This window comes from Caballeronia glathei (assembly GCF_000698595.1).
GTDB classification, from domain to species: domain Bacteria; phylum Pseudomonadota; class Gammaproteobacteria; order Burkholderiales; family Burkholderiaceae; genus Caballeronia; species Caballeronia glathei.
In genome coordinates, this window is record NZ_JFHC01000035.1 from 1 (window position 1) to 83,726 (window position 83,726).

78 protein-coding genes and 3 pseudogenes are annotated in these 83,726 nt (G+C 59.8%); 31 read left to right on the forward strand and 50 right to left on the reverse strand.

Translation table 11 applies throughout. From position 1 onward, the window contains the following. The first annotated feature begins 1,009 nt into the window (after positions 1 to 1,009). A complete protein-coding gene (locus tag BG61_RS21220) occupies positions 1,010 to 1,330 on the forward strand; it encodes a hypothetical protein (protein WP_035941825.1) in 321 nt (106 codons plus the stop codon). A 75-nt stretch (positions 1,331 to 1,405) separates the two neighbouring features. On the opposite strand, the gene BG61_RS21225 is transcribed toward BG61_RS21220, so the two are convergent. Together BG61_RS21225 and BG61_RS21235 are read right to left on the reverse strand one after the other, a co-directional pair. After that, positions 1,406 to 1,825 carry a hypothetical protein gene (locus tag BG61_RS21225; RefSeq protein WP_035941827.1) on the reverse strand — a complete coding sequence of 140 codons (420 nt, stop codon included), beginning with the start codon at positions 1,823 to 1,825 and terminating at the stop codon, positions 1,406 to 1,408. Positions 1,826 to 3,211: 1,386 nt separating this feature from the next. Beyond that, positions 3,212 to 3,661, reverse strand: coding sequence for a hypothetical protein (locus tag BG61_RS21235; RefSeq protein WP_035941829.1), 450 nt, complete (start codon positions 3,659 to 3,661; stop codon positions 3,212 to 3,214). Between the two features lie 154 nt (positions 3,662 to 3,815). Here BG61_RS21235 and BG61_RS21240 point away from each other — a divergent pair, with 154 nt between their 5' ends. Next, entirely contained in the window at positions 3,816 to 4,127 is a 312-nt protein-coding gene (locus BG61_RS21240) for a hypothetical protein (RefSeq protein ID WP_035941830.1), read from the forward strand. Between the two features lie 195 nt (positions 4,128 to 4,322). On the opposite strand, the gene BG61_RS39795 is transcribed toward BG61_RS21240, so the two are convergent. From BG61_RS39795 to BG61_RS21300, 10 genes and pseudogenes are all read right to left on the reverse strand, one after another. Next, positions 4,323 to 4,883: a winged helix-turn-helix domain-containing protein gene (locus BG61_RS39795; protein ID WP_233469214.1), complete on the reverse strand. Its 561-nt coding sequence runs from the start codon at positions 4,881 to 4,883 to the stop codon at positions 4,323 to 4,325. 312 nt (positions 4,884 to 5,195) lie between these two features. Beyond that, positions 5,196 to 5,468, reverse strand: a complete 273-nt coding sequence (locus tag BG61_RS21255; RefSeq protein ID WP_152565227.1) for a hypothetical protein — start codon at positions 5,466 to 5,468, stop codon at positions 5,196 to 5,198. A 186-nt stretch (positions 5,469 to 5,654) separates the two neighbouring features. Next, positions 5,655 to 6,487 (reverse strand): annotated as a pseudogene (locus tag BG61_RS21260) (PRTRC system ThiF family protein). After that, entirely contained in the window at positions 6,484 to 7,125 is a 642-nt protein-coding gene (locus BG61_RS21265; RefSeq protein ID WP_035941832.1) for a PRTRC system protein A, read from the reverse strand. The pseudogene BG61_RS21260 and the gene BG61_RS21265 overlap by 4 nt, the downstream one beginning before the upstream one ends. Beyond that, positions 7,122 to 7,853 carry a PRTRC system protein B gene (locus BG61_RS21270; RefSeq protein WP_035941833.1) on the reverse strand — a complete coding sequence of 244 codons (732 nt, stop codon included), beginning with the start codon at positions 7,851 to 7,853 and terminating at the stop codon, positions 7,122 to 7,124. The genes BG61_RS21265 and BG61_RS21270 overlap by 4 nt, the downstream gene beginning before the upstream one ends. A 17-nt stretch (positions 7,854 to 7,870) precedes the next feature. Beyond that, positions 7,871 to 9,010 (reverse strand): PRTRC system protein F, encoded by a 1,140-nt coding sequence (locus BG61_RS21275; protein ID WP_035941834.1) that lies wholly within the window; start codon positions 9,008 to 9,010, stop codon positions 7,871 to 7,873. A gap of 99 nt (positions 9,011 to 9,109) precedes the next feature. Beyond that, positions 9,110 to 9,328 (reverse strand): PRTRC system protein C, encoded by a 219-nt coding sequence (locus BG61_RS21280; RefSeq protein WP_035941835.1) that lies wholly within the window; start codon positions 9,326 to 9,328, stop codon positions 9,110 to 9,112. 9 nt (positions 9,329 to 9,337) lie between these two features. Further along, positions 9,338 to 9,823 (reverse strand): PRTRC system protein E, encoded by a 486-nt coding sequence (locus tag BG61_RS21285; protein ID WP_035941837.1) that lies wholly within the window; start codon positions 9,821 to 9,823, stop codon positions 9,338 to 9,340. 84 nt (positions 9,824 to 9,907) lie between these two features. After that, a complete protein-coding gene (locus BG61_RS21290) occupies positions 9,908 to 11,575 on the reverse strand; it encodes a PRTRC system ParB family protein (protein WP_035941839.1) in 1,668 nt (555 codons plus the stop codon). Positions 11,576 to 12,396: 821 nt separating this feature from the next. Then, positions 12,397 to 13,374 carry an N-6 DNA methylase gene (locus BG61_RS21300; RefSeq protein WP_035941843.1) on the reverse strand — a complete coding sequence of 326 codons (978 nt, stop codon included), beginning with the start codon at positions 13,372 to 13,374 and terminating at the stop codon, positions 12,397 to 12,399. A gap of 632 nt (positions 13,375 to 14,006) precedes the next feature. On the opposite strand from BG61_RS21300, the gene BG61_RS21305 reads away from it, so the two are divergent. The 5 genes from BG61_RS21305 (at position 14,007) to BG61_RS40195 (ending at position 17,282) form a co-directional block, all read left to right on the forward strand. After that, on the forward strand, positions 14,007 to 14,456 hold the full coding sequence (locus tag BG61_RS21305; protein ID WP_035941845.1) for a hypothetical protein: 450 nt from the start codon (positions 14,007 to 14,009) through the stop codon (positions 14,454 to 14,456). Then, positions 14,453 to 14,746, forward strand: coding sequence for a hypothetical protein (locus tag BG61_RS21310; protein WP_035941846.1), 294 nt, complete (start codon positions 14,453 to 14,455; stop codon positions 14,744 to 14,746). Before BG61_RS21305 ends, BG61_RS21310 begins: the two co-directional genes overlap by 4 nt. 3 nt (positions 14,747 to 14,749) lie before the next feature. Further along, positions 14,750 to 15,961: a DUF1173 family protein gene (locus BG61_RS21315; protein WP_035941849.1), complete on the forward strand. Its 1,212-nt coding sequence runs from the start codon at positions 14,750 to 14,752 to the stop codon at positions 15,959 to 15,961. A gap of 60 nt (positions 15,962 to 16,021) precedes the next feature. Then, on the forward strand, positions 16,022 to 16,528 hold the full coding sequence (locus tag BG61_RS21320; protein WP_035941850.1) for a hypothetical protein: 507 nt from the start codon (positions 16,022 to 16,024) through the stop codon (positions 16,526 to 16,528). 358 nt (positions 16,529 to 16,886) lie between these two features. After that, positions 16,887 to 17,282 (forward strand): DUF7682 family zinc-binding protein, encoded by a 396-nt coding sequence (locus BG61_RS40195; RefSeq protein WP_075584202.1) that lies wholly within the window; start codon positions 16,887 to 16,889, stop codon positions 17,280 to 17,282. On the opposite strand, the gene BG61_RS42040 is transcribed toward BG61_RS40195, so the two are convergent. Together BG61_RS42040 and BG61_RS21340 are read right to left on the reverse strand one after the other, a co-directional pair. Continuing rightward, positions 17,246 to 17,431: a hypothetical protein gene (locus BG61_RS42040; RefSeq protein WP_035941854.1), complete on the reverse strand. Its 186-nt coding sequence runs from the start codon at positions 17,429 to 17,431 to the stop codon at positions 17,246 to 17,248. The two genes, BG61_RS40195 and BG61_RS42040, sit on opposite strands and share 37 nt — an antisense overlap. Positions 17,432 to 17,633: 202 nt before the next feature. Further along, a complete protein-coding gene (locus BG61_RS21340; RefSeq protein WP_035941856.1) occupies positions 17,634 to 19,973 on the reverse strand; it encodes a KAP family P-loop NTPase fold protein in 2,340 nt (779 codons plus the stop codon). A 616-nt stretch (positions 19,974 to 20,589) separates the two neighbouring features. Here BG61_RS21340 and BG61_RS21345 point away from each other — a divergent pair. After that, on the forward strand, positions 20,590 to 21,264 hold the full coding sequence (locus tag BG61_RS21345) for a Lar family restriction alleviation protein (RefSeq protein WP_035941857.1): 675 nt from the start codon (positions 20,590 to 20,592) through the stop codon (positions 21,262 to 21,264). A gap of 78 nt (positions 21,265 to 21,342) precedes the next feature. After that, a complete protein-coding gene (locus tag BG61_RS42885; RefSeq protein ID WP_161783690.1) occupies positions 21,343 to 21,483 on the forward strand; it encodes a hypothetical protein in 141 nt (46 codons plus the stop codon). A gap of 171 nt (positions 21,484 to 21,654) precedes the next feature. On the opposite strand, the gene BG61_RS21350 is transcribed toward BG61_RS42885, so the two are convergent. Both BG61_RS21350 and BG61_RS21355 read right to left on the reverse strand, forming a co-directional pair. Then, the gene (locus BG61_RS21350) at positions 21,655 to 22,788 is read right to left on the reverse strand and encodes an integrase domain-containing protein (RefSeq protein WP_035941859.1); all 1,134 of its coding nucleotides are present in this window, start codon (positions 22,786 to 22,788) and stop codon (positions 21,655 to 21,657) included. A gap of 3 nt (positions 22,789 to 22,791) precedes the next feature. Beyond that, entirely contained in the window at positions 22,792 to 23,640 is an 849-nt protein-coding gene (locus BG61_RS21355; RefSeq protein ID WP_035941860.1) for a hypothetical protein, read from the reverse strand. A gap of 1,231 nt (positions 23,641 to 24,871) precedes the next feature. On the opposite strand from BG61_RS21355, the gene BG61_RS21360 reads away from it, so the two are divergent. From BG61_RS21360 to BG61_RS21365, 4 genes are all read left to right on the forward strand, one after another. Beyond that, positions 24,872 to 25,891 (forward strand): PRTRC system protein D, encoded by a 1,020-nt coding sequence (locus BG61_RS21360; protein WP_035941861.1) that lies wholly within the window; start codon positions 24,872 to 24,874, stop codon positions 25,889 to 25,891. After that, positions 25,888 to 26,226, forward strand: a complete 339-nt coding sequence (locus tag BG61_RS42045; protein WP_152565229.1) for a hypothetical protein — start codon at positions 25,888 to 25,890, stop codon at positions 26,224 to 26,226. The genes BG61_RS21360 and BG61_RS42045 overlap by 4 nt, the downstream gene beginning before the upstream one ends. A gap of 166 nt (positions 26,227 to 26,392) precedes the next feature. Beyond that, positions 26,393 to 26,548, forward strand: coding sequence for a hypothetical protein (locus BG61_RS42890; RefSeq protein WP_161783691.1), 156 nt, complete (start codon positions 26,393 to 26,395; stop codon positions 26,546 to 26,548). Further along, complete coding sequence (locus BG61_RS21365) at positions 26,538 to 26,768, forward strand: hypothetical protein (protein WP_035941862.1); 231 nt, start codon at positions 26,538 to 26,540, stop codon at positions 26,766 to 26,768. The genes BG61_RS42890 and BG61_RS21365 overlap by 11 nt, the downstream gene beginning before the upstream one ends. Before the next feature lie 118 nt (positions 26,769 to 26,886). Here the strand turns inward: BG61_RS21365 and BG61_RS21370 are convergent, their stop codons facing one another. From BG61_RS21370 to BG61_RS21395, 6 genes and pseudogenes are all read right to left on the reverse strand, one after another. Then, on the reverse strand, positions 26,887 to 27,108 hold the full coding sequence (locus tag BG61_RS21370) for a hypothetical protein (RefSeq protein WP_035941864.1): 222 nt from the start codon (positions 27,106 to 27,108) through the stop codon (positions 26,887 to 26,889). Positions 27,109 to 27,215: 107 nt separating this feature from the next. Beyond that, positions 27,216 to 28,307, reverse strand: a complete 1,092-nt coding sequence (locus BG61_RS21375) for a primase-helicase zinc-binding domain-containing protein (RefSeq protein ID WP_035941866.1) — start codon at positions 28,305 to 28,307, stop codon at positions 27,216 to 27,218. Positions 28,308 to 28,571: 264 nt separating this feature from the next. Continuing rightward, a pseudogene (ssb, locus tag BG61_RS45000) lies at positions 28,572 to 29,120 on the reverse strand (single-stranded DNA-binding protein). Between the two features lie 14 nt (positions 29,121 to 29,134). Then, on the reverse strand, positions 29,135 to 29,950 hold the full coding sequence (locus tag BG61_RS21385; RefSeq protein WP_051672693.1) for a hypothetical protein: 816 nt from the start codon (positions 29,948 to 29,950) through the stop codon (positions 29,135 to 29,137). A gap of 9 nt (positions 29,951 to 29,959) precedes the next feature. Next, positions 29,960 to 30,391, reverse strand: a complete 432-nt coding sequence (locus BG61_RS21390) for a hypothetical protein (RefSeq protein ID WP_035941868.1) — start codon at positions 30,389 to 30,391, stop codon at positions 29,960 to 29,962. A 106-nt stretch (positions 30,392 to 30,497) separates the two neighbouring features. After that, complete coding sequence (locus BG61_RS21395; protein ID WP_035941870.1) at positions 30,498 to 30,806, reverse strand: hypothetical protein; 309 nt, start codon at positions 30,804 to 30,806, stop codon at positions 30,498 to 30,500. A gap of 378 nt (positions 30,807 to 31,184) precedes the next feature. Here BG61_RS21395 and BG61_RS21400 point away from each other — a divergent pair, with 378 nt between their 5' ends. The 6 genes from BG61_RS21400 (at position 31,185) to BG61_RS21420 (ending at position 36,536) form a co-directional block, all read left to right on the forward strand. Further along, positions 31,185 to 31,862 (forward strand): nuclease-related domain-containing protein, encoded by a 678-nt coding sequence (locus BG61_RS21400; protein ID WP_035941871.1) that lies wholly within the window; start codon positions 31,185 to 31,187, stop codon positions 31,860 to 31,862. A 268-nt stretch (positions 31,863 to 32,130) separates the two neighbouring features. Continuing rightward, the gene (locus BG61_RS21405) at positions 32,131 to 33,405 is read left to right on the forward strand and encodes a coiled-coil domain-containing protein (RefSeq protein ID WP_035941876.1); all 1,275 of its coding nucleotides are present in this window, start codon (positions 32,131 to 32,133) and stop codon (positions 33,403 to 33,405) included. Positions 33,406 to 33,450: 45 nt separating this feature from the next. Further along, entirely contained in the window at positions 33,451 to 34,665 is a 1,215-nt protein-coding gene (locus BG61_RS21410; protein ID WP_233469213.1) for a FlhC family transcriptional regulator, read from the forward strand. Positions 34,666 to 34,691: 26 nt separating this feature from the next. Next, positions 34,692 to 34,862, forward strand: coding sequence for a hypothetical protein (locus BG61_RS43315; protein ID WP_169743317.1), 171 nt, complete (start codon positions 34,692 to 34,694; stop codon positions 34,860 to 34,862). Position 34,863: 1 nt separating this feature from the next. Beyond that, on the forward strand, positions 34,864 to 35,238 hold the full coding sequence (locus tag BG61_RS21415) for a hypothetical protein (RefSeq protein WP_035941879.1): 375 nt from the start codon (positions 34,864 to 34,866) through the stop codon (positions 35,236 to 35,238). Between the two features lie 209 nt (positions 35,239 to 35,447). Further along, entirely contained in the window at positions 35,448 to 36,536 is a 1,089-nt protein-coding gene (locus tag BG61_RS21420) for a CAP domain-containing protein (RefSeq protein WP_063741079.1), read from the forward strand. Positions 36,537 to 37,154: 618 nt separating this feature from the next. Here the strand turns inward: BG61_RS21420 and BG61_RS21425 are convergent. From BG61_RS21425 to BG61_RS21495, 15 genes are all read right to left on the reverse strand, one after another. After that, positions 37,155 to 38,444: a hypothetical protein gene (locus BG61_RS21425; protein ID WP_152565230.1), complete on the reverse strand. Its 1,290-nt coding sequence runs from the start codon at positions 38,442 to 38,444 to the stop codon at positions 37,155 to 37,157. A gap of 15 nt (positions 38,445 to 38,459) precedes the next feature. Further along, the gene (locus tag BG61_RS21430; RefSeq protein ID WP_035941881.1) at positions 38,460 to 39,050 is read right to left on the reverse strand and encodes a hypothetical protein; all 591 of its coding nucleotides are present in this window, start codon (positions 39,048 to 39,050) and stop codon (positions 38,460 to 38,462) included. Positions 39,051 to 39,061: 11 nt separating this feature from the next. Beyond that, complete coding sequence (locus BG61_RS21435; RefSeq protein WP_035941883.1) at positions 39,062 to 40,180, reverse strand: type II secretion system F family protein; 1,119 nt, start codon at positions 40,178 to 40,180, stop codon at positions 39,062 to 39,064. Between the two features lie 11 nt (positions 40,181 to 40,191). Further along, positions 40,192 to 42,477, reverse strand: a complete 2,286-nt coding sequence (locus BG61_RS21440) for an ATPase, T2SS/T4P/T4SS family (protein ID WP_035941884.1) — start codon at positions 42,475 to 42,477, stop codon at positions 40,192 to 40,194. A gap of 2 nt (positions 42,478 to 42,479) precedes the next feature. Continuing rightward, positions 42,480 to 43,052, reverse strand: a complete 573-nt coding sequence (locus tag BG61_RS21445) for a hypothetical protein (RefSeq protein ID WP_051672696.1) — start codon at positions 43,050 to 43,052, stop codon at positions 42,480 to 42,482. Further along, positions 43,039 to 44,316, reverse strand: coding sequence for a type IV pilus inner membrane component PilO (locus tag BG61_RS21450; RefSeq protein WP_035941930.1), 1,278 nt, complete (start codon positions 44,314 to 44,316; stop codon positions 43,039 to 43,041). Before BG61_RS21450 ends, BG61_RS21445 begins: the two co-directional genes overlap by 14 nt. 8 nt (positions 44,317 to 44,324) lie before the next feature. Continuing rightward, complete coding sequence (locus BG61_RS21455; protein ID WP_035941886.1) at positions 44,325 to 45,965, reverse strand: type II secretory pathway protein; 1,641 nt, start codon at positions 45,963 to 45,965, stop codon at positions 44,325 to 44,327. Between the two features lie 5 nt (positions 45,966 to 45,970). Further along, a complete protein-coding gene (locus tag BG61_RS21460) occupies positions 45,971 to 46,591 on the reverse strand; it encodes a toxin co-regulated pilus biosynthesis Q family protein (protein WP_035941889.1) in 621 nt (206 codons plus the stop codon). A gap of 5 nt (positions 46,592 to 46,596) precedes the next feature. Then, positions 46,597 to 47,001: a lytic transglycosylase domain-containing protein gene (locus BG61_RS21465; RefSeq protein ID WP_035941890.1), complete on the reverse strand. Its 405-nt coding sequence runs from the start codon at positions 46,999 to 47,001 to the stop codon at positions 46,597 to 46,599. 20 nt (positions 47,002 to 47,021) lie between these two features. Then, a complete protein-coding gene (locus tag BG61_RS21470; RefSeq protein WP_035941891.1) occupies positions 47,022 to 48,272 on the reverse strand; it encodes a TrbG/VirB9 family P-type conjugative transfer protein in 1,251 nt (416 codons plus the stop codon). Then, complete coding sequence (locus BG61_RS21475; RefSeq protein ID WP_035941892.1) at positions 48,269 to 49,072, reverse strand: transglycosylase SLT domain-containing protein; 804 nt, start codon at positions 49,070 to 49,072, stop codon at positions 48,269 to 48,271. The genes BG61_RS21470 and BG61_RS21475 overlap by 4 nt, the downstream gene beginning before the upstream one ends. Then, positions 49,065 to 50,312 (reverse strand): TraB/TrbI/VirB10 family type IV secretion system protein, encoded by a 1,248-nt coding sequence (locus BG61_RS21480; RefSeq protein ID WP_035941893.1) that lies wholly within the window; start codon positions 50,310 to 50,312, stop codon positions 49,065 to 49,067. The genes BG61_RS21475 and BG61_RS21480 overlap by 8 nt, the downstream gene beginning before the upstream one ends. A gap of 2 nt (positions 50,313 to 50,314) precedes the next feature. Continuing rightward, positions 50,315 to 51,190, reverse strand: a complete 876-nt coding sequence (locus BG61_RS21485; protein ID WP_035941894.1) for a TrbG/VirB9 family P-type conjugative transfer protein — start codon at positions 51,188 to 51,190, stop codon at positions 50,315 to 50,317. 2 nt (positions 51,191 to 51,192) lie between these two features. Beyond that, the gene (locus BG61_RS21490; protein WP_035941896.1) at positions 51,193 to 51,897 is read right to left on the reverse strand and encodes a VirB8 family type IV secretion system protein; all 705 of its coding nucleotides are present in this window, start codon (positions 51,895 to 51,897) and stop codon (positions 51,193 to 51,195) included. Between the two features lie 1,079 nt (positions 51,898 to 52,976). Next, complete coding sequence (locus BG61_RS21495) at positions 52,977 to 54,434, reverse strand: replication initiation protein (protein ID WP_241486492.1); 1,458 nt, start codon at positions 54,432 to 54,434, stop codon at positions 52,977 to 52,979. Positions 54,435 to 55,663: 1,229 nt separating this feature from the next. Here BG61_RS21495 and BG61_RS21505 point away from each other — a divergent pair. The 3 genes from BG61_RS21505 to BG61_RS40200 all read left to right on the forward strand — a co-directional run bounded on the left by BG61_RS21505 (position 55,664) and on the right by BG61_RS40200 (position 59,101). Further along, entirely contained in the window at positions 55,664 to 56,881 is a 1,218-nt protein-coding gene (locus BG61_RS21505; RefSeq protein WP_035941900.1) for a ParA family protein, read from the forward strand. Next, positions 56,878 to 57,849 carry a ParB/RepB/Spo0J family partition protein gene (locus tag BG61_RS21510; protein WP_035941901.1) on the forward strand — a complete coding sequence of 324 codons (972 nt, stop codon included), beginning with the start codon at positions 56,878 to 56,880 and terminating at the stop codon, positions 57,847 to 57,849. Before BG61_RS21505 ends, BG61_RS21510 begins: the two co-directional genes overlap by 4 nt. A 619-nt stretch (positions 57,850 to 58,468) precedes the next feature. Then, positions 58,469 to 59,101, forward strand: coding sequence for an RNA-guided endonuclease InsQ/TnpB family protein (locus BG61_RS40200; RefSeq protein ID WP_420912391.1), 633 nt, complete (start codon positions 58,469 to 58,471; stop codon positions 59,099 to 59,101). 1,512 nt (positions 59,102 to 60,613) lie between these two features. Here the strand turns inward: BG61_RS40200 and BG61_RS42895 are convergent. After that, positions 60,614 to 60,781 (reverse strand): hypothetical protein, encoded by a 168-nt coding sequence (locus tag BG61_RS42895; RefSeq protein WP_161783692.1) that lies wholly within the window; start codon positions 60,779 to 60,781, stop codon positions 60,614 to 60,616. Between the two features lie 222 nt (positions 60,782 to 61,003). Between BG61_RS42895 and BG61_RS39340 the strand changes: the two genes are divergently transcribed. Next, on the forward strand, positions 61,004 to 61,354 hold the full coding sequence (locus BG61_RS39340) for a hypothetical protein (RefSeq protein ID WP_051672697.1): 351 nt from the start codon (positions 61,004 to 61,006) through the stop codon (positions 61,352 to 61,354). Positions 61,355 to 62,103: 749 nt separating this feature from the next. Here BG61_RS39340 and BG61_RS21520 read toward each other — a convergent pair. Continuing rightward, positions 62,104 to 62,469 carry a hypothetical protein gene (locus BG61_RS21520; protein ID WP_035941902.1) on the reverse strand — a complete coding sequence of 122 codons (366 nt, stop codon included), beginning with the start codon at positions 62,467 to 62,469 and terminating at the stop codon, positions 62,104 to 62,106. Between the two features lie 231 nt (positions 62,470 to 62,700). Here BG61_RS21520 and nudC point away from each other — a divergent pair, with 231 nt between their 5' ends. Then, complete coding sequence (gene nudC / locus BG61_RS21525; RefSeq protein WP_035941903.1) at positions 62,701 to 63,648, forward strand: NAD(+) diphosphatase; 948 nt, start codon at positions 62,701 to 62,703, stop codon at positions 63,646 to 63,648. Between the two features lie 941 nt (positions 63,649 to 64,589). Further along, a complete protein-coding gene (locus BG61_RS21530; protein WP_035941904.1) occupies positions 64,590 to 65,492 on the forward strand; it encodes an H-NS family nucleoid-associated regulatory protein in 903 nt (300 codons plus the stop codon). A 93-nt stretch (positions 65,493 to 65,585) separates the two neighbouring features. On the opposite strand, the gene BG61_RS21535 is transcribed toward BG61_RS21530, so the two are convergent. Next, positions 65,586 to 66,041 carry an HU family DNA-binding protein gene (locus tag BG61_RS21535; RefSeq protein ID WP_035941936.1) on the reverse strand — a complete coding sequence of 152 codons (456 nt, stop codon included), beginning with the start codon at positions 66,039 to 66,041 and terminating at the stop codon, positions 65,586 to 65,588. Positions 66,042 to 66,285: 244 nt separating this feature from the next. Between BG61_RS21535 and BG61_RS21540 the strand changes: the two genes are divergently transcribed. Then, on the forward strand, positions 66,286 to 66,483 hold the full coding sequence (locus tag BG61_RS21540) for a carboxymuconolactone decarboxylase family protein (protein WP_152565231.1): 198 nt from the start codon (positions 66,286 to 66,288) through the stop codon (positions 66,481 to 66,483). Between the two features lie 34 nt (positions 66,484 to 66,517). Here the strand turns inward: BG61_RS21540 and BG61_RS21545 are convergent, their stop codons facing one another. The 5 genes from BG61_RS21545 to BG61_RS44645 all read right to left on the reverse strand — a co-directional run bounded on the left by BG61_RS21545 (position 66,518) and on the right by BG61_RS44645 (position 71,840). Continuing rightward, a complete protein-coding gene (locus BG61_RS21545) occupies positions 66,518 to 67,303 on the reverse strand; it encodes a hypothetical protein (protein ID WP_233469212.1) in 786 nt (261 codons plus the stop codon). A 72-nt stretch (positions 67,304 to 67,375) separates the two neighbouring features. Then, positions 67,376 to 68,857 carry a hypothetical protein gene (locus BG61_RS21550; protein ID WP_035941910.1) on the reverse strand — a complete coding sequence of 494 codons (1,482 nt, stop codon included), beginning with the start codon at positions 68,855 to 68,857 and terminating at the stop codon, positions 67,376 to 67,378. A gap of 17 nt (positions 68,858 to 68,874) precedes the next feature. Continuing rightward, positions 68,875 to 70,548 (reverse strand): OmpA family protein, encoded by a 1,674-nt coding sequence (locus BG61_RS21555; protein ID WP_035941911.1) that lies wholly within the window; start codon positions 70,546 to 70,548, stop codon positions 68,875 to 68,877. Positions 70,549 to 71,095: 547 nt separating this feature from the next. Beyond that, complete coding sequence (locus BG61_RS21560; protein ID WP_206540606.1) at positions 71,096 to 71,617, reverse strand: dienelactone hydrolase family protein; 522 nt, start codon at positions 71,615 to 71,617, stop codon at positions 71,096 to 71,098. A gap of 4 nt (positions 71,618 to 71,621) precedes the next feature. Beyond that, positions 71,622 to 71,840, reverse strand: coding sequence for a dienelactone hydrolase family protein (locus tag BG61_RS44645; protein WP_206540607.1), 219 nt, complete (start codon positions 71,838 to 71,840; stop codon positions 71,622 to 71,624). A gap of 791 nt (positions 71,841 to 72,631) precedes the next feature. Here BG61_RS44645 and BG61_RS40205 point away from each other — a divergent pair. From BG61_RS40205 to BG61_RS43320, 3 genes and pseudogenes are all read left to right on the forward strand, one after another. Continuing rightward, positions 72,632 to 73,123 carry a hypothetical protein gene (locus BG61_RS40205; protein ID WP_075584200.1) on the forward strand — a complete coding sequence of 164 codons (492 nt, stop codon included), beginning with the start codon at positions 72,632 to 72,634 and terminating at the stop codon, positions 73,121 to 73,123. Positions 73,124 to 73,613: 490 nt separating this feature from the next. Then, positions 73,614 to 74,167 (forward strand): annotated as a pseudogene (locus BG61_RS21565) (isocitrate lyase/PEP mutase family protein); the annotation flags it as partial. 9 nt (positions 74,168 to 74,176) lie between these two features. Beyond that, positions 74,177 to 74,401, forward strand: a complete 225-nt coding sequence (locus BG61_RS43320) for a cytochrome P450 family protein (RefSeq protein WP_169743316.1) — start codon at positions 74,177 to 74,179, stop codon at positions 74,399 to 74,401. An 891-nt stretch (positions 74,402 to 75,292) separates the two neighbouring features. Here the strand turns inward: BG61_RS43320 and BG61_RS21575 are convergent. The 5 genes from BG61_RS21575 to BG61_RS45005 form a co-directional block, all read right to left on the reverse strand. Next, the gene (locus BG61_RS21575; RefSeq protein WP_063741090.1) at positions 75,293 to 75,931 is read right to left on the reverse strand and encodes a BRCT domain-containing protein; all 639 of its coding nucleotides are present in this window, start codon (positions 75,929 to 75,931) and stop codon (positions 75,293 to 75,295) included. 1,671 nt (positions 75,932 to 77,602) lie between these two features. Beyond that, a complete protein-coding gene (locus BG61_RS42050; protein ID WP_152565232.1) occupies positions 77,603 to 78,133 on the reverse strand; it encodes an MBL fold metallo-hydrolase in 531 nt (176 codons plus the stop codon). Between the two features lie 201 nt (positions 78,134 to 78,334). Next, positions 78,335 to 78,733 (reverse strand): MBL fold metallo-hydrolase, encoded by a 399-nt coding sequence (locus BG61_RS42055; protein WP_152565233.1) that lies wholly within the window; start codon positions 78,731 to 78,733, stop codon positions 78,335 to 78,337. 131 nt (positions 78,734 to 78,864) lie between these two features. Beyond that, positions 78,865 to 80,382: a cytochrome P450 gene (locus BG61_RS21590; protein WP_152565234.1), complete on the reverse strand. Its 1,518-nt coding sequence runs from the start codon at positions 80,380 to 80,382 to the stop codon at positions 78,865 to 78,867. Beyond that, positions 80,369 to 80,677, reverse strand: coding sequence for a DUF427 domain-containing protein (locus BG61_RS45005; RefSeq protein ID WP_152565235.1), 309 nt, complete (start codon positions 80,675 to 80,677; stop codon positions 80,369 to 80,371). Before BG61_RS45005 ends, BG61_RS21590 begins: the two co-directional genes overlap by 14 nt. 38 nt (positions 80,678 to 80,715) lie before the next feature. On the opposite strand from BG61_RS45005, the gene BG61_RS21595 reads away from it, so the two are divergent. Further along, positions 80,716 to 80,985, forward strand: a complete 270-nt coding sequence (locus BG61_RS21595) for a hypothetical protein (protein WP_035941915.1) — start codon at positions 80,716 to 80,718, stop codon at positions 80,983 to 80,985. 1,188 nt (positions 80,986 to 82,173) lie between these two features. Then, a complete protein-coding gene (locus BG61_RS21605) occupies positions 82,174 to 83,328 on the forward strand; it encodes a porin (protein WP_035941918.1) in 1,155 nt (384 codons plus the stop codon). The last annotated feature ends 398 nt before the right edge of the window (positions 83,329 to 83,726 follow it).

The following is an 83,726-nucleotide window of genomic DNA, read 5'->3' on the forward strand; positions in this document are numbered from 1 at the left end:
GGCGACAACTACCTTGAAAACTTCCGACCACTCTCTGATTTGCCATGAAACCGCTTTGTTCGGAAACCGTGACCACAGGCGCGACATTACGAGACATAGACAGCTCCAAATAAAAGAGGGAGCCGTCTCCCACTTGGGATTGGCTCCCAACGGGACGAAGAAAAAGGCCGGCAACACATGCCGGCCCAAAGAAACCATCCGGGGTGGGTATGGTTTGGAGAGAAAAAATCAACGCACTCGGAGAGGAGCCGTTTGGAGGTCGATGCGCAGTAGCGCGGGGAATGAGGCTAGTCTAAGGGGCCTGACGCCCGAGTTGGGCGGATAAACGTTGCGATTTCGGTATGCCTTTCCTAAAACTCAGCCGCGTACTGAGCACCCTTCCTTGACTTTGGGCTCTTGCTGCGATGATGAATCATCTCTCTTGCGCGTTTTGCATCATGAGTTCGCTCGACGATCTGCGAGCAGCGGCAGGCTGTGCTGACAATCACGACGTTTACCGAGCGATGGTCGAGCTAGAAGCCGCGTCGACCTTCGCCTCCCAAAGGCAGCGTTGGCTGGCCGATGTCGCCCCTACCCTTCTTCCTGACTCGTTGAGGGAGGCAGTCACGCGCGCCAAGCACGCGGCTGCGCAACGGCAGGCGATCGAAGCCGAGATTCCTGATCATTTGCTCTTTTCCGCAGGATGGCCCACGGCTCGCCCGACACAGGCCGAAGCCGAGTTGCTCGCGAGCGTCCGAACGCTTGTAGTGGCGACAGTCGGCCTCGCCGTCAAGTACACAGGCGCCGCGTCCGTCCTCGCTCGCTCGCTACGACGAGCTCCTCGCCCTTCGGCCTCACGCGGCGGAATCGACCACCATCCAGCCGCTGCAGGCGGTTTTCGCATTTTGATGGAGCACCGTAATTGGAGATACGTAGCTGCGTAGGACCAAACGCGAAGGCCGGTGACTAATTTCTGGCAAAATCGCGGGCAAACCACCACAACGCCCGCATCTCGGGAATTGAAGAAAATATGACCACAGCAAAGGGGATTTCGATGGCTACGAAACGCACGAACGCTTACGTCGACCGCAACATTGCATGGTTAGCGCCGCTGATCGGTGCGATCGTGTTCGCGTTGGCGAAGCCCATATTTGAAGCGCTCTCCGGGCCCGGTGCCCTACCAACCTGGTTTCCGGGGGCCGCGCTCGCGGCCGCGCTGCTCTGCATGCTGGCCGCAGGCTTCGGCCTAACGCGCGTCGACACGGTCTCCTCGTCAGTATCGCTCCGCGTGGCCAAGTACGGGCTGGTAGCAGTGGCGATCGTTTTGGTCGCGAAAGCGATTTTGTCCTAACGCGCGGACGAAGAACATCGCAACGCCCGTAAAAAAAAGCGCCACCCCCCGGGGGGATGGCGCTGTGGCAGAAAGTTAGTCGAGGCAAAGCGACATCTGCACTTCGGCCGCGATGAGAGCTAAATCAGGCGTAGTGCCTTCGCGTAGCGCCGGGACCTCCCACTGCGCCTGAGCGTCGCTCAGCCCGCCGATCGCACAGAGCAACCGCTCGCTCTGATGCGCCTGCAGCAAGTCTCCAAAGGAAAAGCTGAACTCGTCGGGCGCAGGCTCCCCGGCGGTGGCTATCCCTAGCCCCTGCACGATCTCGTCCGCCCGTCGAATTTTCCAGTCCTCGACGCCTTCAGGCGACCGCGTAACCGTGATCCGGGCACTGGACGGCACGACCTCAGCGCCTCGAACGGCGTCGCGAAATGCCGGGATAGCTCTTTTCGCGAACCCAGGCGTTTCCATCTCGATCGGATAGGCGACCTCCGTGATGAATGATCCGTGTCGCATGTGCCCTTGCCATGGCCCGCCACGGAGCATGGCTCCCGGAATTACCGCCGACGCGGGTTTTTTCTGCCAGCAGTGCTGACTCCTTGTCTCTCACCCAGTTTGCGGGTTTCAAGCCTGGTTCAAGCGTTCCCCCGCGTGCCCGCGGCCGAGACATGTCGCTACATTTCGTTCGCTTAAAGTTTTCCGCGCTGCACATTGTCGTCAAACGTTGTCTGTTCGAATTCGTCTGAGAACGCCCCCCGGCGATCGAGCGCGCGTGAGGGAAGCGATCTGCAACACACGCGTTGTGTCCGCGATCATCCACTCGTATTTTTCCCCGCTATCGGTTTTCCCTATGCACGGTATTCTTTGGTGTGGCATCTAAGGATGTCGGTTATGTATCCGTCTTTCACGGCTTCGCGCTCCCTTGTATGACGTCGACCACACCAATTGATAACCCCCGCGCTGATGTTGGGACTCGATGGCCGCGCATGTTCTTCGCGCCAGGGGTGAACTACGAATTGCATCGCGTTACCGGCCTGTATTCGCCGGCTCTGCGGTTTCCGGTTCCAGGCGAATTATTCCTCTGGCGTCTGCGCGGTGAATGGCATATGGCCACCGCGACGAACGGTCGAAATTGGCTTACGCTTGACGAGCGACGACGCGTAAAGGGCTTCAACAACCCTGTGACCGGTCGCCAGTTCAGTGTGGGAAGAACCGTGTTACGAATGATTCTTTCTAAGATGCTCAATTGCGATCCCATAGCTGTGCGACTAGACACCACGGCAGACGATCACGTGATGGTCAAGGTCCCTAACGAAAATCGGATCATCATGGCTGACGTTTCGTACGTGGGCATGTGGGTGGTAATCGCGGTCAGTGCCGGAAGGGTGGGAATTGGACTCGTCAACCCGAGGGGCGCGTTATCGTCGCAAGCGAGTGGCGTGCTCGACGCCGCGCAAATCCAAGCTCGCGAACGAAGCCACCATAGAGCATGGGATGCTCTCGGCCGTTTGCCACTCGCGCCCGAGACGCGCTGGCATAGCCTCGTCCTTCCCATGCCAGGCGCCGTACGAGGCGCGGTCACGGTCGACGAGCCGATACGAAACGTGACGGCGTTCGGGTGGACCAGCTAGCGCAAAGCCTTCTTTGAAGAAATCCATGAGCGCTCACGGCGCCCGTCGATACACCCGTTGCCGCTAGCTATATATATCACACCGATCCGAGCGCCGCGGCATATATCCGCCGGAGACACGCGGGCGCGGAGGACGGGAGCAGAGCAGTGTTTCCAACATCGCGCTCTCCCAGACTTCTCGCGCAACTGCCGCGCGCCGCGGAACCCGCCGTGGGTAGCGCCGTTGATAGGGCGATTTTGTTCGCGTTGGCCGCATGTATTTCAAGCGCTGGCTAGCGGCGCACAAGCGAAGCAAGGGCAAGCCCAGCGCCCAACGCGAGATAGATCTTCGGAAAGGATCGCTCGCTAATGTGTGCCTCAAAACCGGGGGTCACTCGCTTTGGTATCAGGTGATAGTCCACCACATAGGCGGTCGCCGCCGTTGCAGCCGCAGCGGCCGTGATCCGCGCCGGCGATTGGCTTCGTCCGCGCAACATCTCGAACAGCAGCCCCCAGAAAACTCCGCTGCCAAGGTGGATGGCAGCCCCTATGCCGGTGAAGCGCGCGCTGAATCGTTCCTCTTTGAATGCCCGTTCGGGCCAAAGACAGTGAGTGACGGCATTCAACGGTGCCACGGGGGTTGATCCCGCGACCGTCGACTCGCGCGCGGCGACCAACGCGGAAGATACCGCGGCGGCGGCGCCTGACAGTGCGGCATCGTAGAGGACCTCGTGAGTTTGCATGGCTTCCTCCTAAAGACGACATGGTTCCCGGCACCGAGCAATTTCCGTGCTTGCGGGTTCCGGCCGTGGAGGCACGCGTGACGACGCGGGGCCATGACACATCGCGCGGGTACGCAGGTTGCTCGATGCAAGCATCCCCACGAAGGAGCGGAAGATGAACATCACTCGACAAGCTGAAGGTGAAGGCACGGACAAGCCGCTGGGCGACTCAGGAAGCGGCGCGAGCGGCGGCGGTTCGATCGGCAACCAGCCGGGACCGGGCTCTCCGACCGGAGGCGATCCGAAGCAGGGCGTGCGCAAGCCGAATGCGGGCGAAGTCGAACCGGCGAAAAGACGTCTCGACCAGCATCCGGAGCAGACCGCCGAGGTGCCCTATGGCTCCGGCGGCAAAGCGGAGCCGGCGGGCACGGGCGGGCTCGACGCGCAGAATGCCGACCTGGCGGACCCTGCGAAGTCGAAACCATAATAGCTGCCAGAACAGAGGCCGCTCCTAGGCTACGCTTGGCGAGCGCCCAGTTTCCCCGATCACGTTCGGCTACAGCCGGCGCAGTTAGTTCTTCGCCCGCCGGCGGCCGCTTTCCCACCGAAAAAAATTGGAAGCCGCTTCCGAACAATTGCTTCCGCCGATCGTTCTTGATCGAAGGGCCTAGCCAATTGACCTCTATCGGCGCATCTTGCTTAACAAATGAGAAAGCCCAAGCTCGGTCGCAATCTTCCAGACATACATCCGAGAATATCGAACGCCATAGCGACGTTCAATTGCTGCACGTAGCCGCTCATTGGTCCATCTATCCGCCTCGAATCCCTGCACTCGTGGCGAGTGGACCAATGCGGTGCTGACCCACGGCACTACTTCAGACCTCAAAATGCCTGCACCGGACTCGGTCACCGTGTTGCGTCTGCGCTTCAGGCGGTCCGCACACCCAAGGTCGATGATGATCTGCCTCACATATACACGGGAAAACTTACGCCCAAACTCTTTCTCTATCACGGCCTGAAGCCGGCCATCGGTCCATTGGTCCGAGTTGAATCCATACGCCACAGGAGATCCGCGCAGGGCTGACGCTATCCACTTCCGCGCGTCTGCATTGAGCGATGGCCTTCTTCCTCCGACAGACATCTGCGCCAACGCGTCGGGGCCGCCCTTGGCCACTAGCGCCTGATAGCGCTTCGTGGTTTGGATGGAGAGCCCAAGCATATTGGCGACTGCTTGCGGGGACATTCCCTCCAACAGTAACTTTCCCGCTTCCGAGCGCAACATTACGCTCGGCAGCTTGTCCTTAGATGCAGCCATCGCTCGAAAGCCAAGGAGTGTCCGTGATACTTAAACGTTGTCTCGGCTGCCAGCTCGGGCAGCGTCCATAAGAAAAAGCGCCCTCCCGTGGGGCGGCGGTGTAGCAAAGAGTTAAGCGAGGCCGAGCCATCGCTGCGTTTGGCCAAGGACAACGAGCCGCTCAGCATGACCGTAGCGAAACAAAAAGCGGGACGCCCCCTCGACACCCACCGAGTGCATTGCCCGGCATCAAGGTCCGCATTAACCCGTCTGAAATCGAAGATGGCCGCTGTCCGGAATTTTGCGAGTTGACCACTCAGCCTCCGGCAGTCGCCGGTGATCTATCTCCGCCATTCCATAGGCGATCGCATAGCGCCGCGCTTCCAGGGCACATGCGAAACGTCCCAACACCTCCGTGGCACGCTGGGTTCCGTCCGGTTCCCGCAGGATGAGCATAGATGCGTACATGCCCTCATCGTAGGCAGCTAATGGCCTAAGGGTAAACTCCTTGTACGTGATTTCGGCGTCCTGCATTTGGGCTCTCTCATCTGTAGTCATGCGCCACCGGTGTACATCCCTCGTTGGAGCGCTGTCGACGAATTGTCTAACATGCATTAAAAATGAACATTTGGGATTTGTCCCTATTGGTCGGAGGTTTCTGCGCTCGGCCTACCTAATCACCGATGAGGAAGCCGACCCCCCTTCGGGAGTCGGCGTCGTCTAAGCAGCGGCTTTATCCTTTGGGAGGCTACGCGCTTTCTTTCCGGGCGGCTTCGGCACGTCATATCCGAAGCGCGCCACGCAGCTGGGTCCACCGGAATCGGATTCGTGCGCCCCGTTGCGAGGTTCACGAACACGCCCGAGAACGGCACCGCGCCGGTTCGAAACATCGTCCAGAGCAGGTTGAACGCCTGAACCGCTATCGCCTGATTGATGACCAACGACTGCTTGCGCAGTGCGTCGGCCATCGAGCACGACAGGGTTTCGTCCTTCGCATCCAGCCTGGCGTCGATCAGGTCCGGGAACAGCTCACCCACATGGGGCAAACGCTCCGGCCGTCTCTTCGCTTCGGCCTTGCTCAAGAGTTGACCGATCACGACCTGTCCTCGGTCCGTGTCGTTGCCGCAGTCGAGGTAGTAGACGTTGGCTCCCTGTGCGGCACCGACAATTGCTCGCCGCGCAGCGCGCGTGTCCACGCACCCGATCACGAGGTCGACGTTGTGGACGCTCTCGCTGGCAGTGAAGCGCCGGGTTTCCGCTCGCCAGTTGGTGCCCATCAGTGCATTCAACCGATTGACGATCAGCGAGGCTTTGAACTCGCCCACATCATTCGGATAGAAGCCTTGACGGCCAACGTTGGTCGCGCTCACCCTGTCGTCATCGAACACCGTGCAGTCGATGCCGCCCGGATGTCCCAACTCGAGCATCGCGTGATGCAGACGCGCGAGGCTCGGCAATACCGCACTGCCGGTCCCGCCTGCGCCCACGACGTTCACCTGCCAGGACCGCTCGAGAAACCGCGGCGGCAGCGCGTGACGAATTGTTTGCGTCATGCTGCCGCCCTTCGCATCACTGCCGCATACCACGTGCTAGGCACCCGCTCGACGTCCTCGAAGATGCCTTTTGCGCACAGCCGCAGGGCCATGCTCGGGACGTTCGACCCACAATTTCCAACGACGAGCGCGAATTTGACGTCGTGCCTGTCGTCTTCGTTGTCGGTCGTCGAGAAGTACGCCGGGTGGCCCCCATGCGAATGGCAATCGACAATCCGAACCTCGTCGGGACCGAGCTGGGGCCGCCCGTAGATCAGCGACCCCGTGCTTTGCGAGAGGACCACGACCGGTGCGAGACGAAACTGCTTTCTCGTGGTGCTCCAGACGATCCACGCGCCCGTTTCCATCGGATGGGCCAAACGGGCCAAGTCGGCAAATTGCCCGACGAGCCCCGGTGGGACCGGCCCGCATCTGAGGACTGTCGACTCGACGACCTTTCCATAAGGAATGGCCGTCGGCACCGTGTATGCGGCGATGCGCCGGACGACCGAGAGCCACGGCAGATCGATCTCGATGAAAACACCGTTCTCACCAATAAGAAGCCGTTCTCCGGCAGCCAACATCGGTGCCACCGGCTCACGCCGCGGCATCATCACTGTCGGAAACGAGCGCTGAAGCGCCATATCACCTGCATTCATGCAACACCTCCATGTTTGCCGGCGATAAGCTCAGCGAGTGTAGTTTTCATGGGCACGAGGAGCTTTTTCGGAAAGTGTTCTCCGTATAGGCCGTCGAGCATCTCCTTCCAGAAGGCAAACTCGCCCTTCGGATGCCGGACACGCTTTCCACCGTGATTGGGATGAGTGAACGCTGATTCAAAGAAGCCACTTTCCCAGCCTGCGGTTGAGCTGACGTCGATCCGCTTCGGTACGTGAGCCGTGCCGATGCAGATTTTTCCCCAGTCCCAAGTGTTAAAGTACGGCGGTTCGTGCAGCTTCGAGCTAGGGGTTGGGCGGCTGTCTTCCCGCAGCGCGAACACGCTGAATCCGTTCGAAGCTGCACGAAACACCAGCCCTGGATGCGGCACGGCAGCGCTTCGCTTGCCGATCTTCGGGCAGTCGAAAAACACCCGCCGCATACCCGGTCTGCACCACCAAGTAACCGCGTCGTGCGACACGGCCAGCACCGTTTCCGGGAAAAACTCCGCCTTCGGCGCCGCGTTCTGAGACAGCTCTCGCAAGCACGACAGCAGCGCTGCGCGGTCAATCGGCCGTCCAGCACCAATCGACCCACGGCCGTCCTTTCCAGCACTGATCGGATGGACGGTGCCATAGACGGCGCCTTCGTTCCGAGTGCTATAAAGCAAAATGGCACTGGTCGCCGCGAGTTCGTCGCGCCGGTCAGAGCCGATGTTCAAGCCCATCATGAGATAGCTCCGAAGATCTATGCCGACAGACCCGCGAGAACGCGGTCGAGTTGGCCAAGTATGGAAAGACCCATCGACCAGTCCGCGTACTGCGTGCGAATGGCGTCGGGAGTGGATGCAAACGGGATAAAGCCGTAGTAGAGGGACCCGTCACCACTGCTCGCGAGATGCTCGTAGTGCGAGTCGAGCAATTCACCGATGCGCGGGCCGTCTTCAACGATGAGTGTCGAAGCCGCGTACGCGCACTCCGGCTGGTAGGCGCAATTGAAGAGGCTGCGATTACCTGCCGCTCGCAACATCAACGTCAGCACCTCAAGATCGCGGCAAAGTTGCCGCACCCACCCGGAGCTGAATCGTTGAAGACGACGCAACGCAGCAACACCGAGTGCGGGCTTCTGCCCAAAGCGCCGGCTACCGCTATTCCAGGTGCACACATCCATGTCGTCGGGGCACAGCTCCGGGCGCACAACGGACGGGAGGTAGTGCTCCATCTCCTCCTCGTCTTCGCCGAACCTGTCTTCCAGCACTTCCTTGGCGTCTTCGTCGGACGTGTGCGGGTCGCCATCCCAGTACCACGAGGCAAACATCCCGAGGAACTCGTCCGGGGTTCGCACCCAGAGGGTTCTTCCTGCCGCCCTATTGATCAGCACCATCGCGGTCGAGACCAACCTTGGATGGAGCCTGCGCAGCTTCGCCGCGCGAGGGCCAATTTCGAAGACGTTCTCCTGTGGTATCTCGATCCCGAGATACAAGGCGGATTCAGGGCTGAAATCGCGGCTGTCGTACTGGTACTGAATCTCCTCCAGCACAGCATCCACGTCACACAGCACAAAATTGAAATTCAGGCGGCGAAACGGCGGCTTGTTGCGCGTGGCCCATGCGAAAAAGCCGTGAGCGAGCGCGTGTCCAGCGCCCTTGAAGTTCGGCACATCGCCGGCCTTCAAGAGTCCCGATTCGAAGTGCGCGGCGACCAGGCTCGCAACGTCCTGATCCGCCTTCCAGCGCATCACAGCGTTTGTGCTTACGTCAGTGCCGAAAGCGGGGAGCGTCAGAAAATCATGGGCAGGTCCACGTCCGGCAACGGAAGAGCGCTGCGATTGCCAGCACTTTCCCGAGACAGCGACTTCTGAACCAGATGCGCGAGGATCGAAGAGCATGCTGCGATCTCCTTGTCGTGAAAAAAAACCGCCCTTCCAGGCGGTTCGTTATGGGCCGAAGCCAAGTCCGGGTCGGACAGGGCTGCAAGTAGATCGCGCTTACGCATGAGCGCCCTTGGCACCGGCTGCGCGCACGAAGGTGAAACGTGCGACCTCGCCCGACATCTCGGGCCCGTCGATCGCCGCGGTCGTCAGCTCCGGATACTGCGCGGAGTAGAGATCGCGGACATCCTCAGGCGAGAAGCTCGGGCCAGGGTCGACGAATGCCACCCCGTTGTAGGTGAACTCGCGGATCAGCTTGCCAATGGAAATGGACATGGCTGCTCCTTAGTCAAAAAGCGAAGCGAGATTGGTCCCGGAGTGGCCCGGTTCCGACGATGCCGAAGCGGGTTCCGACGACTGAGCCGAAGCGGTGCTTTGCTCCTGCGTGCTTTCGTTGTCGCTGTCGTCAGCATCGCCGTCGCTCTCTGCGCTCGATTTGCTGGGAGCCGGCAACGCGGGCTTGCTACTGCCCTTTGCCAACGTCTTGGTCGCCTTCGAGACTTGCGTCGTCTTGGCGGCTTCGAGGATGACGGTCGTTGCAGCTACTTGCTCGGCCAGCGACGCGTGCGCGCCGGCGTAGGCCGCGAGCGCATCGGCGAACCCCGCGTCGAGCTCGGCCGCCGACGCGGTGAGCGCGAGCGGCTGAAGCATGGCAGCGTCTTTCGCCGTACCCTGCGGCATGACGAATACCACCATCTCGTCGCCCTTCATCTGCAATGACAGCGTGAGCTTTGCGCAGTTGCGCAAAAGCGGTTCAATAGCAACAAACATGGAAACTCCTGAGAAAGAAAAAAGACCGCCCGAAGGCGGTCTGCATGGAATGAAACTGCTTGTCGATGCGCGGTAAGTGGCGCGTTAGAACTTGAGCACCTTCGGGATCTTGCCGGTGTAGTCGAAATCCTTGACGGCCAGAAGCGCATCGATGACTTCAGACTTGGACTTCCCGAAGACTTTCTTGAAGTTGTCGCCGAGCGCGGCACGGATGCCGAGTTCATCTGCGACCACCATCATTTCCGACTTCGTGATCAACTCCAGAAACTCCTTGCAAAGCTTCCAATGCTTCGCGAGATCGAGACGATGGTGCTTGCACAGGCGCGTCAGGTACTGGACGTCGAGCCCTTGAATGGCCGCGACGGTCACGCCGGTGACGGCGTTCGCGAGATGCGCGTCGTCAGCCGCCGCCGTAGCGGCGGCGGCCTTCGCAACGTCGCCGGACGGGATTTGCTCTTGGGTAAGCTTTTCCCAGATGCCCGAGAGCGTCTTTTGGTCGACGCAGCGCATCTGATCCGACAGGGCGATCGCCACGAGATATCGCTGGGCAAGCACGGCATCCGCACCCACCTCGCGCCGCAAGGCTTTTCGCCAGAGCGCCACGCGATACTGTTTGATCCTGTCGGACTCAGCCACGACCGTCGCCGGCGGATTGCTCGTCGTCGACGGCGCGGCCGCGCCCTTTGCTGCAGCAGGCTGAGACTTGGTCGCGTCTGACTTAGCTTCCGGCTTCGGCTGCGTGGCAGCCTTCACCGCTTGCAGATGCGCCGCGACCTTCTTCATATTGCAGACCGTGTCGAAGCACTGACCCCGATAGACGTTGCCAATCGAATCAGGCAGACCGCTCACCGCCGCGCCGTAATTCTGGCACGCGTGACATGCCTTCGCCTGCTCGTCGCCGACGCCTTTGGGGCCTTCGACGGCGAGTTGCACCCGCGTGTGGTTGTCGCCCGCCCGCACGATTCGCACGACCGGATACTCATCACGCAGGCCAGCAGCCGTCGCTTCGAGCATCTTTTCGGTCTTCTCGTTGTAGCAGGTCCGGTTGGTACAGTTGCCGGTGCCGATGGACTCACCGAACATCTCGCCCTGAGTGGACGAGTTGTGCGGGCATCCCGCGCAGTCAGCCTTGTCGAAGATCGCAGCAGCCAACGAACAGGCAACCTGTTCGATGGTCTTCTTGACCTCCGCGACAGACTTGGCTTCCTTGATGATCACCGGCAGAAGCTTGTCCTGCGTCTCTTTCGGCAGCGCGGCAAGCAGCTCCGCGTGACCGAGGAGAATCTGCCGCGTGCTGAGTGCATCGAGGACCGCTGCACTGCAGTTCATGAGCGCGAGGCGCTTATCGAGCGTCGCGCGGGACCATCCGAAGACGCGCGCGACCTCGTCACGATCGCCTTTGCACAAGCCGACCTGTTCGGCGGCGGCGATCGCCTCTTCCGCCGGCGACATATCCGCGCGCTGGATGTTCTCGATGATGGCGAGCTGCTTCGCTTCGACTTCATCGACTTCCTTCACCACGACGGGGATCTCGTAATCCTCGCCGTGAGCGGTCATGGCGGCTCTGTAGCGACGGCCGCCAGCGACGAGGCCATAACCACCGTCGGCCAACGTGCGGACAATGATGGGTTGAATGACACCCTTTTCACGAACGGACGCGGTCAGCTCTTCCATCTCCGCCGGATCGAAATACGTGCGGGGATTGACGCTGACCTGGATGTTCTTGAGAGCGAGGGTAGGTTGTTGTTGCATTGCAGGGCTCCGAGGAGGGACCTGCCTCCCCTTGGGAGTGGTCCCAAGGGGTTGAACTACGTGGGCCGACAGTTGTCGGCGCTGAGTCGATGCGTCAGAGACGCGGGTGATGGTGCAAAGATAGCGGTTTACATTGCACGCCCACGCGAGAAAGCTCGCGAAATCATGCTGCCTTCCCCCGCGTTGCGCTTCACGACCGGCGTTCTGGTCTCATTCGAGCTTGAGAAGGCCGATCAGTGAATTGACGGACCGTCGTATGATCGCGCGAGTCGACGATGAAGACTTTCCCGTCCCGGGCGCGCAACAGCATATGTCTATTTGAGTCGCATGCGCCGATCATGCAGACGCCCTTCTCGGCTAGCCCCCTGTCCTCTGTCGCCCTGGATCCAATCGGCCTTCCAGAGCTTCGGCCCATACCCGTTCTCCATACCGCTCGGATGCTCGACAACATATTCAGCGAGTTCTACCGGAATTTGTGAAGCGAACGTATTCCTGAACCATTCCTCAAAGCCCATGCTGCCTCCTTTTCGTTAGATGCGCGAGATGCGCAGTGCGAATGGGGCGACCTTACTTGTGGAACATTCGACCCCACGCAGCAAATGGAGGGTTTTTGAGAGCGGTTTATCCCAGGTGTACTTACATCTTCCCGGTCCAGTATTTCTCAAGACCCTCAATGAGCTCATCAGGCACTTTCCATTCGCGCATGCACGACTTCGTCCTGACCAGAATGCGTTGCTCGCGCTGTCAATGTGACATCGCACGCTAGGCACCGATGTTGCGGGCATAAAAAAACCCGGCACGAAGCCGGGTTGGGAACAGGGTCAAAACAACGCGAGCTGGTCAACCTTCGCAAATAACTTAGCCTGAGCGAAGTCTTCAGCCGGTTGCCTTGCAACACATTCTGCGGGTACCACGTCCTCCAGAACCGCGACATCGGCTTCGGCGCATTCGGCCGTACACGGCGCCAGAGGTTCGTGGAGCGGATCGACCAAAGCGTCCGCGGCAGCTTCGTCGACACGTACGAGTTCCGCTGCCTCTACGTCCGCCTCTCGTCTGCGCAGTTTCCACTTCCAGCCGCCGACAATATGCGCAGGCGTGTACCACATTCCCCAAACATCGAGGGTCAGCGCGTTGCCGTGAACGACGACAGCGGGAATGTGAAGCAGCGACAACTGCACATAAGCCATGTGCACACAGCACGCATCGATGTCGATACAGGTCGCGTGCATAGCCTGCTGGTAGTTGTGCCCGGCCTCGTGGAGAGAGTCGGCCACCGCGATTACCATGCCACCAGCGCCACACGCGGGCTCCTGCAGTCGCAGGAACCCGTGATCGCGAACGGCGGAGCCACCGTCGCCGATGGTCATCGAAGCCATGAGCCGGGACACGTGATACGGGGTAAAGAACTGCCCTGCTCTCGCGTTGCCAAGTTCGAGCATCATGTACGTCTCCCCAAGCACGTCGGTCAAGCCCGCACCGCCAATGCTGAACCCTCCGGCCTTGCGCATGTACTCGACGCGAAGTTCGAATGACAGCGTAAGCGCCGCGAACATCCGGGGAAAAAGCGCCACCTCCTCCGGCTTGTACTTTCCGACGATCTCCAGGTATCGCTTTTCGCGCGACTCGTACTGCTGCAGATCCACTCCATTGCTGATGCTGAGTGCACATAGCTCGACAAAGTCTGCAAACACAGTGTGCGTGTGATGCCCGTAACTGAATCGCTTGATTAATGTGACAAGGGTCCGCTGATGTTCGTCGGCGGTGTGCTCATGCTTGCGCTCTGCGCTTTTTCGGCTCATTTGAAGATCCTAAAAGCAGGACGAGCACATGCCCGCAAAGGGGGGTGCCCCCTGCGGGTTGAACGGAACTAGGAAAAAAGCCCACCGGCTCCCATGAGGGAAATGCGGTGGGCGTGGGTTGCAAGATTAATGGCAATGCCAGGCTATGGCGACTGCACAGGCGGCTCAGGTACTGACGGCCGATTCGGTCGATGCGCGAACGCGGGTGATGCATCAACGATACGGGGTACTGCCGCTCGCCATCATGCGAATGCCGCGGTTTTCAATGGGCGTCTCGATCCGAAAGGCAGTCGTAGGCCTTATCCACAATTTCTGTGCACAACCCTGTGAACAAGAGCGGTCGACGCCTTGCTGGCGTGTGCCACAAGTTCCATGCTCACGCTTTGCGCTCTCGCCAAGTAGATGTAACGCGTTACATCTACTTTTGAAGAATGATCGCGATTTCGGTATCCCTTTCCGGGACGACATTACACCGTGCTTTCGCGGGCGCACCTCTGTGTACACCCGACGCGGTTAAAAGACGGTGTATTTGCTACCCCTTTCCGCGGCCTAGCGCTGCCGGCCGCCGCGAAAATACGAACGACCGCTCGCGCGCGCGTGAGCACCGATCTCATTCCCATCCCGATCCTTCAATGAAATTCAGTCATAAGGCCGCTGTGTCCATCCTCGCCGTGGCCGCTGTCATGTCCGTCGGGTCGATCGGACTGGTGGCAGTTCAATTTGGCGCACCGAGCAGCGCCGCGCAGGTCGTGATCAACACCGCCGTGACGAGCGAGCTCAACGGTGTCGTCGATGCCGTCAGTGACTTGCCCGACGACATGCGGCAAGGCGTCATCACGCGCCACGGCGCCGAGTCGATGGACGCTCTGACTCGAACCCTCAACGAACAAAGGTCCCGGTTGAGCATTGCCGAACAAGACCGTTCAGCGTTCCTCGCGCGCAACGAGAAGAGGCTCAGCCTATTGCTCGCGCTGACTCTGTTCAATGGCTTCGCGCTGGCGATGGGCGCGGTCTCGCTTTTCGCCGCGTACCGCAGACACCCCGCTAACACGCTGAGACCTCCGCAGGCCTTGAAAGCATGACCACGATTCTGGTGGAATTTGCCGACATCACCCAAGACCCCGCGAGCGCGCGATCCGGGGCAACGCCCGCGAAGGGCATGCCGGACAGTTACCTTGATGCCCTTATCGGGCTCGGCTCGGTCGAGTACCGCGACTATGCCGCTCCCGGGATGCTGAAGAGGGTCATGGCGCGCTTTCCGACTGCCGCGCATCGCGATCAGTTTGTCATTGCGGCCCGTCAGATCAGCAACCTGATGGGCACACACGCGACTGTCTTTCGCGATGGCATCACCGGAACCTCGACGGTATAGAAAATGGCACTCATCTCGTTCGACGGTCTCAACGTGCCTCTCGAAGAGGTGCAGGACAACCCGGCTCGCTTCGCCACTCGGGTCGAGCGGGCAAAGAAAACCCCGGGGTACGCGGTCTGCTGCTGCCGTCCGGCCGAGGGGCCCATACCCTTGCGGCTCGTGGTCCGGCGCTATGGTGCGCTGTTTCACCTTGCGCGCTGGCCGGACGAGGGATATCGGCACGAGCGCGACATCTGTCCGTTCTTCGCCGACCCTGGGCCGTCAGAAGAGTCTCAGGGCGCGACCCACGACGCGATCCGCAACACGCCCACCGGAATCAACGCGAAGCTGGACATCTCGCTGTCCGTGCGAACCGAGGGCGCTGTCACCCAGTCCAAAGAGCCGTCGGCAACAAACGGCAATCGACGCCGATCGGCGCCCCTCCTTGGCTTCCTCCAGCGCATCTGGCTCGATGCTGGCCTCAATCAGTGGGCGGGTGTCGCCTCGCGCAACTGGGGCACTTGCAACGCCCAGATCCTCGCGCTGCTTGGCGACGGTCTGATGAACGGCAGACCCGTTCAGGAAGTCGTACACGTCATGCGCAGATACGAGGAAATTGCGCAGGCAGCGCTCAAGGCTGAATTTGAGGCGTTCCTGAGCCGAATCAAAACCACCCCCGAAGCCATGGAGCGCGGCGTCGTTATCGCCGAACTCAAATCGATCGAACCGTCCCGTTATGGTTTCGTCATCAAGATTCGGCAGACCTTCGAAGCTTTTTTCGCCTCGAAGCAGCTGATTGAAGCGGCGTCGAAGTCTTTCCGCTACGCGTGGTCAATGATCGGCAACATCGCGGCTCGGGTGGTCGCGGTGCTCGTGCTTGAACGAACGAAAGATGGCAATTTGCGCGTGATCGACATGGCCGCGCAACTCTGCAACAAATCGTTCATCCCGTGCGATTCGAGTTACGAGGTTGCGATGGCAAATCGGCTGGTCGCTGAACGTCGCCGATTCGTCAAACCCATGCGCCTCACTGCCGGCGACGACATGCTGCCCGACTTCCGAATCACGGACACGGCCGAGGCCACGGCGATCGAGGTCTACGGCATGGAGTCGCAAGAAGCCTATCGCGTGCGAAAAGCTGCGAAGCAGGCACTCTACGCGCGGCGGCGGATAGCATGTGTGGAATGGGTTCCGCCCGCCGAGATTACTTCAGTGATACTGCCCGCCGCGACTTGACAGCGCGGGCTTTTGGGATAGCGTCAAGCCATCGCAAATCGAATCACCCGGAGGCTCCAGATGGATTCCAATTCGCTTTTTCTTCAGCGCGCGACAGCGCAGGGCCCGGACTGGCACGTAAGCTATCCCGCGCTCGCCATGGCCAGCTCCACGGAATCTATCGACGAGCGGCGCAAACAGATCGTCGTGGCCGCGGCGGACGATACAAACCTGCGAATGGTGTTCTTCAGTTCGTTGGGCGCCATCCTCGACTTTCAAGCGGCCTGGATCGAACTCGATTCGTCCGCGCGCGCCTGGCTCGCATTCACGACCCGCTGGAACCGCTGGTGGCTACCGGACGCCGAAACGCTCGGCGCGATCGAGCTCAAGGCGCAGGCACCTACCGACGTGCGACTGGCACACCGCACGATCGACGGCGGCCCCACGAACACATCGGCCTTCCGACGTTATCTCGATGTCGTCGAACAGCATTACCGGCGTGATGAGTTGATCGCGCGGGTGTTGTTCCCCCGTAGTGGCGAGCTGATGCAGCCTCTCAACGCCGCACTCGATATTGCTATCCCTTAATGGGCCGCGTTATTCCGTTCGAACGCATACGGGCGTCGAGAGACGACCGTACCTATCGTCCACGCGATTGCAGCCATCGCCGTATCAAGCTGGAATCCAGAGGCGGCATCGTCTCGTGTGCAGAGTGCGGTGCTGCCCTTTCCCCGTTCTGGGCGCTCGCGATGCTTTCCGAGCAGTACACCGTCGCGCTCAAACACATCGAGCGCCTCGGCGAGCGCATTGCGCTTGCCGACGCCCGCATCCTCGAACTCTCGACGACTCTCGACGAGAGGTGATCAAATAAGTCGCCAACTACGCCTTGACGAAAACACTTCTCATGGTGGAATGCCCTCTCCAGCTACATCAACGCCACGACACCATGAAACGAACCTTCGCGTGTGGTCATACCGGAAAGGGAAAGTACTGCCACGCCTGCGCGGCCGCGGAAAACGAAAGACTGGCGCAACGTCTAGCGCGCGAGGAAAAGCGCACGGCTAGACGCGAATCCTCCGCACTCGACCCGGTGGACCTGAGCGTTGTGAGCCACCTGGCAGCAGTGCAGCGCGAAGCGCGCGAAGTTCTCGCCAAAGTCAGTTCCGGCGTTCACCCATTTGCGCTCGACGGCAAGCCACTGAAATCCTCCGCGGGCAGACTGCTCTCGGTCCCCGTTGGGCGCTCCTATCGCCTGCTCTTCGATGCACCGACGCTCAAGCCGTTGCGCATCGTTAGTCACGAGCACTACAACGCCATCGCATCGAGCCGGGTGATGGCGTAATCGCTACGCCCGAAGCGGAACACCGTCAAAAAGCGCAGACCGCAATGAAAAATGCGGATCGACAGGGCGCCAAGCACCGCGGGCAGAGGTCGGCCATGAAGGGACCTTCGCCCGACGTTGTCGCGCGGGCGATCAAGAAGCAGCTTCATTTACCAAACGGTCGCTCGAACGCCGAGGCCGGCGTAGCTTTGTCGGCCTGTACGGACACTGGCCGCGAGCGCACGTGAATTCAATGACCGATTGGACACATCGGAGCGATAATTGGATCCCGACATCAATTGGCCGACAGGACCGCAATATAATGATTGACACCGCCTTTTTGCTCGATTCGGTATCGACAGGGGCCACCCGTTAGAAATTGAACTGGTCGTGCTTTCTTAGCCCAAGCCACATCTCGAGAGAGACATGCAACTTTCGTAGGGCCATCTCGTGCTCGGGGAATTCGGTCGGATCGATCGCGTCGCACCTGGCCTTTGCCACGTCGATGCCGATGAAGTCGTCGATCGTCTTTCTGTCGAATGTGTAGTGCGGTGCGGAAATCCGATCACCCTCCGAGTGGCGCGTGCCCCGGTTCATCATGCGCGTGGCCATGCTTGCGAAGCCCTCGTCGGTCCGGATCGCCTTGACCATCCACTCGCGGGCTTCGTCCAATGAACCCGCATATTCCCTCCACCGGTAGAGCTGGGACATCAGATCCGGTTCGGCGATCAGCACGTCGCCGTCCGCGGCGCGGCTCCTCATCAACCGCAGCCATTCGGCCTTCATCGCCTTGACGGTGTCGAAGTCGAGCGCCGGATCGAAGGCGGCGTCCTCACCCTCCTTCCGGGCGGGATCGTTCAGATGAATCAGAATCGCAGCGACGGACAGCGCCTGGGTCTTGCGAAGCGCCTCAAGTGCCAGACCGCCTCGCACACCCACTGGAACCCGCTTCAGGAACCAACTCGTCGCTCGCCATGCTGAATGCCAAGGCGAATTGAAGGGGTCGACATCGCGTCGGCCTGCGAGCTTCTCGGCGATTCCGAACATCCCGGGCAGCAGCACGGCGGCGTTCTCGGCCGGGAGCCGGTCGACGGACTCGTCGAACCTCGCGACGAGCGAACGCAGCAGGCCGTCGGCCTCGATGTCGGCGATCGCGGCAGCTAGCCCTTCCTCCGTCTTCGTCGCATCGAGGAACGTGACGAAGCGGCGCTCCGACATTTCGTCGGCCGCCGTCTGGAGTTCGAAGTAACGCGGGAAATAGCGCGGGGAGCACACCCGCTTGGCGGTCAGCCACCTGAGATGGAAGCCGTCTCCGTAGTTCGTCCCCCCGTATGCCCATTCGAGAGGCGGGAAGAGGTCCTTGAGCGCGTCCTGGGCGATGACGCGGCGCTCCTCCGACACAATCTCGAGAAGGCGCTCGGCCGCCGCCTTGTCCGCATCCCGCCGGCCATCGCCCGGGAAGCGCCGCTCCTGGAGGACCAACTCCCTCTCGCGGAACAGCGCCTCGTGGAGGTCCGGTTCGAAGACCCGGAGCGTCTCCAGAAGAAGGAAGTCGACAATGTTTACCTCGAACACATCGCCGGCCGCATGCAACGGCAGGTGCACGGCGATGGACGAGATCAATCGGCGCGCGTCACGCATGTTGCGCAGCAGGGGCTGGATGCAGCCGACGAAGGCGTTACCCCAGCGCGTGTGCGAGAACCCGTTCGCCTCGATCGCGTAGGGTCCCGCCAGCTCGGAGAGCTCCTCCCCGAATATACGATGCACGATAGACACCGGGACCGCAGGTAGGTCGAAGCTAGCCTGCACGACCTTCTCGAGGAAAGCGCGACCGTCGCCGTCGGCGACCGGATCGAGTGCTCGCTCTACGATACTCGGCTGGAACAGGAGCACAAAAACGATGTTGGGCAGGTTGGCGTTGGCCTTCACCTGCCGGAGGAGCATCCTTATCTGCTCGGGCTCGAGCCGGTCGATGTCGTCGACGAAGGCAACTAGCGGCCGGTCGAGTTCGCGAAGACGAACCCCCAGCGCTGCGCGCATCTTGTCGAGCGGCTCGCCACCGCGGTCACGTCCGAGATGCGACAGCAGGCGTCCCAGCAGGGGTGTGGCGACCGAGAGGAGTGCGAGAGCAGCCGCCACCTTCGCTGCCGTCGGGAGGTCGAAGCCTATGGCCGATGCAACGGCGATCACCGAGGCGTTCGTCAGCATCGTCGAGATTAGATGGCTCGAGCCCCCGGCCGCCTTAAGCGGCGCGCCGGCCCCTGTGAGGATCGCGCCGTAGCGTCGCAGCGCTTCGGCGCGGGCGAGCGCTGTCTTCGAATGTTCGCCCCCGAGACGATCCGCTATTTGGCCGAAGAGGGCGCGGGCGATCGCGTCGCTGTCGCCCCACTGCCAGGGATTGAAGTCAAGCCAGTCCGCTCCGTCGCCCCTGGCGTCGAGCCGCTCGGTGATTAGATTCTTAAGGGATGACTTGCCGAAGCCCCACCCACCGCGGATTGCGAACACCCTGCCCTCGCGCAAACTGAGCTCCGAGAGCACGCCGGCTATGCGGCCGGCGAAGTCGGCCCTCCTCAGGCGATCCTCGGACGCCGTCCGGATCGGCGCCTCCGCACCGATCCCGCCGTCCGGCCATTCGGTTCCTGTGGCCTCCGCACCGAGCTTCGCGCGGCGACGGGCGCGCCATGCCGACAGACGGACCAGCGGCCCGGTCATCGCGCGAGGACTTGCAGGAGACCACCGGTCCCGCCGCAGCGGTGGGGCGCTGGCGCCGAGATGGGACGCGACGACTCAGGCATCGGGATACACACTCTCGAATATCTCCCGCCACCGCTGCCTTCGCGACCACTCCCGATACTTTTTCGACACATAGTTATATTCCTGGCAATACTCGAGGAGATCCCACCACGCTCGCGCATCCTAGCTCATGCCGTCCAATAACGGCGAGACAGCCGACGTATATCGAATAGACAGCGAACGGCGGCTCAGACCGATGACTCGCTCAATAGCCTTCACGGGACGAAAGTCGGCTTCACTTTGCAACGAGCCGTTGATGCATCGACATGCCGGAAGTCCACTCAGGGTCGCCAGGCGACGGTAGCGGGCGGCCGAGTCCCAACGGAGTCTCAGCCGCTCGGATCGTTGCACGAACTATGGCAGCACTTATCTCCTACCTGGCGCCGTTTTCACTTTCAGTGGCACGCGACACCAACCTCCGCAAAACTGCTGTTTGGCACGCTCCGTTTATGGGACTATTCCCGCCGTCGATATAGGCAAACCTATAATTACAGATTTATGACGGTTCAAATCGTGGCCAACCTCCTTCAGCGCAATGACTGACGAACTTTTCCCCTGCGCGCACTGCGGCGGCAACTGGGCATTTGGCTGGTCCCAACGAGTAATTGGCCGACCTTCGAAGCCAAAATTTGATTTCTCCCAAATCGGTACCGGTGCCGGTCGCGCGCTGATCATGGGCGACACGGCATCGCGCCCTCCCGAAGATCCGCCCACTGAGAACGTGTGTTGCATCGTCTGTGAAGACTGCGGGATGCAAACGCCCTGGATTCCGATAGGAGATAACAAGAACGCGGCGCTCGACAAGGCAGGAGAGATCTGGAATCAGCGGCTCAACAGGCCGGCCGCGACCGAAGGTGACGTGCTTGATTTAATCCGTAAGGAAATCACGCCTGTCGACGCGCCGTACGTCCTAGACCTCCTCGCGCGCACGACAGACGGCTGGGAGAAGCGCGGGCCGATCTTCGCAATGCTTGCGCAGAAAATCGTAGACGGCAAAATCACGATGCGCGACTTCTGGCCGATTGACCCTGTCCTGATCGACGCTGCACGGTATCGCACACTGCAGCAGCTCGCGAAGTTCGTCTATATAGATGGCGTAGCGTCCGTGCAGTTTCCCCGTATTCTGGCCACGGGCGGCGAAGAGGAACGAAGCTTCGAAGATCGCGTCGGCGCGGCCGTCGATGACCTGCCCGAGCGCAGTCGCTGGTGACTTGACTTCCTACAGGGGTCGCCATACTGGACTCAGATCTCGCCGCGCCCGGCGAGACGGCCCTCATCGGAGAATGTGATGTCCCCTTTCGAGTACCTCCGCGCCGCATACCGCCATCGTCAGGAACTCGCCCCCCAGCTCCTGACGTTACTCGCGCTCGGCGTAATCCTTACGTACCACGCGATGACCAGTCCGATTCTCGACTGGATCTTCCGCTAACCGCCTCCGGAAATCGATTCCAGCGCGAGTAGATGTAACGGTGTTACATCTACTCGGTGCTCAGCTTGAACCATCGTCCTTGATTCCAAAAGGTTTTTTCTGCACTGCCTTTCCCCGAGGTTTTGGATTACAAAAAAACCTCGGGGATAATCGGCCTCCGATCGGGTCGGACTAAACGGTCGACGCAAGGATTCTATAGAGCGCTTGTCTCGATATTCCCAAGCTGGCCGCCGCATAGCTTTTTACGCCCTTCGCATCCAGGATGGCTTGCTGCGCCTGCTCGCGCGAGACCGCGTTGACAACTTTTGCCTGCTGCGTTGCGTGCGTCGACAGATAAGCGTTCGCTTTCGTCGCCCGGCTATGGCCGGCCGCTTCGACAACTCGTTGCATCGCTTCCTTGTGAATCTCGCTATCGGCTCGCTCGCCGGTTCGCTTGATCGGTGCCGCCACTCCTGTCAGTTTCTCGTACATCTGCTGGAGGAACTGATGCCGTAGACCGTGGCTCGTGACCCCTAGGCCGCCCCTGGTTACACCATGCTTCTTGAGCACCGTATAGAAGCGATCCTTCCATTGGGTCTTGGTGTAACCGAGGGGGATTGTTGAGCCGGTATGAGGGTTAGACAGAGCCGCCGCCGCCTCCAGCACAGAGATTTTCAGCTCAATCGGCACGACGCGAGTTCGACCGCCTTTCGTGCCGCGCGTCACACTCAGCAGTCCATCATCGCGCACCGCCTCTCCTGGCCTGAGCAGAAAGCTTTCCTCCACACGTAGCCCGAACGCAGCTTGCAGCTTCAACTGAACGGCTACATTCGGATCGGTTTTGGCTATTTCCTCGATCTTCGCTACCGCATCAATGCCACTGCCTTCCCACGACTTGTCTTCGAGCGCGACGTACGAACGTACGAGGTTGTGCGTCTCGCGGTCAACATAGTCCGCCAACGTTTGGACGAGATTTGGTTTGTTGATCCAGCTCGCGAGCGCGCGGAAGTAAGTCAGCTTGTTTTCGATCGTCCCGGCACTTTGCTTCTTTCCAACCCAGAGATCGACGAGAAACTGTAGATGCTTTTGCTTCAGCGAATAGGGCGATTGCAGGGCAAAACCATTCTCGCGCAGTTCGACGAAAGACCTGCAAAGCTTCTGTATCCGATAAGCTTGCGTCTTCACCGAGAGAGGTTTCGAGGTAACGCGCGTGCGACTATGAACACGGTTGACGTTATCTTGGAAAAGTCTCTCGAGCTCCCCTTTGAAATCGGCCGGAAGTCTATAGTCGCTCAAAACCGAGCGCACGTTCACTGTAACTGACATTTTCTAACCTTGCCCGTTGGCTAATAGCTTCTGGACACTGAAGTACAAGGCTCGCCCCGTTTCGAAAGCTTCTCGCAGGTCGGGAAATGCCGCGACGTGACCGGAGATGGCACCAGCGCTCATCGACGCCGCAAATTGCCACCCCGCCATTCCCGCATGCCTGAGCGCCTGTCGCCGCGCCTTCGCATCAACGAAGCCGAACCTCAACGACAGCCTCCACAGAGACCACGCCGCATCTGCCTCAAGCGCGTGGTTCACCCAGCGGATCGGCCCGACTTTCCGGGTTGGCGATTCTATGGCAGCGCGCGACGTCGGGACGAACCGACCATAAGCTCGTGCGGAATCGAGCTCGCGGCTGAGCAGCACTTCGGAGGTACTGAAGCGGTGCGCGCGTACTACGTCACGAGTCCATTCAGCGAAGGGGCCTATCGAGCCTTCGAATCGACGCAGGAAATACGGTGCCGACGGCGCCGGTACCTCAATCCAAGCTGTAGTGATTGTCCAGTCGACCAGCGCCGCCGGCGAAACTGCTGCGAGGTCTCCTAAAGCGATGAAGTCGCCGCCCACCATCCTGCATCCAGCCTCCGCCGAGGTTCGTACCGTGAGCTCACCGGTGTCGAGGTTGCAGTTGAGAATTCTTTGAAGAAACGCCTCATTCGACGCGGCGTCGCGCTCGAACCGATATGCACGATCAATCTCAGTCGTCAATCCGTAGTGCGTCGATTCTCCGAACCTGATGCTGCGGGAAACGTCCCAAAATAGCGGCCCGATCACCGGGTGATATGACGCGACTACGACCGATCCGGTCACCAATCTCTTCAGCACAAACCCATCGTCTAGCCGTTGCTGCATCGTTGCCTCACGTTCCCATGCTCGTCGTCCGAGCGACGTGTTGACGCGCCCGGTTTGCCTTGGTGCCGCGCGGGATCCCTAGGGAGCCTATCCCCTCGTCTCGATCGCGCTGCGCACCGCGTAACCCCGCCGGGTCCTGCCTTCCTGTCCTTTAGCGATTCCATTCGATCAGCCCCGCACGTGGAAGAAACGTACATCGACTGTCCGTCTTTCTGCCTGCTGCCAGTCATCACGCTCCCGCGTGAGAACCGCCTACGACCTTGCCGCTGGCTCCTCCCCGAACCGGACCTGCCTTTGCAGGATCTCTCGACGTTGAGTCTCGCCCCGCGGCTGTCGCTGGTCGAGTTCTGAGCTACACGCTCCGCGAACCCGGCTCTGCGGCTGCTACGGCTACCGCGCCGGCCATGACGCGCTGCTGCGCGCCCGTGTGCTCTGTCTTGCGACCGCACGACCGTGGCCATCTGCTCGGCAATACCTTTTGCGCTGTTTGGTTTCCGGTTGCGCCTACCGTTCGTCTTCCGTACAGGGATGAGCTTGCCTAACGGCCCCGCTCATACCCCCACCCCAAAGCACGTTCAATCCGCCGCAGTGTGTCGGGCCTCATGCAACGTACCCAGCTTCGTATGCTGAAAGGATGCGTCCATGCTCATTGAGTCGACGTGATTTTCAGTCTCGGATTGGTGTCCGTGTCCGCTTCCCACGACGTCTCAACTTGCACATTTGGGCAAAACCGCCCGCAAACCCAATGGATATCGCGTGTCCGGCGTCCTCAACTTGGGTCGCCTTGTACTTGATTGGATTCAGAAAAAGGCCGCTTCAATTTGCGGCCTATGACAGAAGGGGATTTCGCTAGGCAAAGCGGTCCCCTCGATGATGAAACTCGGAGGTCGATGCGCCAATGGCGCGGTGGGTTAGAAGAGATTAACTGCTCAAGTGCCAGTGGCGCGTACCGAAAGCTGCGTAAATGTTGTGAGCTTTTGATGCCTTGACTTCGAGGTGATGCCGATACAGTAGGCCTGTCCGCATCGAGTCCGGGGCCATTCAGGGCCCCGCGCGGCACCTGCACGGACCGTCCAAGGCATCACCGCCTCCTAAACGCGTGTTCCTTGGTCCCCGCAGGGGCCAAGCGCGTCATTCACCGCTTCGCACGGTCCCACGAGGGGCCAAGCTCGGCACAAGGGCCGAAGGACGATCCGATGCGAACCCCCAACCGAACTCTGGAGAGAGAATCTTGAAAGCACAAGTCTTCGCCGTCGACGTCGGTTACGGCAACACGAAATTTGCATTTCGCATGCAATCCAATGTTGTGTCCCGCATGTTTCCGTCCATCGCCCCCCTCTCGGTGAGCGATGCTGTCTCAGGCTTCGGTCAAGGCGTGCTCTCCAAGCGTGACGTCGAGCCGATCGAGATCGCCGGCACTGTGTATGAGGTCGGTCCCGACGTCGACCGTTCCTCTGCTTATGGAAATGCGGGCCGCACGCTGTCCGAGGACTTTTGTACGACGCCGAATTACGCTGCGTTGCTCGGTGGGTCACTGCGCTACGCGCGCATCACCGAAGTCGATCGCCTGGTTCTTGGTCTGCCGGTCCACAGCATCGCCAAATATTCTGCTGGCTTGCGTGAGTCGTTCACCGGCGCACTGAAGTTTGGACACGGCGCGGTACAGGTCGGAAGCGTGAAGGTTGTCCCGCAGCCGCTGGGCTCGCTCGTTTCATTCTCGGAATATGGCGGTAGCCGCTTTGATCGCGACAATGCCCACCTCGTGATTGACGTCGGCTATTTCACGACCGACTGGGTTGTGGCCAACGGTTTCACTATGAACGACCGTCGCAGCGGTGGCGCGCCCGGCGGCGCATCGCAGGTATACCAGCACGTCGCATCTCTCATCGCCAAGCAGGAGGGCGAACCGGTCAGCGACATTGAGCGCATTGATGAATCGCTCCGCCTTCAGAAACCACTGCTTTTCTATCGCCAAGAAATCGACCTCAAGCCGCTTCTCGAGCAGTCTCAGGCAGTCATACTTAGCACGGTCAAGCAGATACAGAACAAAGTCGGGCGCACTGCCGACATCCGCTCCATCGTATTAACAGGCGGTGGCGCAGCGCTTTATGAGCCTGCCATCCGTGAGGCATTCCCCCGTACCCAGATCGACGTGCTTGACTCGCCCTGCTTCGCCAACGTCAAGGGCTTCTTGATCGTCGGCGAGTCCACGCTTGCTCGCGAACGCAAAGCAAACGGGGTCGCAGCGTGACAAAGAAGATGCTGATAAAGGTAACAGTGGACGAGGCGCTGTTCCCCGAGCTCTATCAGCGGCTCAATGAGTTCGAGAATCAGCGACTGCGGGCGGCAGTTGTTCGCTCGCTCGCCAGCGAACAACTGCGAAGCGCGCGGGGCCTGCGTCACCCGTGCCTAGGCAAGGAAGTTCACCATGCGACGACTAGTGAAGCGCCCCCTGCCTCGGCGCGAGATTCAGTAGCCCCCCCGCGAGGGGTGCCGGCTCCTGAAGCGATAGAACCACAACCATCGGTGAATCTATCGGAGCGGTTCAATGTCGATGCAATCGCCGATGAGTTCGCCGATTTCTAGCCACGGTCGCTGCGCCATGCCTTCGCCCTGCGCCTTTTTCCGCCGGGCTTTTAAATCGAATGGGCGGCGAAATGACCCGCGCCTTGACTTCGATGCGAAGCTGCGAAGATGAGTTATCGGCTTCACGAACAGGTGTTCACCAAGCCGAACCCAAAGGAGCAACACCATGAACTTCATCGACACTCTCGCGCGACTTGATTGGACCCGCGGCGTTCGGTTTTGGATTCTCGTCGCGGCAGCGTTCGCCGCATGGGAAGCTGCATTTCTGTTCCGCCGGGCGGTGCTCACTCGCGCCAAGAAGGGAGGTGACCATGTACGCTAAATTCATGGCGCTGCACTGGGTTGCTCGCAGGGCAATCATCGCCGCGGTGTTCTTTTCAATCACGATCGTCGACATCAAGTGCTTCCCGACCAGCACTGTCACGATATGGGTCTACGCGATATCGACGGCGGGTTGGTTTTTTGCGATCGGATTGGGCCGCCCGACCTTCGTCCTCTTCCGTTTGTTGATCAGGGTAGCGATCCTCTCCCGGTACCGATGACTCCGATGAGATCGCAATGCCCAGGCGAAAAAAAAGCCGCGCTCCTAGGAGCGCGGCTTTTCTACATGGTATTGACGATCTTCAAAAACGGCCCAATGGCTTTCATCAGGCCATCGGCCTAATTGAGCAGCGTGACACCTTGTGCGTCGGCTTGTCGACGCACGCAGTAAACCCACGCACTTTCGAACGGGAGCCCGACCTCGACGAGACGAGCATTGCAGCTCTTTTTCCTGTCGATTACGTCGTATGCCGCGGCATCCGACTTTCCGACCCGCACAGAGCCGTTTTTCACTCCCGAGGTTGCGACAATCATGTATTGGCCGATAATCATGCAAAACATGCGTGCTTCTCCAATGGAAAAGCCCGGACGGATTGCGGCCCTGGTGGGGACGAATCCCCACCGGGCGGTTTAACGAAATCAGATCAGCAGGAATTCCCTGCCGTCAATCAAACATGTCGCGACTGAAGCTCGTGCCGGACGTCCTGCCGAGTCAGCACTGGACACCCCACCGCGTGTGATGCAAACCACTCGTTGGCGAAGTCGGTCTCCCGTTTCTTCGGACGATGAATAATTGCTGTGTAGCCTTCAGCGCGGACTCTCTTGGCGAGGGTTAGCGCCGCGTCGACACCGGGAGACTTCTTGGTTCGAGGATCGACAGCATCGAAGTCCGCAAAGATATGAACCACGCGGATGCCGAGCCCCTCCGGGACCACAAAGTCAGCGAGAAGGACACGATTCAGGCAATACCAGACCGGCACACCGAACAGCATGTGCGACGCATACGCTGTTTCAAGACCCTCCGCTACGCCGATCTCGCCGTTCACCGGCTCCATCAGCCGGACTGCGCCGCCATTGAGCTTGTGAAGCGTCACGTCGTTCAGCTTGGAGGGCAAGATCTCACCATCGCCAGTAACGATCGTTGCCTTTTCAGGCTTCGAGCGTTCCAGGAACGTGCGATGCAGGGTGCCCAGTCGGCCATCCGGCAAAGTGAACCGCGCGAGGATGCCCGGCCACGTTCCGATCACCTTCTTGTCGTGCCAATACTCCAGCATTCCCATGCGCAGCGCCGGCGACGGCGGCACGTCCAGACCCGGCACTCGCGCACGAAGATAGCGAGACACCAATCCGTCGTCACCGATCCGGTTCGCGCGTTCCCACATCGAATCCAATCGATTTTGAGCCCACTTGGGATCGACCTTCCGACTTGCCCTTGGGGCGGAAGCCACGGGCGTACGTCTTGCGTGCGCGCGTGCGTCAGCAAGCGTGCCGCCCTCGAGTTCGGACATCAACTCGCGGAACGTGATCCCTGTCGACTTGCAGATCAACTCAAAGCCATCGCCGGCCTTGCGGTCACCGTTATTGCATTTCCGGCATACCCAGTCGCCGCGGCCGCGCTTGTTGTCGTACGTGAAGCGGTCGTTGCCGCCGCACATGGGACAAGGTGCACCCTTTCCATTCAGTGAGCTTGCGGGTATGCCGTACTTCTGGAGCAACGCAACCCACTGCTCCGGGGACAGATCTACGTCCTTAACATTCATATGTCACTCCTTGGACGGGACGTGGTTGAGGTCGATGCCTGAAAACAGGCGGTGAAACCGTGCTCAGCCGTCCTGGTCGCAAGCGGGCGAGCAGTGCGAACGGCTTTTTTCAGCAAGGCGGAATAGCTCGAAAGAAGGAGTCGCGGACGATGTGTCCGTGAAATGCAATCTGGAGGGTCACTCTCGCTGTTCCGGCGGTCGTGAAGACGGCGCGGAACAACGAGAGGTGAGGTAATTCAGGAGAGTCGGTGAGGCTTTACGGGATCAGATAGCGGACCATTGACGGCCCGGGTAAAACGAACGAAACGGAATATCGTCGTCCATCTCTGCAAATCCCCCGCTACCGCCAAACGAGCCGGAGGCTGCCAGCGCAGTTGGTCGAGCTCCCGGTTGCTGGGCCGCAGGACGATTCTGCTGGCGGGAGCGCGGCTGCGATTCGGAATCGCTGGCGGACTCACCGCTGTCACCGCGGCCCGGCGCTCTGCCACCGAGCATCTGCATTTGATCGGCGACGATCTCGGTCGAGTAGCGTTCCTGTCCCGACTGGTCGGTCTACTTGCGCGTGCGGATACGGCCCTCGATATACACCGACGAGCCCTTCTTCAAATACTCGTTCACGATCTCCGCGAGCCGCCCGAAGAACGACACGCGATGCCACTCCGTGAGTTCCTTCATCTCGCCGGAGGACTTGTCCTTGTAGCGATCTGTGGTTGCCAGTCGAATGTTGGCGACTGCGTCTCCACTTGGGAGGTAGCGGGTTTCGGGATCTGCGCCGAGATTCCCGACGAGGATCACCTTGTTGACCGATGCCATAGAAAAATACTCCTTCAAGATTTCTTGTTGATTGACCAAAGCCACTTGTCCCACAGCATCTGGGCGCCGGAAGCGTCAAGCTTGGGTTGGCCGCGCTCATCGACGGCCGGCACCTTCGTCTTGCCCAGGCGTTGGACTTCGACCTTGTCACCCACTCTGCAGTGAGACTCCGCGATCGCGTCCCGCAACCCCTCTCCCTGTAGGACGATGGTTTGGCCGCGATTGAAGAGGGTGAGACAGAAGGATTCGTAGGTCTTCCCGGGCCGCTTTCCGTCCGGGAATTCCTTCTCGCCCCACTCTTTCACTACGCCATAGCGTGCTCGATCAGGACGCCGCGCTGCCGTGGCTTTTTCAAGCGGCTCTACTGCACGAGCTTTAGCGTCGACAACGACCAGGTCGTTGCCTCGCGCGCGGTCCGATCGTTGGCGCTGCGGTGCGCTGCTACTCGGCGCGACCGGTGCGGGTTCGCTCTCACTGCGGTGGACGGACTTGATGGCGGTTGCGATCGCATCCGTCAGAGAGCAGCGATGCTCTTGCACAACCGCCCAATGCGGTTCCAGAGCAGGAATCAGCTTCATTCCAACCGTTGTCTCGCGCAGCTCGAAGTCGAACGCTGGATGGAACTGCACAACTGCGTCTCCCTCGTCCCGGAACAGCATCGCCTCGCCGGCGATCGTCACGTGGCGTTCGTTTGGCGCACCTTGACCGACCACGACCGGCGCACTGGCAGCTTTGCACCCGGCGAAGGGTTTTGAATTTGACGAGTTTGCGGTCTGGTCGGACGCGCGAAAGAGCGCGCCGAGGAGCCTGCCGAATGTAGAAGTCGTCATGTCGCGCTCCTACAGCAGCGTGCCGAAGCACTCGCGTCGGACGTCTTCCATGTCCCGCTTGAGCAGGGGATTGCTCATGATGACGTCCTGCAGGATCTCGGGATCGACTCCATTGATCGCGCAGACGAACTGGTACGACAGAGCGCCATCCCAGAAACCCATGACCCAGCCGAGGGTCGCTCGGTAATCTTCGACTTCGAGCTTCTTTCGGCCCCTGAGCCTCTCACTGAGCAACGCACAGCAGTCCATCAGTGACTCAGGCATGTTGTCGCCACGCCGGCTATCAGTTGCGAGACTGACCAGCGCGTCGACCATTTTGTTCATCACACCCTCGCTCCAGAACTGCGGGTCGGGGAGTGGATCGGTTTGTGGCGCGGCCGCCACGATCGGGGTTGGTCCACCGAACATGTCGAGCTGCCATGCCGCGACTTCGTCTTGCATGGGAATTCTCCGGTGAACGGGATCCCATGCCCGCAACGGGAGGGTTCCCGTTGGGGTAAAGGTGCAAAGCCGCCCATAGGGGCGGCTTTGCGATAAGGCGACGCGACTAGTCGTCGGTGCCTGTTTTAAGCGGAACAACGACAGCGGATTTCGCGTACTGGCGTTTGATCGGTGTCACTGGCTGAGCGACGCTCTGCACAGCCTGCGCGGTCACTGGAGCGGGTGGCGCCTTCGCTTCGTGAGCTTCTGGCTCGACTCTGCTTGCAGCCTTAAGCGACTTCTTGACAATCCTCAGAGCCACAAAGCCTACAAACAAAGCGGCGAAGAACGAATGGGCCGCAAACCACAGGGCGAAACACAGAGCCATCAACTTGAAAGGTGATTTGATCGCGGATTCAACCAACTGCTTCGGCATTTTTCTCTCCAGAAAAAGCAATGCACTAAGGAATGTCCGTTCCAGCAGGAACGGAGGGTTTCGATGCTCAGATGAGCAGGGAAAGCCGAAGCGCGGAGAGACGCTTTCGTCACGGCTCACAAAAACCGTAACGAAAGCAACACTCCAGCGGGAGGAAGGGATTGCGATAGCGGACGGACCAACTCGGCCCGTCTCGTAGTCGATGCGTAGGGAACGCGGGGATCAAACTGAATTTACCCGCCAACGAGAAGCTCGGTGACGCGAAAGGTCGCGAAATCAGGGTGCCTTTCGAAAGCCGCCCGAATCGCGCGTGTTTGTTGCCTTGACTTCGGATTCCAGCTGCCAAGCTAGACGAATATCAATTTGACGAGAAAAGCGATGTTCCTCGAACTCCTTGTGGCCGCGGGCGCGTTCTATTTCTATAAACACAAGCGGAAGAACGCCGGCGCGATCGAATGGCCATGGTCGAAGTCTCCCATCACGCGTGCCGACGCGGTAGGCGCGGCCGGCGAGCGGCAAGCCCAGGCCAAACTGCGGGAAACGCTCAATTGGCTGTGTGGCAACAACTACTACTTGCACGAAGGGCCGCTCATTATCGAGCACGCGCCCGGGACTGATTTCCCAACAGCGGAGGTCGACCATCTTGCGGTGACCCCCTTCGGCATTTTCGTCTTCGAAACCAAGAACTGGTCGGGGCATATCTCGCCCTCCTCGACGCCCGGCATGTTGACGCGCACCGGGCGCAACGGAAAAGCGGAAGATCGGCGCTCTCCGCTTGAGCAGAACCGCACAAAGGTTGCGTTTTTCCGTTCGCGCCTGCCACCGATGTGGCCCGTCGCTGGCGCGGGTCTGTTTCCGTCGACCGAGGCTAACCTGGCCCCCGATCTGCACTCGGATCTTGTTTCGCTCGACGACCTGCCTCAATGGTTCCGGACGCGCCGCGACGTCTTCGGCGCGAAACCAGCCGTCGACATTCCTCGCGCGGTCACGGCGGTTCGTATGTACGCGGACTCATCGACCGCGGCCGTCGCGGCGCACAAACAGCGCGTCAGGTGATCGAAAGATTTGCAAGTTTTACCGCTTATGTCGGAATTCCACGATGTGGATTGCGTAATTTTTTCATAAATTTCCCTAAATGTTTCAGGATTGCAACCGTTAAACGTTTTTCGGCCGCGCTTTCATCAGACGATTTGATGGGCGCTCAGCGCGAAAGAGGGGGTAAAAAGCGCGCCTTTCCAACGAAGCGCGTCCTTTTCGAAGGTTAGTCTCATCTCTGTAACAAACGACACCGGGGTGGTCGTCGTAATACTTCTTGGAGAGAAGAATGCAAAGTCGCAAGACATCGAATACAAGCCTGGGAGCCGTCACGAAAGAGAGCGCAACCGACTTGGTGAGCGAAGTCGTCCCATTTGATCCTTTTGACGAATTCGTCATCGGCATGCGCGATCCGAATGCCGCGACGCGCGAGAACATTGCGGTCGTCGCTCGCCAGATCTTCGGCGGCGGTGACGAAAACAAGGACTTCATTGCAAAGCTCGTCGAGAGCATGCTGGCCGTTGCCGAATCTCGCGCCAAGATCGTTGCGGAGCAAGTCATTCTCGGCGGTACCCTGACGCAAATGGTTGTTGCGACGATCAACCATCACACCCAGAAGGTCGGCGACACCTTCAATGCGCGACGCAAGGCCGTGTCGCTGGCCTTGGAATTCACGGAAAAGTCGCTGCAAATCAAGCCGTCTAGCGCTCGCTGCTATATGCGCTGCCACGCGAAATTTGGCGATGAACATGAGGCTCTCCGGGTTTTTAACCTCGGCGAACTGAACATTCTTGCGGCACACGAAGTCACCCATGAGCAGATCACCGCGATCATGGAAAAGAAGAAGACGTCTCCGGAAATGAGCCGCAAGGACGTTGACGAGATGCTGCGCGCGCTTCAACGCCAGGAAGAAGCCATCGACGATCGTGACCGTCAGCTTGAAAACGTCCAGTCGCTCCTCGAAGACAGCAAAGTCCAGCTCGATGTGAGCGAACGAGAGAGCCAGCACCTCAAGGAGGAGCTTGCCGCTAACAAGCGGCATATCGTGGAGAAAGAGAAAAGCCTTGCGGATATGCGCGAACTTCTGGTCGAGCGGACCTCTGGCTACAGCGCGATGGAGAAAGAGGTCTCGGACAAGTCAAAGCAAGTCGACGAGCTCACCGCGGAGGTGGCTGCCCTGCGCAGTGCGAAACCCATGGTCGAGACGAAGGAAGTTATCGTCGAGAAGCTGCCGGAGAGTCTCGCCAACGTGACGGCCGCCGTTACCGCCTCGCTTGCAGAGCTTGGGGAACTCGATGCCAAAAAGTCGGCCGCTGCCGACGAACTCGCGGCATTGACCGCGCAGTACGAGGCACAGAAAGCCGAGATGGAGGCCGCTACCAAGGCGCAGCGGTCGATGGACGAACTCACCGAGGCGTGGGCCGACGTCGCGGGGAAAATGGCTAAAGTCCAGGCGGCAGTCCAAGCTTCAAGGGAACCGCAAATCTACAAACCCGCGCTCGAGGCGCTATCGGGGATGCTTCGGAAATACATCGAAGAGATTGAAGCCGCGCTCAAACAATAACCTGCCGATACGGCAGTGCGGGGAGAAAGCGAAAGAAAAACCAGAATGCGTTCGCTTTCAAGAAAAACACAACAACTATTAGAAATGGCAAACGAAAACAACAAGTCGGCGGCGACCAACCATATTCTGCTCGACGACTGGCTCGCTGAAAAAATCCAACGCGCCAATTTCGCGCTCACCGACTTCATGCATATGGCGCTCGTGGGCCATCGAAGGATGGAGAACGTGTTTGGCTTGTTGCTCGCCGACATGCAGACGTTCAAGCAACAGATTGGGCCGAAGGCCACCCTGATGAACATGCCGTTCGTCGCGCTTGCACCGGTTCTTGACAACCCGCGCGACTGGCAAACGTTCGTCGACGGCGCCATCCTTTCGCCGAAGATCGAGAAGCTGACAGCCGAATTGCCCATGGTCGATCCCGCGACGAGCAGGGACATCTTCCATTACAACCGCACCTACTTGCAGTTGCTCAAGGACGTGCTCCACATGAGCATCGTCGCGGTGCCGCTGCTGGGGATTTCCACGGAGCTTGCCGACTACCTGAAGGGTTTGCCCATGGCCCGGTTGGAATCGGCCATCGGAGCAATCAAGTTTCCCCTTTTCAGGTGGCGTTTCGATGACGTCAACTTCTGGAAGGAATATGGCGCTGGCTGGCTCACCGAGGAGTCGGTCGCACATTACCTGATGCGCACCTCGCCGCTGAGCGCAGCCGCCCTTCCCTACAAACATGCATGGACCGATTTGCGGCTTGAACGCAGTGAGAAGGAAATTTTCGCTCGAATAATGATGGCCCAGGGCTGCCGCGCATCGACCGCGACCAACCTTTTCGGCCTGAACCAGACCAAGACGCGGGCGACCTACAAGGAAATTCACGGCGTGAGCTCGCCTTGCGGGAGCAATCCGACTTCGCTGACCTGGTACGTTGATCACTCAGTCCACCGCCTTCAGGCGTCGGTCTATGTCTGGCTCTACCGGAGTGCGCTTCAGAATGACGCCAACATTCCACAGGCCCTGATCGCCTCCAACGACGTCATGGCGAAGATGTTCGGGAAGAACCTTCTGATCACCGCCGATCGTGCCAATCACCTGACCCGGTCAATGGCGATCGACTCACGCCTGACGATGGCCGGTTGCAGGAGTTGTGCGACCGACTACGTGCTATCCAATGGCGAAGGAAAGATTGAGCTTGCAAAGGACTTTTGTTGCCCGGGTTGCAAGTATCAGCTGACACCTAAGAGTCAAGCCAGCAAGCGCAAATAGTCTCAACCAATAGGAGGAAGCCGGGGATGTCGCAAGATTTCGCCGTAGAAACCGGGCTCATAGTCTTCACCGGCGACGGTCGCGCGCAGTTCGGATGGCGCGATTTAACAACGGGATGGTTTCACTCTGAAGCCGACGGCCAATGCATCGCGGACGCAATCGGCGCGGTCGAGTTCGACTCCGACGTAATGCATTGACATGCAGGACTTCGCCTATCTCTTCCGGGATAGCGCCGTCGCGTGGCTGCAAGGCCGCGGTGATGCGCGCTTTCAACGATATGAAAAGTATCACCGCGCCGAACTTGCGATGGCGCCCTCCCTGCAGCCCTTCGACCTCGAAAGGTCGAACCGGCGCTACGCCGAGCGATGCAGCCATTCCCAAAGCCGCTTAGTTGCAGTGCTCGACAGCAAAGCTTTCAAACAGCTATCGATCGTTGTGGTCCTGCTTTGGGGAGGCAGCCTGCTATTACCGACGGTTGGTAAGTCACAGCCCATGGCAGCGGGCGCAGTGCTTTGCGCGTTGTTCGTCGGTCTGCGCGTCCGGAACTGGCGAGGCCGCGGGAAGCGGCGCTAGCAAACGGTTGCGCGGCGGCAACGGTTGCGTTGACCGCGACCCCTTACCCGCCCTTACAATGCCATCGCGCTGAATTATCAGAAGAATAACGTCAACGAGGACGGCGCTTTCGGGGTCCGGCTTTGCCGCCTTGACTTCGTACATCGCTCGATAAGATGAAAGTAAGCAGATTGCAGGGGCGACTGCATAACGACCAATAAAGGAAAAGAATGAAGACCAGCAGCACTTTTAGATTCACGGCACTTGCCGTCGCAGCATCGTTTGTTGTGGCCGCGTGCGGCGGCGGTGGCGGTGGCGACTCGGGTTCCTCCGCGCCCGCAGCTCCGCCGGCCGCGCCTGCGTCGAGTGGAATTCCACCGCAAACGTCGGTTCCCGCAGCGACTTATGCGGCTGGCTCGTACCAAGCGGCAGCGTTTTCGATGATCAACGACTATCGCGCCGCGATGGGCGTTGGCAAGCTCAGGCAAGACCCGATTCTCGATACTTCCGGTCAAGCTCACGCACTTTATCTCTTTTCGAATCTAAAGTCTGGCGCGATCACGACGCTCGACCACAACGAAATTGCGGGCAACGCAAACTACTACGCCGATAGCCCGCTTTTACGAGCCCAAAAGGCTGGCGCTCCGGCGACGGAGTGGATCGCCGAAGAGACCGCAGCAGGCAACGTCGCAACCACGCCCAATTCGGCCGCCGCCGATTGCGTCGGAAAACTTCTTGCGTCTGTCTACCACCTCGCGGCGATCACCGCCAATCAAGAGACCATCGGACTGGGATTTATGCCGGGCGATACAAGCTATCCGCTCTATACGTGCACTTTTGAGTACGGTACGTCGACAGGCGTCGTCGGAGCGCCCGGACCAAATTCGTTGTCGTATGCTGGCGGCCAGCAAATTCCTCTCGGGTCCGTGCTCCACTCCCCGTTCGCAAACGAGGTCGGCGTGGCGCTTCTAATGTCGCCCGAAAATATCAATCCGGCGCCGGACTTGCCCGCTCCCGGGCGTCCGATTCTCGTCCAGGTCAATTCACAGAATGCCAATACGCTGACCGTCAACAGCTACACGCTTACTGATGGTTCTGGATCTGTGGTGCCGACCCGCATTCTGGTCCCTGCGAGCGCACATGCAGGATCGGCGGCGACAACGGTCGCGGACGCAAACGGACAGCTTCCGAACGGTACCGCTTTCTTGCTCCCGCTTACTGCACTAAAGGCTAGCACCACGTACACCGTGACGTTCAGTGGCGCACGCGACGGTAGCGCTGTGTCGGCGACGTGGCAGTTCACCACCGCCGCTCAATAGGCGAAGTACTGAGCCAGCAGCAAAAAGGGGCGTCAAGAAGACGCCCCTTTTTTCATAGAGCACACAAGCGTACTAAGTACCATTGTGTCCGCAAGTTCCGTTGACGCCATCCCTGCGCAGCTTCGTTCCCGGCGCAATACTGACCGGAAAGATCTTCGTTCCAGCAGTCTGATAGTAGGAGAAGGAGCCGTCCGGATTGGTGTGGCGATACACATTTGCCCAACCTGATCCGCGGCCTGCGTTCCCTTGATTCCCGCCGACAACGCCATCGCAATCGGTGTCCACCTTCATCAGCACATCTGCCGGAGGATTCGGATCCGGCCTATCAGGCAGCCCGGTAGGAGGCGGAGGCGGGGGGTTACAAGAATAACTCCACGTGCTGCCGTTCCACGCGGGGCCCGCAGCGAAGCCGAATTGGCAGGACGGAGGCGGTGTCCGGCATTCGTAACGTACATTTCCCCTCGACCACGAATAGCCGGGCGGACACCCCGGTGCAAGTGGCACGCCAAGCGGATTCTGAATCCACACCTGTGCAACGGCTGCCTCATGCGTCAATAGTCCAGCCGCTGCCAGCACCGCCACAGCGACCGCCTTTTCCAGTTTTCTCACATTGTTTTCCTATTCGTTGCCAAAGGTACAGCCGGTATCAATTCCCGCCTGCAGTGCGAGTTGATCCGGAACGAGCGAATTTGCGCCGTCCGCGAGGACGTTGTCTATCTGAAGGACCCAACTCCCGTTGTATGCCATCGAGTAGCGCGCCCCAGCGATAGGCGGATTGTGATTCGCGTAGTCGGTGCTGATCGACTGCGGCGTGATCGAATACCAGGGCGTGCCGCCCGGGGCACACGTGGGCACCGGTACGCTCCATCCGTTGTAATAGCCGGTCACTTTTTGCACCGTGGTTACGTTGCTTATCAGCGTGCTGATCGGCACCCAGTTGCCCCACTGGTTGCAGACCCACATCTGGTTCGCACCGCGCATGGTCACGGAGTTCCACGCGCAGTTGGCCGCCGCCGTGTTGAAGTTAGCAACGGGCGCGGACATCGTATTCGCCGCAGTGATATTCCCGCTCGAATTGACGTCGCCTGCACTGAGAGGCGCCCCTGCCGAGCCTTGGTAGTTCTGTAGGTACAGCGTGCCCTTCGTGCGGATCGCGGCGTTCACATCATCGCCGTAGTAGATCGCGCCGTTTCCGACCATGAGACTGTCGCCCGCCTGCACCCGCAACGTCTTGCCCGTCATGTTGCCGACGTTCTGAATGTCCTGATTGTTCGCGTTCATCGTGCCAGTCAATGGCAAGGCGCCATCACGACGGTAGTACGGCGAATTGCCATCGGCACCGAATCCGTTGATCGCCATCACGATCCCTGCTCGATTCCCTACAGGGTTCGCCGTGCTCCATTGACCATTGATCCCGGTAATGGTCGTGGGCGCCCGATTCGTCGAGTAGCCGAACTGGCTACCACCGGTCGCCGCCAGCACGCCGGCACCGGCGATGTCCGGCGTTCCGTTCTTCAAGAGAGGCTGAGTCGGAAACAACTGCGAGGCAACGTGACAATTCCCCGCAGCCGTTGAGCAGTTATCCGGCACGATCGACAGCGCAATCTGGTAGGCGCCGCCCCAGAATGGACCGTTCTTGAACGCGATCTTGTTGTTGCTCTGCGCGCTCAGCTGGGCGAGCGTGGGCGCGGCGATCGGCGTCGCGGTGGTCTGAGAGTATCCAGCCGGGATCAGCCCTCCATAGTTGTTCGTGATATAGCTGCCAAGCGCCGCATTGATCGTCGAAAGGTTCTGCCCTTCCAGCTGCAAGAGGTTTGTGCGCTTGGCAGCGATGTCCTCCTTGATACCCTGCACCGTCAGCAAGGCCGCGCCGACCAGGACGATCAACATCTCCAGAATGCTTCCCATGTCGGCGGCCCGGGATCAGGAACGGGTGGTCCAGAGACCAAGCGATGCGGTTGCGCCCGCCGACGCGCACGCCGTCGCTGCTGTTGCAGCATTAAACGCGGTGGTCGGCGACGAGAGGGTTGTCCCATTTACCGTCACCTGCGTGTAGACAGTCGCGAGCGCCGCCACGCTGAGCGAGCAGATCGTGGCCGTCACCGGGTAGTTGAGGATGATCGAATCGCTCGCCGTGACCAGGGTGCCCACGGTCGTCGTCAGCGTGCCGTTGAACAAGCCCTTCACCGCCGACTTGTCGGTTGCGACGCGCGAGCCCGCCGAATCGAACGCGTGATTCTGTGCGAGTATGGTCAGCGTCTCGGCCGTGAAGTCCGCGTCGTTCTGCGTCGCATTCAGAATCCCCGTATGGAACATCTGCGCTTCGCTCTTGAATTGCGACGAGCGAATTAGGTCGAGCACGTACTTGCCACCCGCGTACACCGCGAGGGCCAGGATTGCTGCACCTGCCATCACAGCGCCCGCCTCGATCATCGACAGCTCACCGGACTGGCGGCGCCGGCGCGCGATCATCAGGATGCGATCGCGGCGGGCTTTGATAACTTCGTTGGTCATTCGAGACTCCATTAGTTAATTGAAACCGCGGGCGTGCCCGAAGTCATACTCACGGCACCGGTCATCACGTACGAACCGATGCCAAGTGTCAGAAAGAGAGAAGCTGCGAAACCGAGCAGGATGAAGTGGGTAATTCGTGCGTTACGCTTGACCGCCTCCACGACACGGTCGAGCGACTCACGACCGAGACTCTTGATCGCGGCCTCGAACTGGTCTCGACCGGCCGCATCCGTGATCGTGTCAACGATGGTCTGAGAGAAGATTCCCGTGTCGAGCGCGCGCATCGGCTCGTCCGAGCGAGCGCTCAACCTGCGATTCATCGTTGTCAAATGCCACCGCAGCCACGGATCGGCGGATTTGCTCAGGCGATCAAGTGCCGCTCGCAGCGTCAGATTGGAGTCGAACAACCCGGCCAACGACACGATAAGCAGAGCGGCACGGAGGTCACGACGGTTTCGCCAGAACAGGGGCAGTCGGTCGAAGCGATCTCGCGACGGCCCGTGCCACCGCTTTAAAGTCGCAAAGTAGACAAACACAATGCCGAGCAGCGTGCTCGCGCTGAGCCACCAGTATTCAAAGCAGAACGTGTCGACGTGATAGAGCCAGCGCCCGGCATCGGGCCACTCCGCCAGTGGGCGCGTATCCAATACCTGCGGAAAGATGACGCCGCCGAACAGCATGCAGAACGCGTACATGTACGTGAGCAGCAACATCGGGTACGCGACCTGCAGAGAAGTAGTCGCGGAAAGGATGCGCTTAGCCCGGGCCGCCATCTCGGCCAGCTCGAAACCACGCACGACCGCGTCTTCATGCGACGACTCATCAGCGATGTCGAGCAACGCGTACTCGTCGCCGGGTATGAACGGCTTGATGGCGATCGAGAAGCTTTCCCCGCGCTGCATCGTTTCCCGGACGCGCGCGAAGATCCGCCATACGATCCGACGACGATCGCGATTGCGTTTCTCATACGTCTGCAGCCGGTCGAACAGCGTTTCGGTATTGCGCAGCCCCTTGGCCGCAATATCGAGGCGGGTTTCGCGATAGAAGTCTTCCCGCACCTTCTGAAAGCGCCAACGAGCGACAGTCATCTGCTGTCGCTCAGAGAGCAATTTGACGAGCGTGTGGAACATGGCTGACCCGGTTAGACCATCAAGCCGTCGACGCCAGGCATCACGCGGTATTGCGCGAAGGACTGCATCGAACGATTGATAAATTGTGGGTCAATCAAACCCTGCGACGCCTTGAAAAGAGTGTGTTCATAGAGGGTCTTTCCAGTCATGTCGGGGTTATCGAACCCGGTACGCCGTTCGCCGCGCCAAATCCGACGTGCGCCCGCCCAATCGCGCACGGCCACGCGGTCCAGAAACTCAGGCGTGGGCCGATAGAGCTCAGCTGCGAGCGAGGGACGCTTCGTGCCGCCCGCCACCTTTCCGAGACGCGTGAACAGGCCGTCGAGACGACAGTGCGGGCACCCTTCCATGTTCCGGCATGCCATGCGCGAGGTGTCCAGGCCGAATTTCGCACGCAGGATCTCGAGATCGGCGCGCGACATGACGTCTTCGGCAGGCAGCTTGCAGTGGTCACACAGTGTCGGAATCAGCTTCTGATTGCCGACCGCATTGATAAAGCCCTCTGCAGCAAGCTCGTCGATCGGCAAGCGGAGCCGGCCGCCTGCCATGCGCATGATTGCCGCGATGATGTCGCCAGCGTGCAGCGAGAAGCGCACTGGGTGACCGGTCAGCGCCAACTCCGCCACCAGACCCATCACGACCTCGTCGCGCACTTCCTGAATCGTCAAATCGTCGGGGTCCTGGCGCATCAAGGTGCGAATGACTTCCGCGTATTTGCGGTTCGCCTCTTCATTCGTTTCGTCAGGTCGGCGGATGATCGAATATTCGGAGAGCCACGGCATCGGATATTCCGAAGGCTCACTGACGGCAAACTGCTTCTTCAATTCGCGATCGGGCAGCATGTACGAGAGCGCACGAAGCGTCGTCGTCTTGCCTGAGCCCGTTTCGCCGGTCAGCGCGGTGATGCCGCCACTGACGTAGTTGAGCGTGTCGATGAGTTCGAGCTGACTCTGCTCGAATCCCATGTCCTTCGGCAGCAACACCCGGTAGTTCTTGAAGTTGCCGTCGAGCAGACGAAGCGCCACGTCGTACCCCCCAACGAGCGGAGATGACTGCCATCGAAGGTTGACGGTGTCGGTCTTGACGACGAGCGGGATCATGGCCGACTGCGGTGCGCTCGGCTGAAAACTGTTCCCCGAGTTCGTATTGCGCTGCACGAGGTCGCTGTAGGCAGCAAAGAGCGCCCGGCGAACGATCGCCTTGGGCATGTGCCGGAACGTATACAGGTCCCCGTTCACTCGAAAGCGCACTTCCACTTCGCTTTGGAATTCACGCGGTTCGAAGTGCACATCGCTCGCCCCATACGCGTGCGCAGCTTCGATGATGTCGCGGAACCTGCCGATCGCGGCCGACGCTTCACGCACTCCAGCGCTGCTCGCGGAAACCGTCTTCCCGGCGTAGATCGCGGCGATGACGGCTTCGGTGGCCACCATCTCCTCGCGCACGTATACGTCGTTGTTGCTCAGGTCCTTGATGAAGGTGGCGTATTGCGCTTTCTCGCAAAAGCGCGAGGTCGCGACTGAGATAGCGATGCCCGGCTGCAGCTCGACGGCGATGAATTCCTTGCGCGCGCTCGCCGGGATGCGCAATGCTGCATCTTCATCGGCCGCAGTCAGGATGCGTTTGAACTCAGGCAGCGACTCCGCCGAAACAAGCTCGGGGCGGCCGGTCGTGGTGCCAACGGCTTGGACTTCGTCGCCGACATCATGATCGTCCTCACTACGACCTGGCGTAGCGCGCTCAACGGACGCGCGGCCCTGCACATTTTTGGCCACTCCTATGGCCCGATCCTGCTCAACTGGCTCAGGTGCGTGCGCCGGCACCGCCGCCGCCGGTACGAGCGTCGCGTCGGTCTGGGGCGACTGCGCCGGAGTTGCAGATGGGCGGTGCTCTATCGGATGCGGCGGTTGACTGATTTCAGCTCCCTCCCTCGCCTTTATGGATGCACTCAAGCTCTCGAACGACGGTCGCTCGAATACTGGCGGCACGAACGGGCGAGCAAGCGAGGCCGGATCAGGATCTGCTGAAGTGCTGCCGGAATCCGAGTGCACTGAAGGCGTCGGCGTGCTCTCACGCGACTCGACGATCTGCGTGCTCTCGACGTCCTCGATATCGTCGCCTGACAAGGCACGCCCGAGAAACGTGACCTGCGGATTGACCGCGCGCCCCGTCGGCTTGAACTTTGGCTCGGCCGCCTGCGTGCTTTCAATGAAGGTTGCGCGGGGCGACCGCAGGCGCTTGAAGAAGCCGCCACGGATTTCAGGCGCTGCCTGATCGTCCTGATTGAACAGTCCCATGATTATTTTCCGAACGGTACGTAAGTAGGAGCGGTCGCGGCAAAGCCTCCGGGCGGAAGCGGTCCGCCCAGATCTGTGATTGCCTGTACGCCGGGGCTATCCGGTGCCGCGAGGGAATCCGCGGTCGCGATCGTCTCAGTCCACTTGCGCTTGCCATCGGAGAGCGCGACGACGAAGCCATTGAAGCCGTTGATCGTCCACCCATTGAGCAGCTTCGACCCTTGCCGCGCCGTGTAGGTCGAGCCCTGATAGTCGTAAAGGACGTAGGAGCCGGAAGCGTCGCTATAGGCGCCGACAAAACTGACCGGCGTGACGCGTTTCGTGGGCGCTGCGGGCTTACGCGCACCTTTTTTCTCGTCGGGCACCGCGGCGGCAGCAACGCTGGGCGGGGCCAGCGGCGCGTTGAGCCCTACCCCACTCGGGGCAGCAGCGCCGTCGGTCCGTCGCATCGAGTCCACGATCTTTTGCCGCGCGAGGCTATCGATGTCGTCGAGCGTCAGATGCTTTTCCTGCGCGTGCACAGCGACGCCCGCGAGCACAAGGGCGCCGAACAGCGCCGACTTAGTTGAGAACATAGTATTTACCTTTCGCCGTGAAGTGCACGCCTGTGCCGTCTTCCCTCAACTCGAGCTCGAGTGATTCGAGCGCCATGTTGTCGGGCAGCCGCGCGAGCAACGCGCTTTGCCATTTGTAGCCATCGATTTGCCACGTTCCGCGCTGGACGAGCGGACCCTGGATCTCTCCCGCTAGGGGTTGCCGACCGAGGATGCGCTCCGGTGGTTTGATGTCCACCACGTAGCCGTGACTGCTCAGGTTCACGGGCGTGGTCGATAGCTTCTGAGGCTCCGTTTGCAGTGCCTTGATGAGTGCCTGCTGCGACGGCCACGCTTTCGCCGAGGCAAGTGCGACGCGCTCAACCGCGACGACGTCCGGCCCGCGCGCCGTGAGATGCCAACCATCAGCGTTGAACACGACGGGACGAATCGATTCCGGCGCACGCGCGTCGAAATCCTTGAACGTGCCGCCCTGCCGCTTATAGGTGACCGTGCATGAACCCGTCGCGCCGCAACTCGCCTTTTCGAATTGCCAACCGGCGAGGTTGCTCTCCTCGCCGCCGAAGCGCGCGAGCAGCTGCGGGGCGAGCGCCGATGCAAGTGGCGCCGGCGCGGCCAACGCACGAATGACGGCGGCCTGATATTCCTGCATGAAGGTCGGGGGCGGCGGTGCCGGCGGCGGCGGTGGGTTCAGGAAATCAATCGCCTGCTTTCCACCGAAGAACACCGCCGCGACAATGACCACCAGCGGCACGGCTATTGGCACCGCAACCGGCATCTTGCTGACGAGACCTGCCTTGCGGGCGACCAGCAGTTCGCGCAGGTCGAATGACTCATCGAGGTCGTGCAGCTGATCGCCGCGCCCGATCGTGGCGAGCTGCAGCCCTGCTTTTGCGCACTGGTCCTCGATGGCCTCGCGCCGGTCGGGCAACGCGTTCAGCGCTACTTCTTCGTCGGCCGACACTGCGCCCCGCAGCACGAGCACGAGATGGACCCGCTGTCCGTTCTGCAACAGGACCAGCACGGCGGGACGGTTGCGCACGCGATCGAGCAGCGCAATGCGCGCCGCGGCTGAGTACAGCGTGCCCTTGCGTTCGCTCGCCTCAGGCGCGCAGAATCCGCCGATCGTCTCGCCTTTTGCCTTGATCTCGACGTAGTGCGTGGCCGCAAATTCCTCGGCGTAGCGACGGCGTTCAGCACGTGCACCCTTGATCGCGTAGGCCCGCCATTCGAGCCCGAAGACGAGCTGCGCGCGCTTCTCTCCCGGTATAGGTTCGAAATGCATGCGCGCGCTCACATCGACGGTACAACGGTGGCCGTGAGCATGATCACCTGAAACGTCCGGCCCTTGTTCCAGGCGCCGGAGAGCCCACCGATGCCGTTATTGCTCGCGCCGTCGTAGTGGTTCGTCACCGCGCCGTAGAGCACGATCGTCTGGCCGTCAGACAGGGCGATCGTCTGATCATCCTTGCTACCGATGATGTCCGGCAGTTGAATCTGTTGAAGCGTGTCGCCGGAACCGGTGCTGATCGTGGTGAACGGACCATTGAGCTTCGAGCTGTCGCTCCAGTACGACAAGATGATCTGGTTGTGATCGTTGACCGACGGCAGGATATTGACGAAGTCACCCACCGTGACGGATCCCGGCTGCAGGCCCGGAACCCCCGCAGTACCACCCCCGGCGGAGCCGAAGCTTGGTGTTGTCGCAGCGAGGTACCCCTTCGTCTCGAAGGAGCCGATCGACACCGGCAAGCCATTGAGCGTGAGCTTCGTCTGGGTGTTGTCCTGAACGGTCTTCCCAAAGGTGTTCAGTCCGCTAATGATCGCGTTGGTGCCCTCAAACGGCGAGTTCGGACGCAGCACGGAGAGGCCGACTGACCCAGCCGAGGTGGCGAGCGACGTCGGTGAGATAAAGCTGATGGAGTACTGCTTCAAGCCATCCGAAATCTTGTTGAAGATCACATCGGCGCTCACACCGGCTTGCGATCCCTTGCTCATGTCGATCTGCAGGGTACGCACGCGCAACGCCACCTGCCGCGTTGAGATCGCGTTTTCCCGCGCGAGCAGCGCGCCCATGCGATCAACCGCTTCCTTGGTGTCGCGTACCATCACCAGACGGCTTTGTGGATTGACCACCACCTCGCCCAATGGCGACTTCAGCTTTTCAAGCTCCGACTGGATGATCGCGATCTGATCGAAGGTGCCATCCCGCCCAGTCGAGGTGATCGCCGAGAACGAGCCCGTGTTGCCCGATGAGCCACCCGTCGGCCCGCTGGATTGATTGCCGGTCGAGGTATCCGTGCCCTTGGACATCGTCGACTTGATCGAGACCTTGCCCGGGATCGCCGCAATGGTGAACGTCTTTGTGACGAAGCGACTGATCGAGATTGTCGAGCCGTCGAAGGTCCAGTCGAGGCCCAGGTTTTCCGTCACGCCGCGCAGGTACTGCCCGACCTTGCAGTTGCACGGCTGTGCATAGATGGGTTCGACATTGGACTTCGCCGCACCGTTGCCGCCGAGCATGCCGGGTTGGGGCTGTTGCGGCTGAGCGTTCCCGTTCCCAGCCGTCTTCGGTATCAGGGCCTCGCGGGGGATGAACACGTCCGGACTCAGATGCACCGGATAGCCGGTCGCGCTCGATACGAGCGTCGCAATCTTCGACAGCGGCAGGTTGCCCGGGAAAACTACGGTCTTGTCACGGAAAATCGCGGGCAAGGTCGCCTCGTAGGCGAGCGGCACGAGTCGATCTCCGAGGAATGCCGTCGGCACCTCCTCAACGAGTGCCATCGACTCCGAGCCGCTACCCATCGCCTTCGTTGCATCGGCGTGCGCCGCGTCGTAGGCTTGATTGATATCCGACTGCGACACGGCACAACCGGCGAGCGACGCGACGACGAGCAGTGCGATTGCAGTGTTCAGTTTGGTTTGGCGCATGGCGATTACTCTTGGCAATTTGCTGCGCGTGCGACGACGCGAATGACGTTGTTGGTGTGCTTGCAGATGCGCGTCGGCGTGCGCATGTGATTGGTCGCCTGCATCACTTGCGTGAGCACCGACTTGAAGTCGCCCGAGAATGAGGCGTTGAATTCGAGTGGCAGATCGTCGTCAATCTTCCACGCCAGTTGCCAGCCTTGCTGTTGCAGCCAGCGATCGAGCGCATTGCGCAGATTGATGTCCTGCGGGGTAATTGAGAGCGTGAGGACGCCGCTCGATACAGCTGCCCCGGCGGAAGGCGCGACAACAGTCGCGACAGCCAGCGACGAAGGTACGGGCGTCGACGAGCCGCGAACGACCGAGGGCGTTGCCGATTCAGCCAAAGGAGTCGGAGCCGCAGTGGGAGCGGATTGTGGTGTGGCCATCGCGAGAGCGACGGATGCAGAACGCGCCACCGGAGCCGAAAGCATTTGCCAGCCATCCCCGGGCGGAGGCACCAGGCGTGACTGATCTGGATCGGCCGCGGCAGACACGAGACTGGACACTGTCGTCAGAGCGATGCAGGCGAACAGCTGCGCGACAAGGCGTGCGGTGCGGTGCGTTTGAACAGAGAAAGTTGACGTCATATGGGTCAGTTCCCGCGCTGGATGCGCCGGTAGATGTTGTTGGCGTAGACGAGCTGCTTGCTCGAGGACACGGCGTTGTAGGCGCCGACGGCCTTCCACGTCGGGCCGAACTGCTTGATGTTCGAGGCAAGAATCCACGTCCCGACATAAGCGTTCACGCACGCGTCGAACAATTCTCGGCGCGTGATGCCGTAACGGGACAGCTTCCGAAGCCAGGACGAGTTGATCTGCATCAGTCCAATATCCTCGCTCCCATCGCGGTTGGTATTGATCGCGTTCGCACGCATGCCCGACTCCTGCTGTGCAATCGCGCGCACCAGCTGAACGCTCACCCGGTGATAGCGGGCAGCGTCGTCGAGGCAGTCCGCGCGGGAAGGAAACGACACGAGGCAAGCGACGATGGCAAGCATCGAGGTGGCGGCTAATTGGCTCACGACGCGGGCCGGTCGAAGAACCGCACGTCGTGCTTGCGAACGACGTTCACTACGTTTCCGTCCGCATTGACGATGAACTGTTCGGCGGTACCGTTGAACTTGTAGTAGCGACCCTTTTGTTCGCCGGTGCCGAGGTGGCCGATATCAGCAACCGTCACATGACCCACCGTGTCGGCGAACTTGAAGAAGGTCGATCCTTCCTTGTCGAACACGCTTTCGAGCGCGGCCTTGTTCGCCTGATCGAACTCGTAGATGGTTCCGGCGACCCGTGCAACGTCAACCTTGTCGGTTCCGTTGGACACGACAAAGCGCTCGGCGCGGTTGATCGTCATCACGTTCGACGAATCGTCCCACCTCGGGCGCAGCGACTTACCAGCCTCATCCACCACCTTGAGTTCGGTCGCGGGCTTCACCGCAAATTTGATCTGGATGTGGCTGTCGTCGCCATCACGGATCGCAACGGCGCCGAGCTTTGAGGCAAGCACCGATTCAGCCGGTGCGGGTGTGGGCGCGTCGGCTTGCGAGCGCTTCGCAATGTCCGCCATCGGATCAGCCGTCGCTTGCGCGGCTGCGGCCGGTGTGGACGTCGCGACGTAATTGACCCCGACCGATTGCGGGGCCGAACGGAGCAGACTCACGTGCCGAGCGTTGAAGTCAACGTCGGCGTAGAGGTCGGAGGCCGCCACCAGCCGATCAAGCGATTGCATCCAGTTCTCGCCATCGCGAGTCGCGAAGCTCGTCGACGTGGTGAGGTCGATGTCTTTCTGTGCCGAGCCGGTCCAGCCTTGCGGAACCAGCGCTTTCACGAGTTGCGAAAGCGGCAGTGTCGCATTCAAGGCCCGCGTGCTCGCGAGACTGCTGCGCGCGCCGATCAACACAAGGCGCCCGGAAAACCCGGCGAACCCGGATGGCGTCTCATCGTTACCGCGTGCCTTGTCGCCGATGAACTTGTTCGATTTCTTCCAGTACGCGGTCGCCGTCGTACCCCCGGTCGAGTATTGAATGACCTCGGGCGTGCCCGGCACGACGACATACGGCCCTTGAGTGTGGCCACCCTCGACGCGCAGGGTCTGTCCGGCCCGCGGCTGAAAGTACGTGTCGCTTCCATCGTTGAACACGAGTGCGGGCCGCTCGAGCACGTTGCCCGCGATCTCGTAGTCGAAATCAAAAGGATCGGTGCCAGCGGCCTCGGCGTTGATCATGGCCGTGGCCAGTGCCAGCGAGATAATCGTGAGCGTGTGCTTCATAGACCGCGATCGAGTTGGGAGAGGTGCTTCACGAATCGTGCGAGATACTCACGGCCCGGGGTCGGATTGGCGCTGTGGTAATAGACAACCGCCTTCACCGCAGAGTGGGTCCTGCGATAGTTCTCGTTGAGGATGTCTTCAGCAACACGGATGTTTGTCGCCGGCGCAAGAGCGTCCCAGGGACTGGCGAATCGCTTGGAGTGGTACCCCCAGTTCACCTGCATCAAGCCAATGTCGAAGTCCGAACGGCCATTGCTGATGAGATGGCGAATGGCGCGGTAAGCGTCCTCACGTGTGCGGAAGAAGAAACCACGACCTGCGACGTTGAGCGTCCAAGGCCATGCGCGGCCCTTATAGGCGGATTCGTTCAGGGCGATGCCCGCTAGAATCTTGGGATCGACCGACGTATGCATCGCTTCGAACGGTGCTTGCGCAGATGCGCATGCCCAGCCGCCGCGCCGCTCTGTCATGCTGGCCTGCGCTTCATCGGTCAACACAGCTGGACGGAGCCACCCTGCGCGCACGAACAGCGTTGCGATGCTGACCGGCGCTCCGTCGATGGAGATAGCGGCAGATCCATCGGCAGCCGACTCTACCGTCTGGCCTTCAAAGCGACTCGCCCACGAGAGGAACGGCTTCAGCCCGCACGCGTACACCGGTTCACCGGTCAATTCCACAATCGCGCGCTTCGCACCGTCATCGATTACAACGCGCGTCGGGCTGATGATCGAATCAATCGTTGCCGCATGAGCGCCGAGCGTGCTCAACGCGAAGCACGCGACGATGAGCGCCTTATTCATGGTACGGCTCCATCACGATGTCCTGCGTGACCTGAACCAGAAACTTCTGGCCGGGATCGACCGTGATGGTCGGCGGAATATTCTGGTTCCGCTGCAGGACCGCTTGCGCCGTTGTCGCCGCAACTTGCCCGGCCGTATCGCCGTAGGTCGTCACACCGTTGGGGGTGGCCGTCGTCGCAGTTTGGGAGCTTCCGTCGAATGCCTTGAGAAGAATGGCGGTGATGAACCCTGCCCCAAAGATCTTGAGGAAGTGACTGTTCACATCGCCAGAGAACCCCGAATAGCCATTCTGGTCGGCGCCCTGCATGCCATTGAGCGGCACGCTCTTTCCGTTGGGCAGCCGCAGGCTGGTCGACGCGACGAGCAACCGCTCCTGCCCAACCTTGATGTCTGCGCTGTACTGCCCGTTGATGAACGCGCCCTTGGGGATCATCAAACATTCGCCGGTCAGGCTGTCGTAGACATCTTCGTCGACCATAAGAGCGACGCGCCCCGGCTTGTCCGAGTTGAGGCCTTCGACGGTCTTCACGTGAATGACGTGCGGTGGCGTCAGCGTGCAACCGCGCGAGCGTCCGTTGAATGTGGTTTGCTCGATACCGCCCTGCCCCGCTGCCTCCTTCAAGAACGCTCGATCGCGATTTTCGGGAGCCTGGCCCTGACGTGCGAGTGCCAGCGCCATCGCATCCGCGCCGTTCGGTGCCGCTGCTGCGCGCGCGGCCCGAAATTCGTCCAACGATGGGATGCCCGGGGGAAGCGCCTGCGCGGCCGGGGCCGCGTTCCGGGAAGCGCCCGCCTGCTTGAACACCGACGAGGTGTAGATGGCGTCTTCCTTCGAGCGGTAAGCGAGGTCCTGACCGTCTGCGCCGCCCTTGCCGAGCTCCTGCTGAAAGTCGGCGCCGGTCAACATTGGCTTCACCGGCGACCGTTGTGCTGCGGCGTCGGATGAGGCTCGCGCAGCGGCGTCCGCGGCTGCGGCATCCCGTTGCTGGCGAATCAACTGGTCAATGTCGTTGTTGTTGGTGGCCGGAGCCTCTGTGCTGCTCTTTAGCGCGGTCGCCTTTTTCAGGCGGGCTTCCTCATCCGCCTTGCTGGTTGCCTGCAGCTCATAGTAGAAGCCCAGGCCGCCAATCACGACAGCGGCGAGAATGCCGATGCTCATGATCGCGTTGCGAGGCGTCTTGCCTTTGACGAGCGCCTCTTGCTCAGCGCTGGGCGGGGCCGATTTAGATTTCTTGGCCACGATCAGAACACTCCGAAGATCCGGCGCCGACCGCGGGCCACGGTGACTTCGTCCTTGCCCGAGCGCAAAACGATCTCATCGGCCAGACGCTGAAGCACGAGGAAGTCACCACGGCGAATGAAGTTGGCGACAACCCGATCGCCATGATCGAGGATAAACGGCACGGGCCATTCTTGCGCTTTGGCCGGCATGCGCATCCACACCGCGTGGCCATCGTCGAACACCGTTTCGGGCGTGAATTCCGCCCTGCCCTCGACGGTGTAGTCCCAGTTCAGCTTGTCCGGGGCAACGCTGATGCTGCCAGAATCGGCACCGCCGCGGCTGCCATTGCCGCTCGCATCGTCCCGAGCGCTGACGCGCGCCATTGGCGCGCGCGGATACTGGAAACGGACCGTCTGATAGAACAGGCCGCCCGCCGGCGACGCGATGAGCGTGAAGTCATATTCGCGCAGGTTCGTCGTCAGATGCAGTGTGTTGACGAGATCCGACTTGTGCGGCTTGATGAACACATGGTTCATCTTGTCGTCATCGATTTCCCACTGCACGCTGTCGCCCATCGCGGGATCGGTGACCAGCTTCTCGCCCTTTTCCAGTTCGATGGTCGTGAGCTTCAACGGAGCGGTGAGCACTCGATAAATCTGGTCGCGGCTATACGGAAAGACGCCAATACGCGCGTCACCCGGCATCGTCATCGGATCCGCACCGCCGTTGAACGGATTGATCGGGCTCATCGGGTCGCCAGCGATCATCGCGGCGTCCACCACGCCCGAAGGGGCTGATGCTTTTTTCGCCTGAGCTACCGGTGCAGCAAAGGCTGCACATACAACGAGGACACACATGCCGATGACCGGCCGCTTGTAGAGTTTGGTTGCGGTCATGCTTATGCGGTCCGCTCGAGGCGGAAGAACGGAATGTAGATGCCGAAGGGGTTCGCCGTCAGCGCCTGATCCGCACTGGGGGCGACGATCTGATAGCGCAGGGTCAGCGCGAACTGCTTGACCTCCGGCTTCCCGACCGATCCAGCTTGTGACGTGGTCGTCGTGAATTCAACGAGGACGGTGGAATCTTCGAGCAGCGCGATGTTGCGCACATCAACTTCGCGAATCAGCTTGGGGTTCGCCGTGATCGCCTGGAACGGCGCGTCGTTCTTCAACCAGTCGCGGAACTGGCCGGTTGCCGCACCAATCATTTGCGCCTTCACCGAATTGATGTTGGCGGTCATGCGCGAGGTTTCGAGGCGGTCGGACAACACGGGTTCGATCGTGAACCAACGCACCGCCATGTCTTTGACGGTCGTACGGATCGCTTGGGAGTCGGGCTTGTAGGCAACAAGCTCAGTCACGATCGGATGGCCGCCGACGTCGGCCGAGACACCAACGACACGAGTGACCGATGGCGGCGGTTGACGCGTCCAAACTGCGCCGGCGGCTATGAACGCGAGGCCAAACGAAATCAGCATCCAGCGGTTCGCTTCGAGCTTGAGTCTCGTGCTCGTCTCGAAGATGACCTTGCTCGGGTCTTCATCGGCGTACATGCCAGGAGCCGGTGACAGCGCGGCGCGACGTTTGTTTTTAAAAAGACGCATGGCAACCCTTGTTGAATGGCTACCATTGAAACAGCGCGAACGTCCTTTTTTCCTTCGAAAGACGATGAGTTTTGTGCGCCTTTGCGCCGAACCTCCTCGTGGCTCGCGATGCATGCTTCCGGAGCGCTATCCAGATAGCGTTGCCGGAGCGAAATGACGCCCCTTTTTCGTCGCCTTTCTACCCTCACACTGCGGCAGATCCGTGGTTGTGTCGGCCACGAATAGCACTCGTATCGACGACATGTGTACCGATTAAAGGGGGGGTCCGTATTCGGTACAAACTGAGAAAACTTATTTTTCCTTTTTCGTCAGTGGGTTACACGATGCGGGAAAAAACGCTGTCTGCTATCTGGATAGCGCTCGTTTTTTGAACGGCTTTGCAATAACGTGATCTGATCGATGGCGAAGAGAATTGCCTGCAAGCTGCAAAACCGTTCGGTAAGCGCACGTGGCTTCTCAGTGAACAAACGGGCGTGGGCGGGAGACTTGTCAGCTGTGCCTTACGCTAAGAGCGCTCAAAAGACTACGTTGGTCAGGGCCCTACCTTCTGGCGACGGCTCATGGGAAGAGAAGACTTGTTTCATCTAGAGGCTGTCACTGCTGTTTCACCGCGCGCGCAACAACGAAGCGGGCGTTCCCCTAAAAGCCTCACCTAACCCCGCAGAAAGGATTGAATTGTTACTCCGGAGTAGCGTTTCGACGCGTCAGGGGTGGGTCAGTTTTAGGTGAAAACATGGGATGAACCCCTGCGGCTGATCGAGAATTGGAACGCAGATGCTGGCTTAATTTCTCGTTTTAAATCGATCGATTAGGTATTTCGAAGCGCGGCTGCTCTCGTCGTAACGACGTGACATCGACTTCGGATTTCCGATGCGCGCGACTTGACGTCCCAGCCTGATGATTGTCGCCCAGAGGGGATTTCAACGGCGCTCACCCACATGCAGCCGGGTCGCTTCGGAGGCATCCTGCTTGAGCCTGTTCACAAAAAATCGGACGAACTGAGAGAGGGAGAGAGGGAGATACGCTCACGATTATTCAACGAAGTACTTAGCCGCGCGCGTCCAGCGGACGCATGCCGGTTATCGGCGTCGGATAGCTTTCCTGAGTTCGCCGGCGACAAACGGGATGAACGTGTTGGCAACATCGGGGAAGCTCAAAATGTTGGCCTCGGTGACCTGAGCGGGCTTGAGATTTTGACGTTCAATCGCACGAATGCCCATAGTGCTTGACGCGACAAACTTGCGCACCAGTTCTTCGCGTCGATTCATATCCGCTTCGTCAAAGGATTTCCGCGCCAAGCGAAGCTCTTCTTGCCGACGGTGCTCATGCGCGGCGGTTGCGGCCGCAACACTGGCTTCGACAGCCTTTTGCCTTTCAGACTTGGCTTCCTGTTGAATTGTCGCCGCTCCGACCAACTGTGCCTGAATCAACTCAATTTGTTTATCGGCTTCTGAGACGCGGTAATTGTCTGAAAGGGCCTTCATCATGTATCCCGCAGCCGTTTTGATCTTCTCTCCCTGCCGTATTTTCCACCGTGTGTATTCGATGGCTTGCTGAATGCGCTCATCAGTCCACACAGCGCGGTTCTGGGCGATTCGCTCAAACTGGCTGTCGGATAGTGCGAATTCTTTTTGGAGCGTCATAAAGAGCGCTACCGAGTTGAGCATGTCCGCTTTGGTCGCTACAGCGGCTTCTTTGCGCTTCAACCTGAAGCGAATCTGATCTTTCTTTCGGGAACCGGGTGTGCCGGCTCGCGTCTCGTACGAGAGCTCAATGTCGGACAGTTCGTTGATCTGGCTGACCGCTGGCTCGAGGTAGTCGCGCTTGAAGTACTTGAATTCGGCGTTGTTCGCCCACGACTTCCCCGGCAGATTTCGAACCAGGTCCAGGGACAACCAGTCCGTAACCCCATTAGGCACGGACGGTAAGACATGGTCGTAAATGCCTCGGGCATAGATGAGCGTAAATCTCGAGGTTACCAGCAGGCTGGTCCAGTAGGAGTTCTCTGGGTCCTTGATGAGCCGCTGTAGCTCGACTGGTACTCGAAACCGAATGCGGCCGTTCCTCACGCTGACTCGGCCTATCAACTCCAGCCAATCCCCTTCTTCGTCAACAACCGTCACGTTCAGGTCATCACGCGCAGCACTGAGCTTTTCTTCGCCGGGCTCCGACGGCTCCGCTAGCATCCGGCCTGCTGAGTCAACCGCCACGACTGGTGCGCTCATCACTTCAAGCATGGACGATTTAACGCTGCGAATGACACTGGAGAAATGTTTCTTATTCCTGCTGTCATAGCGCATCAGCCATTTGAAGAAGCTGAGCGTCACGTCATAGTGATCCTGGATTTCAGGGTCCTGCGCCACGATGAAGTACGCGGCATCAACAAAGCGTCTAGCGGAAAGACCTAAACCGACAATGCGGGCAAAAACGCGGTTTTTTTGGTAGCCAATATCTTTATCAGGGGCAGCTTCGTCGATAGACCTTTGTGCCGGCGCCATCTCGACGAAGAGGTCGAGCGCGAATTGAAGGGGCGTCACTCGCCGGTCTACACTGCTGGACATACCTGGTTCCCTGATGATTTCAGCAGACTGTAGGCGCACAAAGGTGAGATGTCAACACCGAACTCTCACCTTCGAGATCTCGGCGGTCAGGGCGCACACCATCTCTCACTCCTGGCACATCAGTTCTCACCTTTCGCACCAAACGTTGCGGTCTAATCTCTTGTATTAAAAAGAAAAATCGCTCGTTGTCCACAGGCCAAAGCGATCAACTCTCACTTCTCAGAAACAATCGAATGAGATCTCACTTTTGCGCCCCGAATATCTCCCACTGCTTACGCTAATTTCTCACCGGTGTCGCACAATTTCTCTCACCTTTGACACATTATTCCTCACCTTTAAAGCGTTAAGTTATTGATTCAAAACAATTCATGCGGAGCCTGTTAGTTTGTTAGTCGGTTTCTCTTTATAAAACAACGTACACACAGGCCCTTCCAGCGATCGCGAGGTGTAGCCCTTCCGACGGCCAGCTGCGACTCAGATGCTTGGGAGGCACTGAAGGCGCATCGATGGACGCGTTCATCGCATTCCCAAATTCGTTCACCTTGTGCGCGAAGCTTCGACCAGCACATCGTGCTTCAAACAGTGCCCATCGATCTTGCGCTGATCAATGGGTCATGACTTGTGCTGTTTCCTGTGGCAAGTGACCGACCGCTGCTGTCGACAGAGGTGAGAGATTGTGTGCACGACGTTGCTAGCGTCATCGCTGACGTCATCGGGTTGCACATAATCTCTCACCTTTGGCGGCGTCGGACGGGGTTCGGTGGCAAGTCTGGCGCTGGGCTCGTCTTCAGAGCAATTGGCGAGAGCGTCCGGCGCAGTTAATCCCCGACTGCGGAGAGAAAAACGCTCCGATCATTGGGCATCGAAGCTCGTAGGGAACGAGAGCGTCAAGTTAGCGCTGCATGTGCGGCAATTCTGGAGGGTTCGCGTCGCACTCCCTATTTGAAGCCGAGTTTCAGGTGCACATAATCTCTCACCATTCGGCCGAGGGCGCGTCCGCGTACACCCCTTCGTTCACCTTGGGCACTCGAAAGGTGAGAGATTTTGTGAGCCTTTCGTCGGACCTAGACAAGCCCTCCACGGACGAATTCGAGTGAAAACAAAGAGTTACGTACACCTGTTAAGAAATAGGTATCAACGAAAGCCCGATTCTGCGTTTTTCATGTATTCTCCGTTTAGCGCATTTTTCTAGGAAAAACTCAGAAATGGCAAATGTTAGTCAACCGATGCCCATAAAGCGAACCGTGACGCTCGAGGAAATATCAGATTTCGCGGATGTGGTCACGGACTATGCGACTGAACTGCGTGACCAAATCTTGGCACCTCGTCCCCGCAAGGCGGCGCCAGTGTTTACGACTGGAGAAATCGCTGAACTGTGCGGACTCACGCGGCAACAGGTGCAATATTTAGCGACAAAAGGCGATGGTGTTCTCCCCGAAGGGCAATCTACCGGCACCGGTCGCAGCCGTAGTCGTCTCTTCACATTGCCGGAGGCCCGTTACTGGGTACAACAGGTTTCGGATGTCTATCAAACGCCGCTAGTCGCAGGGCCGAGTGACTTCGAAGGCAAGGTGCTCGTCACATCTCAACTGAAAGGTGGGTCTGCAAAAACGACGACGACCATGTGCTTGGCTCAAGGGCTGAGCCTCCGCGGACGGAAAGTACTCGTGATTGACCTCGATCCTCAGGCTTCACTATCAGAGCTATGTGGATTGTATGCCGAGAAGGAAGTATTTCCCGATGATACGGTGCTCCCTTATATCTATGACCAGAAGGTCGAAGGTGGCCTGCTGTCCAAAGTGCAGAAAACCTATTGGGACGGCTTGGACGTCATCCCCGCACATACAGAACTTGTCGGCGCTGAGTATCATCTTCCGGCAATGCAGATGAAAGTGGCGGGCTTCAAATTTTGGCAGGTGCTCCGCGATGGCCTCGCGCCGTTGCGCAAGCACTATGACTACATCCTCTTGGACACGTCGCCCTCGCTCTCGTATTTGAATCTGAATGCGCTCTTGGCAGCGGACGCTATGGTTATGCCAATGGTCCCGGAGAATCTCGACTTTTTCAGCTCACTCTCGTTCTGGCGGCTTTTCTCCGACGTCGCCAAATCCTTTATTAAGTACGAAACCGACAAACAGTACGATTTCGTGTCCGTCTTATTAACGCGAGTGAACTACACCAATACTTCTGCCGCCCCCGTCGTCCGCACCTGGGCGCAGGGCGCTTATCGAAGCTGGCTAGCCCAGTTCGAAGTTCCTGCTAGTTCTGTGATGAGCTCGGGAGCGCTAGCATTCACGACCGCTTTCGATATCAGCAGCTCACACAGCCAGGCCAAGTCCTTGGCCCGCGTGAAACAGCCGCTGGTGGACTACTGCCGGTGGATTGACGACCAATTCGTTGAACAATGGAGGCCAACAAAATGAGCAACATTCGTGATCAGATGCTAGCGAAGACCGCAGGCCTTCGATCCACGGAGGAAAGAACGCCGAGCGCCAGCCGCCGGGCTAACCGGACGGAGACCGCACCGGGCATGGCCGGTGCATTGGCCGCCGCCCAGTTGCGTGTACAAGAGCTGGAATCGACGGGAACGACGTCGCAGCTCTTGGTGACAGAGCTTGTGCCGAATCCTTGGCAACCGAGACGTGTATTTAACGAAGCTAAGTTGGCGGAGCTTGCAGAGTCGATTCGTGAGGTCGGGCTGATGCAACCCGTCGTTGTCCGTCGCGTCGAATCTGGATACCAGATCGTTGCAGGCGAACGGCGCTGGCGGGCGCATAAATTGTTGGGTCAGGAAAGTGTCAAGGCCGTCGTCATCGACTGCACCGACCAGGACATGGCCGTGCTAGCGCTCGTGGAAAATATTAGCCGGGATGATCTCGTTGACTACGAAGTCTCGATGTCGATACGTCGGACCGAAAAAGAGTTCCCTAGTCGAAAGCGTATGGCGGAAGCCCTAGGGATGTCGCGGTCGGGACTCTACCGGTACTTCTCCTTCGATAATCTCCCGGACTTCATCAAGAAGGACCTCGACTTGCAGCCGGCGATGCTCGGCGCAACCGCAGCGGATGAAATTGTAACGACACTTAAAAAGCATGGCGACGCTGGTCTCCGGGCCGCGGAAGAGCTTTGGCCTCAGATCTTGAAAGGTGATCTGCACCAGAGCAAGTACGCCGCAGCCATTTCGTCGCATGCTACTAAGTCGAGAAACGGGACGGAAGCCGCCAGCCGCAGCATCGACAAATTCTTCTCGGGTAAGGCTCAAGCCGGCAATATCACCAAGGATGAAAGTAATTTCACCGTACGGATCAAGACTGGCATGCTCAGCGAGGAGCAAGAACGGGATATCCGCGAGGTCATCGGGCGTTTATTTTCAACCCAACCTCGCACGTGATTAGTCTAGATCACCTACGTCGCGGCCCGCTTTTTGTGCGGGCTTTTTTGTAACCCGCGACACCCCTTAGGGCTAATAGGCTGAAGAGTGTCCCGAGTCGGGACACTCTGTCAAACCGAAGACTGCGCCCGATAAGCGACCCGGAGGTTTTAAAAAGTGTCCCGAGTCGGGACACGCAGATCTATCACCGAATGATTACGGTAGGTCCCGGTATATGCTTAAAAGCAGCCTCACGTTATCACGCAAATTGCGCGAGGGTTCCGCTGAAGCTGACGTTTTTCGGCGTCTTTGCAAAAACACATGGATCGCAATCGGCTACAAGACACAATCTTCCCCTTGATCCCCATAAACGTCTTGGTGCGCTCTTGAGCGGCCAACGACCTCTCGCGATTAAGAGTTCGAACAGTACTGGATTGACGGCGTGGACCGCCAGGGGCTGGTCAAACCACCGATCGAGCAAGGGCTCGTCTAGGGCATCCCGGTCTGCTCCAGAATGCCTACAGATGCCTCACGGTTGCCATGTCCTTGTGCCTTTCCTTTGATGCTAGGTCATAGCGGTAATCTGTAACGGCCCAGGCGGGGAGACGACACATATATTGATCGTGCAGAAAGGTTGGCCTTGTCAGAGATCAAATTCGAACTGGCTTCAACTTGCGAACACTCGCAAAGTCGCGTCGCGCCGTTGGCGCATTCCGGCTGGTCTTCCGCCGGGCTGAAATCGCCACCTTCAGTGACAGACCTTTCTGGCGCCGCTCCACCGTGCCAAGAACCATGGGGCTCGGCCGCGCCGCAACCAGCTCGCGATGAGCCGCAAGACCAAGTTCAGCAGCAACTGGAAGAGGCGAACGCCCCCGTCCAGCGCATTCACACGCGCATTGGCAATGTCCGCCGCGACTACCTGCACAAGGCCACAACCACGATCAGCCAAAACCACACGATGGTGTGTATCGAGGACCTGCAGGTGAGGAACATGTCCCGGTCGGCCGCGGGCAGTACCAAAGCACCAGGCAAGAACGTTCGGTCCAACCCTGGCCTGAATAAGTTCATCCTTGACCAAGGTTGGTCCAACTTCCGGCGCCAGTTGGACTACAAGCCGGCGTGGAACGGTGGATGGCTGATCGCCGTGCAACGGCAGAACACGAGCCGGACGTGTCCGTGTTGCGACCATATCTCAGCCGAGAATCGCAGCAAGCGCGATTTGCCTGCGTGCGCTGCGGCTTCGAGGCTAACGCCGAACACGTTGGCGCAATAAACATTCTCTCTCGCGCGATGCGAGACGAAGGGCAGGACACGGGCGACGCTTCGCATGGGTGCGCAAGCACATCCCGGATAACCTGTGGAGAGCCGGCGCAGTCGGGTCGCGCAGCGAAGCAGGAACCCGCCGAAGCGACTCCGCAGATCAACGCATAGAGCCGTAGGAATCCCCTCCCTTTCCGCCGAACGGCGGCGGCCGCAGGCCGAGGGCGGGGCGGATGGCAAGTCGACGGTTCGCGGGGGCTCTTGCGCGTATCGCACCCCGACAGTGGACGCGAGGGCGGTTTTCGCCTCCGGATGACGTCAAAACTTGTTCCCAAGTAAAAACTGAGCAAAAGATGCCGCTATTAACCATGTGGTCCGGGGCCGCCGCCGAGTTTCGCCGGTGAAGAACGAATCCGGATGCACTGAATTTACAAAGCTTCGCGCGAACTCACTTGTTCGCGCTTCCATGACTTCTGCATTCTGGTTCGTAAGGCCAACATCCTGTAGTGATTCGATTAATGGCCGAGTATCTGAACACGTCACACAGGGCATCGGTTGCCCAGCATGAGTACCAGGCTCGGGAGGCAGATAATCACCCAATGGGCGGGGGAGGCTGCGGTCCCCCAAGGGGGCGAGCAAAGCACCTTGCCCTGCCTCAGGGTCAGAAGTCGCATCCAGACTGACTTTTGCTGTCGCTCTGGCGCGGGTCGTGTCGAGGTGGAAGGTGCACCGCGTCGAGGCCCCGTGGAACACACTCGACTTCTTGGATGAGGAAAAAAGACGTTACTAATCAATATGTTGCATAATAATCTTCACAGTGTTTCACGGGGAAAGGCATTCCCAGTAGGACCAATGGGCATCCGGATGAGCGCGAATCGCGTCGTTGGCAATAAGCGGAGGGCGGATGCCTGAATCGTAACGTCCAATACGTATTTCGTCGCATTTGTTACTTCTCGACGAGAAGTCCGCGTCTTTCCGCGGTGCTGGTGATCTCTAACGCGACGGCGCACGCCGTACCCGCCGCTTGTGATTGCCTGAAGAGTGTTTCGAGTTGCATGATCCAAAAGAATAACTACCCGAGGATCCGGCGCAAGCTATGGGGCGCTTTAGTCGCCGTCCCATTTCGACGGTAGCTGCGGCGGACGCCTATCTCGGTGATAGCCAATCCATTGCACGAAGCGGACGCCGCATTAAGGCACCGGAAGGGCGCCTTTGGCGTCCGCGCTATCCTTTCCCGCCCCGAAGAGGGCCCTGAAAGGCGAGTTCTGTCGCGTACTGGATCAAGCAGCGCGCATCCCGAACCGGGTCGACCGATACAGCAACTGATTCAGTTAGAACTCGACACGTTGAAAATGGTGAAACACGGATACGCGTGTTTGCCTTGGGAGCATCCTAGCTTGACATGTGGCGCGTCCGGCACGCTCCCTCAAGTCGCTTGGAGTGACGCAGGCGCTTGCTGGGTCCCTCGCGGTGACTAGACAAGATCGGGATTCGCAGTTCCGCCGGCAAAGATCAGCAAGTCGGATTAACGCTTGCGCGAGCTGCTCGTGACCTCGAATCCGACAGCCGTCTTGCGGAAGCCCTTGTATTCGTCGCGGGACGAATAGTGACCAACGCACGCGATCGCGGCATCCAGCATGATCGACGCGAGTTGCACTGGCGACATCATGCCATCGTCCCGCGTGTAAGCCATGAACGTCTCATCGCTGGGTTTTAACCCCGGCTCGATTCACGCGCTTGTGACACAAAAGCCCGACCTGCTAGCGAGGCGCGTCTGTTCTCGCAAAATCCCGCACCGCTGACTGATCGCATTCGGCACCGATTACACTCATTGGATCTAGCGCTAGGAGTGACCCATTCAAAGGCTGCACTCCGGCAACAACGCGAACGGCTCCGCACCTTTGGAGGTAACAGTATGCTGCCAGAGTCGAATCTTGACGCCGAAGCACGCGCCGAGTTGCTGTGCTATCTCGTGGTGTCCCATTTGGTCGCGCGTGCAATGGTCGGCGAATGGCTTACAGTCGAGCAGATCTATGAATCCGCTCGGATCTGGCTGCGCGCCAATGGTGGATCAGCGGACTGGCCCGAGCGATTACAGCTTGCTCGAATGTCTCTCGAGCTCGCACCTCGGATAGCGGTGCTTCCGTTTCCAAAAGACGAAGCGTCGCTCGGCAAACTGTTCGCCGACAGGTGGCAACTGGACTACCGGTCTGCGATCGTTCGTGGCATTTACGACGCGTGCGAGCGGGACCTGCGTGGCAGTTGATGATCATCTCGCTGCCTGAGAACTTCTCCGTTGCCCGCGACAAAGTCCACGGCAATCGCGACTTGCCGTTTGCCGGTGTCGAAGTCGATGCCTCGGATATACCGGACCTTGATTCCCGAAGCGGCTTCAAAACTGATTCGTCATTCTTCGCATCGTCTTCCAGGGTTGGTTGCAGCATTCTGCCGCAACCAACCGGGCCACAGCTATCTATGCCGCGAGGCCGGGGGCCCGCATTGCCGGGCTCACGTCCGCCCCTTGAGGCCTCGCGCTACCTATTTCGAATTCGAAAGAGGCAGTAAGTTTGGTCCCGAACCGGCTTTAGTCCCGGCTGGAAGTGGCATTTTCCGGCGGCGGCCTCACAAGCGAGTCCCAGCCTTATTCGAGGACGAGGGCCTAATACACGAGACGGCCAAACAAATAGCGGGTGCTGCAAAGAGAGATGGAGTAGATGTGTCTTTTCGCCGCGCGAAGCAGACCAATCCGAAAGGAAAACCGCGAGCAGAAATTGTCGAATTGCTGAAGGTCGAGAATCGGAACCCATTGAGACGCCCTCGCGACAGGCACGTGTCGCCGTTAGCTCTAGCGGCATCCTACGAACGGGGCAGGGCTGAGGGGAAGCAGACCTCGATCCGCGAAGCGTCGAAGGTTAAAAGCTTCGATCGCGCCATTCTCAGTAGCAATTGCTAAGTTACCCAAAGAGGTTCTTGCTATCCGAAGGCGAGAATCTTTTGCAAGTGCTCGGTGAAACGCTACTCGAACTGCAGAAGGCAATAGGTACCGAAAGGATGAAAGCGGCTGCGCAGTCGCTGAGCGAGAAGCGTCGCGTACGTTCGACCGATGAAATGGTGGCCGCATTGGCGCGAGTTCATCAGCAGGGCGACATCAAGAGCAAAGTTCGACGGGGCGACAAGCGCCTCGTGTTCGAGTTTTACTGCGCAGTGGGGCGACGCAGGCGCCTTGCTCGCTGGTGCTGAAGAGGGCTGAAACCGCTGCTCCAAAGCTTCGTCGACACGCTGCGCCACGGCCCACGGATGCAAAAGCAGTAAGTTAAAATCGATATACTGAATCGTCCACCCCCGCCAACCTATCGCGTCAAGCAAGGCGAAGGCGCTCACGCCGCTGGTGGCCTGGACTTCAATGGAAAGCCTGCATCAGGGCGCTGCACCACACGATCCAAAGGTCGCCGCTCATTTCAACGTCATCGAGCCCTCCCTGAAATTCGTCTTGTCTCAAAGCAACGGCACTTCGCAACTTGGCACGCGCCGCTTAACGGCATCGCTTACTCCACTGGACCGGACGCCGTGCAATACTTGCGAATTGTCCCTGCCAGCATGCGAATAACGGTGATGACCAGCCCCCTTTCCACGTCCATCGGGTTTAACTTCAACCCGCTCGACCGTCGCTCCGACAAGCGGGACGACGACGCCTTCATCGAGCATCTACGCTGCGGCCCGGCCGCGCGTTTTCTCGTCTTCGACGGTGACGTCCCGTTGCTCAAACGCGGAAGCGAACACGACCCGTGGTTCATCGCGAGCGAAACGGCCGTCTTCGGCAAGCCGCATCATAGCGTCTTCCTCGGGGAGGAAAGCGACGGCAGCGGACGTTTTGCGCTCGGCTTCGCGCTCAGCCTCTCGCCAGAGGGCCCATCGTCGGGCTCGGTCCACGATCGTATCGACCTTCGCTCAATCGCGCTGCAGGGCCTTGTGGCTGCTGGGGTGCTCGGAATACTGGGCGAGGCGAAGGCGATGCTCGACTGGCACCGTCGCCACTCCTTCTGTGCGAACTGCGGCTCCGCAAGCCGCGTCACGACGGCCGGCTGGCACCGCATCTGCGACGCTTGCGGCGCACGGCATTTCCCGCGGGTGGATCCAGTCGTGATTATGCTGGTGGTTGATGGCGAGCGGTGTCTGCTCGGACGCCAGCGCCATTTCGCCCCGGGAATGTACTCGGCGCTTGCTGGTTTCGTTGAACCGGGCGAGACCGTCGAAGACGCCGTGCGCCGCGAAGTGATGGAGGAAGCTCGCTTGAGGTGTGCAAAGGTTGTTTACTTCGCGTCGCAGCCGTGGCCGTTTCCTTCATCCCTGATGATCGGCTGCTTTGTGCACGCACGCGATACAGACATCGTCGTCGACACGTCAGAGCTCGAAGACGCTCGCTGGTTCTCGCGCCCGGAGGTCGCGGCGATGCTCTTGGGAACGCATGCGCGCGGGCTGTCGACGCCCAAGCCGTTCGCCATCGCCCATCATTTGCTTCACGCGTACGTTGCTGAAGGTGCCTCCGTATTGCGTGGCTGAGCGCACCGCGGCAAAAGCTCCGCCGAAGATCCCGCTATAAGGAGTGCTAACAGTCGCCCGCAATCGCTTGGTGCGCACGACTAGAAGGAGCACTTGCGGCGCGCAGCGTCGGTGGCGGCCGATTCTTGCCGGACCCCGGGTTGACTCGAATGACGCTTGGGGCCCGACTCGGCCCTTGGGCGTGGCGCCGTCGTGATGGCCGCTTCAGAATGCAACGGTGATTAATCTGATGAACACCCTCCGCACCTTATAAGTTACCGGTGAGAGGGCGCTGAGGTGGACGTCAACCGTGCGTCGGTCATGAAATGCCGGTCATACCCCCTACAACGGTCGTTCGTGAAGTGGCAATACCCTGGAAAGAAGTCGGATAAGCTCGTCAGACGCTAGCCGACAGGCGCGACGCTGCGGACAGCTCGAACGGGGCGGTGGCGACATGGACAGGATCGGACGGAGGGCATGGCTGTCCAGCCGGGGACGACATCGTAAAACGAAGCTGAGGGGGCCCACCGTGCAGCGCCGAGCCTGACGTTCAGCATACCGCCTTGGAAGATGATCACGACTGCATCTTGGCGACTTTGGAAGCGATGCGTGGCGTAGCGAACGCCGGCCTCCCCGGAAGCCGTCATGTTTTTGTCCGCCGATTTGAGCGCCCGTTTCAGCCCAGATCGATTATCTATGTTTGTCGTGTTGATGAAGAGGTGGAATCGCCAGGCTCGCTAGCTGAGAGGACTTCGGACTCGGTGGTCGCGGATATTGTCAAATAACCCAGCGATTTCGCCGTAAAACAGCCGTGCATATGCCACGCATGAGTTTAAGGTCTGCGATGCGATGAACGCTCTTAACGACAATCAATAGAAAGTCGTCTCGCTAGCATGTCTCGCTCTTCGCTCTCCGCACAAACGGTGGCATAGTGCGAGCATGACATCCTCAAGGAGACCTCTATGGCCACCCTCGAACAAATCCAAGATAGAATGAAACGACTCCAAGCACAGGCTGAATCCTTGATGGCGAAGAAGGCGAAGACGGTGCTCGGCGACATCCGAAAGCTGATGGACGAGCACGGGCTGACCACCGCCGATATCGACGCGCACCCTGCTACGAGAAAACACGGCGGCCGTCCGGCAGGCGTAGCGTCGGCAAAAGCAAGCAGGGGCAAGGCAATAACCAACGCGAAAGCGGCAAAGGGCAAGTTGCCACCGAAGTATCGCGATCCAAAGACTGGCGCGACATGGAGTGGACATGCTCGCCCTCCGGCCTGGATCTCCAAGGTTCGGGATCGTACGAAGTTCCTGATTGATGGCTCTGGTGCTGAAGCGGGCGCAAATGGTGTGAGCAAGGCAAAGGCTGCGCCTAAGAAAACTTCGGCCGCGGCAGCAGGAACCGTTGCAAGTACGGGACGGAGCAAAGGGACGCTACCTGCGAAGTATTGCGATCCCAAGACTGGCGCGACATGGAGCGGTCACGCTCGTCCGCCGGCCTGGATCGCCAATGTCCGCGACCGGACGAAGTTTCTGATCGACGTCGCGGCTACCGCCCCAAGCGATGCCGTTGCGAAGAAAGGTATCGCCAAGAAGGCTGCCACCAAAAAGATCAGCGCGGCGAAGAACACAGCGACCGGAACGAGGACTTCCGTAAAGAAGGGGGCCAAGAAGGCCACGGTTTCGTCGACGAAAAGCGTTGCTGGCAACAAGACCGCGAAGCCAGCATCTAAGAAGGTCGCGAAAAGCAAGGTGATAGCCCGCAAAACCGCCGCCGCGAAGAAGGCGCTCGCGCAGTCTGATGCCTCTCTTGCGACGGAGATGATGGCTGGGCCCGACAGTGGTGCCGGTCAGCCAGCGGTGTAGCAGGGCAGCGATAGGACAAGCTCCGCGCCGCACTTGAAGGCAAAACGCCCCTCCACTGTTGCAGCGAGGGGCGTTTTTCGGTTAGTGCCCGATTTAAAGTGCGGCGTCCTTCAGCTTCTTCAGCGGGCGCACTTTCAGGCGCACTGTGGCCGGTTTGGCCGCGAACCACTTGTCTTCGCCCGTGAACGGATCCTTTCCGAAGCGCTTTTTCTTGGCCGGTACGTCCTGAGCCACCACCTTCAGGAGACCCGGGAGCGTGAATTCCTTAGCGCCTTTCTTGTGGACCGAGGCAAGCACCGTTTCTTCAAGCGCCGCCATCAATGCCTTCGCGGCTTTCGGTTCCACGCCAGCACGGCCGGCCAGGTGGACGGTGAGCGACGCCTTCGTGAACGAGTCCTTGATGGGCTTCAAGGGAGCCGCGGCCACGGCTTTCGTCGCGGCAGGTGCTGCGACCTTCTTCGCAATAGGTGGCTTGGCCTTCTTGGCAACAGGGGTAGCGGCTTTCTTCGGGGCCGTGGCGGCGGATTTCGTTGCGCTTGCTTTTGCCATATGTTCCTCGTCGTCGTTGATCAAAGGTTGGCCTGAACCCTTGCCTTTGAATAGTCGTCGACTTACGCAAAGGGCCAATTCCTCAGGCTCCCGATAGCGTATCAATGCGAGCGCGAACGTGCAATGCGTTGAGCCCCGAAAACAAAGGGTTTGCGGCCGATGCGATGCGAAAGCGCCGGTATGTACTCAACTTCAGACGGCCGAGCGACTCCCTGAGATCGCGAACGGTATATTGGCGTGGCGCTTGCGCGTCTGGGTGTGCCCGATCATTGACGACAACCCGTGGCAACGTATCCACGCCGATCTGGCAACCGTGCGCGCTGCAGGCTTCAGCGAGGCGAACATTGTCGAAGTCATCGCATTGAGCGCACAGTGCAACTTCGTCAACAATGCGCTCGATACCGAAATCGCCTTTCCGGTCGTGGAACTCGAAGTCGTATGACCGATACCATCCTACATGGGACTAGGTCGCCCTCTTAGTATGAAATTGGGCTGAGAAGGGCAGGAGCGCCGAATTCCTGCACCTTCGCATTCGATTGCTGGAAATACAGCGTCCAGAACTGCTTCAGCGCCGTCATCGTCTGGGGATCGCGATAGGCATTTTTCGACCTGATATCGCCGGAAAGCAGCCCGGCGCCGATCACATAGACACGCGCTCCCCCGAAGTCGGCGATCAGGCCCGCCGCATCCGCCTTCTTCAGTTCCGCCGCCGGATCGACGCGCCGGACGGTGTTGTGGGCATAGAAGCTCGCGACCGAACTGTTTTCGAGCATGTCCGACGCGAGGAACAGCACGCGGTCGGCGGCCGGAGAGGCGCGCACCTTGTCGCCGATATCCTTCAGCGCGGCGAGGATGTCCGACTTCGCAAGATCATTGGTCGCCGCCGACTGGACCTGCGCGACCGCCGCTAGCAATGACTTTCTGGCGAACGCTGACTGGCCCGTCATGCACGCGTCGAAGGTGCGTAGCGCGCGTTCACTGACGTCGTCGCGCAGCTTCGCCGGAATCGGCGCTTCGATGACGCCGCGCATCACCACTTCCGTGTAGTGGCCTTGCGAGAAGGCCGAAAAGTCGAGGAGCGTATAGGCGCTCCCCGGCTTGATGGCGGCAGCGGCGGTCGCGGCGATCTGCGCTTGCAGCTTCTCATCGAAGACGGTGGTCTGATCGATCGCCATGAACAGTTCACGGTCGATTTCACCCGCTGCGGGCTTGATGTGATTAGCCGCATAACAGCTTGGAATGTCGTTACTGATTCCCGCCATCGCGGTACTTGCGGACAGGGTCAGTGCGGCCGCGGCCCATGCGTTTTTGACAAGTGGCTTCATGGTTGACGGTCAAACCTTGAACAGATCATCGAGTTGCGATTCGAGCGCGGTTTTGGCCTGCTCCGCGCGCTCCTTTCGCAGCTTGATCTCGGCGATGACCTGCGTCCGCACCGGTTCGTCGAGGCGATAGATCAGCTCCTTCTTGCGCGCGAGATCGGCGGTCCCCTCGATTTCCGACACGAGTTCGTCGATCGTGGCGCTCGCCGCGACTTCCGCGGCGGGCGGCGGCGTCACGGGCCGCGCGGCTGCACCTTCAGCCGGCCGCGTGTCGGCAGGCGCGCGAACCGGAGCGGCATCGAGATCGGACTGCGCGCGTAACTCCATCACGTAGTCGCGCAACGTCTTCGTGAACGTCTTGCCCGAGATGTCGGCGTTGTCGGCCATCCGCTTCTGAAGATTTTCCAGTTGCGACTGCGTGATCGCGCGCAGCGGTGCGAAGTAGTTGTTGTAGTCCTCGAAGGTGGTGAAGCCCTTCGTCGTCTTCCACGCGGCGCGACTCTCGCGACCGCCGAAACCCCACGCGAAACCGCCGAAGATCCCGACGATCTGCGTCACCACGAAAATCACTGCGAGCGTGATGAAGGCAGCGGCGCCTTCGCTGCGTGTCGATGACGACTCTTCCGCGCGCGCCCGGTCATCGGCGGCCTTCTGGCTAGACACCAGTTCCGCGGGGATCGCGTTGGCCGTGGCGAATGGATTGCCGGCATCGGCGCTCTGACTCACGCCCATTGCTTCACGCGTCTGCTCGGCGTTGAGATTGCTCCAGCGCATCCACGTCGACGTCACGGCGATGATCAGGATCACCGCAATCGTCACGCCCACCATGAAGTAGCTGTGGTTGGTGCCGACGCGGTTCACCACTTGCGTATAGTCGGGCTCGCCATCGTCGAGCGACTGGTCATCATCGAGCTTGACCTTGCGGCTCGAGAAGCGCTCCTGGGTCTTGTCCTGCTTCCATTGCCTGCGGCTACGGACGACGAGATTCGAGCGATACAACTGATGCCCGGCCACGTGCGTCAGGAACACCATGATCACGCACAGCACGAGCACGATCGCCACCATCAGCAGCGCGTGCGTATTCGCGCTGCCCTCGCGGGCCATCCAGCTTCCGAGCAGATATGAAAACCCGAGACCTTCGGCAATGACCAGTACGGTCAGGAGCGCGAGAAGCCACACGGGCGTCGGTGAACGGCCGCTGTCATCGGCCTTGGCGAGATACGCGTTGCGCTTGTTGAATTCATCCCTCGACAGATAGGAGATGAACTTGTTGTAGTCGCCACAGAGCGTGCGTTCCGAATCGGTCCATCCGCCCTGTCCGTGAATTCCGTGGCGCGCGAGGCGCGCAGTCTTGCCGAGCACGGGGAACGTGTATTTCCAGTGGTTCAGCCAGAACTCCAGCGTCGAACGGTACGCGAACGCGCCGACCGCGACGAGTGCGGCCACGACGCACCAGATAGTGGTGCTGAGATTGGCCTGTATGAGGTCCATCATGATCGTTCTTCCTATTCTTATGTGCGCGCGATGACCGGCACGTATTCGACAGTGAAATATTGGCTGCTCTTATGGCGCACGAGTTCGCCGGCGGTCGCCTTGCCGTTCGCGAAGATGATGTCGGCGCAATCGAATACGCCCGCGTTATTGACGAACACGCGATACAGCACGCCGCCGTCCACGGCATAGGCATTCACTTCGGGAGACAGGCGCACCTGCGCGGGGCCGGCCAGACCGCCGTTCTGCTGATAGTCCTTCCAGACCAGCAAGGTCGGCTTCGAGCCGGCTGTCGAGCCGTTGCGAAGGACGGATACGTCCTTCAGCGCGAGATACTGACCGTTCAGCGTCGCGCCCCAGCTGCTGCCGTACAGGTTCTGCACGTGGTCGCGCACAGGCACGGCGCGATCGTCCGCGACCGACTTCATCGCGTGGGACACACGCGGGCGATCGTTCATGCAACTCTTCGAGACGGGCGCTTCGTCGGCGACCGCTTTGGACACCAGGGAGAACGACGGCGCGGCGGGGGCGGATGCAAACCGAAGGCCGATCGCGGCGGGCATCGTTTCGCGCCAACCAAAGTCGATGCTGTCGGACATCGCGCCCGGCACCGTGGCGACGGGCACGGCTGGCCCGGCTTCGACAGGCGAAGCGGAACCGGCCGAAGCCGTGGCGATCCGGGTCGTGGTCGTCTGCGCCTTCTTCGGACGTGCGAGCTTCTGTGCAGCAGCCGTCTGCGTCTGAGCGGGCTTCACGCTCGCGGCCTGCACGCGGGTGTCGTCTGCTTGCGATGGCGACGAGCGATAGTACTGATACTTCGGAACAAGGCTGCTCGCGTAGCTTTGCAGGATGTCGGGTCTCGCACCAGCGAGGTCGACGATCTCGACACGACGATTCTGCGCACGTCCTTCTTCGGTCCGGTTATCCGCGATCGGCAAGGTCTCGCCGGCGCCCTGATAGAACGCGTTCTCCGCTGTGACGCCGTGCTCCGAGAACAGCTTGGCCACCATGCGTGCACGGCGCTCCGACAGATCGGCGTTCAGTTCAGAGTTGCCCGTGTCGTCCGTGTGGCCGATCAGCAGAATCTTCGCGTTGGCTGCGGCGGCCTTGTCGGCATCGCCGGACGCTTCGGCTACGCGGGTCGACGTCCGGTACTGCTCTGCGATTTCAGCGAAGTAGATTTTCGCGTCGGGCGTGAGCTCGGCGGAGCCGGTCTCAAACTGAGTGTGGCGCGTCGTATCGACGATCGTAAACGAGCTTCCAATTTGCTCGGTCTTGCCCGTGTCTGCCGCCCGGACTTCAAGCGGAGCGGCCGCGTACGTGAGGTCATGTTTGGCCGCGATCTTTGAAAGCGCGCACCGCCGACCGTCGACGGCATGGCCGACCAGTCCGCCGGCAATGCCGCCCGCCGCCGCGGCAATGGCCGCCGCCGCAACTTTGTTCTTGGGCGCAATGACGGCGCCGAGAATCGCGCCGATGCCGACACCGACGGCAATACCGGTGTTCCGGCTGCTGTTCGCGCAGGGGTCAGGATTGGCGAAGGTGCTCTCGAATATATTGAGTTCGCCTTGCCCGGATGCATTTTCCGTGGTGCCGCTCTGCTGCAGGCCGCCGGGATTCGCGCATCCCGTTACAGTGAAAACAGTGACCGTAGCCAGCCATAGCGGCCTTGCTTTGCCCAATGCACTCGACATTAGCCCCTCGTTGTTTGTTTTTTTCTCGCGTCCGTTCCAGACGCTGCTTTTTCGTTCGCCGTCGGATCGCGCATGACAGGCTCGTCTGAGGGGTATACGGCATGTTCTTACTTAAACTTTAGAGTGTCCTGTGGCGCGTCTCCGCGGTTCGGAGAAATGTGCGGTGGGAGAAACAATATGCCCGCGTTCGGCCGCAACTGCGAGTTGGCCGATCGAGGTCTGTTTTAGCCGTTTGACGCCACACCGCTCGCAATCGTCCAGACTACCGACATACCTATAGCACTGCGCGAACCTTGGCTAAGGCCCACGATCGCGCGGGGGTTCGATTGCGCCGCCGGCAGATCGGCAATTGCTGACATTGGGGCGGGTTGGGTTCTACATCAGCAAGGTGGCCGATTGCTGACGTCGGCGGTGTCGAGAAGCCGGACGGCAGCTTACTCGATCAGTGAACTCACACTCCCGACCCTCGACAGTCCTTCGCAAAACTCAAAAGCAGTTGCTCATGCGCGGTGTCGCGCCCAGCGGTGGGATTTCAAAGTGAAGAGGTTTAGCTCGACGTCTTGAGTATCCGGTCGAAAAACTCAATCATCTTTGACCATCCTCGCTCGGCCGCCACCGAGTCGTAGACGGGGAAGTCCGGCTTCATCCAGCCGTGCGCTGCTCCGACATATGTCTCTGCACAGTACCGTACGCCGGCTTGATCGAACGCGCTCTCGAGTCGCTGCGCCATTGCTAGCGGATAGTTCTCGTCGCCTTCGGCCGATGCGATATATAGTTCGGCCTTCAATTGCGGGGCATAGCGATGTGGGCTTCCGGGTGCATCGGTCGCGAGATTGCCGCCGTGAAAGCTGGCTACAGCCGCAAAGCGATCGGGATATGTACCTGCGGCGGCAATGGCCATGCCGCCACCCATGCAGAAGCCGACGGCACCTATCATTTTACGCTCGACATCAGTACGCGCGTCCAAGTAAGTCAGAAGCGCTCCCGTGTCCTCAGCTGCCTTTTCGTTGCCCGTGGTCGTCATCAACGGGCCGAGGATCGACCGCACGTTACCCTTGAACACTTCCACAGGGTCAAACGGCCCATAAAGGCCATACCGAAAAAAGGTCGGGCAGCAGAACAACATAGCCGGCGTACGCTAGGCGCTGAGCCATGTCCAATGCAGCAGGCCTGACGCCACCCGCATCCATATAGAAAATAATGGCAGGGAAACGTGTTCCCGTATTGGACGTGAAAACGTGAACGGGGCACACGCCGTCGCGAGTTGAAATGTTCACCTTTTCAAAGGTCATGGCTTCGTACGTCTAGTGGAGAGCAATAGATGAACGTTTCATGGAGTCGCTCGAGTTGAGATCACATAGTGGGAACACGAAAGGAAATCAGGTGAGATGAAAGGGGTTCAGACATCGCGTCGTCTCCTTTTAACGAGGAAGGTCAGCAGGGCGTTTGCCGAGCGATTGTCACGATTCTACTCGCTCCGTCGAATGACCTTTTGTGGCCGACTCCGGGTCGACGTTGACCGGCGGAGTGCTCCGCCATTAATCGGTCCGCGTCGGGCAGAAGTTGACAGTGGACTCAACCGGTCGAGATGGTCATAAATGGGCGTCTGCTAACGCAAGCAGAGCAGGCAATCCGACGGCAAATTCTTCAACTCGCTGAACCCGAATTGTGAGCGACGACTGTCTAATGTGGTTAGCCTAAGGCGCCCCGCAGATCATTGTGCTTAACCCTGGTCATGGGGCTTCGGTCGACGTGCGTCACATGCACGAACGATTTCCTACAAGAGCCTCCGCCTCTCCGGGCGCGCTTGAGCCGTTCGTCTCAAAGGCGATCAGATGTCCTGCTTCATCCCACAGCCACGGCCGCACACCATCGCTGCATCATTGACTCGGACGAAAGAAAGTCGGGCACAGATCTAAAGTTTTCCCTTTTTGAAGCCGACAACACTTGTAGGCTGGTAGCGCGCGATCCTCCGGCGGACTGCCGCCGAACACGATTCGAGCTTTCGCTCAACCGGCACCTCGCGGAACTGGGGCATGGAAACATCCTTTTAAACACTGTAATTATAAAATTTGAAAATCGCATGAATACGAAAAATATTGTCGCTGTCGGCCTCGCAATAGCGCTGTGTGGCTGCTCGGCGATGCAACAGATTTCATCACAACCGCAGACTACGTCCACGACTTCGCCATCTGCATCGTCCACAGCAGGAAAAAACCAGCAGTCAACTTCAACCGCCGATGGCCCCAGCATCCAGAAAATCCATGTCAGAGGAATCGACGGTGAAATTATCGGTACACCTGCGAAGAACAGCAAATTTGCGAAAGTGCGGATTGGTATGGGTCAGAGGGAAGTCGAAGACCTGATCGGTGCTCCGAATGACTCTCACGACTACACTACAGGTAAGGCATTTATCCCGTTCTATTTTGGAAAGGACGCTTATCGTATTCAAACTTTTTACAAGAAAGAAGGTTCTCTTACCTATCAGGGTGGGGGTATTAGTGGGACCAGCAAAGTGCTTATCCGCGTGAGTGTCGATACGACAGCGGACGGCTATGTACATGACGGCAAATAATCAATCAATGTGATTGATTGCCCGAAGACGGCCAGTTCGTGCAAGCCGAGGTAAATCGCGTGTTTTTGGGCTTGCTGACACACATCGCTAGCCACGCTACGAATGGCTGGAAAGGCGTTTTTGCGAACTCGTCGATGCCAATTCACGAATGTCTGGCATCCGAACAAGCTGTTGCGCGAAATCTGACTAGGGCCGACCACCGTTGAGCCGGTTGCGGAAGATCGAGGTCGGAACGGCGATCTTCCGCGCCGACGACCCCGCGAACTTCCGCGCCGAGCAGCCGCCACGCAACTTTCAAGCGCGAACGGTCCCTATAAGACGGGAAGCGCCGCTTCAGCGAGACGAACATTGTCGAAGTCATCGCGTTGAGCGCACAGTGCAACTTCGTCAACAATGCGTTCGATACCGAAATCGACTTCCCGGTCGTGGACCTCGAAGTTGTATGACCGATACGGGGAGCTTTCGCTCCTCGTTTTCTAGGAGACACGCCATGACCCGCACCGTTGCCGAGAAGCGCGCCACGTTCCGTGCAATGCACAATTCCGGTTGTTTCGTTCTGCCCAATCCGTGGGATGCCGGCAGCGCCCTCTACCTGCAGACACTCGGCTTCCAGGCAATTGCGACGACGAGTTCCGGCTTCGCCTGGTCGGTCGGGCACGCCGACAACACGTTACCCTGCGATGCCGTCCTCGAGCACTTGCGCGATATCGTCAACGCGACAGACCTGCCTGTGAACGCAGACTTCGAGAACGGCTTTGGACGCGACCCCGCCGGCGTCGCTGAAAGTGTCAGACTGGCTGTCGACACTGGCGTTGCCGGTCTGTCGATTGAAGATTCCGCCGGCGATGCCGCGGCACCGCTTTTCCCCATCGACGTCGCCGTCGAAAGGCTCAGCGCGGCGCGGCGCGCCATCGACGAAACCGGAGGCGACACGTTGCTGACCGGCCGGCCGGAGAACTTCTTCGTTGGTGCACGCGACCTGGTGACACGATCACGCGTCTGAAGGCGTATGCCGCAGCCGGCGTCGACTGTCTGTATGCACCCCTAGTATCGATGCTGCTTGCGGTCGAAAAAGATGGCGAAAGGTTGACCGAAAGCGAGGTCGTCGCGAATGTACTGCTGATTTTCGCGGCCGCTCACGAATCCACCTCATACATGCTTGGCAATCTTTTGATCACTTTGTTCCGGAATCCGCCGCAGCTTGCGTTGCTTAGAAGCCAGCCGGAACCCGCCTCGCGCGCAGTGGCCGAGGGTATGAGCTATGACACTTCGGTGTAAAAGATATTCCGCACCGTGCTCGAGGTTACAGAGGTCTGCGGTGTGCCGTTGACTCAAGGAACCGCGATTCTGCTCTTTCTCGGTTCAGCAAATCGCGACGAGGCGCACTATGATCGCGCGGACGAATTCCTTATCAGGAGCGAGCGGCCGAAACGGGACAACCGGATTCTGAGCTCGGGGATGGGCCACATTATTGTCTGGGTGCGCCGCTCGTCGTGTACCAGCTGGAAATCGCGCTCAAAACCTTATTCACGCGCCTGCCGCACCTCACAATCACGAACCTAGATACGCTTCAATGGATGCCTCGTAATTCGTTTCGAGGCGTCGAAAAAGTTACGGCGACATGGTGAAGGAGATAGAAATCTGTCACTACTCCAGGCGCCTTGCGATCCTCGCCCCCAGCGCTGGTGACGGTGGCGGGGCCAGTCCATTGGCGGCAATGGCGTCATTCCCGCCGACTGAGGTTTGCGTCTCACGACGTGCGGTCGAGGCCCGCACCGTCGTTGCCGCAGGTCGACAGATTACGCAACCCTACGGTGTGCGAGCGGACAGTGCATGGCCACGCAGATGATCGCGTCTCCGTCCGCTCTGGTGAGAGGCTGGTTCTCGACCAAAATAGCGCGGGTCGACATCTGGCTCCGCCGTTCCGGATGCCGACAGCTCGCGTAGCAGGTGGCGCGGGGCCTGAAAGTTTGGCGACTCGGGATGGGTGCGCAGCGTGTCTCGTTAGACACGCCAAGGTTGCCAAGCCCCCGCTGCTAACCCAGTACGTTAGAGACGTTCGCGACGGACAGGCGGTCCGAGTATAAGGGGTTGGCCCGCTCATGAGTTGCCTTCAGCGCAATTCCTAATGTGTGAGTTGAGACGCGCTCACTTCGAAGTCGGGCATTTTCATGAGAGCTGGGCGGCCCAGTGTTCCTCGCTCACGATGACCAGAGGGACTCCGCTGGCAGCGTAATCGACGGCTTTCTGGATTTTCGTCCCGTACGTTGAGTGTAGCCAATCACGCGACCCGATTTCGCCGATGACAAGGTAATGCAGCTTTTTGGTAATGCCGTCAGCAGGCAGGCCACCGCGAGTCGCTACCTGCTTGTGGCACCAGTCTCGCGTCCCGGAATAAAACTTTCCAGTGAAGCAAAATGAACGGTCCACAAAACTGAGGTCCGGATATGGGCGAGTGAGAGGAAGGGTGGTCGAATCTGACGACCCGCCCGACTGCGGCGCTTTGTTTCCGCCGACAGCTTGGATGAGCATCCCGAGCAGTTCGCCTTGCTCGTGTAGATCAAGGACTCCGTCCGATAAGGCCTCCGCGATGCGCGGGTAAAGAACATTGGCGGGCCACGCGCTTGCTACGTCCCGGTTCGATTCCATCCACTGCAAAAGATACTCAGCCTCGCCGTGGCTGACCTCTCCATCAGCCGTGACGCCTTTGATGATCCCGATCAATTCGTCAATACGGCGATTCGTAACCGCTTCTGCTCGGTACGCCCGGATCAGTGGTTGTCCATCTTGGTCTAAGAGGTTCGGCATCGGGGCCTCGTCATTCGTTGTATTTAGGGCCATAGAATCGCTCGTTGGCAATCCGGACCGTTAGTTTCGTCGATCGCGCCAGGTCGGACGCCATGCATCTTAGCGCCTGAGAGCATCAGTGGGCAATCGCGGGCCGACACCCGTAGGGCGCGCAAAAAGGCCTGCATGGGGCGGGCACGGCGCGCGGGCCTCCGAACGTCTGCGGATGACACAGCCGAAGGTCGCCCGGCAAGGTGCGGGATCTTGAAGACGCGATCGGCGAGGCGCGGTTTGCAGGCATGCCGTGCGGGCCTAACCGACGGCCGCTGGCGGCGCTTACGTTGCTGCGGCCCGGTAGATCGTCGGAAGCGTCGACGCGGCGAACCGGCTCGCCGCCGCTCGGATCCGACGTGCAGGGACAGTTGCCGATCGGCTTCGTCCAAAACGCTGCGTGCAGCGGCGCCGTTTCCCGCGCTATTAGTAAATCTCAGGGGAGAGCGTCAGCATCGCACTTGAGATGTTGCCGACGAATGGACGCAACGCGACCGCCCGATGTCTGCGTTCGCTGTGCATGTCCAGGAAGTCTCGACCGAAACGGCGATTTCCTTGCTGGTCTCAGCGGGGGGGGGGGGGCGCCGCAAGACAATCGTCGACAGGGGCGACCCCGACCGTCCGCTGACGTCGATGTGCTTCATCGATCTGCCAACATGTCGATCGATTGCCCTCGATATCTGCTTGCTGACCGATGCCGACATACCTGGAAACTTCGTTGAACATTTGAGGTTGCGCCATTAGGTGCCGGCGCGCGCGTCGCCTGATGCCTTTAAGGCATGTTCCACCGCAGAAAACGGCATTGGTAGCCGGTTGGCCGTCGACCATAGTGAAGTCCTCAGAGGCGCAGCCTCTCACCTGGTCGATTGCTACTATGTCTATCCTTGGTTCCCTGATCGCCACCGACGTCGATTTAGAAAGCATCCGGTTCCGAAACCAGCCGGACTAGGGCGGCACCTCTTTGTATGATCCGTCAGCATTCGGTCACATACCGATTCCGCTCGCCATTGATGACGCGGGCTCGGGGACCGGTCCGCCGGTTTTTGCAGACCGGCGGCAACGGCGATGAATACGATGGTCTGGTTTCTCGGCGCGCGCTACCGTCAATTAACTTGGTTGATCCCGCTTTACGTCGATACCGAGTTGCTGCTGCGCACGAGTCTCCTGATGCATCGCCACGCGGGTGACGGTCCAGCATGGCGCTCGCCATCGTTGGGTTGCGCCGTGAGCAGCGTCGGCGCGTGCTCGAATGGTGCGTTCTCCCTCGACCTCTCTGGCCGCTCCGTCCGCCGTACAAGATGGTCCTCGATCTGCTCGGCAAGGCCGCACGTTGGCCGCGGCGACGCGGCGCCACGACAAGCTTTTCAGGACGAGCGAGTTCGGCCCTCATGTCGGCTGTGACCGAAACAAGCTCGCGATCGTCGTGAGCAGCTTGCAGCGCGTGCTGAATCGCCTCGGCACGACGTCCGAAAACGTTCAGCGGCGACTAGAAAGACCGGTTACCTGCGCATTAAAGTCAGTGTGCGAAATCGTCGCCCATCGAACAGCGCGTCGGCCACGAAGTCAGTTCACCTCAAAGCTAACAGGTGGGCCGTCACTACCGTTTTGGCGCAAACGTAAGATCGGCGCGAGGTACAGCGTTTAGACAATAACGCCCCGCTGAGCTATCGATTCGCAAACGACCACGAATATATCGAGATTGCGCACCTTGAACATCCTTTCAGAAGTCCAACACCGCTGGCGGCGGCTCCACGTGGCGTGCTGCCCGCGGGCCATCAATTTTTCTCGCTGGCCGGTCAATGACGGCCTCAGCAACCAAACAATCGCCACGAGTGTCGGGAGGACGACGACGTGCCAAGCCGAGGGGAATCGGCCGATCGAATCGCTTTTCAGACGACCGCGTCCTTCCACAACGGTTGGGCGCTGGCGCGCCAGCGATGATGGTCGCGGGTTTTCATTCGAACGTCCAAGAATAACGTCTCCTTGACGAACGATGCGCGCTGCCGACGTCTTCGAAAAGTGAGTGGTACAGATGGTCGCGCCGCTCTCAGCGGCATGGTCGAAGACGAAGCGGCGCGAGGTCCAGGCTACCCCGGCATCGGCGCAAAACACCGAGTTCCCTTCGGGCCGGTAGACCTGAATGTGGTTATGCGCGACATCGTCGGTGAACAATGCATGCTCTCCCCGTGAGGCGCGCGAGATTGACATGTGCCCCGCACTATGTCCGGGCGTCGGATGAAACACGAGTCCGTCCAGGTATTCGCCTCCAATGTCTGGCATCACGACCGCTTGGTTCGCTTCGATGACGGGCGCGATGCTGTCATCGAAGATCTTGCGGCAGCTCTTGCCTGCTGCGTCGAATAGAAATCGCGTTCAGCCTGCGATAAAAACGTACTTGGCATTCGGGAAGGTCGGCATCCACCGGCCTTCAGGCAGGCGGGTGTTCCAGCCGACATGGTCCACATGCGGATGCGTGAGCAGCACGTGGTCAACCTGATCAGGCCCTACGCCGATGGCCGCGAGCCGCTCGAGAAACGGGTTGTCTAGGTGATCGCACAGCGGCCTGAACGGCCGGCTCTTGCCATTGCCGATTCCGGTGTCGATCAAAATCGTCTGGCCATGCATCTGCACGACCCAAGTGCGCACGCTGAGCGAAAGTCTGTCCGGCGCGGCAGCCATTCCCGTCCGATCGAGCAGTTCGACATTGTCGGACGCATCCCAGTCCGAATAGATGAAGCCGGGCGTAAGCGTCGTCCAGATGGTTTCGGTCACGCGCGTAATGCTCGCGTCGCCGGCCGTGTAGGCAAGGCGACCGGTTCGCGAAATGTTCGAGTACCACCGCACGTCTGATTGGCTTGTTCTCGATCGGGCAGCAGCGGGCAGCCGTTCGCGCCCACTGGCTGTCAGCGCCTGCGCGGCTTCAGGCGGAACGGTACGAGCCGGTCCGGAGCCGTCAGGCCGAGGGCGATCGGCAGCACTGGCGCGTTGTCGGCCAGTTCGGTTTCGAACGCCTGAATGAAACGTGCGAGCACCAGCGACGTTTCCGCGAGCGCGAATTGCGCGCCGACGCAGACGCGGGGCCCCGTGCCGAACGGCAGATAGGCGAAGCGCGGCACCGCCGGCGCACCGGGCAGAAAGCGGGCCGGGTCGAATGCTTCCGGGTCACGCCAGTAGTCACGATGATGATGCAGCACCCACGGGCTGATGATCACCAGCGTTCCGCGCGTCACCGACAGCTTGTCGAACTGGTCGGGTTCGATGCATTTGCGGGTCATCAGCCACGCGGGCGGATAGAGACGCAAGGTTTCACTGATCACCGCGCGCGTGTAGGGCAGCGCATCGAGGGCGTCGGCGGCACGGTCCGGGGTCAAGTCGACGTCGCGCACCTCCGCCGCAACGGCGTCCTGCACGTCCGGCGCGTTGGCGAGCAGGTACAACGCCCAGTACAGCGTCAACGCGGATGGCTCATGACCCGCGGCGATCATCGTGCCGACCTGATCGCACAGCTCGACGCGATCGAAGCCGACGCCGGTTTCCGGGTCGCGTGCGCTGCGCAACGCGTCGAACAGATCGCGTGGGCCGTCGCCCGCTTGCGGAAGGCGCTCCCGCGCATCGATGATCCGACCAATCAGCGCCAGCCAATGTCTACGAAAACCAGCGCGGCCGATACTGCGCAGCGATGGCATCCAGTGCGGCAAGACGAGGTCGCCGAAGCTCATGTAGGCATGACGCTGCAGGAACACCTGCATCGCGGCGCGCACCGCCGGCCCGTAGTCACCTATCGTGACGGAGAACATCGAGCGCGCGGCAATCTTCAGCGCCAGCGTCTGCATCGCAGCCAGCAGATCGAGCGGCGCGCCGTCGTGTGCCGCGAGCGCGCGTATTTCTTCGTCTGTGCATGTGGAGACGTGTCGCGCGAGAATCGGCAGCATCTTCGGCGCGAGCGTAGGCGCAATCGTGCGGCGCTGAAGTTTCCAGCGCTCGCCGGTGGCGAGCAGCAATCCGTGCCGGCCGAGCGGGCGGACGACCCGGATCATGCTATCGGGCCGCGCATAACTGCCATTATTTCCGACTAGCACCCGGTGAACCAGTTCCGGCTTGTTGAGCAGCACCCACTTCTGGTGGAACAGACGCTCTTCGACGTAATCCGCCTCGTACGCATGCCTTGCCCAAAGGTGTAAGCCATTGCGACGCACCGCTCGCACGAATGCGAACGAAGATGCGCTCTTCTCCGGCAGATCGGCCAGCGGCTGCCTGAAGAGGGGCGTGCACTCTGGCGTGTGCGGCAGCGGTGCGTCGGCTGGCGGGGTGGGCGAGGTTTGCGATTGCACTGTCAAGACATCCTCCGTCGGCGAGTCGGTCAGGTGGATCCTGGAGCCGTTCCCTCGGAACAACGTTCGGTGCGAACTATCTATTCCCACTGCGTCTCCGAGTCCATGCTGCGGATCGAATGTCGCCGATGTGGTAGTAGCTACAGATCCCTGTGTATAGGCAGAAGGGTCTGGCTTTTGGCGAGGGTGAGGGCAGCCCCATCGACGTTCGAGCGGGCACGTATCGGGGCAATGCGAAGCCGGATTCATCGAGGACGAGCGGCCGCGTGGTATCGGCTATGAGTAGCTCCCGGTGCGCCGGCTCCCGAGCCGTGAAGCTTGTCGTTCGCAGACGACAGGTGCGACTAGCTCGGCCGTGACCAGTGCCGCGTGTCATTGTCCGCATTCGCGACAGTTGACGACATGGCCCTCACGAACACGGCCATGACCATTCTCCGGACAAGCGCCGCGCAGACCGCGCGGTCGTCGCGCGCACCGATCCGAAGGGTGCATGATCATGAACACGGTGACACGAAAAACGGCGGCATGCCAACGATGAAGATGGCTTTAAGGTGCAGGATCCCGGTGATGATGCCTCGCGCGATAGCGAGTGAGAAGGCTAAGGTCCGTGTCGAGAACGCCGGCGGCACACTGACGAACGTCAGGCTGAGCGCGATTGCCCGCGCTCACGCGCAATCCGACGACCGCGCCTGAGCGCACAAATCATTTGCGAACCCGGTAAAATGCTCGCGAGCCGCGACAATTGCCATGAAACTCATGCGGACGCTTTTCCTACTGTTGCTGTGCGTGATGCTGCCATCCGTGGGCTGGCAGCGAGCGGCGTCGTCGGTGAGGGAGACCATCTCAGGGTCGCCCAACAGCGACCACCACTGGGGCGCGAGCGTTCCTGATACGGGTCGGCTCGGCGCCGACGAAAACACTCGGCTCGGCAACGTCGGGGCCGCTTAAAGTTCAGTCCCACCGTGCAGCCGGCAAATACGGCACCGACAGAAGGGCTTGCACAGGGGCCCGAATGAAAAAGAACACGCGCTGTCAATGTTTCTCCGTCCTTCTACCGGCGCTTCGCTTGCGGCGACGTTGACAGTTGGCTCGCCCGAAAGACCCACGCGCAATCGCGTCACCCCGGGCTGGCCTGGATCGATGGTTGTATTGACCGGCAGCCGCTGGAAGACCCTGGTGGTTGCTCGTGGCGATGTCGGGCGCAATCGGCGCGAACGCGACGCCCGTCGCCGGCGCAAGGCTATCGCATGGCCCCTTAGGACCAGCCCCGGAAAGCTGCCCCACCGTGATGCGTGCCGGCCGATACCGAGATAGGGACATGATGCGAATACGCAAATGCGACACGCAAGGCCACTGCCGCCCCCATCGAATGAGCGAGCAGCGTGGTTGCGGCGGCAGCGCGAGCGCCTGCGATGCTTCGTCACAGTTTTTGCCATCGTCGACGCCTGATGGTCGGCATCCTCAGGCCATGCAGAGTCTCCATGACTGAGCAGATCGACCGTGAGAACCTGAGCGCGCGTGCACAGCGCTGCTGCGACTTCGAGCCGGACTTTTGCTGACAGGCCGTGCAGCAAAGGACGGGGGTGTCACGGCCGCAGGGCGCAAAAGTCTTCTCCAGGTGCGCGCGAATAACGTGGTCGCTCTGCAACAGGTTGGGAGCCGCTCGACGCCTCCTAAGCTGCTAAGCAATTGAGCTTAAATGGTTTTCCCCGCTCGAACTCATAATCCTAAATTTCGCAATAAAGTTTTCCATTCGAAAGGGCACGCCTTTCGTGCGCTGTCGCATAAAGTCCGTCTGAACTTCTAAAGGTAAGCGGCGTAATCGAGAGTTACACGCTCACCACAGGGAGCTTTTTGGGCGACTCAAGACACTGGCTAACCATGAAAAAAAATCTTCTTATCGCAGGCGTGCTCGGCACACTGGCGGCATCGGCTCAGGCACAAAGCAGCGTCACGCTTTACGGCAGCCTAGATGCGGGCCTCGTATACACGAATAATTCCGCTGGACACAGCAACTGGCTGGAGGGCAGCGGTTCCGTCTCCGATACGTACTTTGGTCTGCGCGGCATCGAAGACCTGGGTGGAGGGTGGCACGCGCTCTTCAGATTGGAGAGCGGCTTCAACCTGAACAACGGCCGCTTCACCGAGAACAGCACCATGTTCAACCGTCAGGCTTACGTCGGCTTGCAAAGCAATCAGTTTGGCACGGTTACGCTCGGCCGCCAATATGACTCGGTGGTCGACTATCTGTCGCCGTTCGCCGAATCGGGCGCCGGATACGGCAACAATCTGGCAGCGCACCCGTTCGACAACGACAATCTCGATCATTCGTTTTCGATCAAGAATTCGGTCAAGTATCAAAGCGCGGAGTATGCGGGTCTCAAGTTCGGCGGTTTGTATGGCTTCAGCAACGACGCCGGCCAGTTTGCCAACAACCGCGCATGGAGCGCAGGCGCTTCATACGCTAACGGTCCGTTGAATATTGGCGCGGCTTATTTGCAGACTAACAACTCGCGCAATCCGAACGCGAATGGCGCGGTGTCCGCCGGGCAGGGTAATAACAGCAACCTGTCGGCCGAATTGCAACGCACCTTCGGTGCAGGGCTGAACTATACCTACGGCCCGGCGACGGTCGGCTTCGTTTGGACGAACACGCATTACGACAACCTGATCGCCGCGTCGCAAGGGGGCACGTCGTTTGCGCTGCCCGCGAACACGAACCTGCACCTCAACAACTTTGAGTTGAATGGCCGCTACGCACTGACGCCTGCATTGAGCTTCGACGCGTCCTATGCATACACTGACGGCAAGGTGACGGGCGGGAACGGCTCGGGCGATCCCAAGTGGCACACGGTTTCGCTGCAGGCGGACTACTCGCTCTCGCGCCGTACGGACGTATACGTAGAAGGCGTGTATCAGCACGCATCCGGCGAACTCGGCAATGCGGGCGCAAACGTGGCGATGATTAACACGCTCTCGCCGTCCACCACTCAAAACCAGGTCGCGGCAACCGTGGGGCTGCGTCACCGCTTCTAAGAGCGCTTCGGGGAGCCACTTACAAGCGGCGTCGCGAGTGCAAAATGCGCCGCGATCGACTCGATCGCGCTCGTTTTCTTGTCTCCACTGAGCGGCGCCTGGTACTCCTAGCGTCCTCGTTCGGGGCTTTAACTTACTCACACACGCATTCAAAATCGTTTCGAATCACACAGCCTCCCTATTATTACCGGACACACGACACCTGTTCGGTCGTCGTCTTGAACCGCGTGAAGTCCGGAACCGCACCGTCGAGTGCGCGGCATATGGGCAATCAGTGCTCCGGGGCTGCATACAGAGGTGGCCTCACTCGTTCGGACAGTCTTCTGAGATTTTTAAGTGGAACGTCCGGGGCGGTCATGCTGCCAATTTGATCGCAGGCAGCGTCGCGAAGTATGCCT

What these genes read in the sequence shown, in the direction of transcription:
- BG61_RS21310 (WP_035941846.1), top strand. Translation starts at nt 14,453, where the DNA reads ATGACCACGATTCTGGTGGAATTTGCCGACATCACCCAAGACCCCGCG.
- BG61_RS21220 (WP_035941825.1), top strand. Translation starts at nt 1,010, where the DNA reads ATGACCACAGCAAAGGGGATTTCGATGGCTACGAAACGCACGAACGCT.
- BG61_RS21445 (WP_051672696.1), bottom strand. Translation starts at nt 43,052, where the DNA reads ATGTTCTCAACTAAGTCGGCGCTGTTCGGCGCCCTTGTGCTCGCGGGC.
- BG61_RS21375 (WP_035941866.1), bottom strand. Translation starts at nt 28,307, where the DNA reads ATGAATGTTAAGGACGTAGATCTGTCCCCGGAGCAGTGGGTTGCGTTG.
- BG61_RS21420 (WP_063741079.1), top strand. Translation starts at nt 35,448, where the DNA reads ATGAAGACCAGCAGCACTTTTAGATTCACGGCACTTGCCGTCGCAGCA.
- BG61_RS43320 (WP_169743316.1), top strand. Translation starts at nt 74,177, where the DNA reads ATGCTGCTTGCGGTCGAAAAAGATGGCGAAAGGTTGACCGAAAGCGAG.
- BG61_RS21365 (WP_035941862.1), top strand. Translation starts at nt 26,538, where the DNA reads ATGTACGCTAAATTCATGGCGCTGCACTGGGTTGCTCGCAGGGCAATC.
- BG61_RS43315 (WP_169743317.1), top strand. Translation starts at nt 34,692, where the DNA reads ATGTCGCAAGATTTCGCCGTAGAAACCGGGCTCATAGTCTTCACCGGC.
- BG61_RS21235 (WP_035941829.1), bottom strand. Translation starts at nt 3,661, where the DNA reads ATGCAAACTCACGAGGTCCTCTACGATGCCGCACTGTCAGGCGCCGCC.
- BG61_RS21440 (WP_035941884.1), bottom strand. Translation starts at nt 42,477, where the DNA reads ATGGGACTGTTCAATCAGGACGATCAGGCAGCGCCTGAAATCCGTGGC.
- BG61_RS39795 (WP_233469214.1), bottom strand. Translation starts at nt 4,883, where the DNA reads ATGTCCCCGCAAGCAGTCGCCAATATGCTTGGGCTCTCCATCCAAACC.
- BG61_RS21575 (WP_063741090.1), bottom strand. Translation starts at nt 75,931, where the DNA reads ATGCCGAACCTCTTAGACCAAGATGGACAACCACTGATCCGGGCGTAC.
- BG61_RS21490 (WP_035941896.1), bottom strand. Translation starts at nt 51,897, where the DNA reads ATGCGTCTTTTTAAAAACAAACGTCGCGCCGCGCTGTCACCGGCTCCT.
- BG61_RS42040 (WP_035941854.1), bottom strand. Translation starts at nt 17,431, where the DNA reads ATGAAGCTGCTTCTTGATCGCCCGCGCGACAACGTCGGGCGAAGGTCC.
- BG61_RS21450 (WP_035941930.1), bottom strand. Translation starts at nt 44,316, where the DNA reads ATGCATTTCGAACCTATACCGGGAGAGAAGCGCGCGCAGCTCGTCTTC.
- BG61_RS21395 (WP_035941870.1), bottom strand. Translation starts at nt 30,806, where the DNA reads ATGCCGAAGCAGTTGGTTGAATCCGCGATCAAATCACCTTTCAAGTTG.
- BG61_RS42890 (WP_161783691.1), top strand. Translation starts at nt 26,393, where the DNA reads ATGAACTTCATCGACACTCTCGCGCGACTTGATTGGACCCGCGGCGTT.
- BG61_RS21300 (WP_035941843.1), bottom strand. Translation starts at nt 13,374, where the DNA reads ATGAGCCGAAAAAGCGCAGAGCGCAAGCATGAGCACACCGCCGACGAA.
- BG61_RS21265 (WP_035941832.1), bottom strand. Translation starts at nt 7,125, where the DNA reads ATGAATGCAGGTGATATGGCGCTTCAGCGCTCGTTTCCGACAGTGATG.
- BG61_RS21545 (WP_233469212.1), bottom strand. Translation starts at nt 67,303, where the DNA reads ATGGCGGGAATCAGTAACGACATTCCAAGCTGTTATGCGGCTAATCAC.
- BG61_RS44645 (WP_206540607.1), bottom strand. Translation starts at nt 71,840, where the DNA reads ATGACCTTTGAAAAGGTGAACATTTCAACTCGCGACGGCGTGTGCCCC.
- BG61_RS21460 (WP_035941889.1), bottom strand. Translation starts at nt 46,591, where the DNA reads ATGACGTCAACTTTCTCTGTTCAAACGCACCGCACCGCACGCCTTGTC.
- BG61_RS21415 (WP_035941879.1), top strand. Translation starts at nt 34,864, where the DNA reads ATGCAGGACTTCGCCTATCTCTTCCGGGATAGCGCCGTCGCGTGGCTG.
- BG61_RS21465 (WP_035941890.1), bottom strand. Translation starts at nt 47,001, where the DNA reads ATGCTTGCCATCGTCGCTTGCCTCGTGTCGTTTCCTTCCCGCGCGGAC.
- BG61_RS21340 (WP_035941856.1), bottom strand. Translation starts at nt 19,973, where the DNA reads ATGACCGGGCCGCTGGTCCGTCTGTCGGCATGGCGCGCCCGTCGCCGC.
- BG61_RS21355 (WP_035941860.1), bottom strand. Translation starts at nt 23,640, where the DNA reads ATGCAGCAACGGCTAGACGATGGGTTTGTGCTGAAGAGATTGGTGACC.
- BG61_RS21595 (WP_035941915.1), top strand. Translation starts at nt 80,716, where the DNA reads ATGACCATTCTCCGGACAAGCGCCGCGCAGACCGCGCGGTCGTCGCGC.
- BG61_RS21510 (WP_035941901.1), top strand. Translation starts at nt 56,878, where the DNA reads ATGAGCAACATTCGTGATCAGATGCTAGCGAAGACCGCAGGCCTTCGA.
- BG61_RS21305 (WP_035941845.1), top strand. Translation starts at nt 14,007, where the DNA reads ATGAAATTCAGTCATAAGGCCGCTGTGTCCATCCTCGCCGTGGCCGCT.
- BG61_RS42885 (WP_161783690.1), top strand. Translation starts at nt 21,343, where the DNA reads ATGTCCCCTTTCGAGTACCTCCGCGCCGCATACCGCCATCGTCAGGAA.
- BG61_RS21345 (WP_035941857.1), top strand. Translation starts at nt 20,590, where the DNA reads ATGACTGACGAACTTTTCCCCTGCGCGCACTGCGGCGGCAACTGGGCA.
- BG61_RS21290 (WP_035941839.1), bottom strand. Translation starts at nt 11,575, where the DNA reads ATGCAACAACAACCTACCCTCGCTCTCAAGAACATCCAGGTCAGCGTC.
- BG61_RS21535 (WP_035941936.1), bottom strand. Translation starts at nt 66,041, where the DNA reads ATGGCAAAAGCAAGCGCAACGAAATCCGCCGCCACGGCCCCGAAGAAA.
- BG61_RS21470 (WP_035941891.1), bottom strand. Translation starts at nt 48,272, where the DNA reads ATGAAGCACACGCTCACGATTATCTCGCTGGCACTGGCCACGGCCATG.
- BG61_RS40205 (WP_075584200.1), top strand. Translation starts at nt 72,632, where the DNA reads ATGAATACGAAAAATATTGTCGCTGTCGGCCTCGCAATAGCGCTGTGT.
- BG61_RS21475 (WP_035941892.1), bottom strand. Translation starts at nt 49,072, where the DNA reads ATGAATAAGGCGCTCATCGTCGCGTGCTTCGCGTTGAGCACGCTCGGC.
- BG61_RS21370 (WP_035941864.1), bottom strand. Translation starts at nt 27,108, where the DNA reads ATGTTTTGCATGATTATCGGCCAATACATGATTGTCGCAACCTCGGGA.
- BG61_RS21275 (WP_035941834.1), bottom strand. Translation starts at nt 9,010, where the DNA reads ATGCTCTTCGATCCTCGCGCATCTGGTTCAGAAGTCGCTGTCTCGGGA.
- nudC (WP_035941903.1), top strand. Translation starts at nt 62,701, where the DNA reads ATGACCAGCCCCCTTTCCACGTCCATCGGGTTTAACTTCAACCCGCTC.
- BG61_RS40195 (WP_075584202.1), top strand. Translation starts at nt 16,887, where the DNA reads ATGAAACGAACCTTCGCGTGTGGTCATACCGGAAAGGGAAAGTACTGC.
- BG61_RS21315 (WP_035941849.1), top strand. Translation starts at nt 14,750, where the DNA reads ATGGCACTCATCTCGTTCGACGGTCTCAACGTGCCTCTCGAAGAGGTG.
- BG61_RS21425 (WP_152565230.1), bottom strand. Translation starts at nt 38,444, where the DNA reads ATGGGAAGCATTCTGGAGATGTTGATCGTCCTGGTCGGCGCGGCCTTG.
- BG61_RS21555 (WP_035941911.1), bottom strand. Translation starts at nt 70,548, where the DNA reads ATGTCGAGTGCATTGGGCAAAGCAAGGCCGCTATGGCTGGCTACGGTC.
- BG61_RS42895 (WP_161783692.1), bottom strand. Translation starts at nt 60,781, where the DNA reads ATGGCTTACACGCGGGACGATGGCATGATGTCGCCAGTGCAACTCGCG.
- BG61_RS21285 (WP_035941837.1), bottom strand. Translation starts at nt 9,823, where the DNA reads ATGTTTGTTGCTATTGAACCGCTTTTGCGCAACTGCGCAAAGCTCACG.
- BG61_RS45005 (WP_152565235.1), bottom strand. Translation starts at nt 80,677, where the DNA reads ATGCGGACAATGACACGCGGCACTGGTCACGGCCGAGCTAGTCGCACC.
- BG61_RS21225 (WP_035941827.1), bottom strand. Translation starts at nt 1,825, where the DNA reads ATGCGACACGGATCATTCATCACGGAGGTCGCCTATCCGATCGAGATG.
- BG61_RS21320 (WP_035941850.1), top strand. Translation starts at nt 16,022, where the DNA reads ATGGATTCCAATTCGCTTTTTCTTCAGCGCGCGACAGCGCAGGGCCCG.
- BG61_RS21505 (WP_035941900.1), top strand. Translation starts at nt 55,664, where the DNA reads ATGGCAAATGTTAGTCAACCGATGCCCATAAAGCGAACCGTGACGCTC.
- BG61_RS21255 (WP_152565227.1), bottom strand. Translation starts at nt 5,468, where the DNA reads ATGCAGGACGCCGAAATCACGTACAAGGAGTTTACCCTTAGGCCATTA.
- BG61_RS21410 (WP_233469213.1), top strand. Translation starts at nt 33,451, where the DNA reads ATGCGTTCGCTTTCAAGAAAAACACAACAACTATTAGAAATGGCAAAC.
- BG61_RS21455 (WP_035941886.1), bottom strand. Translation starts at nt 45,965, where the DNA reads ATGCGCCAAACCAAACTGAACACTGCAATCGCACTGCTCGTCGTCGCG.
- BG61_RS21550 (WP_035941910.1), bottom strand. Translation starts at nt 68,857, where the DNA reads ATGATGGACCTCATACAGGCCAATCTCAGCACCACTATCTGGTGCGTC.
- BG61_RS21435 (WP_035941883.1), bottom strand. Translation starts at nt 40,180, where the DNA reads ATGTTCCACACGCTCGTCAAATTGCTCTCTGAGCGACAGCAGATGACT.
- BG61_RS21485 (WP_035941894.1), bottom strand. Translation starts at nt 51,190, where the DNA reads ATGACCGCAACCAAACTCTACAAGCGGCCGGTCATCGGCATGTGTGTC.
- BG61_RS21605 (WP_035941918.1), top strand. Translation starts at nt 82,174, where the DNA reads ATGAAAAAAAATCTTCTTATCGCAGGCGTGCTCGGCACACTGGCGGCA.
- BG61_RS21390 (WP_035941868.1), bottom strand. Translation starts at nt 30,391, where the DNA reads ATGCAAGACGAAGTCGCGGCATGGCAGCTCGACATGTTCGGTGGACCA.
- BG61_RS21350 (WP_035941859.1), bottom strand. Translation starts at nt 22,788, where the DNA reads ATGTCAGTTACAGTGAACGTGCGCTCGGTTTTGAGCGACTATAGACTT.
- BG61_RS21405 (WP_035941876.1), top strand. Translation starts at nt 32,131, where the DNA reads ATGCAAAGTCGCAAGACATCGAATACAAGCCTGGGAGCCGTCACGAAA.
- BG61_RS21430 (WP_035941881.1), bottom strand. Translation starts at nt 39,050, where the DNA reads ATGACCAACGAAGTTATCAAAGCCCGCCGCGATCGCATCCTGATGATC.
- BG61_RS21530 (WP_035941904.1), top strand. Translation starts at nt 64,590, where the DNA reads ATGGCCACCCTCGAACAAATCCAAGATAGAATGAAACGACTCCAAGCA.
- BG61_RS21400 (WP_035941871.1), top strand. Translation starts at nt 31,185, where the DNA reads ATGTTCCTCGAACTCCTTGTGGCCGCGGGCGCGTTCTATTTCTATAAA.
- BG61_RS21385 (WP_051672693.1), bottom strand. Translation starts at nt 29,950, where the DNA reads ATGACGACTTCTACATTCGGCAGGCTCCTCGGCGCGCTCTTTCGCGCG.
- BG61_RS21280 (WP_035941835.1), bottom strand. Translation starts at nt 9,328, where the DNA reads ATGTCCATTTCCATTGGCAAGCTGATCCGCGAGTTCACCTACAACGGG.
- BG61_RS21270 (WP_035941833.1), bottom strand. Translation starts at nt 7,853, where the DNA reads ATGATGGGCTTGAACATCGGCTCTGACCGGCGCGACGAACTCGCGGCG.
- BG61_RS21240 (WP_035941830.1), top strand. Translation starts at nt 3,816, where the DNA reads ATGAACATCACTCGACAAGCTGAAGGTGAAGGCACGGACAAGCCGCTG.
- BG61_RS39340 (WP_051672697.1), top strand. Translation starts at nt 61,004, where the DNA reads ATGCTGCCAGAGTCGAATCTTGACGCCGAAGCACGCGCCGAGTTGCTG.